The sequence below is a fragment of the Frateuria sp. Soil773 genome, from assembly GCF_001428405.1.
Taxonomy (GTDB): Bacteria; Pseudomonadota; Gammaproteobacteria; order Xanthomonadales; family Rhodanobacteraceae; genus LMSL01.
The window spans coordinates 445,844-561,186 of the sequence record NZ_LMSL01000041.1; the positions used below are offsets into that span (position 1 = coordinate 445,844).

At 70.9% G+C, this 115,343-nt stretch carries 87 protein-coding genes, 1 tRNA gene and 1 pseudogene (1 of these 89 cut by a window edge); 30 read left to right on the forward strand and 59 right to left on the reverse strand.

The genetic code is table 11. The features are described from left to right. Positions 1–319 precede the first annotated feature (319 nt). On the forward strand, positions 320–1,132 hold the full coding sequence (pyrF, locus tag ASG87_RS17830) for an orotidine-5'-phosphate decarboxylase (protein ID WP_056008375.1): 813 nt from the start codon (positions 320–322) through the stop codon (positions 1,130–1,132). 132 nt (positions 1,133–1,264) lie between these two features. Next, positions 1,265–1,996 carry a hypothetical protein gene (locus ASG87_RS17835; RefSeq protein ID WP_056008378.1) on the forward strand — a complete coding sequence of 244 codons (732 nt, stop codon included), beginning with the start codon at positions 1,265–1,267 and terminating at the stop codon, positions 1,994–1,996. A gap of 36 nt (positions 1,997–2,032) precedes the next feature. Here ASG87_RS17835 and ASG87_RS17840 read toward each other — a convergent pair whose 3' ends face one another. Beyond that, on the reverse strand, positions 2,033–3,217 hold the full coding sequence (locus ASG87_RS17840) for an acyltransferase (RefSeq protein WP_056008381.1): 1,185 nt from the start codon (positions 3,215–3,217) through the stop codon (positions 2,033–2,035). A 537-nt stretch (positions 3,218–3,754) separates the two neighbouring features. Next, positions 3,755–4,630, reverse strand: coding sequence for a LysR substrate-binding domain-containing protein (locus ASG87_RS17845; RefSeq protein ID WP_056008384.1), 876 nt, complete (start codon positions 4,628–4,630; stop codon positions 3,755–3,757). A 92-nt stretch (positions 4,631–4,722) separates the two neighbouring features. On the opposite strand from ASG87_RS17845, the gene ASG87_RS17850 reads away from it, so the two are divergent. Continuing rightward, positions 4,723–5,763, forward strand: coding sequence for a putative sulfate exporter family transporter (locus ASG87_RS17850; RefSeq protein WP_056008387.1), 1,041 nt, complete (start codon positions 4,723–4,725; stop codon positions 5,761–5,763). Positions 5,764–6,009: 246 nt separating this feature from the next. On the opposite strand, the gene tsaB is transcribed toward ASG87_RS17850, so the two are convergent. Both tsaB and ASG87_RS17860 read right to left on the reverse strand, forming a co-directional pair. Beyond that, positions 6,010–6,699, reverse strand: coding sequence for a tRNA (adenosine(37)-N6)-threonylcarbamoyltransferase complex dimerization subunit type 1 TsaB (gene tsaB / locus ASG87_RS17855; RefSeq protein WP_056008390.1), 690 nt, complete (start codon positions 6,697–6,699; stop codon positions 6,010–6,012). Continuing rightward, positions 6,696–7,436, reverse strand: a complete 741-nt coding sequence (locus ASG87_RS17860; RefSeq protein WP_056008393.1) for an inner membrane CreD family protein — start codon at positions 7,434–7,436, stop codon at positions 6,696–6,698. The genes tsaB and ASG87_RS17860 overlap by 4 nt, the downstream gene beginning before the upstream one ends. A 776-nt stretch (positions 7,437–8,212) precedes the next feature. Here ASG87_RS17860 and ASG87_RS17865 point away from each other — a divergent pair. Beyond that, positions 8,213–8,623 carry a hypothetical protein gene (locus tag ASG87_RS17865; RefSeq protein ID WP_157511149.1) on the forward strand — a complete coding sequence of 137 codons (411 nt, stop codon included), beginning with the start codon at positions 8,213–8,215 and terminating at the stop codon, positions 8,621–8,623. Here the strand turns inward: ASG87_RS17865 and ASG87_RS17870 are convergent. Both ASG87_RS17870 and ASG87_RS17875 read right to left on the reverse strand, forming a co-directional pair. Then, entirely contained in the window at positions 8,595–10,310 is a 1,716-nt protein-coding gene (locus ASG87_RS17870; RefSeq protein ID WP_082583063.1) for an MASE1 domain-containing protein, read from the reverse strand. The two genes, ASG87_RS17865 and ASG87_RS17870, sit on opposite strands and share 29 nt — an antisense overlap. Positions 10,311–10,557: 247 nt before the next feature. Beyond that, positions 10,558–11,427 carry a helix-turn-helix transcriptional regulator gene (locus ASG87_RS17875; protein ID WP_082583064.1) on the reverse strand — a complete coding sequence of 290 codons (870 nt, stop codon included), beginning with the start codon at positions 11,425–11,427 and terminating at the stop codon, positions 10,558–10,560. A 129-nt stretch (positions 11,428–11,556) separates the two neighbouring features. Between ASG87_RS17875 and ASG87_RS17880 the strand changes: the two genes are divergently transcribed. Further along, positions 11,557–12,534 (forward strand): alpha/beta hydrolase, encoded by a 978-nt coding sequence (locus tag ASG87_RS17880; RefSeq protein WP_056008401.1) that lies wholly within the window; start codon positions 11,557–11,559, stop codon positions 12,532–12,534. Positions 12,535–12,829: 295 nt separating this feature from the next. Here the strand turns inward: ASG87_RS17880 and ASG87_RS17885 are convergent, their stop codons facing one another. The 10 genes from ASG87_RS17885 to ASG87_RS17930 form a co-directional block, all read right to left on the reverse strand. Then, entirely contained in the window at positions 12,830–13,222 is a 393-nt protein-coding gene (locus ASG87_RS17885) for a DUF4440 domain-containing protein (RefSeq protein ID WP_056008404.1), read from the reverse strand. Between the two features lie 73 nt (positions 13,223–13,295). Continuing rightward, the gene (locus ASG87_RS17890; protein WP_056008408.1) at positions 13,296–13,664 is read right to left on the reverse strand and encodes a VOC family protein; all 369 of its coding nucleotides are present in this window, start codon (positions 13,662–13,664) and stop codon (positions 13,296–13,298) included. 2 nt (positions 13,665–13,666) lie between these two features. Then, positions 13,667–15,616, reverse strand: a complete 1,950-nt coding sequence (locus tag ASG87_RS17895; RefSeq protein ID WP_056008411.1) for an ATP-dependent DNA helicase — start codon at positions 15,614–15,616, stop codon at positions 13,667–13,669. Between the two features lie 493 nt (positions 15,617–16,109). Beyond that, positions 16,110–16,316 (reverse strand): hypothetical protein, encoded by a 207-nt coding sequence (locus ASG87_RS17900; protein WP_056008414.1) that lies wholly within the window; start codon positions 16,314–16,316, stop codon positions 16,110–16,112. Beyond that, positions 16,313–16,660: a hypothetical protein gene (locus ASG87_RS17905; protein WP_056008416.1), complete on the reverse strand. Its 348-nt coding sequence runs from the start codon at positions 16,658–16,660 to the stop codon at positions 16,313–16,315. The genes ASG87_RS17900 and ASG87_RS17905 overlap by 4 nt, the downstream gene beginning before the upstream one ends. A gap of 655 nt (positions 16,661–17,315) precedes the next feature. Next, a complete protein-coding gene (locus ASG87_RS17910) occupies positions 17,316–17,867 on the reverse strand; it encodes a tetratricopeptide repeat protein (RefSeq protein ID WP_056008418.1) in 552 nt (183 codons plus the stop codon). Between the two features lie 2 nt (positions 17,868–17,869). Further along, positions 17,870–20,197 carry a penicillin-binding protein 1B gene (gene mrcB, locus ASG87_RS17915; RefSeq protein ID WP_056008420.1) on the reverse strand — a complete coding sequence of 776 codons (2,328 nt, stop codon included), beginning with the start codon at positions 20,195–20,197 and terminating at the stop codon, positions 17,870–17,872. Positions 20,198–21,037: 840 nt separating this feature from the next. Then, entirely contained in the window at positions 21,038–21,874 is an 837-nt protein-coding gene (locus ASG87_RS17920; protein ID WP_056008424.1) for an NAD-dependent epimerase/dehydratase family protein, read from the reverse strand. Positions 21,875–21,881: 7 nt separating this feature from the next. Continuing rightward, a complete protein-coding gene (locus ASG87_RS17925; protein ID WP_056008426.1) occupies positions 21,882–23,585 on the reverse strand; it encodes a hypothetical protein in 1,704 nt (567 codons plus the stop codon). A 76-nt stretch (positions 23,586–23,661) separates the two neighbouring features. Next, a complete protein-coding gene (locus ASG87_RS17930) occupies positions 23,662–25,788 on the reverse strand; it encodes a bifunctional (p)ppGpp synthetase/guanosine-3',5'-bis(diphosphate) 3'-pyrophosphohydrolase (protein ID WP_056008429.1) in 2,127 nt (708 codons plus the stop codon). A gap of 139 nt (positions 25,789–25,927) precedes the next feature. Between ASG87_RS17930 and ASG87_RS17935 the strand changes: the two genes are divergently transcribed. Genes ASG87_RS17935 through ASG87_RS17950 form a run of 4 tightly spaced genes read left to right on the forward strand, consistent with a single transcriptional unit; the run spans position 25,928 to position 28,614 of the window. Beyond that, positions 25,928–26,887, forward strand: a complete 960-nt coding sequence (locus ASG87_RS17935; protein ID WP_056008432.1) for a metallophosphoesterase — start codon at positions 25,928–25,930, stop codon at positions 26,885–26,887. A gap of 27 nt (positions 26,888–26,914) precedes the next feature. Beyond that, positions 26,915–27,256, forward strand: a complete 342-nt coding sequence (locus ASG87_RS17940; RefSeq protein WP_056008436.1) for a cupredoxin family copper-binding protein — start codon at positions 26,915–26,917, stop codon at positions 27,254–27,256. Positions 27,257–27,286: 30 nt separating this feature from the next. Next, entirely contained in the window at positions 27,287–27,853 is a 567-nt protein-coding gene (locus tag ASG87_RS17945) for a sigma-70 family RNA polymerase sigma factor (RefSeq protein ID WP_056008440.1), read from the forward strand. Beyond that, on the forward strand, positions 27,850–28,614 hold the full coding sequence (locus ASG87_RS17950; RefSeq protein WP_056008443.1) for a zf-HC2 domain-containing protein: 765 nt from the start codon (positions 27,850–27,852) through the stop codon (positions 28,612–28,614). Before ASG87_RS17945 ends, ASG87_RS17950 begins: the two co-directional genes overlap by 4 nt. Here the strand turns inward: ASG87_RS17950 and hrpA are convergent. Then, the gene (hrpA, locus tag ASG87_RS17955) at positions 28,611–32,771 is read right to left on the reverse strand and encodes an ATP-dependent RNA helicase HrpA (protein ID WP_056009118.1); all 4,161 of its coding nucleotides are present in this window, start codon (positions 32,769–32,771) and stop codon (positions 28,611–28,613) included. The two genes, ASG87_RS17950 and hrpA, sit on opposite strands and share 4 nt — an antisense overlap. Before the next feature lie 144 nt (positions 32,772–32,915). Between hrpA and ASG87_RS17960 the strand changes: the two genes are divergently transcribed. Next, on the forward strand, positions 32,916–33,383 hold the full coding sequence (locus ASG87_RS17960) for a Dps family protein (protein ID WP_056008446.1): 468 nt from the start codon (positions 32,916–32,918) through the stop codon (positions 33,381–33,383). Between the two features lie 105 nt (positions 33,384–33,488). Here ASG87_RS17960 and ASG87_RS17965 read toward each other — a convergent pair whose 3' ends face one another. After that, complete coding sequence (locus ASG87_RS17965) at positions 33,489–35,429, reverse strand: LTA synthase family protein (RefSeq protein WP_056008449.1); 1,941 nt, start codon at positions 35,427–35,429, stop codon at positions 33,489–33,491. Between the two features lie 155 nt (positions 35,430–35,584). Between ASG87_RS17965 and ASG87_RS17970 the strand changes: the two genes are divergently transcribed. Continuing rightward, positions 35,585–36,202 carry a YrbL family protein gene (locus ASG87_RS17970; protein WP_056008452.1) on the forward strand — a complete coding sequence of 206 codons (618 nt, stop codon included), beginning with the start codon at positions 35,585–35,587 and terminating at the stop codon, positions 36,200–36,202. A gap of 186 nt (positions 36,203–36,388) precedes the next feature. Here the strand turns inward: ASG87_RS17970 and ASG87_RS17975 are convergent, their stop codons facing one another. Next, on the reverse strand, positions 36,389–38,050 hold the full coding sequence (locus ASG87_RS17975) for a phosphoethanolamine--lipid A transferase (RefSeq protein ID WP_157511151.1): 1,662 nt from the start codon (positions 38,048–38,050) through the stop codon (positions 36,389–36,391). A gap of 99 nt (positions 38,051–38,149) precedes the next feature. Further along, on the reverse strand, positions 38,150–39,838 hold the full coding sequence (locus ASG87_RS17980) for a glycosyltransferase family 39 protein (RefSeq protein ID WP_056008460.1): 1,689 nt from the start codon (positions 39,836–39,838) through the stop codon (positions 38,150–38,152). Between the two features lie 180 nt (positions 39,839–40,018). Here ASG87_RS17980 and ASG87_RS17985 point away from each other — a divergent pair, with 180 nt between their 5' ends. The 3 genes from ASG87_RS17985 (at position 40,019) to ASG87_RS17995 (ending at position 48,313) form a co-directional block, all read left to right on the forward strand. Then, positions 40,019–42,616 (forward strand): glycosyltransferase family 2 protein, encoded by a 2,598-nt coding sequence (locus ASG87_RS17985; RefSeq protein WP_056008463.1) that lies wholly within the window; start codon positions 40,019–40,021, stop codon positions 42,614–42,616. Between the two features lie 129 nt (positions 42,617–42,745). Next, entirely contained in the window at positions 42,746–44,515 is a 1,770-nt protein-coding gene (locus ASG87_RS17990) for an autotransporter assembly complex family protein (protein ID WP_056008466.1), read from the forward strand. 3 nt (positions 44,516–44,518) lie between these two features. Continuing rightward, on the forward strand, positions 44,519–48,313 hold the full coding sequence (locus tag ASG87_RS17995) for a translocation/assembly module TamB domain-containing protein (protein WP_056008470.1): 3,795 nt from the start codon (positions 44,519–44,521) through the stop codon (positions 48,311–48,313). Positions 48,314–48,718: 405 nt separating this feature from the next. Here the strand turns inward: ASG87_RS17995 and ASG87_RS18000 are convergent, their stop codons facing one another. The 5 genes from ASG87_RS18000 to ASG87_RS18020 form a co-directional block, all read right to left on the reverse strand. Next, positions 48,719–49,510 carry an AcvB/VirJ family lysyl-phosphatidylglycerol hydrolase gene (locus tag ASG87_RS18000; RefSeq protein WP_056008473.1) on the reverse strand — a complete coding sequence of 264 codons (792 nt, stop codon included), beginning with the start codon at positions 49,508–49,510 and terminating at the stop codon, positions 48,719–48,721. Further along, positions 49,507–52,062, reverse strand: a complete 2,556-nt coding sequence (mprF, locus tag ASG87_RS18005; RefSeq protein ID WP_056008476.1) for a bifunctional lysylphosphatidylglycerol flippase/synthetase MprF — start codon at positions 52,060–52,062, stop codon at positions 49,507–49,509. Before mprF ends, ASG87_RS18000 begins: the two co-directional genes overlap by 4 nt. Before the next feature lie 490 nt (positions 52,063–52,552). After that, positions 52,553–53,911: a UDP-N-acetylmuramoyl-L-alanine--D-glutamate ligase gene (gene murD / locus ASG87_RS18010; RefSeq protein ID WP_056008479.1), complete on the reverse strand. Its 1,359-nt coding sequence runs from the start codon at positions 53,909–53,911 to the stop codon at positions 52,553–52,555. A 111-nt stretch (positions 53,912–54,022) separates the two neighbouring features. Next, entirely contained in the window at positions 54,023–55,384 is a 1,362-nt protein-coding gene (gene murL, locus ASG87_RS18015) for a UDP-N-acetyl-alpha-D-muramoyl-L-alanyl-L-glutamate epimerase (protein WP_056008482.1), read from the reverse strand. 424 nt (positions 55,385–55,808) lie between these two features. Continuing rightward, positions 55,809–58,382 (reverse strand): bifunctional aspartate kinase/diaminopimelate decarboxylase, encoded by a 2,574-nt coding sequence (locus tag ASG87_RS18020; RefSeq protein WP_268761833.1) that lies wholly within the window; start codon positions 58,380–58,382, stop codon positions 55,809–55,811. A gap of 239 nt (positions 58,383–58,621) precedes the next feature. On the opposite strand from ASG87_RS18020, the gene ASG87_RS18025 reads away from it, so the two are divergent. Then, positions 58,622–60,064, forward strand: a complete 1,443-nt coding sequence (locus ASG87_RS18025) for an FUSC family protein (protein ID WP_056008487.1) — start codon at positions 58,622–58,624, stop codon at positions 60,062–60,064. A 242-nt stretch (positions 60,065–60,306) separates the two neighbouring features. Here ASG87_RS18025 and ASG87_RS18030 read toward each other — a convergent pair whose 3' ends face one another. Then, on the reverse strand, positions 60,307–61,824 hold the full coding sequence (locus ASG87_RS18030) for a fumarate hydratase (RefSeq protein ID WP_056008490.1): 1,518 nt from the start codon (positions 61,822–61,824) through the stop codon (positions 60,307–60,309). Positions 61,825–62,226: 402 nt separating this feature from the next. Between ASG87_RS18030 and ASG87_RS18035 the strand changes: the two genes are divergently transcribed. The 4 genes from ASG87_RS18035 to ASG87_RS18050 all read left to right on the forward strand — a co-directional run bounded on the left by ASG87_RS18035 (position 62,227) and on the right by ASG87_RS18050 (position 68,413). Further along, the gene (locus tag ASG87_RS18035) at positions 62,227–64,134 is read left to right on the forward strand and encodes a S53 family peptidase (protein WP_056008493.1); all 1,908 of its coding nucleotides are present in this window, start codon (positions 62,227–62,229) and stop codon (positions 64,132–64,134) included. A 139-nt stretch (positions 64,135–64,273) separates the two neighbouring features. Next, positions 64,274–65,599, forward strand: a complete 1,326-nt coding sequence (locus ASG87_RS18040; RefSeq protein WP_056008495.1) for an amino acid permease — start codon at positions 64,274–64,276, stop codon at positions 65,597–65,599. 49 nt (positions 65,600–65,648) lie between these two features. Then, positions 65,649–66,164, forward strand: a complete 516-nt coding sequence (locus ASG87_RS18045; protein ID WP_056008498.1) for a 2Fe-2S iron-sulfur cluster-binding protein — start codon at positions 65,649–65,651, stop codon at positions 66,162–66,164. Further along, entirely contained in the window at positions 66,161–68,413 is a 2,253-nt protein-coding gene (locus tag ASG87_RS18050; RefSeq protein WP_056008501.1) for a molybdopterin cofactor-binding domain-containing protein, read from the forward strand. Before ASG87_RS18045 ends, ASG87_RS18050 begins: the two co-directional genes overlap by 4 nt. A gap of 54 nt (positions 68,414–68,467) precedes the next feature. On the opposite strand, the gene ASG87_RS18055 is transcribed toward ASG87_RS18050, so the two are convergent. Further along, complete coding sequence (locus tag ASG87_RS18055) at positions 68,468–69,388, reverse strand: LysR family transcriptional regulator (RefSeq protein WP_157511152.1); 921 nt, start codon at positions 69,386–69,388, stop codon at positions 68,468–68,470. A 95-nt stretch (positions 69,389–69,483) separates the two neighbouring features. Here ASG87_RS18055 and ASG87_RS18060 point away from each other — a divergent pair, with 95 nt between their 5' ends. Next, a complete protein-coding gene (locus ASG87_RS18060; RefSeq protein ID WP_056008507.1) occupies positions 69,484–69,945 on the forward strand; it encodes a nuclear transport factor 2 family protein in 462 nt (153 codons plus the stop codon). Continuing rightward, on the forward strand, positions 69,942–71,183 hold the full coding sequence (locus tag ASG87_RS18065; RefSeq protein ID WP_056008510.1) for an MFS transporter: 1,242 nt from the start codon (positions 69,942–69,944) through the stop codon (positions 71,181–71,183). The genes ASG87_RS18060 and ASG87_RS18065 overlap by 4 nt, the downstream gene beginning before the upstream one ends. Positions 71,184–71,356: 173 nt before the next feature. Here the strand turns inward: ASG87_RS18065 and def are convergent, their stop codons facing one another. Next, entirely contained in the window at positions 71,357–71,896 is a 540-nt protein-coding gene (gene def, locus ASG87_RS18070; RefSeq protein ID WP_056008512.1) for a peptide deformylase, read from the reverse strand. 288 nt (positions 71,897–72,184) lie between these two features. On the opposite strand from def, the gene ASG87_RS18075 reads away from it, so the two are divergent. From ASG87_RS18075 to ASG87_RS18090, 4 genes are all read left to right on the forward strand, one after another. Next, positions 72,185–74,260 (forward strand): carbon starvation CstA family protein, encoded by a 2,076-nt coding sequence (locus ASG87_RS18075; RefSeq protein WP_056008514.1) that lies wholly within the window; start codon positions 72,185–72,187, stop codon positions 74,258–74,260. Between the two features lie 10 nt (positions 74,261–74,270). Next, on the forward strand, positions 74,271–74,474 hold the full coding sequence (locus ASG87_RS18080) for a YbdD/YjiX family protein (protein ID WP_056009121.1): 204 nt from the start codon (positions 74,271–74,273) through the stop codon (positions 74,472–74,474). Between the two features lie 245 nt (positions 74,475–74,719). Continuing rightward, complete coding sequence (locus ASG87_RS18085) at positions 74,720–75,226, forward strand: DUF2127 domain-containing protein (protein WP_056008517.1); 507 nt, start codon at positions 74,720–74,722, stop codon at positions 75,224–75,226. Between the two features lie 120 nt (positions 75,227–75,346). After that, positions 75,347–76,246 carry a TraB/GumN family protein gene (locus ASG87_RS18090; RefSeq protein WP_056008520.1) on the forward strand — a complete coding sequence of 300 codons (900 nt, stop codon included), beginning with the start codon at positions 75,347–75,349 and terminating at the stop codon, positions 76,244–76,246. A gap of 75 nt (positions 76,247–76,321) precedes the next feature. Here the strand turns inward: ASG87_RS18090 and ASG87_RS18095 are convergent, their stop codons facing one another. The 10 genes from ASG87_RS18095 to xerD all read right to left on the reverse strand — a co-directional run bounded on the left by ASG87_RS18095 (position 76,322) and on the right by xerD (position 92,383). Beyond that, positions 76,322–77,218, reverse strand: a complete 897-nt coding sequence (locus tag ASG87_RS18095) for a DMT family transporter (protein ID WP_056008523.1) — start codon at positions 77,216–77,218, stop codon at positions 76,322–76,324. Between the two features lie 159 nt (positions 77,219–77,377). Further along, positions 77,378–78,289 (reverse strand): glycosyltransferase family 2 protein, encoded by a 912-nt coding sequence (locus ASG87_RS18100; protein WP_056008526.1) that lies wholly within the window; start codon positions 78,287–78,289, stop codon positions 77,378–77,380. Between the two features lie 116 nt (positions 78,290–78,405). After that, positions 78,406–79,143 (reverse strand): hypothetical protein, encoded by a 738-nt coding sequence (locus ASG87_RS18105; RefSeq protein ID WP_056008530.1) that lies wholly within the window; start codon positions 79,141–79,143, stop codon positions 78,406–78,408. A 34-nt stretch (positions 79,144–79,177) separates the two neighbouring features. Then, on the reverse strand, positions 79,178–83,074 hold the full coding sequence (gene purL / locus ASG87_RS18110; protein ID WP_056008531.1) for a phosphoribosylformylglycinamidine synthase: 3,897 nt from the start codon (positions 83,072–83,074) through the stop codon (positions 79,178–79,180). Between the two features lie 93 nt (positions 83,075–83,167). Then, positions 83,168–83,935, reverse strand: coding sequence for a thioredoxin fold domain-containing protein (locus tag ASG87_RS18115; RefSeq protein ID WP_056008534.1), 768 nt, complete (start codon positions 83,933–83,935; stop codon positions 83,168–83,170). A 167-nt stretch (positions 83,936–84,102) separates the two neighbouring features. Continuing rightward, positions 84,103–86,490: a hypothetical protein gene (locus ASG87_RS18120; RefSeq protein ID WP_162258386.1), complete on the reverse strand. Its 2,388-nt coding sequence runs from the start codon at positions 86,488–86,490 to the stop codon at positions 84,103–84,105. Between the two features lie 30 nt (positions 86,491–86,520). Next, complete coding sequence (locus tag ASG87_RS18125; protein WP_157511153.1) at positions 86,521–89,436, reverse strand: TonB-dependent receptor; 2,916 nt, start codon at positions 89,434–89,436, stop codon at positions 86,521–86,523. Between the two features lie 257 nt (positions 89,437–89,693). Continuing rightward, positions 89,694–90,836, reverse strand: coding sequence for a FecR domain-containing protein (locus tag ASG87_RS18130; protein ID WP_162258387.1), 1,143 nt, complete (start codon positions 90,834–90,836; stop codon positions 89,694–89,696). 23 nt (positions 90,837–90,859) lie between these two features. Further along, positions 90,860–91,414 carry an RNA polymerase sigma factor gene (locus ASG87_RS18135; RefSeq protein ID WP_056008546.1) on the reverse strand — a complete coding sequence of 185 codons (555 nt, stop codon included), beginning with the start codon at positions 91,412–91,414 and terminating at the stop codon, positions 90,860–90,862. 57 nt (positions 91,415–91,471) lie between these two features. Next, entirely contained in the window at positions 91,472–92,383 is a 912-nt protein-coding gene (xerD, locus tag ASG87_RS18140) for a site-specific tyrosine recombinase XerD (RefSeq protein WP_056008549.1), read from the reverse strand. Between the two features lie 50 nt (positions 92,384–92,433). On the opposite strand from xerD, the gene ASG87_RS18145 reads away from it, so the two are divergent. The 5 genes from ASG87_RS18145 (at position 92,434) to ASG87_RS18165 (ending at position 96,324) form a co-directional block, all read left to right on the forward strand. Beyond that, on the forward strand, positions 92,434–92,943 hold the full coding sequence (locus ASG87_RS18145) for an RDD family protein (RefSeq protein ID WP_056008552.1): 510 nt from the start codon (positions 92,434–92,436) through the stop codon (positions 92,941–92,943). A gap of 95 nt (positions 92,944–93,038) precedes the next feature. Beyond that, positions 93,039–93,791, forward strand: a complete 753-nt coding sequence (locus ASG87_RS18150; RefSeq protein ID WP_056008555.1) for a methyltransferase domain-containing protein — start codon at positions 93,039–93,041, stop codon at positions 93,789–93,791. A 97-nt stretch (positions 93,792–93,888) separates the two neighbouring features. Further along, complete coding sequence (phaZ, locus tag ASG87_RS18155) at positions 93,889–95,142, forward strand: polyhydroxyalkanoate depolymerase (protein ID WP_056008558.1); 1,254 nt, start codon at positions 93,889–93,891, stop codon at positions 95,140–95,142. A gap of 22 nt (positions 95,143–95,164) precedes the next feature. Next, on the forward strand, positions 95,165–95,971 hold the full coding sequence (locus ASG87_RS18160) for a helix-turn-helix domain-containing protein (protein ID WP_056008561.1): 807 nt from the start codon (positions 95,165–95,167) through the stop codon (positions 95,969–95,971). Between the two features lie 35 nt (positions 95,972–96,006). Next, positions 96,007–96,324, forward strand: a complete 318-nt coding sequence (locus tag ASG87_RS18165; protein ID WP_056008564.1) for a putative quinol monooxygenase — start codon at positions 96,007–96,009, stop codon at positions 96,322–96,324. A gap of 174 nt (positions 96,325–96,498) precedes the next feature. On the opposite strand, the gene ASG87_RS21125 is transcribed toward ASG87_RS18165, so the two are convergent. The 21 genes and pseudogenes from ASG87_RS21125 to aspS all read right to left on the reverse strand — a co-directional run. Then, on the reverse strand, positions 96,499–97,540 hold a 1,042-nt coding region (locus tag ASG87_RS21125; RefSeq protein WP_235499686.1), incomplete at its 5' end, for a M4 family metallopeptidase. Position 97,541: 1 nt separating this feature from the next. Beyond that, positions 97,542–98,448: pseudogene (locus ASG87_RS21130) on the reverse strand (peptidase); the annotation flags it as partial. A gap of 399 nt (positions 98,449–98,847) precedes the next feature. Further along, positions 98,848–99,879, reverse strand: coding sequence for a cupin-like domain-containing protein (locus ASG87_RS18175; protein ID WP_200949139.1), 1,032 nt, complete (start codon positions 99,877–99,879; stop codon positions 98,848–98,850). Between the two features lie 133 nt (positions 99,880–100,012). Beyond that, a complete protein-coding gene (ltaE, locus tag ASG87_RS18180) occupies positions 100,013–101,026 on the reverse strand; it encodes a low-specificity L-threonine aldolase (protein ID WP_056008571.1) in 1,014 nt (337 codons plus the stop codon). Between the two features lie 97 nt (positions 101,027–101,123). Next, positions 101,124–101,199: transfer RNA gene (locus ASG87_RS18185), tRNA-Lys, on the reverse strand. 58 nt (positions 101,200–101,257) lie between these two features. Next, positions 101,258–101,947 carry a 7-cyano-7-deazaguanine synthase QueC gene (gene queC, locus ASG87_RS18190; RefSeq protein WP_056009124.1) on the reverse strand — a complete coding sequence of 230 codons (690 nt, stop codon included), beginning with the start codon at positions 101,945–101,947 and terminating at the stop codon, positions 101,258–101,260. A 163-nt stretch (positions 101,948–102,110) separates the two neighbouring features. After that, complete coding sequence (queE, locus tag ASG87_RS18195) at positions 102,111–102,800, reverse strand: 7-carboxy-7-deazaguanine synthase QueE (RefSeq protein WP_056008574.1); 690 nt, start codon at positions 102,798–102,800, stop codon at positions 102,111–102,113. An 11-nt stretch (positions 102,801–102,811) separates the two neighbouring features. After that, complete coding sequence (gene ybgF / locus ASG87_RS18200; RefSeq protein ID WP_200949140.1) at positions 102,812–103,663, reverse strand: tol-pal system protein YbgF; 852 nt, start codon at positions 103,661–103,663, stop codon at positions 102,812–102,814. Beyond that, positions 103,663–104,175, reverse strand: a complete 513-nt coding sequence (gene pal / locus ASG87_RS18205; protein ID WP_056008577.1) for a peptidoglycan-associated lipoprotein Pal — start codon at positions 104,173–104,175, stop codon at positions 103,663–103,665. Before pal ends, ybgF begins: the two co-directional genes overlap by 1 nt. Before the next feature lie 262 nt (positions 104,176–104,437). Beyond that, positions 104,438–105,754, reverse strand: coding sequence for a Tol-Pal system beta propeller repeat protein TolB (gene tolB, locus ASG87_RS18210; protein WP_056009130.1), 1,317 nt, complete (start codon positions 105,752–105,754; stop codon positions 104,438–104,440). Positions 105,755–105,762: 8 nt separating this feature from the next. Further along, positions 105,763–106,704: a cell envelope integrity protein TolA gene (gene tolA, locus ASG87_RS18215; RefSeq protein WP_056008580.1), complete on the reverse strand. Its 942-nt coding sequence runs from the start codon at positions 106,702–106,704 to the stop codon at positions 105,763–105,765. Then, positions 106,691–107,140 carry a protein TolR gene (gene tolR / locus ASG87_RS18220; RefSeq protein WP_056008583.1) on the reverse strand — a complete coding sequence of 150 codons (450 nt, stop codon included), beginning with the start codon at positions 107,138–107,140 and terminating at the stop codon, positions 106,691–106,693. The genes tolA and tolR overlap by 14 nt, the downstream gene beginning before the upstream one ends. An 18-nt stretch (positions 107,141–107,158) precedes the next feature. Then, a complete protein-coding gene (gene tolQ / locus ASG87_RS18225; protein WP_056008586.1) occupies positions 107,159–107,848 on the reverse strand; it encodes a protein TolQ in 690 nt (229 codons plus the stop codon). A gap of 34 nt (positions 107,849–107,882) precedes the next feature. Beyond that, positions 107,883–108,308 carry a tol-pal system-associated acyl-CoA thioesterase gene (gene ybgC / locus ASG87_RS18230; protein ID WP_056008589.1) on the reverse strand — a complete coding sequence of 142 codons (426 nt, stop codon included), beginning with the start codon at positions 108,306–108,308 and terminating at the stop codon, positions 107,883–107,885. A gap of 101 nt (positions 108,309–108,409) precedes the next feature. Then, the gene (gene ruvB, locus ASG87_RS18235) at positions 108,410–109,456 is read right to left on the reverse strand and encodes a Holliday junction branch migration DNA helicase RuvB (RefSeq protein ID WP_056008592.1); all 1,047 of its coding nucleotides are present in this window, start codon (positions 109,454–109,456) and stop codon (positions 108,410–108,412) included. Between the two features lie 124 nt (positions 109,457–109,580). Further along, positions 109,581–111,479, reverse strand: coding sequence for a potassium transporter Kup (locus ASG87_RS18240; protein ID WP_056008595.1), 1,899 nt, complete (start codon positions 111,477–111,479; stop codon positions 109,581–109,583). Between the two features lie 4 nt (positions 111,480–111,483). Next, the gene (gene ruvA / locus ASG87_RS18245; RefSeq protein ID WP_056009133.1) at positions 111,484–112,080 is read right to left on the reverse strand and encodes a Holliday junction branch migration protein RuvA; all 597 of its coding nucleotides are present in this window, start codon (positions 112,078–112,080) and stop codon (positions 111,484–111,486) included. 46 nt (positions 112,081–112,126) lie between these two features. Continuing rightward, positions 112,127–112,648 (reverse strand): crossover junction endodeoxyribonuclease RuvC, encoded by a 522-nt coding sequence (gene ruvC / locus ASG87_RS18250; protein WP_056008598.1) that lies wholly within the window; start codon positions 112,646–112,648, stop codon positions 112,127–112,129. A 34-nt stretch (positions 112,649–112,682) separates the two neighbouring features. After that, a complete protein-coding gene (locus tag ASG87_RS18255) occupies positions 112,683–113,417 on the reverse strand; it encodes a YebC/PmpR family DNA-binding transcriptional regulator (RefSeq protein WP_056008601.1) in 735 nt (244 codons plus the stop codon). 86 nt (positions 113,418–113,503) lie between these two features. Next, positions 113,504–114,133 carry an alpha/beta fold hydrolase gene (locus ASG87_RS18260; RefSeq protein WP_056008604.1) on the reverse strand — a complete coding sequence of 210 codons (630 nt, stop codon included), beginning with the start codon at positions 114,131–114,133 and terminating at the stop codon, positions 113,504–113,506. A 102-nt stretch (positions 114,134–114,235) separates the two neighbouring features. After that, positions 114,236–115,343, reverse strand: partial view of an aspartate--tRNA ligase gene (aspS, locus tag ASG87_RS18265; RefSeq protein WP_056008607.1) — the 3' portion only. It continues 647 nt past the right edge of the window; the window shows 1,108 of its 1,755 coding nt (coding positions 648–1,755); its start codon lies off the right edge, out of view — the gene reads right to left on this strand; the stop codon is at positions 114,236–114,238.

The window sequence follows — 115,343 nt, forward strand, 5'->3', positions numbered from 1 at the left end:
GCTCGGGGCTCGGGAAAGCGGACAGTGGCGGGCTTGCCTGCCGCCGTCCACCGACACCCAGGGCACCGTCACCCCAGCGAAAGCTGGGGTCCAGCGCCTCCGCTGCGCAGGAAGGGCACTGGATTCCTGCCTGCGCAGGAATGACGAGCGGTAAAGTCGCCGGCCACAGCAAGTGATGCGCCCCCGGCAACCATAGGCCGCAGCGAGCGCGAGCCCACGGAAGCCCCAGGCCACCGGACCCAGGAACGGCAAGCGGAACGCCCCTCACTTCTCACTTCTCACTTCTCGCCCACCCACTCACTCCCGACCGGAGACCCCCATGCACTTCATGCAAACCCTGCAAGCCGCATGGCAGCGCAACGACTCCCTGGTCTGCGTGGGCCTGGACCCGGAGCCCGCGAAATTTCCCGCCCACCTGCGCGGCACGCCCGACGCGGTGTTCGCGTTCTGCCGCGCCATCGTGGACGCCACCGCCGACCTCATCTGCGCGTTCAAGCCGCAGATCGCGCACTTCGCCGCGCTGCGCGCGGAAGACGCGCTGGAACGGCTGATCGCGCACATCCACGAGCGGCACCCCGGCGTGCCGGTGATCCTCGACGCCAAGCGCGGCGACATCGGCTCCACCGCACAGCACTATGCCGCCGAGGCGTTCGAGCGCTACCGGGCCGACGCGGTCACACTCAACCCCTACCTGGGCCGCGACTCGATCCAGCCCTTCCTCGACCGTGCCGACAAGGGCGTGATCCTGCTCTGCCGCACCTCCAACCCCGGCGGCGCCGACTTCCAGGCGCTCGACTGCGGCGGCCGGCCGCTGTACCTGCGCGTGGCCGAGACCATCGCCCGCGACTGGAACGCCCACGGCAACTGCGCCCTGGTCACCGGCGCCACCTGGCCGGAAGAACTGGGCCGGGTGCGCGCCGCGGTCGGCGACATGCCGCTGCTGGTGCCCGGCATCGGCGCCCAGGGCGGCGACGTGGAGGCGGTGCTGCGCCACGGCCGCACGGCCAATGGCACGGGCCTGATGATCAGCTCGTCCAGGGCCATCCTCTACGCCGGCCAGGGCGAGGACTTCGCGCTGGCCGCGCGCGCCGCCGCCAGCGAATTGCGCGACGCCATCAACCGGCATCGATAAGGCCGAGCGATCGCGCGCCGGCGCACGACCGCCGCGCCCATCCGGCGTCGCCACGCACGCGTTGTAACCTGTGATCCTGCCCGGTGGCCGCTCCCGCCCCGCGCAGACTTCCCCACTCACAAGGAACAGCGCATGTCCGAACAGACTGCCGTCCGCATCGAAGACTGGAACCGCCTGCAGCGCGAGGTAGGCCGCCTGCGCCTGCTGGTGATCGTCGCCCTGCTCGCCGTGATCGCACTGGCCGCCTTGCCCCTGCTGCGCAAGCCGGACATCCCGGCCAAGCCCGATCCGGTCCTGCGCGCGCAGGGCCTGGTGATCACCGACGCCCAGGGGCACGACCGCATCCTGATCGGCGCCCCGGTCCCGGCCAGCAATGATCGCACCCGCAAGGACAGCGCCTCCGACGGCATCGTCTTCCTCGGCAAGACCGGCGCCGACCGCCTCGCGGTGGGACAACTGCCCACGCTGCACATCAATGGCAAGACCTACAAGCGCCGGGGCGACGACGACAACTACGGCATGACGCTCTACGACACCAAGGGCAGCGAGCGCGGCGGCCTGGCCTCCATGGGCACCGGGCGCGTCGGGCTCGCACTCGACCGCGCCACGCCCCCGTACGAGGCCATCGGCCTGATGATCGACGACTCGGAGAACTTCGCCGGGATGTACATCAATTACGGCGATCCCAAGGCACGGGACTCCGCCATCGAATTGGGCACCGGCACGGACAAAGTCAGCATCGCGCTCAAGGACAAGGACGGCCACCCCCGCGCCCGACTGGGCCTCGACGGAGCGAACAAGCCCGCGTGGCAGTTCGACGACGCCGCATCCGCCGCGAAGGCCGCACAGGACTCAAAGCACTGACCGCAACCCATGCGCAGCCATGGCTGCGCATGGGGATCATTCGACCGCGGCGTCCGCCGGCAGGCGCGCCTCCGCGGCCGGGGCGCGCATCAGCCTGGCACGCAGCCAGCGCTCGCACGGCAGCGACAACCCGCGCTCCACCGCTGCGCCCAGCAGCCAGCACAGTGGCAGGGCCAGCAGGTACCACAGGAAGCCGAGCCGCAAGTCGCCGCCGGTGGATTTGAACAGGCGCACCGCCGCGAACACCACGAACATGTGGCTGAGGTAGATCTCGTAGCTCAGCCGGCCGCACGAACGCAGCCAGCCTAGCCCCGGAACGGTCCAACAGCCGCGCAACTGGCGCTGGTGGCTGGCCAGGACCAGGCACAGCGACGACAGCGTCAGCACCAGCATGTAGCCGTCGCGCAGCCAGTGCCACAGCGCCCCGCCGTCCAGCAGCACCGCGAGCAGCCCCACCGCGCCCAACGCGCCCAGCAAGGCGGTGGTGCGCGCGGGCGGCACGCCCCAGCGCTGCGCCAGCAGCGCGCCCAGCACGCCCGTGGCGATCGCCGCCATGCCGGGCAGGTAGGCCTTCTCCAGCCAGATCTCGTTGCCGTGCAGCGCGGCGCGCGCCCATGGCAGCGACAGCGCCAGCACGGAGAGCGACGTCACCAGCACGGCACGGCGGCGCAGCAGCAGGCAGGCGACCGGAAAGCCGAGGTAGAACACTTCCTCGATCGACAGCGACCACAGCACGTCCCAGTTGCCGGGCAGGTAGCCGGTGCGGCCCTCGTACCAGTTCAGGTGCAGTCCCAGCACCGCCACGATCGCCCGCGGCAGCGACTGCCCCTCGCGCACGATCGTGTAGTCCGGCACGGCCAGCAGGTGCAGCAGGCTCAGCACCGCCAGCAAGGCCAGCAGGCAGGGCATGATGCGGGCGAAGCGGCGCGCGTAGAAGGCGCGCAGGTCGATCCGCTCCAGGCTGCCCCAGCGGCGCAGCGCGTTGGCGGTGATCAGGAAGCCGGAGATCACGAAGAAGACGAACACCCCTTCGTAGCCGTTGTAGTTCAGCCGGACCAGCAGCCAGGCCGGCAGCACGTCGGCCAGCGCGGTGGCCTTCAGCGGGATGCGCAGGCCGAGGTGGTTGAGGATCACCAGCACGATCGCCAGCCCGCGCAGCAGGTCGATGCCCGGATTGCGCCCGTCCTGCGCCTGCCCCGTCGCGCACGGCGTGTTTGCCATCGTCTAGTTCGCTCCCCGGTTGGATGCGGCATCCTCGGCCAGCACGGCACCGCGCGCAAGCCGCCCGGCAGCACCACCGTGGAACCATCGAAGCCACGCATGTCGCGGGAAGCACGATTCGTGGCGCCGCGCGGCATACGCGTCGTGCACGGCAAGCGCCGATAGCCCGGCAGCCGGCCGGCGGCGACGCCAGTCCCAGCAGCACGCCGGCCCTGCTGCACGCCGACCTGGATCGACGTCATTGCCCGACCATCGACGAACAGCCTTGCCTTGAACTGCGCTGTACCCTGAAAGCCTGTTCAAAGCCTCCCAAGTATCCCTGCAACGCGTCATCCCAGCGGCTTTCAACGGCCGAAGGGCCGGTCAAGCTGGGATCCAGTGTCTCTAGGTTTCGGAAAGGGGAAGCCGCTGAATTCCTGCTTGACCGGCCCTTCAGCTGTTGAAAAGCGTCTCGCAGGAATGACGAGCGAGGGATTTCAGTCCGGCGGGAGACTTTGAACAGGCCCCAAGCCGCAGAGCAAGTCCTCGCGCGGGGTTTCAAAGCGTGCGCAGGAACGCCTCCAGCAAGGCGCCGCGGTATTTCTGCCGATGCAGCAGCAACGACAGCTTGCGGCGCAGGTCGAGGAACGGCGTGTTCAATGCCTTCAGCCGGCCGGTGGCCAGGGCGTCGCGCACCGCCACCTCGGGCAGGCAGGCGATGCCGAGGCCGGCGGCGACCGCCTGCTTGATCGACTCGATCTGGTCCAGTTCCAGCACCGTCTCGCCCGGCGGCAACTGCGCCAGTACGCGCTCGCTGGTGGCGCGCGTGGCCGAGCCCGGCTCGCGCAGCACCCAGCGGGCGCCGGCGAAATCGGCCGGCTTCAGGCCGCGCTTGCGCGCCAGCGGATGGTCCGGCGGCGCACACACCCGCAGCACGTCGTCGCGCCACGGGCGCAGTCCCAGCATCGGATGCGCCACCGGCCCTTCGACGCAGCCCAGGTCGAGCGCATGGTCGAGCAACGCGGCGGCGATCGTGTCGGTATTGGCCACGCGCAGGCGGATCGCCACCTGCGGCTGGGTGCGCACGAAGTCGCCGAGCAGTTCGCCGACGCGGTAGTTGCCCACGGTATTGCTGGCGCCGATGCGCAGCTCGCCGGACAGCGCCTCGGCCTGCCCGCTGCCGAGCCGGCCGAACTCCGCGTGCCGCTCCAGCAGCTCCTGCGCGCGCGGCAGCAGTTCGCGGCCGCGCGCGTTCAGGCGCAGGCGGCCGCGCTCGCGGTCGAACAACGGCGCGCCGAGCTGCCGCTCCATCTCGGCCAGCGCCATGCTGGCGGCGGGCTGGGTCAGGTGCACGTGTTCGGCGGCGGCGCGCACGCTGCCGTGCAGGGCCGTCTGCACGAACACCTCGAGCTGGCGCGGGCTGATATTGAACATCAGCAGATCTTATACCCTCGATCAGATATTCAAAGTTTTATTGATCTTCCGGTGCCGGGACAATGACGGCTCTCCCAGAAGCGCACCTTCCCATGTCAGCCACCGCCGCCGTCGCCATCGCCAAGCCCTCCCTGCGCCAACGCCTGCCCGGCCTGCTGCTGGCGCTGGGCATTGCCGTCGTCGCGCTGGGGCTGGGCCGGCTGGCGCCGCTGGTGGGTGGGCCGGTCTGCGGCATCGTGCTGGGCATCCTGGTGCGCAACCTGGTGTCGCCGGGCGCGCAGTTCGCGCCGGGCATCCAGTTCGCCGGCAAGCAGGTGCTGCAATGGTCGATCATCGCGCTCGGCTTCGGCCTCAGCCTCGACCAGGTGGCTAAGACCGGCCTGGAATCGCTGTCGGTGACCCTGATCACGATGACCGTGGCCTTCCTTTCCGCCCGCGCGCTCGGCCGCCTGCTCGGCGTGCACGACAAGCTGAAGATACTGATCGGCGTGGGCACGGCGATCTGCGGCGGCTCGGCGATCGCCGCGGTGACGCCGATCATCAAGCCGGACGACCACGACACCGCGTTCGCGATCTCCACCATCTTCCTGTTCAACCTGGTCGCGGTGCTGCTGTTCCCCCTGCTCGGCCACCTGCTGCACCTGTCCGACCTCGGCTTCGGCCTGTGGGCGGGCACCGCGATCAACGACACCTCGTCGGTGGTCGCCGCCGGCTACAGCTTCAGCAAGACCGCCGGCGACTACGCCACCATCGTCAAGCTGACCCGCGCCACGCTGATCATCCCGATCTGCCTGGCGCTGGCGGTGATGGTGGCGATGCGCGAGAAGCGCAAGTCGAACGCGGGCGGCGGCACCGGCGACTTCAGCCTGGCGAAGATCTTCCCGTGGTTCATCCTGTGGTTCCTGGTGGCCTCGGCCATCCGCACCGCCGGGCTGGTGCCGGCGGCGATCCAGCCGGCGATCCATGCGGCGGCGGAATTCCTGATCATCGTCGCGCTCACCGCGATCGGCCTGTCGGCGAACCTGCGCAAGATGGCCTCGACCGGGCCGCGGCCGATCCTGCTGGGGCTGGGCGTGTGGGCCGCCGTGTCGGTGAGCAGCCTGGTGGTGCAGTTGCTGATCGGGCAGTTGTAGGAACCGCGCCGCTGAAGAAGGCGCGCGATGCGCGCCCGCATTCAGACTTGTTCAAAGCCGCTCGGGTATCTCCTATGAAGCGTCATCCCAGCCAAAGCTCGGATCCGGTGCCTCTAGGTTTTGGGGAAAGGGAAAGTCGCTGGATTCCTACTCTTGCCCCCTTCTCGGGGTTCGCAGGAATGACGAGCAGGCGCAGCAATGACGAGCGGAGCGCGTGAGGGGATTCCAGTCCGGCAGGGAGGGCTCTCAGGCCTTGCCCTGCTCCGCCAGCGTCAACGCGACCTTGTCGCGCAGGTACACCGGCAACGCCAGTTCCGGCGCATGCGCGCGGCCGGCCTGGAACTCGCGCACGGCCAGCTCTGCGACATGGCGCGCCTGCGGATAGCACGCGCCGTCGGCGGCCTGCAGGGGGCCGGTCAGCCGCCCGCGCAGCACGTCGGCATAGGCGGCCCAGCCGCTACCGACCACCTGCCACTGCGCCGCATCCGGCAACGACAGCGCCTGCGGATGGCAGACCCGCTCGTCGTCCAGCGGCACCAGGCCGCCGGCGCCGTCGCGGCGATAGCTTGCGGCGTAGATCTCGCCCATGCGCGCGTCGATCACGGCGAGGATCGCCGCGTCTTCGTCCTGCGCCTCCAATGCCAGTGCGGCCAGCGAAGACACCGTCACCACCGGCACGTCCAGTGCCAGCGCCATGCCCTGCGCCAGCGACACGCCCAGCCGCACGCCGGTGAACGCGCCCGGCCCGCGCCCCACGGCGATCGCATCCAGCGCATGCCGGCCGATGCCGGCCTCGGCGAGCAGCGCGTCGGCCATCGGCAGCACCAGTTCGGCATGCCGGCGCGGCGCCAGCTCGCTGCGCGCGATCACTTCCTGCCCGTGGACCAGGGCGACGGAGCAGGCTTCGGTGGCGGTTTCGATGGCTAGCAGGTTCATGGCCGCTCCATGATAGCGGCTGCCGGCGCTGCCGCGGCCGGCGCGCAGCCATACCAGTCGATACGGCGGGTGAGGTACATCATCAGCGCCACCGTGGCCGGCAACGCCATCGAGCCGATCGGCAGCACGTACTGCCCGTAGAGCATCGCGTACGCCATGCCGGGCACGCCGCCGAGCAGCGAGCCCGCGCGCCGCGCCGGCAGCACCGCCGTCGCGCAGCCGGCGACGATCGGCACCAGTGCGGCTTCGGCCACGGCGTAGGCGGGGCCGAAGCCGATCTGCTCGGACAGGGCCAGCAGCAGCACGTAGAAGGTCGCCAGCGCGGCGCCGATCAGCAGGTACTGCACCGGGTGCACGCGCAACCGCCTCAACATCTCGAACAGGAAGAACGCCACGAAGGTCATCGCGATGAACAGCAGGCCGTACTTCCCCGCCCGCTCGTTGCGCTGGCAGAGGCCCGCCGGCCGGTACGGCTCAACGCCGGACGCCGAGGCGCGCAGGGCATCGTCGATGCGGTCGCTGCCCGCGTCCCGATGCTGGCCGTAGCTGCGGCTGGAGTCGAGCATGTGCCAGTGCGCGGTGAATCCCTGCACCGTGACGCTGCGCTCCAGCGGCAGCGTCGCCCCGCCGAAGCCTGGATCGGGCCACGGCGCGCGCATGCGCACACCGGTGCTGCGCGCCAGCGACAGCAGTCGCAGCGAGCCGTTGCCGGCCACCTTCGCCATCAGGCTTTGCATCCACGTCCTCATCGCGCCGCCCCCAAGTAACCGGAGCCTCGATCACACCAGTACGCCGGGCACCGCAGCGGGCGCGCCAGGGCGAAACGCGGGCGCCGCGGTGGCCGGCGGGAGCCCTCGTGCCGGCCGACGCGAACCGGGCGGCCATCCAGCACGGGCGATACCCTCCCGCTCACGACCCCGGAATCCTTTTGCCAGCGGAAGCCCTCGGCCGCTCGTCGCCGCGCGGACTCACCGGTCGATTTCGCCGTGGCGGGCAGCATCCGTCGCACCGATACGACCGGCGACGCGCCTACGCCCGATGGCGACACGACCTTCGGCTCTCTCCTGGACCGTGCCAACCCTGCCGATCCGGAAGCCGGTCATGCGTGGCGATGCATGCCGCATGTCCCGGCACGCAGGCGAAGCCGCTTCGTTTGGACGTCCATTCCGGACCCTCCCATCCTGCCGTGCATCGGGGCCGCGGCACGCGGACGGCTCCATCGCCAGGCGCCAGGCCATCCGGAGCCGGCGATCCACTTCGCGTACAGCACGGCTTCGCACTGCTACACACTGCTCAATATCGGCGCCATAGGACACTTTCCGATCAATGTTGCCGACGCGTAGGCTTGCTGGGCCGGCATGTCGCCGGCGACCGCAATACCGGTCCTTGGTCGCAATAAAGGACGCCGCGCGGCGGCGTCCTAGATAAACCATTGTCTCAAACGAGGGGAAAACCTATGTACCAGATATCGAATCGGTGGATCGCGAAATTTGCGGCGGCTGGACTGCTGGCAGTGTCCGCGGCCTGCACGGGTGCCTTCGCGGCGGAGTCGGCGCCGTCCACCGGCCTCGGCCAGGCCTGGCCGAACGCTCCGGACGTCAGCGCCAGCCCGCATTGGCACGTATACGCCTTCCAGCGCGCGGGCATTCGCTACATCCAGGTCAACGACCTGAACGGCAACGTCCGCGCCGCCTTCGCGACCTCGGGCGAGGATTTCCTGAGCCTGCCGATCGGCCTCGACGCCTCGCGCCTCGCCACGCCGCAGGATCCGCTGCCGCCGCCGGCGAGCGGCGCCGGGGAGATCGTCTACCACGACGGCGCCGTCCAGGTGCTGGTCGCGCCGCAGACCGACGGCACCGTCCAGTTGCGCGCGGCCCCGGGCACGTGCAACGACCCTATCGAGTGCAGCTCACACCTGAACTGACCCGCACGCCTCGCTTCCGGTCGCTCCCGCGCGGAGCGACACGGGCGCCCGTCCCCTCGGCCACGGGCGCGACGCGCAAGGCATCCTGCAGCAGCAGCGTGGCGCGCGTCCCCCCGGCGAAATCGCGCAGGTACGCCTTGCCGCCGTAGATCTGTGCGCGATCGGAGATCGGCGCGATCTCCAGGCCGCTGGCGCCCAGCAGCGACATCACCTGCTGCCACGCATCCGAATCGGGCTGCATCGGGCTGCTGGCCGGATCGGGATGCTTCGTGCCGACCAGCCGCATGACTACCCAGCGCCGTCCGTCGCGGCTGCCGCTGCGGAGCTGGAGCCGCACGTGCCCGACGGGATGGCCGGTCAGCAGAAGCACCAGCATTTCGCACGCCAGCCGGTAGAGCGCCATCTGGACGTCGGCCGCGAACTGGTCCAGCCCGCCTCCCGCGAGGCGGCAGCGATAGCTCGCGCCCGCCATCGCGATCGCGCGCGCGAACGAGCCGTCCTCGAAGGTGGCGGACAGGCCGCGCTCCAGCACCGCGCGCGGATAGAGCGCCTTCGCCAGGCGATGCATCTCGTGCTGGGTGACCGCGGCGCGGCGGAAATACGCGCGCTCCTCGCTCGCCGAAAGGCTGTGCCGCAGGCGTTCGAGCAGGCGCCCCTGATGCTCGCTTACCGACTGGCCGATGTGCTCGAGCGTCTCGGCGAAATGCCGCAGGCGCATCTCTTCCAGATAAAGGCTCTGCTGCGCCTGCCGCAATCCGAACGAAGCGGTGTCGGCGCCCTTTCCCTGCGTCGCGCGGACGGCCTTCTCCTGCGCGATGCGCGCGCCGAAGATGAGCAGGGTGGAGATCACGAACGCGATGAGCGCCTGGGCCTGGATCACCGCCGGGTCGCGGGCCGTGGTCGAGGTGATCGCCACCGCCACGCTCGCCAGCATGCCGCCGAAGGCCGCACCCTGCCATCCGTGCCGCAGCGCCAGCCACGCGACCGGCAGGAACATCAGGATGCGGCAGATCTGCATGGTGTCGAAATCGTCCGTGGACGCCAGCCACGTCAGCACGGCCAGCGAAGGCACCAGCCCGATCGCGCAGTCCCGGGCGAGCGCGCTGCCGCGAACCGCCGGCCACGCCGGTTCGTGCAGGCGTTCGGCGAGCCACAGCCGCAGGGCCAGGGCCGCCGGCGCCAGCGTGAGCGCGCCGAGGTAGTTGCCGAGGAAATAGACGAACACGACCTGCACCGTGACCGCCGGCGGCAATGCCCCGCCGGGCAGGTGCACGAGCGACAGCGCCGCGGAATTCCGGATTGCCGTGATCGCGGCAAAAGCCAGGGCGGACAGGAGCACCGCGGCCATGCTGGCCTGGCTGCCGCCGTCGAACAGGCCGCCGCGCCGCCGGAACCAGGCCACTACCGGCGCGCACAGCACGATCGGCGGAATCGCGGCGATGCTCGCCCAGCCGGCGCCGAACTGGTCGTAGCAGGACCAGACCTCGTGTCCCACCGGGATGGCCTCGCCGAGGATCAGCGCCGGCCAATAGCGATATGGCATTAGCAGGAGGCACGCCAGCCGCAGGCCGGCAGGCAGGTTCCAGTTCGAGACCGACACGCTCCGGAGCAACGCGTAGCACACCGCATAGGCGGCTACGATGGCCAGATGGCGCCACCAGGCATGTCGTCCGGTTCCCTGCCCCATACCTTCCTTCCCCTTCGTTGCCGTTGCTCCCCGCAACCCGATTGCCGCCGAGCACTGACGTGCCGGCCACGGACGGCCTCCTGCCGCCCGTGGCACTGCAACATGATCGGACGGAACGGGTATTTTCCGCTACATCACTTTTGGAAGGGCGCGCGCCGGAACGTCAAGGAAACGTGATTTTCATCACGATTTCATCGTTTTGCGGCCTTCTTGCGGCCAGCCGGCAGAACTTTGCGCCGGGGCGTCTTCATTCCGCCGCGGCGGCGGCCGGTGCGTCGTCCCGCGCCAGCGCGCGGCAGAGTTCCGCCGTCGCCTCGTCGACCGGGAAGCAGCACTCGATGTGCAGCTCGTCGACGGTCACGTCGCGCGGCGTTCCGAAGGTGGTGATGGTCGAGAAGAAACGCAGTTCGCGCTCGCCTCGCCGAAGCACGGTGGTCAGCAGCGGCGAAGGCGCCGCTTCCAGTTCGCGCATGCGCCAGTGCGCCGGCACGCCGGGATAGCCGAGCACCTCGTCGAGCAGGGCGCGCGCGCCGGCATCGGCCGGGTCCGCCGCGACCGCCTGGTGGAGATGGCGCAGCAGGTCGCTGGCGACTTCCTCCCAGTTCGCCACCGCCATGCGCAGGTCCTCCGGATCGAAGAACTGCCGCAGCATGTTGGCGTGCCTGGCGGGACGACCGTCCATGACGAAGCGGTTCACCCGCATCGCGGCGCGGTTCGCCATCAGCACGTCCCAATGCCGGTTGAGCAGGAAGGCCGGGTACGGCTCCTGCTGGACGAGGATGAATTCGATCGCGCGCCGCACCTGCGCCAGCTCCGGCGTAGCGAGTGGCGTCTCGGCATAGCCCGGCGCGAAGCCGGCGGCCGCCAGCAGCGCATTGCGCTGGCGCAGCGGCATTCCCAGCGCGTCGGCGAGCCGCACCACCATCTCGCGGCTCGGCTGCGCCTTGCCCGTCTCGATGCAGCTCAGGTGCCGCGCCGAGGTGCCCGCATCGAGCGCGAGCGCGAGCTGGCTCAGCCGCCGCGCCGCGCGCCATTCGCGCAGCAGGTTGCCCAGCCGGCCGGCCGGCACGGGCCGTGGCGGATGCGTGTCGATGCTGTCCAAGCGCGGTCGCCCCATGCAGGTTCCTGCACGGATGCTACGGCCAGCCGCCTGCGCAGGCCATGACTTCGCAGGTCATTGAGCGCGGGCGACGCGGCGCGAATCATGGCCGGGCAGCGGCAAGCGGCCGCCCCACGAGGACACCCCATGCATCGCAGAGCATTCATCCAGCTGACGGCAGGCGTGCTGGCCGGCAGCCTGTTCGCCCGATACGCGGCGGCCGCGGGCAAGGCGGTCGCCGCGGCCACCGGCCCGCTGGACGCGGCGGCCTATCGCGCCCGTCGGCGGTTCGCGCCGACCCGGTTCGGCCGCATCGCCTACGTCGAGCGCGGCGCCGGCGATGCCGCGCTGTTCCTGCACGGCTTCCCGCTCAACGGCTTCCAGTGGCGCGGCGCGCTCGACCGCCTGTCCGCGCATCGCCGCTGCATCGCGCCGGACTTCATGGCGCTGGGCCATACGGAAGTGGCCGACGGCCAGAGCGTCGCGCCCGACGCGCAGGTGGCGATGCTGGCGACCCTGCTGGACACCCTGGCGATCCGCAGCGTCGACCTCGTCGCCAGCGACAGCGGCGGCGCGGTGGCCCAGTTGTTCGTCGCGCGCCATCCCGGGCGCGTGCGCAGCCTGCTGCTCGCCAACTGCGACACGGCGATCGACAGCCCGCCGCCGGCCATGCGGCCGGTCATCGCGCTGTCCCATGCCGGCACCTTCGTCGACCGCTGGCTGGTGCCGTGGCTCGCCGACAAGGCGCTCGCCCGCTCGCGCGAGGGCATCGGCGGCATGTGCTACGCCGACCCGGCGCATCCCACCGACGAGGCCATCGAGCAGTACTTCGCGCCCCTGGTCGCCTCGCCGCGGCGCAAGGCGCTGGTGCATGCGTATGCGATCGGGCTGGAACGCAATCCGCTGGTCGCCATTGAGCCAGCGCTCAAGCGCTCCACCGTGCCCACGCGCATCGTGTGGGGCATGGGCGACACGATCTTCTCGCCGGAGAACGCCGACTACCTGGACCGCACCTTCGGCAATTCGCGCGGCGTGCGCCGGCTGGAAGGCAGCAAGCTGTTCTGGCCCGAGGAGCGCCCCGGGGTCATCGCCGAGGAGGCGCGCCGGTTGTGGGGCGTCGCCTGAGGCTTTTCACGGCGCGCGCGCCGCCGCGTCCGGTGGCGTGAGGCGTATGGCTGAAGCCTTCTGCGGGCCGCTTCAAGATCTTCGGGCTTCATCCATCGAAACGTCATCCCTGCGAAGACAGCACAAAAGCGAGCTTGCGAGCGCCGAACAACCGAAGGCTGGCCCCGCAGGGGCGAACGTAGCGAGTCATCCAGCGATTAAATGCTTCAAGAACAGAGGCGCTGATCCCTGCTTTCGCAGGGATGACGGGATAGAACCCAAGATCCGGTCCGGCGGATGGATCTCGAGCAGGCGCTCAGGGATCGCCCACCGGCGTTCCCTGGTGGAACAGCACCTGCCAGTCGTCGCCGGTGCGGCGCCAGATCGTCGTACGCCGGCTCAGGCGTTCCTGCTGGCGCAGGGTGTAGGTGAGCAGGTAGGTGGACGGCCCCAGCTCGCGGCAATGGAAGTCGCATGTCTCCCACCCGGCCTCGGCCGGGTCGGCTTCGCGCTGCTCCAGCACGTCCAGCACGTATTGCCGGCCGTAGCGGCGGCCGGACGCGCCGACCTCCCAGAAATCGTCCGCCGTCATCCGCTCGAAATCCGCGCGCGTGCTGGCGAAGGCGGGGCGATGGAAGATCGGCTCGCGCCGGCTCAGCTCGTCCAGCACGGACGCCAGCCGCGGATCGTTGACGAGGTCCGGCTCCACGAACGCTCCTATGCCGCCGCACCGGCCTGGTGCCGCCGGCGCGGCGATGGAGCGTGCGACGGAGCGACGGCGCTCACGCCGGCGGCTGCCACAGCTCGATCCGCGTGCCTTCCGGGTCCATGATCCAGCCGAAGCGGCCGAACTCGCTTTCCTCCACGCGCTCGTCCACCGCCACGCCGTCGGCGCGCAACTGCGCCAGCAGGGCGTCGAGATCGTCGACGCGGAAGTTCACCATGTACGGCTGCGTGCTCGGCGCGAAGTAGCCGGTGTCGGCGGCGAACGGCGACCACAGCGTATAGCCGGCACGCGACGCGTCCTCCGCGAAGCGCGCCCCGCCCCAGTCGTCCACGTCGAGCCCGAGATGCTTCGCGTACCACGCGCCGAGCGCCGCGGGGTCGCGGGCCTTGAAGAAGATGCCACCCAGTCCGGTCACTCTTGCCATCGCTACTCTCCCGCGGCGGCGATGCGCGGCGTCGCCGCGTCGCCAAAGAAGGCCCGCACCTCGGCCGGTTCGCGCGTACGCGGCATCGGCGGCAGGCTGGCGAGGAACAGCTTGCCATAACCCTTCGTGGTCAGGCGCGGGTCGCACAGCACCAGCACGCCGCGGTCGTGCACGTCGCGGATCAGGCGGCCGGCGCCCTGCTTCAGCGCGATCGCCGCGCTCGGCACCTGCCAGCCCATGAACGGGTTGATGCCCGACTGCTCCAGCGCGTCCAGCCGCGCCTGCAGCACCGGGTCGTCCGGCGCGGCGAACGGCAGCTTGTCGATCACCACCACCGACAACGCCTCGCCGGCCACGTCGACGCCTTCCCAGAAACTCGCCGCGCCCAGCAGCACGCCGTGGCCGGAATGGCGGAACTCCTCCAGCAGCCGGTGCCGCGGCGCACTGCCCTGCACGAACAGCGGCCACGGCACGCGGTCGGCCAGCAGCTCGGCGGCGCGGCGCAGCGCGCGGTGCGAGGTGAACAGCAGGAAGGCGCGCCCGTTCGACGCCTGCAGCACCGGCAGCACCGCATCGAGCACGCGGTCGGTGTAGTCGCGCGCGGCCGGGTCGGGCAGGCCCTGCGGCAGGTAGCACAGCGCCTGGCGGGCGTAGTCGAACGGGCTGTCCAGGCTCAGCGTCTGCGGGTCGTCCAGCCCGAGCTGGCGCGCGAAGTGGTCGAACCGGCCGGCCACCGACAGCGTCGCCGAGGCATGGATCCACGCCGCCTGGGTGCGCTCGCGCATCGCGCGCAGCGGTGCGGCCAGGTCCAGCGGCGTGGCGTACAGCGCGAAGCCGCGCGGGAACAGTTCGTACCAGCGCACGTCCTGCTCGGACGATTGTTCGGCGATCCGTTCGAGCCGCTCGCACAACTGCGCTGCGCGCTCGTATACGTTGGCGAAGCCGCGCGAGCGCTCGGCCTGCGAGGCGAGCAGGTCGGTCAGCGCGGCCAGCAGCTCGCCCAGCCCGTGCAGGCCCTCGCGCACCGCCGCGACGCCTTCGAGCTGGTGGAACGGGCCACGCGGCGGCAGCGGGTCCATCGCCAGGCGCAACTGGCGCACGGCGTCGTGCAGCGCCTCCACCGGCTCCAGCAGCAGGCCGGCCGCGCCGGTGACGCCGCCGCACTCGCGCAGCGCGTCCTGCGCCAGGTCGCCAAGCTGGCGCGCGCTGACGCTCTGCGAGAAGAACTGGCCGGCCAGCTCGGGAATCTGGTGCGCCTCGTCCAGGATGAAAGCCTGCGCGCCCGGCAGGAGTTCGCCGAAACCTTCCTGCTTCAGCGCGAGATCGGCGAACAGCAGGTGATGATTGACCACCACCAGGTCCGCCTCCTGCGCCTCTCGGCGCGCCTTCACCACGTGGCAGTCCTCGAAGAACGGGCACTCCGCGCCGAGGCAGTTCTCAGCGGTCGAGGTGACCCGCGGCCACAGCGGCGACTCCTCCGGCACCTCGGCCAGCTCCATCCGGTCGCCGCGCCGCGTGCGCGCCGACCAGGCGCGGATCGCGGCAAGCTGCGACGCCTGCGCGCGGTCGAAGCTGGCGCCCTCGCGCACGGTCTGGTCGAGCCGGTACAAGCACAGGTAGTTCGCGCGCCCTTTCAGCAGTGCCGTCTTCAGCCGCGCGCCGAGCACCGAATGCACCTTCGGAAGGTCGCGGAAATACAACTGGTCCTGCAGCGCCTTGGTGCCGGTGGAGACGATCACCCGCTCGCCCGAGAGCAGCGCCGGCACCAGGTAGGCGTAGGTCTTGCCGGTGCCGGTGCCGGCCTCGGCGATCAGCGTCTCGCGCTCGGCGATGGCGTGCTGCACGGCCCGCGCCATCGCCTGCTGCGCCTCGCGCGGCGCGAAGTTCGGCAGCTCGCGGGCGAACGGGCCATCGGCGCCGAGCAGCGCGGCAACGTCATCGGGATCGGTCATCGCGCAAGTATGGCCGAGTGGGTGCGCGCGACAAACCCGCCGCCGCGCGGATGCCGCAGAATGGCCTCCCCCGGCAGGAGCCGCACATGAGCGAAACCACGGTCAGCGACTGGTAATGTGCCGCCGGCCGGCCCGACGTCTATCCCGAAATGCCGGTCACGCTGCAGGGCTGGGGCGACGCCATCGGCGCCGTCGAGTGGATCATTACCCGCGCCACGCATCGACTGGACGGCAACGGCGGCTACACCACCGTGCTGGAACTGGAAACAAGGCCACCGCCGCCGACCATCCGGCCAGGGACGACGACGGCAACGACGACGACGAGGCCAACGCGTGACGCAACCGCCAGAACCTCCAACGCGGCCCGCCACGGCCCGCCGGCCGCGCGGCCCATACGTGACCGACCACACCTGTGCGCGTGCCCCATTCGCTATTGGATCAGGTGCGCGCCCTGCTCGCCGACCACCAGCGGCAGACGCAGGCGCCGCGGTAGTCAGCGCGGGTCGACGCCCTGTCGCTCGCGCAGTTGCCGGCGCAACCGCCGGTTGTCGAGGATCAGGCTGGCCAGCACGATCACCAGCAGCACCAGCGTAGCCCACTCGACGCCGAGGTAATGCCAGAACGCCCACGCCAGCGCGCTCACCACCAGGGCGGCGGCCAGCAGCAGCGCCTCGTCTTTCCGGTTCGGTGCCTTGTTCATGCCTGCAACCGCATGCGTGCCGCGTACGAGCGTCGGGAAGGATGCCCCGGCGTGTAGACCTCCGGGTGCACCTGGAAATGCCGCACCAGCCAGGGCGCGCCGGGATAGTGCTGGCGGGCGTAGCTGATCGCATCGAGCATGCTGCTGCCGCAGGACAGGTATCGCCCGGTGGCCACGGCCGCGCTGCCGACCACGCCGCCGGTGTACCAGGCCGCGCCGCCGGCGCCGACCACCATCAGGATTTCGCTGGTCTTGCCTGCAAAGGCCAGTTCGCGCACCGTCACGAGCGGCCCGAACTCCTCGATCACGCCGACGATGCCGCCCGTGGTGGTGGCACTCGTCATCAGCCTTGCGTAAAGCGTTTGCGGCACCGCGAGCCCAGCCCGTCCATGTTCTCCCTGGAGTACGCGCCCCAGTTCGATTGGTCCGGGCAACGTTCCATGACATGCGCTCCTTGCGTTGTAGTGGCCCGATGCTACGGCACCTACGCGGTGGACGGCGTGGCGTGGCGCCCAATTACAGCCGAGCATTGAAAAGGATCGCGCGTCGGTTCCACTGGACCCCGAAGTTGGCCAAAGGGCCTGGCACCTGTCGGTTCGTGCCTGATTGCGCGATGAAGGCAGCATGCCGCATGTAGCGGCGCGGCGCTGTAGGGGAATGCCACCTGCGTAGGAGTGCCGCGGCGGCGGCCGACGCGTCCTGTCAGCCGGCCGCTGGCCCGCGATGGCTGCTGGATCGAGGAAACCGCCCCGGCCGCCTTGCTGCTGCAGGTGGACGTGGTCGACGGCGGCTGGCAGTGGCGCTGCGTCGGCGCGCGGCGCGGCGCGTGGCGGGTCCCGCGCTGGCTGTTGCCGCGCAGCCGGGCCGGCAAGCGCATCGAGGACGGCCGCTACCGCTTCGAGGTCGGCTTTTCGCTGCCGCTGTTCGGCGAGGTGCTCGCCTACGAAGGGTCGCTCGAAGGGTGCCGGCGACGCCCGTCCGCGCCGGATCAGGGTCCGCTCAGTAGCGCGGGATGCCTTCCTTGTGGCACCCCTGCACGCCCTTGCGCGCATTGGCGGCGCCGGCCTGGTCGCCGGCCTGCAGGCGCATCTCCACGATGGTCTGCCAGTTGCGCGCGCACAACGGGCCGAGCTTGGGGCCGAGCGACCACGACTGGTGGGCGAGCTTCTCGGCCGTGGCGTAATCCTTCAGGCGCACGGCGATCTCGGCGCGGTCCTGCAGCAGGTCGGGCGACTCGGGATTGAGCTTGAGCGCCTGGTCGAGCCTGGCGGCGGCATCGGCGTAGCGGCCGGCGCGCTCGTCGGCCCGCGCGGCGTCCTGCCACGCGCCGACGCCGGGATCGCGCAGGGGCGCGACGTCGATCACCGACTTCTCGCGGTCGCCCGCCGCGCGGATCGCCGCCACCTGGTCGTAGGCCGGGCGCGCCGGGCGGACGGGCTGGGTCGGCGCCGGCGCCTCGAAGCAGCCGGCGAGCGCAAGTGCGGCCAGCACGGCGCATGGCCCGAGGATCGTTTTGCCGGAAAGGCCCGGCGCGAAGAAGCGGTACGTCATCGTCAATTCCGGATGGGAGCGGTGGTGGCCGGGGCGGGGTGGTTGCCGTCGCCGCCGAAGAAGTCGCCCACGCGCTGCCAGAAGCAACCTTCCGTGTCCTGTGGGAGGGAGCCGGAAACTACCGGCACTTGCCGCGCGCCTTCGCACTCGGGCTGGGTGCGCCGGCCGTCGGAAGGATTGATCCAGGCCAGCTCCAGGCCGTCGCCCGGCGCGGCGGAAAGCGGCATCGAGGGAAGCTTGCGGAACAGCTCCTGCCATGCGCGCAGGGCGCCGCTGGCGCCGTGCAGGCTGGTCTGCTTGTTGTCGTCGCGGCCCATCCAGAACACCGCCAGGTGCTGGCCGGTGAAGCCGGCGAACCAGCTATCGCGCTGGCTGGTGCTGGTGCCGGTCTTGCCGGCGGCGTTGAGGAAGGACAGGCCGACGCGGCCGATCGAGGCCGCCGTGCCGGTGCGCGCCACCTGCTGCATCGCCCAGGTCGTCAGCCGCACCGCTTCCTGGTACTCGCCCTTGCCGGCCTGCACTTCGTAGCGCTTGATCGTCTGGCCCTTGCCGTCGACCACGCCGCGCACCGCGACCAGCGGCAGCGCATGGCCGTCCGCGGCGATGTACTGGTACAACTGCGCCACCTGCAGCGGCGCCAGGTCGATCGCGCCGAGCAGCAGCGACGGGCTCGGGTTGACGCCGGTGAGGCCGAACGATTCCAGGAACGCCTTGATCCGGCCCACCCCGATGTCCATCCCCAGGTGCACGCTGGCGAGGTTCCACGAGCGGGTCAGCGCGTCGATCATCGGCACCTGGCCGTGGCTCTCGCGGTCGTCGTTCTGCGGCGTCCACAGGCTGCCGTCCGGCTGGCGCAGCGCCACCGGCGAATCGTCGACCAGGCTGGCGAGGTTCCAGCGCTGCGGCTGGCTCAATGCCACGAGGTAATAGAGCGGCTTGATCAGCGAGCCGATCGGCCGGCGCGCGTCCAGCGCGCGGTTGAAGCCCTGGTCGCCCGGGTCCTTGCCGCCCACCACCGCGAGCACGCTGCCGCTGTGCGCGTCGGTGACCACCGCGGCCGCCTGCACGTTCTGGCCGCGCTTGCCCAGGTCGTCCAGGGTGCTGCGGATCGCCTGCTCGGCGTAGAGCTGCGCGGCGGGATCGAGCGTGGTGAAGATCGACAGGTTGCCGGCGCTCAGCGTCTGGTCGTCGAAGTCGCTGATGATCTGCGTGCGCACCAGTTGCATGAAGGCCGGGAAGCGGTTGTGCGGCAACTGCCCGTTGCCGACGATGCCCAGCGGCGCCGCCTCGGCGGCGTTGGCCTGGGCGGCGCCGAGCAGGCCGGTCTCGACGAACTGCTGCAGCACCAGGTTGCGGCGCGCCAGCGCGTGCTCCGGATAGCGGCGCGGATCGTAGTAGCTCGGCCCCTTCACCATGCCGACCAGCAGCGCGATCTCCTGCGGCCGCAGGTCTTCCAGCCGGCGGCCGAAGTAGAACTCCGCCGCCGCCGCGAAGCCGTGCACCGCCTGGTTGCCCTGCTGGCCGAGGAACACCTCGTTGACGTAGGCCTCCAGGATGCGGCTCTTCGGGTAGTGCGCCTCGATCAGCAACGACAGCAGCGCCTCGTTGAACTTGCGCGTGAGGTTCTGGCCGCGGTCGAGGAACAGGTTGCGCACCAGCTGCTGGGTCAGCGTGGAGCCGCCCTGCACCGTGTGCCCGGCGCGCAGGTTGGCGAAGCTGGCGCGCAGGATCGCCGAGAAATCGATGCCGATGTGGTGCTTGAAGTCGCGGTCTTCCACCGCCTGCAGGCCCGCCACCAGCAGCGGCGGTACGTCGCCCAGGCGCACGATGCGCCGCTCTTCCTGCTGCGCGCCGTACAGCGTGGCGATGCGCGCCGGGTCCAGGTGCGCCAGTTTGACCGGCTTGCCGCTGGCCTCGTCCACGACCGAGCCGACCTGGCCCCGGGCGAGGGTCACGCGCAGGCGCTTGGGCAGCTCGCCGCCCTCCGGTCCGGCATAGCCACGCGAAGAGATCAGGAAACGCGAGCCCTCGCGCGCCCAGGTACCGGGCACCTGGCCGTGTCCGTCGTTGCCGTAGCCGGCGAAGGTCAGCTCCAGCTCCAGCGCCGCCGGAGACATCGGCGTGCCGGCTGCCAGCGCCAGCGGCCGCGCGTAGACGCGGGTGGGCACGGCGAACACGAGGTCGTTGAAGCGGTCCTGCACGCGCTTGTTGAGGATCAGCGTGTACGGCAGCAGGAAACCGAGGAACAGGCCGGTGCAGACCCAGAACGGGATGCGCAGCCAGGGCCAACTGCGGCGAAGGAGCGAGCCGAATCGTCTGATCAGTTCCAACGCGGGATATCCGGGCCAAAAGTGCGTCGATCATAGGGCCTGCCACCCGGCGGGCATATGAACACCGGGAGCGGAGGGTGGCGAAACGCGGGCAATCCACTGCCTTCGCGCGGGCGGTTCCGGGGCCTGGCCACGATCCCTCTCCCGGCCGGCGTTGCCTTGCCCTGGCCGCCGGGAGCCATGCACGGCGAAGCACCCGGCATGGATCAGAGGCGCTGGGTTCCGGCTTGCGCCGGGACGACGGGCAAAATCGGACCTTGAGGCGACGGCCCACTACACGTTCGTCATTCCTGCGCAAGCAGGAATCCAGCGCCTTCATTCGACGGCCCGGAGGCACTGGATCCCGGCCTGCGCCGAGATGACGGGCAAAGTCGAACCTTGAGGCGACGGCCAACTACACGTTCGTCATTCCCGCACAGGCAGGAATCCAGCGCCTTCATTCGACGGTCCGGAGGCATTGGATCCCGGCCTTCGCCGGGACGACGGGCAAAGTCGGACCTTGAGGCGACGGCCAACTACACGTTCGTCATTCCTGCGCAGGCAGGAATCCAGCGCCTTCATTCCAACGGTCCGGAGGCATTGGATCCCGGCCTTCGCCGGGATGACGGGCAAAGTCGGACCTTGAGGCGACCTGCCTTCGCCGGGATGACGGGCAAAGTCGGACCTTGAGGCGGCGGCCTACTACACGCTCGTCATTCCTGCGCAGGCAGGAATCCAGCGCCTTGGCGTTCGACGGCTAGGAGGTGCTGGATCCCGGCCTGCACCGGAATGACGATGGGATACCGGGGCCGGGACCGGAGATGACAACAATGCCGGGGCGACAGATGACGGGCAAGAGCCCTAGGGCGCCGGCCAGCAACCGGCGTCCGGGCGGAACGGGCGCGGCGCCACGCCGAGCAGCCGTTGCAGCTCGGCGTTGTCGGCCACCAGGTCGGTCTCCAGCCGCGTCAGCGGCCCGCGCAGGCGCGGCACCGCGCGGCGCCCGGCCCGCAGCAGCCATGCCGGCAGCGGCAACGGCAACGTCGCCACCGGCAGGCTGCGGCGCACCCGCGCGAACATCTCGCCGGCCGGCAGCCGCTCGCCGCCGCCCAGCGCCAGCACCTTGCCGGCGGCCTGCGGCGCATCCAGCGCGGCCAGCACCGCCTGTGCGATGTCGTCCGCATGCACCGGCTGGCGCAGGCCACTGCCGGCCGGCAGCGGGAACAGCCGCGTGCGCATCGCGCGGCGGGCGATCGGCGAGAGGCTCTTGTCGATGCCGGCGCCGTAGATGATCGTGGGACGCAGCACCGTCCACGCGCAGCCGAGGCGCGCACAGGCTTCCGCCAGGGCGGCCTCGCCGTCGCGCAGTTGCCGCGAGATGGCGCGCTCGGCCGGCACCTGCGAATCGCGCTTGCTGTCGGCGCTCATCGAGCTGGTGGCGACGATCCGCGGCGCGCCGGCCGGCGCCGCCCGCTCCAGCCAGCGGGCGAACGGCTGCAGCGGGCCGAAATTGACGATCGCCGAGACCGGCGGCAACGCCGGCACCGCGTCGGGCAACTGCCCGACCAGCCATCGCAGCCCCGCCTGGCCCGGCCGCTGCACGCGGCTGACCGCCAGCACGTCGTCGCCGCGCGCGCGCAGCCGCGGCAGCAGGAAATGGCCGATCTGGCTGCTGCCGCCGAAAACGAGGACGGTCATGGCGCCGTCAGCGGGCGGCCTGCAGCCGCGCCGCCACGTCCTGCAGGCGCGGCAGGTTCGGCGCGACCTTGCGCGCCTGCTCCACCGACTGCGTGGCGTTGGCGCGGTCGCCGCGGGCGAGCTGCTGCTCGGCCTGGTCCAGCCACGCACCGGCCAGGCGCTGGCGCCACTGCTCCTGGCCGGCGTCGCCCGGCGCCAAGTCGGAGAGGTCGGCCAGCAGTTCGCCGGCCTGCGCCAGGTTGCCGTTCGCCAGCGCCTGCTCGAGCTGGCGCGAGACCAGGTTGGGCAGGTTCTGCAGGCCCTGTCGCGCCGGGCCGTTGTTGCCGTCGATCGCCAGCGCGCTGCGGTACAGGTCGTAGGCGCTCTCGCCAGGCGGCAGCATGATCTGGCCGCGCCGGGCCGCGGTCTGCGCCCGCGTCACCAGCGACGCCACTTCGGCGCTCTGCGCCGGCGTCAGCATGGCCGGAACGGTCGCTTCCGCATCCGGCGCCTGCGCATCGCTGCGGCCGCCCGCGCTGCCCGTGCCTTCGCTCGCATCGCTGCCCAGCCGCGCGCGCGCCGCCGCGAGGTCGGCGGACCGGGGGGCCAGCGCGGCCGCCGCGTCGAGCAGGCGCGCGGCCGCGGCGCGGTCGTCGCCGTCCAGCGCGGCATTGGCCTGCACGATCAGCGCCTGCGCCACCTGGCCCAGGCCGGCGCGAGCCTCCGCGTTGTCCGGATCGAGCGCCTGCGCACGCTTGAAGTAGGCCAGCGCGGTGTCGTCGCCTTCGCCGCCGATGCGGCCGGCGCGCAACGCCTCCTGGCCCTGCTTCAGCGCGGTGGCCAGTGCGTCGCTGTCCTGCTTCCGGCCCTGCGCCAGCGCGGCGCGCAGCGACGGCAGCTCGCCGTAGTTCGGCAGCAATGCGGCCAACTGGTCGATGCCGGCACCGGCAGCGGCGAGGTCGTTCGCGGCCAGCGCGGCGCGCGCCTTCGCGGCCAGCGCCGCGCCCACCTTGTCCAGGCCGTGCGCGGCCACCGCGTTGCCGGGGTCGCCGGCAAGCACGCGCCGGTACAGCGCGCCGGCGCCGTCGCTGCCGTCCAGCCTGCCGGCGGCGAGCGCCTGCTGCGCCTGTTCGATCAGGCCGTCCGCCTGCGTCGCTGCGCCGCGCGCCCGGGCGATCGCGGCATCCAGCCGGTCGACGTCGCTGCCGCCGCCGAGCAGCTCGCGCGCGGCGTCCAGGGTGCGGCCGGCCTCGTCCAGCTTGCCGGCGTTGAGCGCCGCATCGGCGCGGGCCAGCTCGGCCATGCCGACCTTGCGCAGGCCGTCGCGCGCGCGGTCGTTGTCCGGCTCCTGCGCGCGCGCCGACTCGAACAGTTCGCGCGCGCCGTCCGGGCCGTCGAGGCGGCCGTCCTGCAAGGCCAGCTCGGCGCGGCTGAGCGTGTCGTTGAGCCCGGTGCTCGGCACCAGCCCGCGCAGGCGGTCCTGGTTGAGCCACAGCACCAGCAGCAGGCCGAGCACGGCCAGCAGCAACAGCCACGGCCAGCGCCGCGGCGCGGCGGCGCGCGACGCCCCCGCGCCGTGCGAAGCGCGGCGGCGCTCCGGCTCGATGGTGAGCTGCGGCAGGTCGTCCCGCGGCGGGCCGGCCGGCGGCGGCGCGTCCAGGTGGTCCAGGTCGCCCAGGGTGGGCTCGGTGCGACTGCGTGGCCCTTCGTGCTGGTCTCGACGTCCGCTCATGCCTGCATGCTGTTCCGGTGACCGCGGCAGCTTAGCATCGCGCTGGCGCGGCCCCCGCCCGAGCCCTCGCCAGCGTTCAGCTTGCGCTGACGCGCCGCGCCTCGGTCACGTTGGGCAGCGCCACCAGCTTGCCGAGCAGGGTGGACAACTGCTCGAAGTCGCGCACGCGCAGGGTGAAGCGCATCTCCGCCACGCCGGTATGCGGCGACACCCGGTTGGTGAAGGCGATGATGTGGGTGCCGCTGTTGCTGATCACTCCGGTGACGTCCTTCTGCAGGTCCTTGCGGTCGTAGCCGTGCAGCTCGACGTCCACCTCGTAGGATTGCGCGGCCGCGCCGCTCCAGCTCACCTCGATCACCCGGTCCGGATCGCGCTGCGCCAGCCGCGCCAGGCTGGCGCAGCCGGCGCGGTGCACCGACACCCCGCGACCGCGGGTGATGAAGCCGCGCACCGCGTCGCCGGGCAGCGGCTGGCAGCAGCGCGCCAGCACGGTGAGCAGGTTGCCGACGCCCTCGATGCGCAGCGCGCCGCCGTCCGGCGCGGGCTGGCGCGCCGCCAGCGGAGGCCGCTCCGGCTCCACCGGCTGCGCCGCCTCCTGCAGCAGGCGCGCGATCTGGCCGGGCGTCACCTCGCCCAGCGCCAGCGCGACCAGCAACTCGTCGTGGGTCTTCAGGTGGAACTGCGCCGGCAGCCGCGAGACGTCGGCCTGCGGCAGCGCCAGCCGCTTCAGCTCGCGCTCGAACATCGCGCGGCCGGCGGCGAGGTTGGCGTCGTGCGCGATCCGGCGGAACCACGCGCGCACCTTGTCCCTGGCGCGCGAGGTGTTGAGGTAGCCATGGTGCGCGGAAAGCCAGTCGCGGCTCGGCTCGGCCATCTTGGCGGTGATGATCTCCACGCGGTCGCCGCTGGAGGGCTGGAAGGTCAGCGGCACGATGCGTCCGTTGACCTTGGCGCCGCGGCAGCGGTGGCCCACCTCGGTATGCACGTGATAGGCGAAATCCAGCACGGTCGCGCCGTGCGGCAGGTCGAACACCTCGCCCTTGGGGGTGAGCAGGTAGACGCGGTCTTCCAGCAGCTCGGTGCGCAGCTCGGCGGCCAGCTCGCCTTCGTCACCGCCGCGCGGCTCCAGCAGCTTGCGCATCCAGGCGATCTTCGCCTCGAACTCGGCGTCGGCGCCGCCGCCTTCCTTGTAGCGCCAGTGCGCGGCGACGCCCAGCTCGTTGGCGCGGTGCATCTCGTGGGTGCGGATCTGCACTTCCAGCGTCTTGCCGCGCGGGCCGACCACCGCGGTGTGCAGCGAGCGGTAGCCGTTGCCCTTGGGCCGCGCCAGGTAGTCGTCGAACTCGCGCGGCAGGTGCGGCCACAGCGTATGCACCACGCCCAGCGCGGCGTAGCAGTCGGCCACGCTGTCCACCAGCACGCGCACCGCGCGGATGTCGTACAGGTCGGAGAAGTCCAGCGACTTGCGCTGCATCTTCTTCCAGATCGAGTAGATGTGCTTCGGCCGCCCGGCCAGCTCGGCGCGGATGCCGGCCGCGTCGAGCGCGCGTTGCAGTTCGTCCAGCGATTCGCGGATGAAGGCCTCGCGGTCGGCGCGCCGCTCGTCCAGCAGCCTGGCGATGCGCCGGTAGATGTCCGGCTGCAGGTGGCGGAACGCCAGGTCTTCCAGCTCCCACTTCAGTTGCCAGATGCCCAGCCGGTTCGCCAGCGGCGCGTGGATGTCGCGGGTCAGCCGCGCCAGCGCCAGCCGCTCCGGCTCCGGCAGGGCCGCCGCCGCGCGCATCTTCGCCAGTTGGCGCGCCAGCAGCACGAACACCACGCGCAGGTCGCGGATGATCGCCAGCAGCAGCCGGCGCAGCCCCTCGGAGCCGCCCTCGGGAGCGCGCTGCGCGTGCAGCGTCCATACCTTCCCGGCGGCGCGCTGGCCTTCCACCAGCCGGCGCAGTTCTTCCGGCAGCTTCGCTGCGTGCGCCTCCCACGCGGCCGCATCCATCCGCGCCAGCTCGAACCACAGCGCGGCCGCCTGGGTCTGCGCGTCGCAGCCGAGCATCGCCAGCAGGTCGAGCACGTCGGCGCATTCGTCCGGGTTCGCCAGCCGCCCGGTGCAGGCCGCCAGCGCCTCGGCCAGCGCGCCCGGCAGCGGCTCGGCGCGGGCGCGCCAGGCATCCAGGGCAGAACTTGCGGGGGCGGGGACTTGCGCCATCGGTGGGGACTCCTCGCCCGCCATTCTAGAGGCTGGCCGCCTCGCGGTCCCGTGCGGCGCGGCGCCGCGGCGGCGGCGGGCGGGAATAAAACGCCCGCCCGATCGATCTTGTGATCCACCTACCCCCGGAACCGCCGCCATGACCGACCACGACTTCGACCCTTCCCACGACCCCGGCCGGCGCCAGGCGCTGGGCTGCCTCGCCGCCTGGACCGGCGCCGCGGTGCTGTGGAGCGTCGCCGGCGGCGTGCCGCGCGCGCTGGGCATGGCGGCCGGCGGCGAGGCCGCCGCGGCGCCGCCCGGCGCCCTGAGCTTCGTGCAGATCAGCGACACCCACATCGGCTTCAACAAGGCCGCCAATCCCGACGTGGTCGGCAGCCTGCGCCGCGCCATCGCGGACATCAACGCGCTGCCGCAGCGCCCGGCCTTCGTGGTGCACACCGGCGACATCAGCCACCTCTCGCGCGCCGACCAGTTCGGCCAGGCGCGCGAGCTGTTCCAGGAAATCCGCACCGACCGCCTGCACACCGTGCCCGGCGAGCACGACGCGATCGACGACGGCGTGGCCGGCTACCTGCGCGTCTTCGGCGCCGACGGCAGGGGGCGCTCCTGGTACAGCTTCGACCAGGGCGGCGTGCACTTCGTCGGCCTGAACAACGTGCAGAACTTCAAGGCCGGCACGATGGCTGCGCTGGGCGACGAGCAACTGGCCTGGCTGAAGGCGGACCTGGCCGGCGTCGCGCATTCCACGCCGGTGGTGGTGCTGGCGCACATCCCGCTGTGGACGATCTGGGCGCCGTGGGGCTGGGGCACCTCCGACGCCGACGCCGCGCTCGCGCTGCTGCGCCCGTTCGGCTCGGTCACCGTGCTCAACGGACACATCCACCAGGTGATGCAGAAGGTGGAAGGCCACGTGGCGCTGCACACCGCCATGTCGCTGGCCTATCCGCTGCCCACGCCGGGACAGGCCGGCATCGGCGAGCCGGGGCCGGTCACCGTGCCGCCCGGCCAGCTCGGCAGGCTGCTCGGCACCCGGCGGGTCTCGCTGGTGCGCGGCAACCGCCCGCTCGCCCTGATCGACACCCCGCTCGACCGCTGATCCCGCTCCCACCCCAGAGACCCGACCATGAACCTCGACAAGACCGCCCGCCTGGCCCTGGCCGGCATCCTGGCCTGCCTCGCCGCCCCGCTTGCCGCCACGGCCGCCGCGCCCGCGCCGGTCGTCGTGTCCATCACCGGCTTCGCTTTCGGTCCGGCCCAGCTCACGGTGCGGCCCGGCACGCAGGTGACCTGGATCAACCACGACCAGGTGCCGCACACGGTGACCAGCCGGCAGGGCAAGCTGCTGGACTCGCCGGCCCTGGACACCGACGACCGCTATTCGCACACCTTCACCGAGGCGGGCGATTTCGAGTACTACTGCACCGTGCATCCGTTCATGACGGGAGTGGTCCATGTGCGCAAGTGACGTCCCCGCCCTTCGCCGGGCCTGAGCGCGATGGACGCTACGGACCCGCGCGGCCTCGTCGGCGAACTCGCCCTGCGCCAGCTCGACGCCGCCTACAACCTCGCGCGCTGGCTGCTCGGCAACGACGCCGACGCCGGCGACGCCGTGCACGACGCCTTCGTGCGCGCGCTGCAATCGGCGCACACCTACGCCGGCGGCAACGCCAGGGCGTGGTGGCTCACCATCGTGCGCCACTGCTGCTTCGCGCGGCTGAAGGAGCGCAGCGACGGGCGGCGCTTCGTCGCCATCGACCAGCTCGCCGCCGACCTCGGCGAAGCCGCCGTGCAGCGCATCCTGCCGAAGAGCGCGGCCGACGGGCCGGAACAGGGCGCGGCGTCCGCCCAGGAACGCGCGCGGCTGCACCGGCAGTTGCACGAGCTGCCGCCGGAGTACCGCGAGGTGCTGGTCCTGCGCGAGATCGAGGAGCTGTCCTACCGTGAGATCGCCGAAATGCTGTCGATACCGATCGGCACCGTGATGTCGCGCCTGTCGCGCGGGCGCGAACGGCTGCTGCACGCCCTCCGCGCCGACGCGGCGCGCAGCGGAGAACGCCCATGAACTGCGAATCGTCCCGCCACCTGCTGCCGCTGTATTTCGACGGCGAACTGGACCCGGCCGCGAGCCGCGCCTTCGAGTCGCACCTGGACGGCTGCGCCGCGTGCCGGCAGGCGCTGCACGAGCTGGAGACGCTGCGCGCGCGGCTGCGCGACCCGGCGGCGCGCTTCGCCGCGCCCGCCGCGCTGCGCGCCCGCCTCGCCGCCACGGCGCCCGCCCGCCCGCGCATGCGGAACCGTCCATGGCTGGCGCTTGCCGCCTCTTGGCTGGCCGCCGCCGCCGTCGGCGCCGGCTCGGCCGGGCTGTGGCAGGACCGGCAGCACGCCGTACAGGCGCAGGCACAGCTCACCCGCGACCTGTTCGCCGGCCACTGGCGCGCGCTCGCCGCCGCCTCGCCGGTGGATGTGGTCTCCACCGACCGGCATACCGTCAAGCCCTGGTTCGCCGGCAAGGTGGCCGAGTCGCCGCCGGTGCACGATTTCGCCGCGCAGGGCTTCCCGCTCGCGGGTGGGCGCATCGACTACGCCGGCAGCGCGCGCGTGCCGGTGCTGGTCTACCGCCACGGCGGGCACCTGATCGACGTGTTCGTGCTCGCCTCCGCCGATCCCGGCCTGCCGCGGCAGGCGCAGATGCGCGGCTACGGCCTGCGCACGCTGGCGCTTGGCCATGCCACCGCGGCGGTGGTGTCGGACATGGACGAGGCCGAGCTGGACCGTTTCGCGCAGTTGCTGGCACAGGGCGAAACCGCCGCGCCGGCGCGCTAGCCCGGCGCCAGCGTTTCCAGCGCGCGTGCCAGCCGCTTGGCCGAGACCGGCTCGGCGGTCTTGAGCTCCTGCGCGAACAGCGACACGCGCCATTCCTCGATCAGCCACCGCAGCTCGTCCAGCGCCGCGGCATCGGCGCCGGCGGCGCGATGCTGCAACCAGGCGCGCCAGTACGGCAGCACCTGCAGCATGCGCTGCTGGTCCTTCGCCGGGTCCTGGCGCAGGCGCTCGGCGCGCAGGCGCATCGCCTTCAGGTAGCGCGGGTAGTGCGCGAGCCGCGCGGGCGGCAGCTCGCGCAGGAAGCCCGGCACCAGCAGGCCATCCAGTTGCTCGCGCAGGTCGTCGTAGCTGGCCCTCGCGAAGCCCAGCAGCGGCGGCTGCAGCCACGGCTTCAGTTCGGCCTGCGCCTCGATGACCGGCTCGGCCAGCTTCAGCCGCTCCACCGCGCTGGCGAACAGCTCGCGCGCGGCCTGCGTGCGCAGCGCCTCGAACGCGCCGGCCGTGCGCACGTCCAGCGCGTGCCGTTCCAGCAGGTCGGCGAAGCCACCCTCGACCAGGTCCTCGCGCAGGCCCTCCACGCTGCCCAGCGGCGCGTACTTCAGCGACAGCGAGTTGGCGATCGGCAGGCGGCGGCGCGCCTGCTTCATGTCGCTCGCCAGCGCGTTGCGCAGCAGACGCACCACGCCGTCGCGGTGCGCCGCGCGCGCCTCGTCGCCGCGCTCGAACACGCGCAGCGCCACCGTCTCGCCGAGGTCGACCAGCGCCGGGAACGCCGTCAGGCCGCCCTCGGAGCGCACCTGGGCGGGGATCTCCTCGAAGTCCCAATGGGCGACTTCCTCGCGGGTCAGCTCGATGTCGGTCTTGCGCGAGAACGCCTCGCGCGCCTGGCCTTCCCACTGGCCGCGCAGGGCGGCGAGGTCGCGCGAGGCGCCGAGCGTTTTGCCCCGGCCCGCGTCGTCGCCGTCGTGCAGGCGGTAGCGCATCAGGAAATGCGGCGGAAGTTCGACCGTATCGAACTCGCCGGCGGCGATCTCGACGCCGGTGGTGCGCCGCAGGAACGCCGCCAGCGCCTTCGCCAGCGGCTCGTCGCGCGACGCCTCGGCCTCGACGAAGGCGCGCGCGAAGTCCGGCGCCGGCACGAAGTTGCGGCGCAGCGCCTTGGGCAGCCCGCGGATCAGCTCGGCCACCTTGTCGCCGAGCAGGCCGGGCACCAGCCATTCGCAGCGCGCCGCCGGCAGCGCGTTGAGCATCGCCAGCGGCAATTGCAGGGTGACGCCGTCGGCCTCGTCGCCGGGCACGAAGCGGTATTCCAGCCGGTAGCGCTTGGGCGGCAGTTCAAGCGTGGCCGGGAACGCCTTCGGGTCGAGCCCGGCGCCGCCGGCCATCACGTCGTCGATCGACCAGCGCAGCGCGGCCTGCTCGGCCGGTCGCGCGCGGGCGTACCACGCATCCAGCGCGCGGCTGCTGGCGATGTCCCCGGGCAGCTTGCCGCGGAAGAAATCGACCAGTTCGTCCTCGTGGCGGATCAGCCCTTCGCGCCGCTGCTTGGCCTCGATGCCTTGCGCATCCTCCAGCACGCGCCGGTTCGCGCGCACGAAGTCGGCGCGGCTGTCGAGGTCGCCGCGCACCAGCGCCTCGCGCAGGAAGATCTCGTGCGCCAGCGCCGGGTCCTGCTGCTGGAACGTCACCGGCCGCCGCTCGACCAGGGTCAGCCCGAACAGGCTGACCTGCTCGTAGGCCACCACGCAGCCGCGCTTGCGCGACCAGTGCGGCTCGCGGCAGCTCGAACGCAGCAGGTGCGCGGCCTGCTGCTCGATCCACAGCGGCTCGACGCGCGCGTTCGCCATGCCCCACACCTTGCCGCCCACGTCGAGGATCTGCGCCGCGAACACCCAGTTCGGCGGCACCTTCGACAACGCCGAGCCGGGGAACAACTGGAACTTGCGCTCGCGCGTGCCCTGGTAGACGCCCTTCTCGTCCTTGCGCCCGACCTGGGTCGGCAAGCCGGCCAGGAGGGAACGATGGATGGCCTCGAAGAGACCGTCCGTCGCTCCCTGTCGATCCACGGCCGGCTCCTCGCGCTCGCCTCCCCTCCCCTCGGGAGAGGGGATCGAGGTGACGGGCCGGGGCTCGCCAGAGCGTGCAGGCGAAGCGCGCCCGCGCTTTCCGGCGCCCCGCGAAGCGCCCCCCTCGCCCCGGTGAGAGGGAGAAACCGCATCGCGTCCTGCCTTTCCCTTGCCTACAGGAGAAGACGCAGGCCGCGCGGCATCCAGCTTCCAGCCCAGCTCCTGCACCACCAGCAGCAGCTGCCGGTGCAGCTCGCGCCATTCGCGCATGCGCATGAAGCTGAGGAAGTGCCGCGAGCACCAGTCGCGCAGCTTCGACTGGGTCAGTTCCTCATGCGCCTCGTGATAAGCGCGCCACAGGTTCAGCACGCCGACGAAGTCGGATTTCGGGTCGGCGAAGGCGGCGTGCGCGGCGTCGGCCTGCTGGCGCGCGTCGGCCGGGCGCTCGCGCGGGTCCTGGATGCTGAGGAAGGACACCACCGTGAGCAGCTCGCGCAGCGCATGCAGCTTCTCGCCTTCCACCAGCATGCGCGCCAGTTGCACGTCGATCGGCAGGCGCGCGAGGGTGTGGCCGATGGCGGTCAGCCTGCGCGCCTCGTCGATCGCCGAGATCTCGGCGAGCCGGCGGTAGCCGTCGGCGACCACGCGCGGGTCGGGCGCGTCGAGGAAGGGGAACTCGTCCACCTCGCCGAGCCTGAGCGCCAGCATGCGCAGGATCACGTTGGCCAGCGACGAGCGCAGCAGCTCCGGATCGGTGAACGCGGCGCGGCCGGCGTAGTCGGCCTCGTCGTAGAGGCGGTAGCAGATGCCCGGGCCGACGCGGCCGCAGCGCCCCTTGCGCTGGTCGGCGGCGGCCTGCGAGACGGGCTCCACGTGCAGCCGCTCGAGCTGGCTGCGCTGGCTGTAGCGCTTCACCCGCGCGCTGCCGGTGTCGACCACGTAGCGGATGCGCGGCACGGTGAGCGACGTTTCGGCCACGTTGGTGGCGAGCACCACGCGGCGCTTGCTGCCGGGCTTGAACACGCGGTCCTGGTCGCCCGCCGAGAGGCGCGCGTACAGCGGCAGGATCTCGGTCTCGCGGTACTGCCTGCGCGACAGCAGCAGGTGCGCGTCGCGGATCTCGCGCTCGCCCGGCAGGAACACCAGCACGTCGCCTGGGCCGCCGCCGAGGCTGCGGTCGGCCATGATCTCGTCCACCACCGCGGCGACGTGCTCGGCGCTGCCCTGCTGCATGTCCTGGCGGAAATTCCGCGCCGGCGGCCACGGCTCCGGCGCTCCCGCGGCGGGCTCGCCCACCGGCCGCCAGCGCAGCTCGACCGGATACGCCCGCCCTTCCACCGACACCACCGGCGCGCCGCCGAAGTGCTCGGCGAAGCGCGCGGTGTCGATGGTGGCCGAGGTGACGATGATCTTCAGCTCCGGCCGCTTCGCGGCGAGCCGCTTCAGGTAGCCGAGCAGGAAATCGATGTTGAGGCTGCGCTCGTGCGCCTCGTCGATGATGATCGTGTCGTAGGCCGACAGCCAGGGATCGCCCTGGGTCTCGGCGAGCAGGATGCCGTCGGTCATGAACTTGACCAGGGTGCGCTCGGACACCTGGTCGTTGAAGCGCACCTGGAAGCCGACCTGCTCGCCGAGCGCGCTGCCCAGCTCCTCGGCGACGCGGCGCGCCACCGAGCGCGCGGCCAGCCGGCGCGGCTGGGTGCAGCCGATCATGCCGGCCTCGCCGCGGCCGGCGGCCAGGCACAGCTTGGGTAGCTGGGTGGTCTTGCCCGAGCCGGTCTCGCCGGCGATCACCACCACCTGATGCTCGCGGATCAGCTTGACGATGTCGTCGGCGCGCGCGGCGATCGGCAGCGACTCGTCGATCCGGATCGCCGGCTTGGCGGCGACCCGCGCCTGGCGCACGGCGGCCGAGCGCGCGATGTCGGCGGCCAGCTTCTCCAGCTTCGCCTCGTCCGGCTGCCGCGACAGCCCGCGCCAGCGCCCCAGCAGGCGGCCGAAGTCGCGGCTGCACGCGCCGTCGAGCGCCTTGCGCAAGGCGCGCAGGCGGGCATCCGGGGAAACGGGAGGCGTGCGTGGCGTGTCGTTCATGGAACCGCGCATGATAACCGCTGGCGGCGATCCGTCCCGATAGCCGGCGGCTATCGGCGGCATCGGCAGGATTCATTTCCCCTGCATCGCAGGCGTCGCTAAGCTGCATGCCAGACGCACGACTCACCCCCGAAGGAGCACTCCATGGCCCTGAACATCGGTATCGCCAAGAAGGACCGCGAGGCGGTCGCCAAGCACCTGTCCAAGCTGCTCGCCGACACCTATTCGTTGTACCTGAAGACCCACAGCTTCCACTGGAACGTCACCGGCCCGCAGTTCAACAGCCTGCATGCGATGTTCGAGACCCAGTACAACGAGCTGTGGCTCGCCGCCGACGAAGTCGCCGAGCGCATCCGCACGCTCGACGTGTTCGCGCCGGGTTCCTACAGCCAGTTCGGCAAGCTCACCTCGATCAAGGAAGAACCCGGCGTGCCGGACTGGAAGGAGATGGTGAGCCAGCTGGTCGAGGGCCACGAGATCGCCGCCCATACCGCGCGCCAGACCATCAAGGCCGCCGATGGCGCCGGCGACGAAGGCACCGCCGACATGGTCACCGGCCGCCTGAAGGAACACGAGAAGACCGCCTGGATGCTGCGCTCGCTGCTGAAGTAGGCCCGCCCGCGTTCCACGGCAAAAGAACCACGGCAAAAGAAGAAAAGGGCCGGCCCGTCCTGCGACGGGCCGGCCCTTTTCTTTCGATGCCCTCGCGTGCCGCGGCTAGGGCCGCGCCGTGCTGGCGGACGCGGCGGGCGCCGCTGGCCGCTGCATGCTCTCGGGCGGCAGCTTGTAGCGCTGGTTGGCATAGGCCCAGCTCGGCCACAGCGCGTGCGCCAGGGCTTCCTTCGCCAGCGCGGGATCGACCGCCTCCGGCGTGAGCTTCTCGGCGGCGACGTCGTAGCGGAACTCGGACGCCGGCTTCTGCGGCAGCAGCACCAGCAGCCTGTCGCCCTTGAGGTAACCGTAGTTGTCGCCGTACTGCATGATCGCGCGGTCGGGATAGCGCCGGGTCAGGTCGGCGCCGAGCATCGGATGCACGCTGCTGATGCCGATCAGCGACAGCAGGGTCGGCGCGAGGTCGACCTGGCTAACCAGATGCTCGTCGCGCCGCACCGGCACGCCGGCGCCCAGGATCAGCGCCGGGATATGGAAGTGCCGCACCGGCACCAGGCTGGCGCCGAACACGCGCGCGTCGTGGTCGGCCACCACCAGGAACACGGTGTGGTTCCAGTACGGCGATTTCTTCGCGCGCTCGAAGAACTGCCCGATCGCCCAGTCCGCATAGCGCACGCTGTTGTCCACGCTGGCCGGGTCGCCCTGGGTCTGGATGCGTCCCTTCGGATACTCCCACGGCGTGTGGTTGGACACGCTGAAGGCCAGCGTGAAGGTGGGCTTGTCGCCGTCCTGCATCAGCCGGTGGTGCAGCTCGTTGAACATGTCCTCGTCGGCGGCGCCCCAGGAGCCGACGAAGCCGGGCTGGAGGTCGAACTTCGGCTGGTCGATCACTTCCTTGAAGCCGTTGCCGAGGAAGAAGCCCTTCATGTTGTCGAAGTGCGCCTCGCCGCCATAGATGAAGCGCGTGTGGTAGCCGTACTGGTCAAGCAGGCCGGCGATGGTGAAGAAACCGCGCTGGCTGCGCGGCAGCTTCAGCACCGCCTCGGCCGGGGTCGGCAGGAAGCCGGTGGTGAGCGCCTCCAGCCCGCGCACCGAACGGGTGCCTGTGGCATAGGTGCGCGCCAGCATCCAGCCCTGCGTGCCCAGCGCGTCGAGGTTGGGCGTGAGGTCCTTGCCGCCGAGGCTGCCGACGAACTGCGCACCCAGGCTTTCCTCGGCGATGATCACCAGGTTGTACGGCCGCGCCGGCGTGGCACTGGCCTGCTGCCGGTGCAGGCTGGGCATCGCCGGGTCGAGCGGCGCGCCGTCGAGGCCCGCGGCCCGGCGCACGATGGCCTGCATTTCCGCTTCCGGCATCTTGCCGTACACCGCCGAGGCGGAGCGCTCGTTCCCCATCGCCCAGATCGCGCTGCTGACGTTGTAGGCGGAGTTGAGCGGCAGCGTGTTGATCATCGCGTCGTCGCTGAAGGCCACCTGCGCGGCATTCAGCGGGCGATGCTCCAGCGTGCCGCGCCCGGCCAGGAACAGCACGGCGAACGCCACCACCGTGAACACCGGCCGCAGCCACAGGCGCATGCGCGCGTCCACCCTGCGCCACGACAGCAGGCGGAAGCCGAACCAGCCCAGCGCGGCCAGCACCAGCACGCCGGCCAGCAGCACGCCCTTGTAGCCGTGCCACAGCATCGCCGAGACCTCGCGCGGGCTGGTGAGGTATTCGATGAACAGGCGGTTCGGGCGCGTGTCGTACTCGATGATGAACTGCGGCGTGGAGACTTCCAGCAGCACCAGCAGCAACCACCACAGGCGATACCAGTAGGCGCTGAGCCGCACCGCCAGCGGGCGATGGCCCAGCCACGGCGACAGCAGCACCGGCCAGGCGCAGATCATCGCCAGGTAGCTCAGGTCGATGCGCCAGCCGCCGAGCAGGATCGGCCACAGCCCGCCGACCGGCTGCACGCGCGGCCACAGCCACAGCGACAGGCCGATCCGGCTCAGGGTGAGCAGGACGAAGGCCGCCGCAAAGAAACGCCATGACAAACGCCGCATGCCGGGATTCCGATGGAAAGGGGAAGCACACCGGCGCAGCACGGCGCGCCGGACACGGGGCGCAGTCTAGCGCGTCGCCGTGCATGCGGCCCCGGAAGGTGCATGCGCACGGCCATCTCCCGCACAATGGCGATCCCTCGAACGGTGCCGCATCCATGCTCGAACTCCGCCACGCCACGCCGATCGCCAGCGGCCAGCACCGCCTGGTGTACCAGCATCCGCACGAGCCGGATTTCCTGGTCAAGGTGATGCGCGCCGAGGAACTGGAGGCGCACCGCCGCGCGCCGTGGTACCGGCGCCTGGCGCGCACCGGGCCGTACCGCGGCTACCTGCGCGAACTCAAGGAATACCTGGCCTCGCGCTGCGCCTCCGACGGCGTGTCGCCGCTGGCGCGCGTGGTGGGCCTGGCCGAGACCGACCTCGGCCCCGGCCTGGTGGTGGAGAAGGTCTACGGCGCCGACGGCGGCCTGGCGCCCAACCTGGACAGCTGGGTGCGCCGCGACGGCTTCACCGCCGAGATCCAGGCGGCGATGGACACGCTGCTGGCGCAGCTGCTGGAGCACGACGTGATCGCCGCCGACCTGCACGCCTGGAACCTGGTCTACGGCAGCGATTCCCAGGGCGGCACGCGGCTGGTGATGATCGACGGCTTCGGCGAGAAGAACATGATCCCGCACTGCTCGATGAACCGCCGCCACAACGCCAGCCGCACCCGCCACAAGTTCCGCCGGATGCTCGCGCGCACGCGGGCCACGCCGCGCTCGGCGGAATGAATCTGGCGGCGCGCCGCCTGCCTCAGTACCTATTCACGATCTTCGGGTATCTCCACATCGGACGTCATCCCAGCGAAAGCTGGGATCCAGCGTCTTTGGAGCTTGGGAGCATCAAGTCACTGGATTCCTGCTTTCGCAGGAATGACGACGAAGCTATCGGACGACCGCTGAATCGCGAACACGCACTTACGTCGCGTTGTCCCGACGGCAGCCCGCCAGCATGTCCAGCGGCCGGCGGTAGACGCCGGTCTGCACGTCGAACATGCCCAGCACGGTGTGGAACAGGTTGTCCTGGCTCAGCCGCTGCGCCTGCAGCGCGTCGAGGCAGGCGGGCTTGAGCTCGCTGTCCTGCCGCCACTGCGGCGACAGCCACAGCAGCATCGGGATGTGCTTCTGCTGGGAGGGCGCCTCGTTCCAGTCGGCGCCGTGCAGGTACAGGTTGTTCTCGCCCAGCGACTCGCCGTGATCGGACAGGTACAGCATGGCCGTGTCGACCTGCGGTTGCGCGGCAAGCATGTCGACGACGCGGCCAAGGATGTGGTCGGTGTAGAGGATGGTGTTGTCGTAGCTGTTGACCACCTGCGCGTAGCTGCAGGTCTGCAGCTCGGCGGTGTTGCAGCCCGGGCCGAAGCGGGCCATGTCGGCCGGATAGCGCTTGTAGTAGGCCGGCCCGTGGCTGCCCTTGATGTGCAGCACGATCAGCGCCGGCGAGCGCATCGAGGCCAGCCGCTGCGGCAGGCCGTCGATCAGCACCTGGTCGAGGCAGCCGTCGCCGTCGCACAGGCCAGCGATCTTCGCCGCGGTCAGGTCCTCGTTGGGCACCCGCGCGCAGACGCCCTTGCAGCCTTCGTCGTTGTCGCGCCAGAACACGTCCACGCCGGCGTGCCGCAGCACGTCGAGCAGGTTCCAGCGCGCCTTCGCCGTCGCCTTGTCGAAATGCGCGCGGCCCAGGTCGGAGAACATGCACGGCACCGAGACCGTGGTGGCGGTGCCGCACGACCAGGTGTCGCGGAAGTAGTACACGCCGCGCTGCTTCATCTCCGGGTTGGTCTCGCGCGGATAGCCCTGCAGCGAGAAGTTCTCCGCCCGCGCCGTCTCGCCCACCACCAGCACCAGCACCCGCCTGCGGCCGTCGGCGGTCGCCGCCGGGGCCAGCCGCGCGTCGGTGCCGATCGGCACCAGCGGCCGCTGGCGGCGGAACACGTCGCGCTGCAGGTAGTGGAAGGTGCCGCTCAGCGCCGCGTACGGGTTGAACACGTCGTACATCACGCGATGGTTGCGGAAGTAGTACACGTAGGTGCGCCCGGCCAGGTATGCCGACGCGCCCATCGAGGCCAGCACCAGGCCCACGATCACCGCCCGCCGCAGCAGCTCGCGCCGCCACGGCGCGAAACGCACCGGCACGCACAGCACGATCGCCGCCGGCAGCACGCCGGCCAGCGCGAACCAGCCCAGCGCGCCGCGCGTCAGCAGGGCGCCGGCCTCGGCCCGGCTGGTCTCGAAGATGCTCTGGATCACTTCCTGGTTGAGCCAGGCGCCGAAGTTGTCGATGTAGTAGGCGCTGGCCGCGCTGACCAGCACCAGCAGCGCCAGCAGCGGCTTGCCCACGCGCGGCCACAGCACCGCCGAGACGATCACCACCACCATGCCGACCAGCCGCAGGCACACCGACAGCGCGAACGGCCACTGCTGCAGCATGCCGCCCGAGGCGGCGAACGACGCCACCACCTGCCGCCACAGCGTCTGGTTGAGGAAGGCCAGCAGGTACGCCGCCACCAGCAGGCCCAGCGCCCACGCGGGCATCGCCCGGCGGCCCGTGCCGGGCAACGCGTCGATCCGATCCGTCACGCCCTGTTCCTCCGCGGTGCCGACGACCGCGCAAAGCGTTGATTTTAGTCGATCCGCCCCCTGCGCGACAGCGCGATGGCAAGCGGATGACAGGCCCGTTCAGCGGATCGACGGACAGCCCGGCAGCACCGCCGCCGCATCGAACATCCACCACTCGTTGCGGTTGGCCGTACCCACCCGCAGCGCCCTCGAACGGTCCACGCAACCGTCCATGACCTTGCCGTCGATCAGGATCCAGCGCCGTTGCGGCGCCTGCGCCTGCCACGCCAGCGCGTCGTGCAACTGCTGCCGCGCCGGGCGCGAGAAGCCGAACTCGCGCACCGGGCGCAGCGCCTGGAGCAGCAGTTCCTCGCGCCACTGCACCAGGGCCAGCTCGCCCTGCGGGCCGATCCGCGCATCGGCGCGGCGCATCAGGGCGCGGGCCGACTGGTTGTCGTCGAGCAGCAGGGCGGTGGCGCAGCTCCACGCCACCCAGGCGGCCGCGATGCCGGCCAGCAGCCCGGCCACGCCGCGGACGGGGCGGAACCAGGCCGCCGCCAGCAGGATCAGCGCGCCCACCGCGATCGCCGCCAGCCACAGCGGCCGCCCCTGCGCCGCCAGCTCGTAGCCGTCGGCGATCCGCTGGGCCGCGCGCGGATGCGCCAGCAGGGCCCACAGGCCGGCGCCGGCGAACAGCAGCCCCATCAGCACCGCCAGCGCGAACGCCGACCGCTGCAGCCAGCGCGCGCGCAGCAGCGGCTCCAGGTACGGCGCCAGCGCCAGCGCCGCCATCGGCAGCGCCGGCAGCAGGTAGATCTCGCGCTTGCCGCCGGGAATGCTGAAGAACAGCAGGGCCAGCAGCCACCAGGCCAGCGGCAGCAGCAGGCGCGGCTCGCGCCCGCGCAGGGCTCGGCGCCAGGCCGGGACGGCCAGCGGAATCAGCAGGCACACCGGGAACCAGTCGCGCAGCATCACCAGCCCGAAGAACCAGAACGGCTCCACGTGCGTCCACGAATTGGCGTAGCGCTCGGCGGTCTGGCGGAACAGCAGGTCGTGCACGTAGGCCTGGTACTCCGGCGAACGCTGGCCGTAGGCCACCGCCAGCATCGGCACCAGCCACAGCAGGATCGGCAGCAGGAAGGCCAGCGCGCCGCCGGCCCAGCGCCAGCCGTCGCCGCGGGTGCGGGTGATCCCGGGCCATTGCCGCCACCGCGCATAGGCGTACGGCAGCAGCATCAGCAGCGCCAGCACGCCGACGCCCTTGCTGATCACGCCCATCCCCGCCGCGAGGCAGCCCAGCCAGTACGCGCGCCAGTCCGGCCCGCGCAGGCAGTGCACCAGCAGGCCAGCGTTGCCCAGGGTGATCCACAGCAGCAGCAGCGGATCGATCTGCGCGTGCCTGACCACGTCGACGAACTGCATGGCGGCCAGCAGCGCGATGGCGGCATGCAGGCCGGTCCGCTCGTCCCACAGCCGCCGGCCAGTGCGGTAGACCACGGCCAGGGTCGCCAGGCCGGACAGCAGCGACGGCAGCAGGAAGGCGCCGCGCCAGCCGCCGGTCAGCCAGGACACGGCCGCCTCGCACCACATCAGGAGCGGCGGCTTGTCCGAGTACAGCTCGATCCCCCGGTGCGGGAACAGCCATTGCCCGGAATCGAGCATCTGCCGCGCGATCAGGGCGAAGCGCGGCTCGTCCGGCGGCCACGGATGGCGCAGGCCGATCCCTGCCGCCAGCACCACGAACGCCACCAGCATGAACCACCCGAAGGCCCGGCGGGCGGCCCCGTCATCGGCAGTCTGAGGACTCATCTCGCACCCTCGGCTGAAATCCAGCTCGGCAGGATAGGAAGGCTTCCTTATCACCGGATTACACGCCTCCGGCCTGACCTTGCGCTGACCGCTCCGGGCACGCTTTATTGAGCCGCCTGCCCCGCCTCAGTAAGCTCCACAGGCTTTTCGGCCTCGTGTGAGGCACCCACGGGGATCGTCTTGAGCGCCACAGCCACCACCCGCGACAGCCGCTATCCGCTGTTCACAGCCATCCTGCTCGCCGTGATCGTGGCGGCCATGAACATCGGCCTGTGGTGGTGGAGCAACCTGCCGCACGGCCCGGAGGACTGGCACGGCAAGATCGGCGGCTTCGCGCTGTCGCCGTTCCAGCGCTACCAGGACCCGCTGAAGAAGGACTTCCCCAGCGACGACGAGATAGCCGGCGACCTGAAGCTGGTGGCCCGCTACAGCGACCGCATCCGCACCTATTCGATGCAGGTCAACCCGCAGATCTACCGGCTGGCCGAGAAACAGGGCCTGCAGGTGATGGCCGGCGCCGAGATCGACCGGCGCATGGACAACAACGAGCGCGAGATCGAGGCGCTGATCGCGCAGGCGCGACGCTACCCCAACTCGATCAACCGGGTGGTGGTCGGCAACGAGGTGCTGTTCCGCAACGACATCCCGCCGGAGCAGTTGATGGCCTACGCCGACCGCGTGCGCGCGGCGGTGCACCAGCCGGTGACCATCGCCGAGCCGGCGCACATCTGGGTCAAGTACCCGGAACTGGTGCGGCACGTCGACTTCATCACCGTGCACCTGTTCCCGTACTGGAACGGCGTGGACCGCAAGAACGCCATCGACGACGCGCTCGGCAGCTACCAGCAACTGCAGCGGCTGTACCCGGACAAGCACATCGTGATCGGCGAGATCGGCTGGCCGTCCAACGGCAACCGCTTCCAGTACGCCGACCCGTCGGTGTCGAACGAGGCGATCTTCCTGCGCCAGTGGTTCAACGTCGCCAAGCAGTTGCACATCGACTACTACGTGATGGAGGCGTTCGACCAGCCCTGGAAGGAGCAGCTCTCGGGCCGCACCGAAGCCTACTGGGGCATGTTCAACGCCGACCGCCAACTGAAGTTCCCGTTCACCGGGCCGGTCACCGAGGACGTCGGCTGGCCGTGGAAGGCGCTGGCGGCGAGCCTGCTGGCGCTGATCCCGATGGTCTGGTTCGCGCGCCGCTTCAGCCGCTTCAAGCTGATGGGCCGGTTCTTCTTCGCCGCGCTGATCCAGCTCGCCTGCGGCCTGGTGGTGTGGTCGGCGACGCTGCCGTTCAACTTCTACCTGAGCTGGATCGACTGGACCATGCTGGTCCTGCTGTTCCCGGCGCAGATCGCGATCCTCGCCATCCTGCTGATCAACGGCTTCGAGTTCACCGAGGTGCTGTGGCGGCGCAACTGGGTGCGCCACGCCGGCATGCTGCGGCCCGACCGCCCCGAGAAACAGCCGTTCGTGTCGATTCACCTGGCCTGCTACAACGAGCCGCCGGAGATGGTGATCGTCACGCTCGATTCGCTGGCCGAGCTGGACTACCAGAACTACGAAGTGCTGGTGATCGACAACAACACCAAGAACCCGGACGTGTGGAAGCCGGTGCAGGCGTACTGCGAGAAGCTCGGCCGCCGCTTCCGCTTCTTCCACCTGGAGCCGTGGCCCGGCTTCAAGGCCGGCGCGCTGAACTTCGGCCTGAAGGAGACCGCGCCGGAAGCCGAGGTGGTGGCGGTGATCGACGCCGACTACGTGGTGCGCCCGGACTGGCTGGCCACCCTCACCGGCCACTTCCACGACCCGAAGGTGGCGGTGGTGCAGTGCCCGCAGGCGCACCGCGACTTCGAGCACAACCGCTTCCGCCGCATGACCGCGTGGGAATACGACGGCTTCTTCCGCATCGGCATGCACCATCGCAACGAGCGCAACGCGATCATCCAGCACGGCACCATGACCATGGTTCGCCGCTCCGCGCTGGAAGGCACCGGCGGCTGGTCCGAGTGGACCATCTGCGAGGACGCCGAGCTGGGCCTGCGCCTGATGCATGCCGGCTACGAGCTGGTCTACGTCGACGAGCTGATGGGCAAGGGCCTCACCCCGGCCGACTTCAAGGCGTACAAGAGCCAGCGCTACCGCTGGGCGTTCGGCGCCATGCAGATCCTCAAGGGCCGCTGGGACTGGATGACCAGGAAGGGTCCGCTCTCGGCCGGCCAGCGCTTCCACTTCCTCACCGGCTGGTTCAGCTGGTTCGCCGACGCGCTGCACCTGATCTTTACCATGATGGCGATCTACTGGACCGCCGGCATGATCGGCCTGCCCACCCTGTTCAGCCTGCCGATGCAGTTGTTCCTGATCCCGGTGATCGGCTTCTTCTTCGCCAAGGCGATCTTCGGCATCGTGCTGTACCGCGCCCGCGTGCCCTGCGGCTGGTACGACACGCTGATGGCGTCGCTGGCCAGCATGGGCCTCAGCCACGCCATCGCGCGCGGCATCCTGCACGGCCTCACCCGCGAGAAGACCGCCTTCGTGGTCACCGCCAAGAGCCGGCGCCTGGGCGAATCGGGCTTCGCCGCGTTCGCGCCGGTGCGCGAGGAGCTGCTGATGGCCTGCGCGCTGACCCTGTGCGTGATCGGCATGGCGATCGGCTTCGGCACGCGCTACGTCGAGGGCACCCTGTGGATGATCATCCTCGCCGCGCAGTCGATCCCGTACTTCTCCGCCGTGGTCGGCGCGTGGATCGCGCACAAGGCCGGCGACAAGGCCGGCTGACGCCCGCGCGCCCGGCCCGGCGCGCGCGGCGCCCGCGCCGGGGTTGGCCGGGCTTCATACGATGCCGACGCCAACTTGGGTAAGCTGCCCCTACCCGTGTACCCGCATTCAAGGATGGAACCCCCGCGCATGCGCCGAGCCCGACGACGCCTGAGCCTCCTGCCGCCGTTGCTGTTGCTGCTGGCGTCGCAGGCCCATGCGGGCGTGCAACTGGTGGTGGACGGCGTCGACGACTCCATGAAGGGAGCGGTGGCGGCCAGCGTGGAGCTGTCGCAGTACGCCAGGCGCGATGTCAGCGACGCGCAGCTGCGGCGACTGTACGAGCGCGCGCCCGACCAGGCGAAATCCGCGCTGGAGCCCTACGGCTACTACGACGCCACGGTCACCGGCGACCTGCAGCAGACCGGCAAGGACTGGAAGGTGACCCTGCACGTGAAGCCGGGCGAGCCGGTGAAGGTCACCGCGGTCGACGTGCGGCTCGACCCGGCCGCCGCCGCGATCGGCCCGATCCGCCGCGCCCGGCGCGCGATCGAGAAGCTCAAGGACCAGCCGCTGAACCACGGCACCTACGACGCCGCGCGCGACGCCCTGAGCAGCAGCCTCACCGCCAACGGCTTCCTCGGCGCCAAGCTGCTCACCCACCGGGTCGAGGTCAGCCGCGCCAACCGCAGCGCGGCCATCCACCTCGCCTGGGAGGCCGGGCCGCGCTACCGCTTCGGCCAGGTGCACTTCCAGGGTTCGCAGTTCGACGAAGGCTTCCTCGACCGCTACGTGCCGTTCAAGCGCGGCGACTACTTCTCCCAGGACCAGTTGCTGCAGTTGCAGCAGGCGCTGAACGGCGCGGACTATTTCTCGGTGGTCAACGTGCTGCCCGACGTGGACGACGCCCGGGACGGCACCGTCGATGTCGACGTGCAACTGGCGCCGGCCAAGCGCACGATCTACACCGGCGGCCCGTTCATCGGCACCGACACCGGCTTCGGCGTGCGCGGCGGGATGGAGCGGCGCTGGGTGAACCGGCGCGGCCACAAGTGGAAGAACGAACTGGTGCTGGCGCAGAAGCTGAAGACACTGTCCACGCTGTACTCGATCCCGATGCCCGGCGACAACCAGCGCAGCTACAACTTCGGCGCGAACTTCCGCGACGCCGACACCGCCACCTCGCAGTCGCGCACGCTGGAGCTGGTCGCCAACGAGACGCGGCTGTGGCACGGCTGGACCCGCACGCTCGGCGTGCACGCGCTGTCGGGCACCTTCACGGTGGGCAAGAAGGGCGGCGAGTCGGACAACACGCTCGGCATCGAGCGCGGCAACAGCACCGAGGTGTTCGCCGAGGCGGCGCTCTCGCGCAAGCAGGGCGACAACCCCACCTTCGTGCGCCGCGGCTGGTCGGTGAACATCGCCGCGCGCAGCACCGCCGGCACCCTGCTCTCCGACGCCAGCTTCAGCCAGATCCTGGGCGACGTGAAATGGATCCGCGCGTTCGCCGGCCGCAACCGGCTGATCCTGCGCGGCAGCGCCGGCTACACCTGGACCAACGACTTCGCCGCGCTGCCGCCGCAACTGCGCTTCTTCGCCGGCGGCGACCGCTCAGTGCGCGGCTACGGCTACCAGTCGATCGGGCCGCGCAACAGCTACGACCGCGTCATCGGCGGGCGCAACCTGCTGGTCGCCAGCACCGAGGTGGAGCACTACTTCACCCGCAACTGGGGCATGGCCGCCTTCGTCGATGCCGGCAACGCCTTCAACGGCACCGACTACCGCCCGAAGATCGGCGCCGGCCTGGGCCTGCGCTGGCTGTCGCCGGTGGGCATGATCCGGCTGGACCTGGGCACGCCGGTCCACAACAAGGACGAGCACGGCGTGGAACTGCACATCGTGATCGGCCCGGACCTCTGACCGATGAACGCCACCGCCACGCCTCCCGCACCCGCTCCCCGTCGCCGCCGCTGGCCGCGCCGGCTGGCGGCCGCGCTGCTGATCCTGCTGGCGCTGCTGGCCCTCGGCGCCGGCTGGCTGCTCGGCACCGGCTCCGGGCTGCGCTTCGCGCTCGCGCGCGCCAGCGGCCTCACCGGCGGCGCGCTCAGCGTGCAGCAGGCGCAGGGCCGGCTGATCGGCCCGCTAGACCTTGCCGGCGTGCGCTACGCCGACGGCAAGGGGCTGGACGCGCGCGTGGGCAGGCTGCACCTGGACCTGCGCTTCTGGCCCCTGCTGGCCAGGCGCGTGCATGTGCTCGCGCTGCAGGTGGACGACGTGCGCGTGGCCCTGCCCGCCGCCAGCGAGGACACGCACGAGAGCGGCGGCAGCTTCTCGCCGACCCCGCCGGTGGACCTGCTGCTCGACCGCGTGCAGGTGGGCAAGGTCGAGCTCGTGCAGGACGGCAAGCCGCTGTTCGCCTCCGACAGCCTCGCCCTGGCCGGTAGCTGGACCGCCAACGGCATTGCGCTGAAACGGCTCGCGCTGCGCGCGCCGGACGGCCACGCCGACCTCGACGGCCAACTGGCGATCGGCACGCGCAACCAGGGCGCCGGCGCCATCGACTTCGGCTGGAAGCTCGGCGGCGTCGACTACGCCGGCAAGCTCAGCGCCCGCAGCGACGGCCGGCAGAGCCACGCCGAGCTGGCGCTCGACCTGCCGATGGTCGCCCACCTGCAACTGGACCTCGCCCAGCACGACGCGAGCTATCCGTGGACGGCGAAGCTGCTGGCGCCGAAGTTCGATCCCAAGCCGCTGCTCGGCGACAGCGCGCTCACCGCCCTCGGCATCGACCTGCAAGGCAGCGGCGACCGCCGCGGCGGCAGCCTGCAGGGGCGGCTCGACCTCAACGACTACCAATTGCTGCTGCAACCGCTGCGCGCGCACTTCAGCGACGACTTCGGCACCCTGACCCTGGACGAACTCGCGCTGGGCTCGCCGCAGGTCAAGGGCCGGGTGGAAGCGAACGGCACCGTGCGGCTCGACGCCAAGCCGGTCGGCGGCGACCTGGCGATCCGCTGGAAGGACCTGCTGCTGCCGCCCGAACTCGCCGGCCAGGCGCTCGCCAGCCAGGGCCGCCTGCAGGCGAAGGGCAACGCCGAACAGTTCCATGCCGAGGGCGACGTCGACGTCGGCCCGCCGGGGCAACTGGCCAAGCTCGCGCTGAACCTGGACGGCACCCGGCAGCAGATCGCCCTGCATTCGCTGGCGCTGAAGCAGCCGCAGGGCGGCCTGCAGGCGAAGGGTACGCTGACCCTGCAACCGGAGCTGGGCTGGCAGCTCGAAGCCACCGCCAACCGGCTCGATCCGGGCCAGTTGTTCGCCGGCTGGAACGGCGCGCTCGACGCCGACATCGCCACCCACGGCACGCTGCCGAAAGACCGGCCCGACGCCAGCATCGAGATCCGCAAGCTCGGCGGCCGGCTGCGCGACCGCGCACTGCGCGGCAGCGGCCAGTTGCACCTGGCGCCGAGCCAGGTGATCGACGGCAAGCTCGAACTCGCCTCCGGCGGCAGCACCGTGGCGCTCGCCGCCAGGCCGGGCAGCCGCAACGACATCGACCTGACCCTGGCTATCGCCTCGCTCGGCGACTGGCTGCCGAACGCCGGCGGACGCCTCGACGGACGATTCAACGTGCGCGGCCTGATGCCGAAGCTCAGCGTGGACGGCAACCTGCGCGGCCAGGCGCTGGCCTACCAGGGCAACACCGTCGACGGCCTGCAATTGAACGCGCACCTGCCGGACGTCAGCCAGCCCGGCGGCAAGCTCGACCTGGCGGCCAGCGGCGTGCACGCCGGCGGCCTGGCGTTCCAGCAGATCCGCCTCGACGGCGACGGCACCGAGGCCAGGCACAGCCTGCGGCTCGACGCGCGCGGCACCCAGCTCTCGGCCGAGCTCGCGCTGAGCGGCGGCCTCAAGGGCCAGGCATGGAACGGCACGCTGTCCACGCTCAACCTCGATCCGCAGGGGCTGCCGCGCTGGCGCCTGCGCCAGCCCGTGCAACTGGCCTACAACGACGGCGCGGCCTCGCTGTCCGAGCTGTGCCTGACCGCCGGCGATCCGCTGCTGTGCCTCGCCGCGAAGCAGGACAAGGCCGGCAACCTCGACGCCAGCTACCGGCTGCAGGCCCTGCCGCTGGCCCTGCTGCTCAACGCCAGCGGCAACGCCGACCTGCCGGTGCGCGCCGACGGCACCCTGGAAGGCAGCGGCAAGCTGCACCGCACCGCCGCCGGTGCGCTCAGCGGCAACGCCTCGATCACCTCGGCGCGCGGCACGGTCACCTATACCGACCGCGCCGACCAGCCCCTGCTCGGCTGGCGCGACCTCGCCGTCAACGCCGAGCTGAGCCCGCAGCGGCAGCAGGCCAGCGTGCGCGCCAGCCTCGACGACGGCGGCCGCCTGGACGGCCAGCTCAGCCTCACTGGCGCGCAGCAGGCGCTGGGCGGCCAGCTCGCGCTGCACCTGGCCAGCCTCGCCCCGCTGGAACTGCTCACCGCCGAGCTGGCCAACGTGAAGGGCGGCCTCGACGGCAATTTCCATTTCGCCGGCACGCTGGCCCAGCCGGCGATCACCGGCCAGGCCACGGTGCAGGGCTTCGCCGCCGAGGTGCCTTCCGCCGGCCTCAAGCTGAGCCAGGGCCGGCTCGCGGTCAGCACCGCCGACGCGCGCCAGTTCCGCATCGACGGCAGCGTGCAGTCGGGCAAGGGCACGCTCACCGTCGGCGGCAGCGCCGGGATCGGCGAAGGCGCGCAGACCGCGATCACGCTCAAGGGCAGCGAATTCACCGCGGCCGACATCCCCGCCGCGAAGGTGGCGATCTCGCCCGACCTGGTGATCCGCCAGGACGCCAAGGGCCTGGACGTCGGCGGCTCGGTGACGCTGGACAGCGCCGACGTGAACCTGGAGAAGCTGCCCGGCGCCGGTGCCACCCAGACCTCGCCCGACGTAGTGGTGATCGACCAGGAGCAGCAGGAGAAGGCCGCCAGCAAGCTGCCGGTCCGCGCGCAGGTCAAGGTCGACCTCGGCCGCAAGACGCACCTGATCGGCATGGGCCTGGACGGCCGCCTCACCGGCACGCTGACGGTGAGCGAACGGCCCGGCCGCGACACCACCGGCCAGGGCCAGATCGGGGTGGACGGCACCTACAAGGCGTACGGCCAGAACCTGCACATCGAGCGCGGCCAACTGCTGTTCGCCAGCACGCCGATCGACAACCCCGGCCTGAACATCCGCGCGGTGCGCAAGCTCAACCCCAACGCCACCATCGACGAGGGCCAGGAAGTCGGCCTGCTGGTCTCCGGCACCGCGCAGCGGCCGATCCTCACGGTGTTCTCCAACCCGGTGATGGAGCAGTCCGACGCGCTGTCCTACCTGGTCACCGGCAAGCCGCTGTCGCAGGTGAAGGGCGGCGAAGGCGACATGGTCGGCGCCGCCGCACAGGCGCTTGGCTCGGCCGCCGGCGACCTGCTCGCCAAGAGCGTGGGCTCCAAGCTCGGCGTGGACGAGATCGGCGTGTCCAGCAACGAGGCGCTCGGCGGCAGCTCCGCCTTCACCGTCGGCAAGTACCTGTCGCCGCGGCTGTACCTCAGCTACGGCGTCGGCCTGTTCGAGCCGGGCCAGGTGATCACCCTGCGCTACCGCCTCAGCCACCGCTGGAACTTCGAAGCCCAGCAGGCCACCGAATTCAGCCGCGCCAGCTTCAACTACCGGATCGAGAAATAGGGCTGTTGTGTTGGCCCGAAGGCAGGGAAGTCCGGGAACAACCCAGTTCACCATTCCTGCGGCTCTCAACGGCCGCAGGGCCGGTCAAGCGGGAGGCGCTTTAACAGTCGAAGGACTGGTCATCCCGCGCCTTTCAAGTCGCTGGATCCTCGCTTTCGCGAGGATGACGAGCAAAAGCTCGCCGGCTTCGGAAGCCGGCGCCAAATCCAGAGCAGTCCGTCTCTAGAACAACAAGCCGTCCTCAGAACAACCAACCGTCATTCCTGCGAAAGCAGGAATCCAGTGCCTTTCAAAGTCACAGGATTCCCGCTCTCTTACCCCTTTTCTCGGGGCTCACTGGGATGGCCGGCGAAAAACTCCCAAGCCATAGCCCAGGCCATTCCGCCCGAGCAAAACCCCGCCGGATCAGTTCGCAGCCGCCGCCGCAGGCAACTCCGCAATCATCCGCGCGGCAAGCGCACCGTAGTCACCACCGAGGTGGTGGTCGCCGGCCATCGCGTGCACGCGCACCCACGCGGGCAGGCGCGGTTCGGTGCAGACGGTGTCGTCGGCCTCGTCGGCGCCGTAGTAGCACGCCACCGGCGGGTGCGCGTCCAGCGCCAGCAGCGGCGGCAGCGCGGGATAGTGCGGCACCGGGTGGACCCGCTGCTTGATCGACTTCAGCGTCGATTGCAGCCAGCCCAGCCGCTGCTGCATGTAGCCCTCCAGCTCGATCTCGAAGTTGAGGTCGCGGGTGGGCGAGAGCAGCACCAGTTGGGCGATGCGCGCCCGGTGTTCCGGCGCGAGCCGCCCGATCACCGTGGGCAGCACGTCGGCGCCGAAGGAGAAGCCGACCAGCCACAGCCGCCGCTTGTGCGTGCGCGCCAGTTCGCCGTCGATCAGGGCGTCGAGCTCGCGCGCGGTCTTTTCGGCCGAGCCGCCGTGCCAGTAGTACTCCAGCATGCTGACGCCGAGCACCGGGAAGCCGCTGGCGTTGAGGTGCGCGCCCAGTTGCTGGTCCAGGTCGCGCCAGCCGCCGTCGCCGGAGAACACGATGGCGAGCACGTCGTCGCGCCCGGCCGGCGGCGCCACGCCCGCGGGCGCGGGCAGCACCGTGGTGGTCTCGGCCAGGCCCGGGTGCGACCACGGCCGCCAGGCGAGCAGCACGGCCGCCGCCAGCGCCAGCAGCACATACAGGATTCCGCGCAGCCATTTCATCGACGAACCACTCCCCCCAGGCCGCCCGCGATCAGGCTGGCCACGTTCGCAAGCACCACCGGCAGCGCCACGCCCGCAGGCACGGCGAGATAGCGCGGCTCCCATTCCGGATCGAACTTGTCCTTGTAGCGATGCAGCCCGCGGAAGTTGTAGAAGCGCTCGCCGCGGCCGAACACCAGCGCGCCGAAGCGCATCCACAGCGGCGCCAGCCGGCGGTTCTGCAGGCCCGACAGCGGCGCCATGCCGAGGTTGAACCAGCGGTAGCCCTCGCCGCGCGCCCACTGCATCAGCTCCACGAACAGGTAGTCCATGATCCCGGCCGGCGCGTCGGGCAGGTGGCGCATCAGGTCCACCGAGGCCTCTTCCCTGGTCTCGTTGAGCAGCAGGTTGGCGAACGCCACCGGCTCATCGTCCAGCCATGCCACCGCCATCGGCGTGCGCGCGAGGTAGTCGGGCCGGAACGCGCCCAGCGAGAAGCGCTTCTCGCGCACCTTCTTGCCGGCCATCCACGCATCGGAGACCGGCTTCAGCCGTGGCAGCAGCGCGGGCACCCCGTCCGCCGGCACGATCTGCAGGCGCAGGCCGTCGCGGTTGAGCTTGTTCACCGTGTTGCGCAGCACCTTCTTGGACTTGCCGTCGAGGTTGAAGCCGGCCAGCGGCACGCGCGCCTCCTCGCCGATCTTGAGCAGGTTCATGCCTACTTCCAGGTACAGGTCCAGGTCTTCCGGGCGCACCTGGTAGAACACCGGCCAGCCGCCGGAACGCTCGCACAGCTCGCGGAAGCTCCACACCAGCTCGCGTCGCGCGTCCTCGTCGGCGCCGACCGGGTCGCCCATCGCCACCCAGCTCCGTCCCTCGGTGTCGTACATCACGAAGGCGCGGTCGTCCGGATCGAACAGCAACGCCTTGTCGCCCATCAGCGCCAGGTGCGCCTGGGTCGAGGGGAACCGCTTGATCAGCGGCCATGCGCGGGCCAGTTCCTCCTCGCTCGGCGGCCGGTGGCGCGGCCGCACGGCGCGGATCAGGTGCGCCAGCGCGAACAGCAGGCCGACCGCCGCCGCGCCCACCAGCGCGCGCAGCGCGCGCGGCGCGCCGCCGTGGCGGAAGCTGAACTCCCACCACAGGCTACTGCTGTACTCGACGTGCTTGAAGCTGAACATCACCAGCCAGCCGGCGCAGCCCAGCACGGCGAGGATCGCCACGATCCAGCCGGCCGAGAAGCTCGCGCTGAACAGCGAGGCGCGCCGGTAGAAATGCCGGTGCGCCGGCGCCAGCGCCAACGCCAGCAGCGACAGCAGCGCGGCCTCCTCGTAGTCGATGCCCTTGAGCAGCGAGAACACCGCGCCGGCCACCAGCAGCACCAGGGTCAGCACGTAGGCCGCGTCGAGCCGGCGCTGCAGGCCGCGCGCGAGGATCAGCAGCAGCATGCCGATCACGCTGCTCATGAAATGCGAGACCTCCAGCACCGGCAGCGGCAGCAGCTCGCGCAGGATCGCCATGCGGCCCGGCAGGGCCAGGGTCGCGCCGGAGAACAGCAGCACCGCGCCGCAGACCAGGGTGAGCCCGGCGAAGAACGGCGGCAGCCACGCGGTGAACCACGGCGCCAGCAGCGCCCGGCGGCGCAGGCCGCGCGCCTCGCGCCACACCACCGCGAGCGTCGCCACGCACAGCGGCAGCAGGTAGTAGATCGCGCGGAACGCGGCCAGCGAGCCGAGGATCGGCGCCTCCAGCCCCTGGTTGCCGGCCACGCCGAAGCCGGCCAGCATCACCGCCTCGAACACGCCCAGGCCGCCGGGCACGTGGCTGATCAGGCCGGCCATCTGCGCCAGCACGAAGATCGCCAGGAAATGCCCGAAGCCACCGGAGATCGCCTCGGGCATCAGCACGTACAGCACGCCGGCAGCAAGCCCCCAGTCCAGCGCGCCCACCAGCACCTGCCGCGCCGCCTGCGCGGGGCCGGGCAGCTCGACCTGCCAGCGCCACAGCCGCAACGGCCGGCGCACCAGCAGCCCGCCGCCCAGCCAGGCCAGCGGCACCAGCGCCAGCAGCGCACCCAGCGGCCGCGCCGCGGCGGCCAGCGGCAGCTCCGGCGGCACCGGCACCAGCAACAGGGTCGTGCCGGCCAGCGCGCACAGGCCGAGCCAGAAGCCGGCGGTGCAGTACAGCACCACCCGCGCGATCTCGCCGGTGGACAGCCCGGCCTGCACGTAGAAGCGGTAGCGGATCGAGCCGGACACCAGCAGGGCCATGCCCAGCGTGTTGCTGAAGGCGTAGCTGATGAAGGCGATCAGGCCGACCCGCCGGTACGGCAGCCGGCGCCCGATCGCCGCCAGCGCGAAGCCGTCGTACAGCGTCATCACCGCGTAGCCGCCTGCGGTCAGCGCCAGCGCCAGCGCGATCTGGCCGGCCCGCAGCCCGTGGAAGTAGCCGCGCACCTCGTGGTAGCTCACCGCGCCGAGCAGGCGGTGCAGCGCCCACAGCGCCAGGCACAGCATCGACGCCGACAGCAGCGGGCCGGCAAGGCGGCGCGCCACGCCGGCCGCGGCGCTCAACGGCGCCGGCCGGACCGCGACGGGATCGTCCGCGCCCGGCTCGCCCGCAACGGCCCCTGTCCCCTTGGACTGCTCCACTCGACGACAACCTCCAGAGCACGGACAACGATCGGGACGCGCGCGACCGGATGCCGCGGACGGGGCATTCTACTGCGCGACCGCCGGCGCGGCGGCACCTTCGTCGAAACCGTACAGGCGGCGGCAGGCAAGCCCGCGCCGACGCACGGGTGCCTGCCCCGTCCATCGCCTCGCGGCCCGCCTTGCCGGCTGGCGGATGGCAGTACGCGACGCCGCGCCGGCTTGAGCCTGCGCAAGCACGCTGGCGCCCGGTCCACATCGCAAGGCGCCTGCACCCATCGCTGCCGGACCGAACCTGACTCGCCCATGGGCGGCGTCGCCGCCCAACCATGGACGGACGTCCGCTCCTCCGCTCTTCCCGGCCCGTACGCAGGCAGCGCCGGCGGCGGGTCACGGGAGACCGGGGCGGATGTCAGGCGATGCCCAGCCCGTCGATGCCGGCGATCGCGCCGCCGTCGAAACCGGCCAGCTCGGCGAAGTGGCGGCCGCGGTCGGCGTAGTCGCGGAACTGGTCGAAGCTCGGCGCGCCCGGCGACAGCAGCACCACGCCGCCTTCGGGCGTGACCGTGCGGGCCATCGCCACCGCTTCGTCCAGGCCGTCCGTCTCGCCCAGCGGCAGCTCCGGCGCCGCCTTGCGCAGGGCCATCGCGATGCGCGGCCCGTTGGCGCCCTGCGCCACCACGCGCAGCGAGCTGCGGACGGCGACGGCGCGCACGAAATCCGACCAGTCCAGGCCGCGGTCGTGGCCGCCGACGATCACCGTGACCTCGCGGCCCGGCAGGCTGTCCAGCGCCGCCAGCGTGGCCTGCGGCGTCGTGCTGATCGAATCGTTGATCCAGTGCAGGCCGTCGCGCTCGCCGAGCGGCTGCAGCCGGTGCGGCAGCGGGCGGAAGCTCGCCAGCGCCGGCGCCGCGGCCGCCGCGTCGTGGCCCATGAGCTCCAGCGCCGCCAGCGCGGCGCAGGCGTTCAAGGCGTTGTGCGCGCCGGGGGCCGACAATGCCGTCACCGCCATCACCTCGGCCTCGCCGCGGCGGATGAAACCGTCGCGCACGTGCCAGCCGTCCGGCCCGCCGAAGATGCGCCGCGCGGGATGCCCGGCGGTCAGCTCCAGCAGCTCCGGCTGCAGGCCGTTCACCAGCAGGGTCCGCGCCGCGTCGGCGAGGCGCAGCTTGTCCGCCACGTAGCGTTCGCGCGAGCCGTGCCAGTCGAGGTGTTCCTCGTACAGGCTGGTGATCACGCCCAGCTCCAGCGGCCCGGCTTCGCCGGTCTGGAAGCTGGACAGCTCGACCGCCCACAGCGCCGCCTCGCCGTCGAGCAGTTCCAGCAGCGGCATGCCGATGTTCCCGGCCAGCGCCGTGCGCACGCCCAGCGCGCGGGCGAGGTGCGCCAGCAGCGCGGTGGTGGTGCTCTTGCCCTTGGTGCCGGTGACGGCCGCCACGCGCGCCTGCGGGTGCTCGCCGAACCACAGCGCGGTGCCCGAGGTGAAGCGGGTGCCCTGCGCCTGCGCGGTGAGGATCGCCGGCTTGTAGGCCGAGATGCCCGGCGACTTCACCACCACGTCGTACGCGGCCAGCGTCACCGCATTGGGCTCGCTGCCGTGGACGGTCAGCGCCGGATCGAACGCGCGCGCCGCATCGACCTCGGCGGCGTGGCAGTACAGCGCCAGCGGCTGCCCCGGCAGGCGCCGGCGCAAGGCGCCGATCGCCGCCCGCCCCTCGCGCCCGAAACCCCACACCGCGACCCGCTGGCCGGACAGTTCAGCGATGCGCATGCGGGCATCCTCCCCAGCCATTCCTGCGCGGCTTTGCGAGGGCGACTGCAAGAGCGGTTTCGGCCGCGGCACTCCGCTCCCGCAACGAGCCGGGACGCTTGCGCAAATCGCTCATCCGCCGATCGCCGCCAGCGCCGGCTGCAGCCGCGCCGGTACGCGATGCTCGCTGGACGGCGCCAGCCACGGTTCCAGCGCGAGCTGCGCGGGATCGAGCTGGGGCAATATCTCGCGGATGAAGCGCGCGACCAGCGCGTCCTCCTGCCACTCCGGGCGCTGGCTCAGCGCATACATCGCCGCGCGCGCCTCGGCGCCCTCGCCCACGCATTCGAACGGCTTGTGGTCCTGGAACTCCAGCAGGGCGTCGAAACCGGCCGCCTGCGCCTCGTCGTCCAGCAGGTTGCGCCCGAAGATCGACAGCAGCCGCGGCTTGGGCAGGAACGGCGCCAGCGCGAGGAACACGAAATGGCACTTCGGGCACTGCCCGCACCATCGGTCGGCCGGCTTCGGGCCGAGCAGGCGGAAATTGCGGTTGCAACTGGAGAACGCGTCGAAGTACGGGGTCAGCTTCGCGAACGCGCGGGTGATCGCCAGCTCCGAGTACGGCCGCAGCAGCGAGCAGTAGTCGAGGTCGGCGGTGACGTGGCCGTGCAGCCAGTCCGACAGCAGCACCTCGAAGGCGTAGCCCTTGCTCCACTGGTGGTTCACCTGCTGGCCGTCGTACTCCAGCGTGGCGGCCGAGGCGGACCGCTCGTTGGCGAAGGCGATCGAGTCGTAGCCGTACAGGATCGCGGCCACGGCGAGGATCGCCGAATTCACCGCGGTCACCGGGATGTGCCCGTTCCACGCGCCCAGCCGGTTCAGCTCGAACAGCCCGGGCGCCAGTTCGCGCTGGATGTTCAACGTGGGCAGGCCGGTACGCTCGGCGCAGGCCGCGATCAGCGGCGAGTTGCCGACCCACACCGCCGTGGCGTCGCCGCCGATCGACTTGATCGCCTCCACCGCCACCAGCGAATCCTTGCCGCCGCCGATGGGCACCAGGGTGCGCCTGGGCAGGCCAAGGCCGGGGGCCATATTCGACGGTGGGTTCCCGGGCGAGGGAGCGCGGCGCGGGAAGGCGATCCGCCCGCGCAGGTCCAGCCCGTTGCGGTAGGCGAACTCGGCCAGGCCGTGCAGGTACAGCGCGTCGAGCAGGCCGGCGGTGGCGTCGTCGAGCGGGCCGTCGGCCACCTCGATCTTCGGCGGCACGCCGGCCTTGTAGTAGCTGATGCCGGCGACCAGGTGCAGCAGCTTCAGCGCGGCGTCGAAGGCGGCCTGGCGCTCGCGCGGCAGCGGCGGCGCGGCAGGGAAGCGGATGCGCTCCACCAGCGGCTCGCCCTCGTCGAAGGCATAGGCCAGCTCGGCCACGCCGTCGGCGTAGCGTGCGTGAAGGAAGCGGAACACCCGGGTCAGGCGCGGTTGGATGGTCGTCGTCACTCGTCAGTCTCCGCGACGTGCTCCCTTCCCCCGCGGAGGGGAAGCGGGCGAGGAACCGGGCTGGCCGAAGCCTCCGGAATCACTCCAAGCACGCCCTCGCTATTCGTCAATGCGTCATTGTCCCAGAAACCATGGTCCACGGCCGGCGCAGTCTTCAAGCCGGGACACCCCCGGGTCCTTTTCTCGCCGTCGCCGCCCCGGGCCCGAAAACTGCCTTCCGGCAAAATGCAACGCCGTCATCCCGGCGAAATGCAGCACCGTCATCCCGGCGAAAGCCGGGATCCAGCGCCTTCGCATCTGCGGCCGCCCCGGAGTCGCTGGATCCCGGCCTTCGCTGGGGTGACGAGCCATCGGCAGATGACGGGCCATCGGCAGTCGCCCTACAGGGAAAGGCACGAAACCCGGGACCACCGAAGCCCGGAACTCAGTCGTCCAGCACGATCTCCCCGGCCTCGTCGCGCAGGTTGTAGGGCGAGGACATCACCTTGCCGTAGGCGCCTGCCTGGGCGATCAGCATCACGTCGCCCTCCTGCGCCTCCGGCAGGCGGCGGTCGGTACCCAGCACGTCCCCGCTCTCGCAGATCGGGCCGACCACCTGGTACAGCGCGGTGGCCGGCTCGTCGAGCCGGGTGAGGTTCACGATCTCGTGCCAGGCGTCGTACAGCGCCGGGCGGATCAGGCTGTTCATGCCGGTGTCCACGCCGAGGTAGCGCAGCGCGCCCTTGCCCTTCTGCTGGGTGGCCCGCGCCAGCAGCACGCCGGCGTCGGCGACCAGGTAGCGGCCCGGCTCCATCCACAGCCGGTAGTGCGGATAGGCCGCCTTGACCTCGCGCAGCACGCGGTCGAGCGCCGCCACGTCCAGCCGCGCCTCGCCCGGATGCGAGGGCACGCCGAGGCCGCCGCCGATGTTGAGGAAGGCGATGCTGCCGATCCGCTCGGCCAGGCTGGCGAGCTGGCCGTAGACCTCGCCCCAGTGCGCCGCGTCGAGCACGCCCGAGCCCAGGTGCGCGTGCAGGCCGCGCACGGTCACGCCGTGCGCGTCGGCCAGCCGCAGGAAGGCATCGACCTGCTCCACCGGCAGGCCGAACTTGCTGCCGGTGCCGCCGGTGCGCACCTTCTCGTGGTGGCCCAGGCCGCGGCCCAGGTCAACCCGCAGCACGATCTCGCGGCCGCGGAACAGCTCGCCCCAGTGCTCCAGCGGGTACAGCGCGTCGAGCGTGACCGTGGCGCGGGTGGCGAGCGCGGCCACGTAGTCGGCCCGCGCCGCGAAGTTCGGCGTGAACAGCAGCGGCGTCGACGCCGGCACCAGCGCGTCCACCGCCTTCAGCTCGCCGGGCGAGACGCACTCGAACGCGTAGCCCTCTTCGGCCAGCGCGCGCACGATCGCCGGATGCGTGTTCGCCTTCACCGCGTAGTGCAGCCGGTCCACCGCGGCCAGCGACTTCAGCTCGCGCGCCTGCGCCCGCACGGTGGGCAGGTGGTAGACGTAGCGCGGCGTCGCCTCCGCGCCCAGTTGCAGCAGCCGCGCGCGCTCCTCCTCGCCGCGCCACCACGCGGCGGCCGGCGCCGACGCCTCGCCGCTGCCGTACAGCGCCTGCCAGCTCGGCCCGAACAGCGCGCTGTCGTCGGTGCGCAGGGCGCCGGCGCCGATCAGCAGGTCGTGCAGGTGCGGCAGCAGGTCGTCCACCACGCTCTCGTCCACCACGAAGGTGAGGTTGAGGTTGTTCGACGACTGCGAGATCAGGTGCACGCGCAACTGGCCGAACTCGGCCAGCACGCCGGACAGCGTGTGCAGCATCGAGCGCATGCCGCGGCCGACCAGGGTGATCGCCGCGCACGGCGCGATCACCTTCACCCGGCACACCTTGGCCAGGTCGCTGGCGAGCGCGGCGACGGCATCCGAATCGAGCAGGTTCTCGGTGGGATCGAGCGACACGGTGACATTGGTCTCGGCCGAGCCGATCAGGTCGACCGACAGGCCGTGCTGCTTGAAGTGCGCGAACACGTCGGCGAGGAAGCCGACCTGCTGCCACATGCCCACCGACTCCATCGAGACCAGGGTGATGCCCTTGCGCGCGCTGATCGCCTTGACGCTGGGCGCGTGCTCGCGCACCTCCGGGCCGATCACCGTGCCGTCCAGCTCGGGCCGGTTGGTGTCCTTGATAAGCAGCGGCACGCGCGGCTCGCGCAGCGGCGACAGGCAGCGCGGGTGCAGCACCTTGGCGCCGGTGGAGGCGATTTCCTGCGCCTCCTCGTAGTCGAGCTTCTGCAGCAGGCGCGCGCCGGGCACCTGGCGCGGGTTGGCGGTGAACATGCCGGCCACGTCGGTCCAGATCTCCACCCGCGCCGCCTTCAGCAGCGCGCCGAAGTAGGACGCCGAGGTGTCCGAGCCGCCGCGGCCGAGCAGCACCGTGCGGCCTTCCGCCTCGCGCGCGATGAACCCCTGGGTGATGAACACCTCGCCCTGCCCGGCCAGCCGCGCGGCCAGCGCCGGGTCCGGCCGCGAATCGACCATCGACGACAGCAGCCGGGTGCGCTCGTTCTGGTTCGGCAGCGCCACCGCGGCGAGGCAGTCGCGCGCATCCAGCCACTGCGTGGGCAGCCCGCTGTGGCTGAGGAAGGCGGCGCCCAGCGCGCTGGACATCAGCTCGCCGTGCGCCTGCACCTGCGCCTGCCAGGCCAGCTCGCCGAGCGCGCCGGGGCCCTCGTGGGCGAGCCGGGCCAGCTCGTCCAGGCGCGCGCCCAGCGTGTCCGGCAGCGCCAGTTGCATGTGCTCGAGCAGCTCGTAGTGCCGCTGCGCGATCGCCTTGGCCGCCTCGTCGCGTTTGTCCTGCCCGTCCTGCGCGCACAGTTGTTTGAGCGCGTCGGTGATGCCGGTGAGCGCGGAGACGACCACCAGCACGCGCGCGCCTTCGGCGCGGCGGCTGGCGACCAGCTCGCGGATGTTCTGCCAGCGGGGAAGCGTGGCGACACTGGTGCCGCCGAACTTCATCACGATCCAGGATGCGTCGGGAGCGGGTGCGTCGGAGGGACGCGACGCGGGGGCGTTCGAGGTCACGGGCTATCGGGCCATGGTTGCGGGAAAAAACGATCCCGCCAGTGTTGCGCTGCCGCAACGGGAATGCAACCGGATTCGGACGAAGCGCGATTTTGGACGTCCAGACGTCCGCTTGGCGAGGCGGCCGGGGCGCCGGCCGGCACTGCTACACTGCGCCACCCCGGAGGAGCCGGCCGACCATGACCATCGCGTTTCCCGCCCCTGCACGCGGCTGCGCCGCCGCGCTGCGCGCGCTGCCCGAGGCGGTCGTGGCGCTGGCCTCCGCCCTGCTCACCCTGGCCTGCGCGCAATGGCTGGCGCCCGGGCCGGGCAGCGCGGTACTGGCGGTGGTGCTGAGCCTCTCGCTCGCGCGCAGCCGGCTCGACCGCGACCGCCGCGGCCGGCTGGAAGCGGCGATCGCCCTGCCGGCGGTGGGCCTGGCCGCCACCGGCGTCGGCCTGCTGCTGCGCGACCTGCCCTGGCTCGGCGCCGCCGCGTTCACCGCCGGCGTGGCGCTGTCGGTATGGCTGCGCCAGTTCGGCGAACAGGCGCGGCGCGCCAGCCGGCTGATCGCGCTGCCGTTCGTGACCGTGCTCACCGTGCCGCACCTGTCCGGCGCGCAGCGCGGGCCGCTGCCGGCCATCCTGGTGCCGGTGGCGGTGGCCCTGCTGGCGCTGGCCTGGGTGTCGGCGCTGGACGCGCTGGGCCGGCGGCTGCGCCTGTTGCCGGCCATCGTGCAGCCGGCGCATCGCACGCCGGCCCGCGCGGTGCCGGACCGGACGCGGACCTCGGCCACCACGCGCATGGCGCTGCAGATGGCGGCGGCACTGGCCTGCGCCTTCGCCGTGGGCCATGCCTGCTTCGGCCCGCACTGGCCGTGGGTGGTGCTGACCGCCTTCATCGTGCACAGCGGCAATCGCGGCCGCTGGGAAGTGGCGTACAAGAGCCTGCAGCGCCTGGGCGGCGCGGCCATCGGCACCCTCGCCGCGGCCGTGCTGGCCCCGCTGGCCGGCACGCACGGCAGCGGCAGCGCGGCGTCGATCCTCGTCGCGGTGTTCCTGGGTACCTGGCTGCGGCCGCTCAACTACGCGTGGTGGGCCTTGTTCGTCACCGTGGCGCTGGCCCTGCTGCAGGATTACGCCGGCCTCCCCGCGACGGCGGAAATGGGCCTGCGCCTGGCGGCGATCCTGGCCGGCGCCGCGATCGGCGTGGCGGTGGCCTGGCTGGTGCTGCCGGTGCGCTCCACCGACGTGCTGCGCCGGCGCCTGGCCGACGCACTGGCGGCGCTCGGCGAGGCACTGGACCCGGCGACCGCGCCGCACGACACGACCGCCTTCATGCATGCGCTGGACGCGGTGGATGCGCTGGCGCCGGCCTTCCGCACGGCCCGCACGCTCGGCCGGCGGCCACGCTGGCGGCTACCGGCCGACTGGATCGATGCGCTGGCTGCCTGCCGTGCGCCTGCGGTGGCGCTGATCGATCGCGGCGCCACGCCCGGCGCGGTACGGCGCGCCGTCGGCGCGGCGCGGCAGGCCCTGCGCGAGCCGGAACGGTTGCTGCCGGCGCTCGAAGCGTTGCGCGGGGCGCTGGAGGCGGCCGATGCGCCGTCCACGTCGCCCTTGCGGGAAAGCAGCGCGGGCTGACCCCGGTTGCGTCAGGGAATCCCAATATCTCGTCGTTCCTGCGGAAGCAGGAACCCAGCGCCTCTAGTTCGTGAGCCCCAAGGCACTGGATCCCGGCCTTCGCCGGGATGACGAGCGGGCGTCCCGAAAACTCCGTCGTTCCTGCGGAAGCAGGAATCCAGTGACTTCTAGCTCGTTAGGTCCCAAGGCACGGGATCCCGGCTTTCGCAGGGATGACGGGCCGGCGTCCGATGGTTCGCGTCTTATTCGACGACCACGGGAATCTTGCCGATCTTGGCGCGCCATTCCTTCGGCCCGGTCTGGTGCACCGAGGTGCCTGCGCTGTCCACCGCGACGGTCACCGGCATGTCCTTCACCTCGAACTCGTAGATCGCCTCCATGCCGAGGTCGGCGAAGCCGACCACGCGCGAGGCCTTGATCGCCTTGGAGACGAGGTAGGCCGCGCCGCCCACGGCCATCAGGTACACCGACCGGTGCCGCTTGATCGCCTCGATCGCCGCCGGGCCGCGCTCGGCCTTGCCGACCATGCCGAGCAGGCCGGTCTGCGCCAGCACCTGCTCGGTGAACTTGTCCATGCGGGTGGCGGTGGTGGGGCCGGCCGGGCCGACCACCTCGTCGCGCACCGGATCGACCGGACCGACGTAGTAGATGAAGCGGCCCTTGAAATCGACCGGCAACGGCTCGCCCTTGTTCAGCATGTCCACCATGCGCTTGTGCGCGGCGTCGCGGCCGGTGAGCAGCTTGCCGTTGAGCAGCAGCACCTCGCCCGGCTTGAAGCTGGCGACCTCCTCCTGGGTGATCGTGTCGAGGTCGATGCGGCGCGCGTTGGTCGGGTTGTAGGTGAGCTTGGGCCAGTCCTCCAGCGACGGCGGATCGAGCGCGACCGGGCCGGAGCCGTCGAGCACGAAGTGCGCGTGGCGGGTGGCGGCGCAGTTGGGGATCATCGCCACCGGCAGGTTGGCGGCGTGGGTCGGGTAGTCCTTCACCTTGATGTCGAGCACGGTGGTGAGGCCGCCCAGGCCCTGCGCGCCGATGCCCAGCGCGTTGACCTTCTCGTACAGCTCGATGCGCAGTTCCTCGGCGCGGTTCTGCGGGCCGCGCGCGATCAGCTCCTGGATGTCGATGTGCTCCATCAGCGATTCCTTCGCCAGCAGCATCGCCTTCTCGGCGGTGCCGCCGATGCCGATGCCGAGCATGCCCGGCGGGCACCAGCCGGCGCCCATCGTGGGCACGGTCTTGAGCACCCAGTCCACGATCGAGTCGGACGGGTTGAGCATGGCGAACTTGGACTTGGCCTCCGAGCCGCCGCCCTTGGCCGCGACGATCACGTCCACGGTGCCGCCCGGCACGATCGAGACGTTGATCACCGCCGGCGTGTTGTCCCTCGTGTTCTGCCGCTTGCCGGCCGGGTCGGCCAGCACCGAGGCGCGCAGCTTGTTGTCCGGGTCGTTGTAGGCGCGGCGCACGCCTTCGTTCACCGCGTCCTCCAGCGAGCCGGTGAAGCCTTCCCAGCGCACGTCCATGCCGACCTTGAGGAAGACGGTGACGATGCCGGTGTCCTGGCACAGCGGGCGATGCCCTTCGGCGGCCATCCGCGAATTGATCAGGATCTGCGCCATCGCGTCCTTCGCGGCCGGCGATTCCTCGCGCTCGTAGGCGGCGGCGAGGTTGGTGATGTAGTCGACCGGGTGGTAGTAGCTGATGTACTGCAGCGCGTCGGCGACGGACTGGATCAGGTCTGCTTGCTTGATGATGGTCATGGCGATGGCTTTCGACGCGTGGAGAGGGACGGCTCCGCGGAAAACCGCGGCGCACAACCCCGTCATTGTGCCGCAAGCGGGCACGGCCTCAAAAAAGCCGCCCCGGCGCGGGCACGCGATGGCCGTTCCGACCGCGCAAGAAAGACGCGATCCACCCTCGCGTCATCGCAAGAAATTACTTGCGCGGCGGCACTTCCCGCCGTTTCCGACCGCGCGCATGCTTGCCCGACCCGCCGCCCTCCGTCTTCAGGGGGGCGACCGGCGGCGGGGCAGCAAAGTGGGGCAGCACGTCTCGATGAAAACGCTTTACGGCCTGGCCGGAAGGCGAGATGGCGGTGTCGGTTCGCGCAACCGGCAGCCCGCCGCTTCGGCCAGCGTTCTTCGCTTCCTGGAGAAACTCACATGCTCGCGACATCGCATCGCAAAACCCTCGCGGCTTCCCTGGCACTGATCCTCGCCGGCGTCGTTCCGGCCAGTTGGGCCGGCGGCCTGCAGCGGAACACCGACATGGGCCTGGCGGCCACCGGCCAGCGCGCCACGGTGACGCTGGTGCTCCGGCTGCACGACCAGGCCGCGCTGGAGTCGTACATCCGGCAGACCGTCACGCCCGGCAGCCCGCACTACCACCAGTTCCTGAGCACCGGCCAGTTCGCCGACAAGTACGGCGCCAGCGATGCGCAGATCGCGCAGGTGCAGGCGTTCCTGCGCGCGCAGGGCTTGCAGGGCACCGTGCTGCCCAACCGCATGGCGATCCGGACCAGCGGCACGCTGGGCCAGTTCGGCCGCATCTTCCAGGCGCCCATCCACAGCTACGTCTCGCCCGCCACCGGCCGTACCTTCCATCGCCCGGCGACCGCGCTGGTGCTGCCGCCCGCGCTGGCCGGCACCGTGCTGCTCGCCACCGGGCTCGACAACGAGCGCGCCTACCTCTCGCACCGCATCAGCGCGCCGAAGATCGCCGGCCGGCAGCCGTCGCTCAACGCGCTCGCCAGGAAGGCGGGCAGCGGCAACCCCACCGCCACCGGCGAGCCGGGCAACTACACCGTGGGCGACGTGGCCAACCTGTACGACATCAATCCGCTGTACGCGCGCGGCATCACCGGGCGCGGTTCGACGATCGCGATCGTCACGCTGTCCAATTTCGACCCGGCCGACGCCGAGGCCTACTGGAGCGGCATCGGGCTCGCCACCAAGCCGCACCGCATCACCCAGATCCACGTCGACGGCGGCGGCGCGATCGACGGCGGCAGCGGCGAGACCGCGCTCGACGTGGAGCAGTCCGGCGGACTCGCGCCGGATGCCGACGTGCTGGTCTACGACGCGCCCAACGCGGGCAACGGCTTCACCGACGCATTCATGCAGGCGGTTGCCGACAACCGCGCCGACAGCATCTCGACCAGCTGGGGCAGCCCGGAGATCTTCAACTTCGCCGCGCTGAACGTCGACGGCGCCAGCAATACCGACACCACCGACGTGGGCGACCTGCAGACCTTCCACCAGATCCTGCTGGAAGCCGCCGCGCAGGGGCAGTCGGTGTTCGCCGCCACCGGCGATTCGGGCGCCTACGACACGGTGCGCCCGCTCGGCCACGGCAGCGGGCCCGGCCAGTTCAGCGCGCCGCTGACCGTCGACTCGCCGGCCTCCGACCCCTACATCACCGCCGCCGGCGGCACCACCGTGCCCTACAGCTTCAGCTTCGCCAGCGGCCCGACCGCATCGATCACCCAGGAAAGCGTGTGGGGCTGGGACTATCTCCAGAACTACCTGGACAAGATCAAGCCCGGCGCCTACGACCTGTTCGCCGGCGGCGGCGGCGGCGGGGTCAGCGTGTACTGGCGCATGCCGTTCTACCAGTGGTTCACCCAGGGCATGCGCACCAGCGAGAAGAACCAGTCGCTGGTCTACAACGATCCCCAGTCCGGCCCGTTCACCTACCTCAAGCTGCCCGGCCATTTCAGCGGCCGCAACCTGCCGGACATTTCGTTGAACGCCGACCCGGAAACCGGCTACATCGTCGTATCCAGTTCCGACGGCGGCGTGATCTCGGAGGGCGGCACCAGCTTCGTCGCGCCCCAGCTCAACGGCATCAGCGCATTGCTCGCGCAGAGCGCGCACCACCGGATCGGCTTCTGGAATCCGCAGCTCTACCTGCTGCAGAACGTGTTCGGCTACGGCCGGTATTCCGCCTTCAACGACATCCGCGCCGGCGACAACTGGTTCTACGCGGGCAAGCCGCGCTACGACCAGGGCGTGGGCATCGGCACGCTCGACGTGGCCCACTTCGACCTGTTCCTGCGCAGCGGGCTGTAGCCCGCAACCGCCGTCCCGCGCCCGCCCTTGCCGGCGGCGCGGGACGGCTGCGCCCGCCGGCGGCGCCCGCAGCGGGGCTTGCCCCACTCCGCCCCAGCGTCCATGCTCGCGCGTCTTCCAAAGCGGCAGCGGACCTTCCATGAGCGAACCCTCGACGCCCGGCGGCTACGTGCGCGGCCTGCGCCCCTGGGACGCCGCGCTGATCGTGGTCGGCGGCATCATCGGCGGCGGCATCTTCCTCAACCCGGGCATCGCCGCGCAGCGCACGGAATCGGGCCTGGCCCTGCTGCTGGCATGGGTGGGCGCCGGCGTGCTGACCCTGGTCGGCGCGCTGTGCTACGCCGAGCTCGGCGCGCGCCGGCCGCATGCCGGCGGCACCTACGTGTACCTGCGCGAGGCGTTCGGGCCGCTGGCCGGCTTCCTGTTCGGCTGGACCATGCTGCTGGTGATCTACTCCGGCTCCACTGCGGCGGTGGCGACGATCTTCGCCAGCTATGCCGCGGCGGTGCTCGGCCTGCCGGCCTCGGCCGCGCTGCCGCTGGCGGCCGGCGCGCTGGTGTTCGTCGCCGGCATCAACCTGTTCGGGCTGCGGCTCGGCGCGCAGATCCAGAACGTGTTCGCCCTGCTCAAGCTGCTCGCGGTGGCGGCGCTGGTGGTGTGCGGGCTGCTGCTGGCCGGCGCCGGCGGGCAGGCGGTGCTGGCCGTCGATCCCGCCCGCGAAGGCGCCGGCTTCATGGGCGCGGCGCTGCCGGTGCTGTTCGCCTATTCCGGCTTTACCTATCTCAACAACCTCGCCGGCGAGGTGCGCGAGCCGCAGCGCACCCTGCCGCGCGCGCTGCTGGCCGGCATGCTGCTGGTGATCGCCGCCTATGCGCTGGTCAACGTGGCCTATCTCGCCACGCTGGGCCATGCCGGGCTCGCCGCCAGCACCGCGCCCGCCGCGGACGTGATGAACCGGATGTTCGGCCCGCTCGGCGCGAAGCTGATCGCGCTGGGCATCGCGGTCTCCACGCTCGGCTTCTGCAACATCACCCTGGTCGCCGGCGCGCGCGTGCTGCAGGTGATGGGCGAGGACGGGCTGTTCTTCCGCTCGGTGGCGCGGCTGCACCCGCGGCACCGGACGCCGAACCTGGCGCTGCTGCTGCTGTCCGGCTGGGCCGTGGTGCTGGTGCTCACCGGCAGCTACGGCCAGCTGCTCGACTACGCCACCTTCGGCGACTGGCTGGCCTGCGCGGTCGGCGTGGCCACCCTGTTCTGGTACCGCCGCCGCGACGGCGCGCACGCCAGCTTCCGCGTGCCCGGCTATCCGTGGCTGCCGCTGCTGTTCGTCGGCACGGTGGGCTGGGTGGTGGTCGAGACGATGCGCAGCAACCCGCGCAACGCGGGCATCGGCGTGCTGATCATGCTGGCCGGCGTGCCGGTGTACTTCGCCTGGCGCCGCCTGTTCAGCCGCAACGTGCAATAGCCGCCCCGGGCGATGCCACAATAGGCGGATACGCAAGGAGGTTCCCCTGATGGTGCAAGTGCAGGCCCAGCCCGACGCAAGCCGGCCGATCGCTCCCGAGAAGGTGCGCGAGGGCATCGACCTGACCGTCAACGGCGAGCGTTTCGTCCACACCGGCGATCCGCAGATGCCGCTGCTGTGGTACCTGCGCGATGTGCTGCGGCTGACCGGCACCAAGTACGGCGGCGAGCTGAGCGGCGCCGACCTGGTGCTGCTGGACGGCAAGGCGGTGCCCGCGATGGGCGTGCCGATGGCCAGGCTGGCCCAGCGCAAGGTCACCACGGTGGAAGGGCTGGCCGGCGCCGACGGCTCGCTGCATCCGCTGCAGCAGGCCTTCATCGACGAGGACGCGATCGGCTGCGGCTACTGCACGCCGGGCTGGCTGATCGCCGCGCTGGACCTGCTCAACCGCAAGCCCAGGCCCTCCGACGACGACATCGACCAGTTGCCGGTCCTCTGCCGCTGCGGCTGCCATACGCGCGTGCGCCGCGCGATCCGGCGCGTCGCCAACGGAGGCCAGTCGTGAGCGCCGGCGTGCAGCTTTCGCGCCGCCGCTTCCTGCAGGTGCTGGCCGGCACCGCCGGCGCGCTGGTGATCGGCATCCCGCTCGCCGAGGCGGCCGATCCGCCGCTGCCGCCGGCCCTGCTCGGCGACGACTACCGCGGCCTCGGCGCCTACGTGCGGATCGACAGCGACGGCAACGTGCTGATCGGCACCCGCGACCCGGACACCGGCACCGGCACCAGCACCGCGCTGCCGCGCATCATCGCCGACGAGCTGGACGCCGACTGGAACCGGGTCGGCGTGATCCCGCTCGGCCTCGGCGTGGACAACCGCAACGGCCAGCCGTTCTGGCGCTACGGCCACCAGACCGGCGGGCTGGGCGACTCGATCCCCGCCGCCTGGGCCGACCTGCGCCAGGCCGGTGCGCTGGCCCGCTGGCTGCTGACCCAGGCCGCCGCGCGCCGGCTCGGCGTGCCGGCCGAGCGCCTGCGCTGCCAGGCCGGCACGGTGATCGCGCCGGACGGCCGCCGCTTCGGCTACGGCGACCTCGCCGAGGCGGCCAGCAAGATCGCCCTGCCGACCGCGCCGCTGCCGCTGAAATCGCCCGACCGCTACACCCTGATCGGCCAGCCCGCGGGCGACGTCGATGCGCGCGCCCTGGTCACCGGGCAGAGCCGCTACGCGATCGACAGCGATTTCGCCGGCGCCCTGGTCGCCGTGCTTGCGCACTGCCCCTGGCACGACGGCAGCCTCGGCACCATCGACACCGCCGACGCCCTCGCGGTGAAGGGCGTGGTCAAGGTGGTGCAGCTCAGGCCCGAGGCCAACCGGCTCCCGGGCCAGACCGTGCGTGCGCCCGCGGTGGCGGTGCTGGCGGAGAACACCTGGGCGGCGCTGCAAGGCCGCGCCAGGCTGAAGCTGCGCTGGCAGCCCGGCGCCAGCGGCAGCGCGGGCAGCGCCGCGCTGGAGCAGCAGGCGACCGACCTGCTCGACGACAAGAACGCCACCGGCCAACTGGTGCGCAGCGACGGCGACGTCGACAGCGCCGGCAAGAAGGCCGCGCGGCGCGTCGAGGCCACCTATTTCCAGCCCTGGCTGGCGCATGCCACGCCGGAGCCGATGAACTGCCTGGTGCGGCTCGACAAGGACCGCGCCACCCTGGTGGTGCCCACCCAGGCGCCGCAGCAGGCGTGGGCGGTGGTGCAGCGGCTGACCGGGCTGGCGCCCGACCAGATCGAGATCCAGGTGCCGCGCGTGGGCGGCGGCTACGGCCGCCGGCTCGACCACGACTACGTCGCCGAGGCGGTGATGCTGGCCAAGGCGGTGGACAAGCCGGTGCGCCTGCTGTGGACGCGCCAGGAAGACCTGGCGCAGGACTTCTACCGCCCCGCCAGCGTGCAGCGGCTCAACGCGGTCGTCGACCGCAAGCGCAACCTGATCGCCTGGACCCAGCGCGTCGCCAGCGCCTCGGCGCTCGCCGGCCGCGGCGTGCCGGACGACCGCCTGTGGGCGTCCGAACTGCAGGCCGACCAGTTGCCCGCGGGCCTGGTGCCGAACTATCGCAGCAGTTGGTATCGCCTCGATTCGCCGATACCGCGCGGGCCGCACCGCGGCATGCCGCACCTCGCCAACGCCTTCGCGGCCGAGAGCTTCGTCGACGAGATCGCCCACGCGCTGAAGGAGAACCCGCTCGACACCCGCCTGCGCCTGCTCGGCGAACCGCGCCAGATCCCGCTCGCCAACGGCGGCACGCTCGACACCGGCCGGCTCGCCAACGTGCTCAGGCTGGTCGCCGAGCGGATCGAATGGAAGAACTGGCTGCGCAGCGTCAACGGCCTCGGCATCGCCTGCTGGCACGTCAACGGCGCCTACGTCGCGCATGCGGTGGAAGCCGCGCTGCAGGGCGAGAAACTCGGCATCGTGCGCGCCGTGTGCGCGGTCGACGTGGGCCGCGTGATCAACCCGCTCGGCCTGGAGGGCCAGGTCGCCGGCGCCACGCTGGACGCGCTGTCCGCCGCGCTGAACCTGGCCGTCACCTTCAAGGACGGCCAGGTGCAGCAGCACGGCTACAAGGACTACCCGCTGGCCGGCATGGCCCAGTTGCCGCGCGCGGTCGAGGTCATCGTCGTGCCCGGCGACCGCGTCCCGGCCGGCGCCAGCTTCCTCGCCATGCCCACCGCCGCGCCGGCGCTGGCCAATGCGGTGTTCCGCGCCAGCGCGGTGCGCGTGCGCCGGCTGCCGCTGATGAAGGAGCTGCTGCGGCTGCTGTAGCGCCTTGCCGCGGTGCGCCCCGCGCCGCGCCGGGAATGCCGCGGCGGCGGGCCGTCAGCCGGGAAGCCCGGGCGGCACCGATGCCCAGCGCGCCGCCGCGAAGTCGATGAAGGCGCGCGTGCGCGCCGGCAGTTGCCGGCCCGGCGGCCACACGATGTGCACCGGCTGCGCCGGCAGTTGCCAGGCGTCCAGCACCGTCTCCAGCCGCCCCTGGTCGAGCAGCCCCCGCACCTGCCACAGCGCGGCCACCCCGATGCCCAGCCCGGCCAGCACCGCCGCATTGCACGCCGCGGCGTTGTCCGCGCTGAAGCGGCCGCGCACGTCCACCTGCTGCCGTCGCTGGCCGCGCCGGTAGGTCCAGCGCTGCGGCTCGCCGGCGGAACGGCGCACCACGCAGGCGTGCCGGCGCAGGTCGGCCGGCACCTGCGGCCGGCCGTGCCGCGCGAAATAGCCCGGCGCGCCGATGGTGACCAGCGGCAGCGCGCCGAGCTGGCGCGCATGCAGCCGGCTGTCCGGCAGCTCGCCCAGCCGCACCGCGGCGTCCAGCTTCTCGCGCTGCAGGTCGGCGCGGTGGTCGGCTACCGCCAGCTCGACGTCGACGTCCGGATAGCGCTCCATGAAGGCCGCCACCAGCGGCACCAGGTACGGCGCGCTGAACTGGGTGGAGCCGCCGATGCGCAGCGTGCCGTCGATGCGCGCGCCGTGCTCGGCCAGCGCGGAGCGGGCCAGGTCGATGTCGGCCAGCGCCGCCTTGATCCGCGCGTGGAAGGCCAGCCCCGCCGCGGTGGGCTGCGCGCGGCGCGTGGTGCGCTGGACCAGTTCGACCCCCAGCTCGTGCTCCAGCGCCTGCAGCGAGCGGCTCACCGCCTGCAGCGAGCGGCGCAGGTGGCGCGCGGCCGCGGTGAGGTTGCCCTGCTCCACGATGGCGACGAAGACGCGGTAGTCGTCCAGGCTGGCCACGGCATTCTCCCGCATGGCGTGATAGTCCATCCATGGTAACGCCTATTCTCCCGCATCGTTTCCGGGCGAAGAATGGCGCCCCCGCTTCCCAGCCCGATCCGGAAATCCCCATGTCCACGCCATTCCCCGCCGCCGTCGATGGCAGCGAAACCGGCCTCGATCCCGGCGCGCCGCTGGCCGCCCTGAGCGCCTTCTACCGCGCCTTCAACGGCCGCGACATCGAGGCGATGGCGCGCAACTGGCACGACGACGACGACGCGTCGATGAGCAATCCGCTCGGCGGCATCGCGCGCGGCTGGCCGGCGATCCTCGCGGTGTACCGGCGCATCTTCGAGGGCGAGGCGCGGGTGCGCGTGGCGTTCCACGACTACACCTTGCACCGGGCCGGCGAGGTGTTCTACGCCGTCGGCCGCGAGCGCGGCACGCTGGAACGCGCGGGCCTGCGGCTGGAGCCGGCGATCCGCACCAGCCGCCTGTTCCGCCGCGTCGACGGCGCCTGGCGCCAGGTGCACCACCACGGTTCGTTCGACGACCCGGCCCTGCTCGCCGCCTACCGGGAGGCCGTGCGATGAGCGGCGCAAACACCCCGGCCGAGCGGGTGCCGGTGCGGCTGTTCGCGCTGGCGACCGGCGTGATCGTGGTCAGCCTGTACCTCCCGCAGCCGCTGGTGGGACCGATCGGCGCTTCGCTGGGCCTGTCGCCGGCCGCGGCCGGCCTGGTCAGCACGCTGCTGCTGGCCGGCTACGCGGCGGGCCTGTTCCTGCTGGTGCCGCTGTCCGACCTGGTGGAGAACCGCCGCCTGATCCTCGCCACGCTGGCGACCAATGCCGCGGCGCTCGCCGTCGCGGCATGCCCCATCGCCCCCGCCGGGTTCCTCGCCGTCAGCTTCGTGATCGGGCTGACCACCTGCTCGATCCAGATGCTGGTGCCGCTGGCCGCGGCGATGACCGCGGAGGCGCGGCGCGGCCGCGTGATCGGCAACATCATGAGCGGGCTGCTGCTGGGCGCGATGCTGTCGCGGCCGCTGGCGAGCCTGGTGGCCGAACGGTTCGGCTGGCGCGCGGCCTATGCCCTGCTCGCCGCCGCCATCGTGCTGCTCGGCGGCATGCTGGCGTTCCGCCTGCCGCGCCGGCGACCGCCGCAAGCGACGCGGTACGGCGCCCTGGTCGGCTCGCTGGCCGGGCTGTGGCGCGGGGAGCCGGTACTGCGCCGCCGCGCGCTGTCGGCGGCGGCGAGCTTCGCCGCCTTCAACGCGTTCTGGAGCCTGGTCGCGCTGCCGCTGGCCGCGCCGCCGTTCGGCTTCGGCGCCGCAGGCATCGCGGCGTTCGCCCTGGCCAGCATCAGCGGCGCGATCAGCGCGCCGGTCGCCGGTCGGCTCGGCGACGCCGGCAAGGCCAGGGCCGCCACGCACGCCGCCCACGTCGTCCTCGTCGCGGCGATGCTGCTGGCCGGCGTCGCCGGCAGCCCGTGGGCGGCCGCTACGCTGCCGCGTGGCGCGCTGATCGCCGCGATGGGCGCCGCCGCCATCCTGCTCGACGCCGGCACCATCGCCGACCAGGCACTGGGCCGCCGCGCCGTGAACCTGCTGCAAGCGGAGGCGCGCGGCCGCATCAACGGCTTGTACACCGGGGTCTTCTTCCTCGGCGGCGCGGCCGGTTCCGCCGTGGCTGGCGTGGCATGGGCGCATGCCGGCTGGACCGGCGTGTGCGCGGTCGGCGCGCTCGCCGGCGTGATCGCGTTCATGCTCGGCCTGCGCGGCGGCGAGGCGACGCATGCCGTCGAGGCGCGCCCCGCACCGGCCTGCGATTGAGTCGCCGCGACCGTACGGGCGTCCAGGCCGTGTCGGCGACGGGAGGAAGCTTCGCCCGGCCTTGTCCGCCGCGCCCGGCAGCGGGGGAGCCCCCTCCACGCCGGCATCTTCCGCCGCATTTCCGCGCAACCCGCGCGGCGGGCGAAGCCGGGGCCGGCATGCCGCCGCGCGCGTCACTCGTCGGCGGCGGGATCCATGCCCGGGAACAGCACCTCGGTGTAGCCGAACTTGCTGAAGTCGGTGATGCGCGAGGGATACAGCCGGCCGATCAGGTGGTCGCACTCGTGCTGCACCACGCGGGCGTGGAAGCCTTCGGCGCGGCGGTCGATCGGCTGCCCCTGCGGGTCCACGCCCTGGTAGCGGATCAGCGAATAGCGGTTCACCGCGCCGCGCAGGCCGGGCACCGACAGGCAGCCTTCCCAGCCTTCCTCCATGTCCTGCGACAGCGGCGTGATCACCGGGTTGAGCAGGATCGTGCGCGGCACCGCCGGCGCCTCGGGGTAGCGCTCGCTGCTGTCGAAGCCGAAGATCACCAGTTGCAGGTCCACGCCGATCTGCGGCGCGGCCAGGCCGACCCCGCCGGCGTCGTGCATGGTGTCGAACATGTCGGCGATCAGCGCCTCGAGTTCCGCGCCGCCGAACATCGCGTCCGGCACCGGCGGCGCGACGCGCAGCAGCCTCGGATCGCCCATCTTCAGGATTTCGCGGATCATGCAAGCCTCACGGTTCGGCCATCGAGCCTGTCCACTGTAGTCGAGCCGGCGTCATGCCGGCATGCTGGCGCGTGAACGCCAGGGCGGCGGGCGACCGCCTTCCCGGGCGACCGGGCGAACCGGCCATCCGCCGCCGGAAGCGAAACCCGCGCCTCCCGCAAGGCCGATGCCGCACCGCAACGGCGCCGCCGCTATTCGACCAATGGCTAATGCCGCCGGGCCGGCTTTGGCATTGACCCCCGCAGCCGGCGGGACGACCCTTGCCGTACCGTCGAGGAGAAGCCGCCCATGCAAAACGCAGCCGCCGTTCCACCGAGTCCCGCCGGCAAGATCCTGTGGGCCGCCATCGCCATCGTCGGCGCCTGGTGCCTGGGCGTGGTCGCCCTGCGCCGCGGCGAGCCGATCAATGCGATCTGGCTGGTCGCCGCCGCCATCGCGGTGTTCGTGATCGGCTACCGCTTCTACGGCAAGTTCGTCAACGACCGCGTGCTGCAGCTCGACCCGAGCCGCGCCACCCCGGCGGTGCTGCGCAACGACGGCCTGGACTACGTGCCCACCGACAAGTGGGTGGTGTTCGGCCACCACTTCGCCGCGATCGCCGGCGCCGGCCCGCTGGTCGGCCCGGTGCTGGCGGCGCAGATGGGCTACCTGCCCGGCACGCTGTGGATCCTGTTCGGCGTGGTGTTCGCCGGCGCGGTGCAGGACTTCATGATCCTCGGCCTGTCGATCCGACGCGACGGCCGCTCGCTCGGCAACATGCTGCGCGACGAGCTGGGCCCGGTCCCCGGCGTGGTGGCGATGTTCGGCGTGCTGGTGCTGATGATGATCGTGCTGGCGGTGCTGGCGCTGGTGGTGGTCAAGGCGCTCACGCACAGCCCGTGGGGCACCTTCACGGTGGCCTGCACGATCCCGATCGCGCTGGTGATGGGCGCCTACCTGCGCTGGTTCCGTCCGGGCCGGATCCTGGAGGTGTCGATCATCGGCCTGGTCCTGCTGCTGGCCTCGATCGCCTACGGCAAGAACGTCGCCGACTCGGCCACGCTGGCGCCGCTGTTCGACTTCGACGCCAAGGCGCTGGCCTGGCTGCTGATCGCCTACGGCTTCTGCGCGTCGGTGCTGCCGGTGTGGCTGCTGCTGGCGCCGCGCGACTACCTCAGCACCTTCCTCAAGATCGGCACCATCGCGCTGCTCGCGCTGGCGATCTTCCTCGCCGCGCCGACCCTGCAACTGCCGGCGGTGACCAAGTTCATCGACGGCACCGGCCCGGTGTTCCAGGGCAACCTGTTCCCGTTCCTGTTCATCACCATCGCCTGCGGCGCGGTGTCGGGTTGGCATTCGATCATCGCCTCGGGCACCACGCCCAAGCTGCTCGCCAACGAGGGCCAGGCGCGCATGGTCGGCTACGGCGGCATGCTGATGGAGGCGTTCGTGGCGATCATGGCGCTGGTCGCCGCCGCCTCGCTGCACCCGGGCGTGTACTTCGCGATGAACTCGCCCAGCGCGCTGATCGGCACCACCGCGCAGAGCGCGGCCACCGCGATCAGCCAGTGGGGCTTCGTGGTCACGCCCGACGAGCTGCTCAAGACCGCCAAGGACATCGGCGAGGGCAGCATCCTCAGCCGCGCCGGCGGCGCGCCGACGCTGGCGGTGGGCATGGCCCAACTGCTGCACAACATCATCCCCGGCGCATCGATGATGGCGTTCTGGTACCACTACGCGATCCTGTTCGAAGCGCTGTTCATCCTCACCACGGTGGATGCCGGCACGCGCGTGGGCCGCTTCATGATCCAGGAGATCGCCGGGCTCATCCACAAACCGCTGCAGCACACCGAGTCGTGGACCGGCAACCTGCTCGCCACCGCGATCTGCGTGGGCCTGTGGGGCTACTTCCTGTACCAGGGCGCGGTCGATCCGCTGGGCGGCATCAACACGCTGTGGCCGCTGTTCGGCATCGCCAACCAGATGCTCGCGGCGATCGCGCTGATGCTGGCCACGGTGGTGGTGGTGAAGCTCAAGCGCGAGCGCTACGTGTGGGTGCCGGGCGTGCCGGCGATCTGGCTGATCGTCTGCACGCTGACCGCCGGCTGGGAAAAGCTCAGCGGCCCGATCAGCTTCACCGCCGCCGCGCGGAAATACGCGCAGGCCGCGCAGGACGGCACGCTGCTGGCGCCGGCGAAAACCGTCGAGGAAATGCAGCGCATCGTCACCAACAACTACGTGGACATGGCGCTCACCGGCCTGTTCATGCTGCTGATCGTGGTGATGACCGCCTTCTCGCTGCGCGCCCTCTTGCGGGCCTGGCACACCAACCACCCGACCGCGCAGGAAGAACCCTACGTGGCGCTGAGCAGCGTCGCCCGCTGAGGCCATGACGATGAACTCGCCCAGGCAGGTCCTTCGCTCCGGCTGGAAGTGGGCGGTGCAGACCGCCCGCCTCTGCTGCGGCGTGCCCGACTACGACGTCTACGTGAAGCATCTGCGCGAGCACCACCCGGAACGGGCGGTGCCCAGCTACGAGGAGTTCTTCCGCGAACGGCAGGTCGCCCGCTACAGGGGCACCGGGGGGCGTTGTTGCTGAGTCGTTTTGCCGTTCCGCGGCCATGCTCCGGCGTGGCCGCGGAGCCGCGGCGCTCACCGGCAAAGGTGCTGGATTCCGGCTTTCGCCGGAACGACGGGGAAAGTGTCGGGCAGCTTCCCTGACGTCGTCCCAGCGAAAGCCGGGACCCGGCGATTCCTGGCCTTCCGCCGTCGCGCACCCCATCCGGCACTGGCCATTCCCGCCCCAGCGCGGACAATGGTGCGCCTGCCCGCCCCGACCTCCCCATGTCTCCGACCCACGACACCGCCGCCGTGCCCGCCGCCGCGCACCCGCACCGGGCCGGCCTGCGCCTCATCGCGTTCTACGAGATCGTCAAGACCGTCTGCCTGCTGCTGGTCGCGGCGGCGGCGTTCCACCTGGACCACGCGGAAAACTTCAACCACCTGGTGCGCTGGCTGGAACACCTGTCGCTGACCGACAGCAGCGGCCTGCGCTGGAAACTGATCTCGACCCTGGTGGATTTCGGGCCGAGCCGGTTCGTGGCGGTGGGCGTGGTGACCCTGGGCTATGCCGCGCTGTTCGGCATCGAGGGCATCGGCCTGCTGATGGGCAAGTACTGGGCGGAATGGTTCACCGTGATCGCCACCGCCTCGCTGATCCCCGTCGAGCTGTACGAGACCCTGCACCGCTTCGGCTGGCTGAAGCTGGCCGTGCTGGCCGGCAACGTGGCGATCGTGGCGTACCTGGTGCGCGTGGCGCTGCAGACGCGCGCGATGCGCCGGATGCAGTGAGCCCGATGCGATGAACCGGATGCAATGAACCGAGTGCAATGGCCGGACGCGGTGACTTGTAGCACTGATCCGGTTCGCCCGGCCGTTCTAGGTTGGCTCCCGGGATCTTGGGAGCGGGACATGGACACCATCGACACTCGCCGGCGCAAGGTCGTCGGCATGCTTGCGACCGCCCTGGTCGCCGGAAGCGGCGGGCTGGCGCCCCTGAAGTCGCTGGCGCAGCCGGCGACGCATGGCTGGCCGCTGTGGTCGCTCCAGCGCGGCGGGCGGAATCTCTATCTCACAGCCGAAACGCCGCCGCAGCCGGCCGACTGGCGCGACTCGCGCATCGAGCGGCTTCTCTCGCACTGCTCGGCCCTGTGGACCGAGACCAACAACGTCTACAAGCAGCCGCAGGGCGCGCTCATCCAGCGCTACGGCATCGATCCCAGGCGCCCCCTCGACGACTGGCTCGACGCGCGCGACAAGGCGCGGCTGGCCGAGGCCGCCCGCTACTGCAAGACGAGCCCCGGCGACCTGGCGCCGTACAGGCCATGGCTCGTCGGTTCGCTGCTCCAGGAGCAGTACTACCGTGGCGTTGGGTGGAAGGGAAAATCCGCGCGCGAGGTGCTGGCCGGACAGGCCGCGCGGGCGGGCATGCCCTGGCATTGCGAGTTCGAGACCAAGGACGAGGTGCTGGCCTGGTTCGGCGCGCTGACGCCGTTGCAGGACGTCCAGTTCCTGCGCTACGCACTCGACGAAGTGCTCGCCGGGCCGGCAGCCGATGCGCGCATCTTCAAGGCCTGGGCGGCGGGCCAGCGTGAATTGGCGACTGCGGAGGTAGCACGCTACAACCGTGCCTATCCGGAGCTGGCGCAGCGGCTCACGTTCGCGCGCAACCAGGCCTGGCTGTCCCGGTTCGAGCACATGCTCGACGCCAAGGGCGCGCCGCTGGTCGTGGTCGGCCTTTACCACATGGTCGGGCCATCCGGCATTCTCGCCAGCGCCAGCCGCCAGGGCTGGACGGTGGATGCGATTTAGGCCGGCACGACGCAGCCGGGTGGGAATGGCGAAGGCGCGGGTACGCGCCAGAAAGGTGCCGGCTCCGGCCCGCCCTCACACCTCGTGATGCAGCGCCTCGGCCGGCAACCCCGGCTTGCGGCGCGGCGCCAGTTCCGCCAGGTACATCGCCCCCAGCACCAGCACGCCGCCGCCCAGCATGCGCCAGCTCGGCACGTCGCTGCCGAAGGCCACCGCGAACGCGGCGGCGAACACCGGCTCGGTGGTCATCACGATGGCGGCGCGGGTGGCCGGCAGGTGCGCCTGCGCCCAGGTCTGCATCAGCATCGCGCCGGCGCCGGCGATCAGCGCCGTGTACAGCACGCCCAGCCATGCCGCGCGGTCCGGCGGGGCGGCCGGGCCGCCGTGCGGCAGCGTGGCGAGCAGGCAGACGGCCGCGATCGCCGCCATCTGCACCGCCGACAGGCCCAGGGCGCCGTCGGCGCGCGACCACTGCCCTAGCGCCACGATGTGCACCGCGTAGCACACCGCCGAGGCCAGGGTCAGCCACACGCCGGCGTCCACCGCCAGGCCGTTCAGCGACAGCAGCGCCAGCCCGGCCGTGGCCAGCACCACCGCGATCCACACCCGTCCCGGCAGCCGCTGGCGCAGCAGCAGCGTGGCGAGGATCGGGGTGAACACCACGTACATGCCGGTGGCGAAACCGCTGACGCTGGGCGAGATCAGCGCCAGCCCCCAGGTCTGCAGCAACTGGCCCGCGCCGTAGATCGCGCCCAGCACCAGCCCGCGCGCGACGCCGCCGCGGCCCAGCCGCCACACGTGGCGCGGGAACAGCGCCAGCATGACCAGCGCCGCGACGAGGAAGCGCACGGCCAGGAAATCCGCCACCGGCATGCGCGCCACCACGTCCTTGATGAGCACGAAGGTGGAGCCCCATACGGCGGTCATCGCCAGCAGGCCCAGGGTGGCTGGGAGGGTGCGGGTGGCGTTCATGGGGGAGAGCTTTAGGAGTAAGTGGTTAGGAGTGAGGCGTGAGGGAAAGGCCGGGCGTCGCAAGGTGCCGGGCGGTCGCCCTGCCTAGATGAATCGGATGGATGAGCCGGCGTGGGATCACATGGAGGGTGCAAGGTGCCTCGGGCAACGGGCTTTCCCTCACTCACTCCTAACCACTCGCTCCTCGCTTCTCGCCACCCGCTTCGCGCTCCTGCGTAGTTGCCCGGGGATCTGCAGCAGGAAATGCCCCCAGATGCCCAGCCAGACGGCCGCCGCCACGAACGGGTTGCGCGCGGCCGGGTCGAACTTGCGGAACCAGCGCCACATGCCGCGGTGCTTGTGCCGGCTGACGAATACCGGCCGGTGCCGGCTGGAGCCGCCCTTGCCGTGCAGCACGCGCACGTCGCCGGCCAGCAGCACGCGATAGCCGAGGTCGCGTACGCGCCGGCACAGGTCCAGGTCTTCGCAGTGCAGGAAATAGGCTTCGTCGAAACCCTCCAACTGGTCGAACACCTTGCGCGGCAGCAGCATCAGCGCGCCGGACACCGCCTCGGCCTCGACCAGCGTATCCGGCAGCGCGCCGTCGACGTTGACGCCTTCGCCGCGGCCGAACAGGCTGGCCAGCGCCCGCGCCAGCAGCGGGTCGCGCCGGTACGAGGCGGGATCGGCCACGCCCTGCTCGTCGCACACCACCGCGCCGACCAGGCCCGCCTTCGGCTCGTGGGCGAGCACGTCGAGCAGGCTGTCCAGGTCCGCTTCGCGCAGCAGGCAATCGGGGTTCAGCACCAGCACCGCCTCGCCGGTGGCCTGGCGCACGGCGCGGTTCACCGCGGGGCCGAAGCCGAGGTTGGCGTGGTTGAAGACCACCTGCAGCCGTGCATCCGCCTCGTACGCCCGCGCGATGGCCTGCGGCACGCCGTCGGCGGAACCGTTGTCGATCAGCACCACCTCGAGCGGCAGTTCGCAGGCCAGCACGCGGTCGATGCAGTCGCGCATGCTGGCACCGCTGTCGGCAGCCACCACGATCACGCTGACCACCGGGCGGGAGGAATAGAGTACTGGGGAGTTCACTGTGCAAGTATGAGGCAGGAAGCGGCCGGCGAGAATGCCCTTCCGGCATGGGCCGACCGGCACGCCCCGCCTCCCGGCCCGCGCCCGGGCTCCGGTCCAGCCGCGAGGGAGCGGCGCTAGCGGCCCCGCAGGCCCAGCACCTCCTTCAGGGGCAGCGGCGCGCTGTGGCCGTCGCGCGCCAGCCAGGGCTGCGCGCCCTGCCAGCCGTACAGTTGCCAGCCGCACACGCGATGGATGCGGCCGTGCATGCGGTCGCACAGCAGCAGGCCGCCGGCCTGCGCCTGCGCGGCCACGAACCAGTCGCCGCCGGGGCCGAAACCGCACATCGGCCCGGCCCCGTCCAGCACGAAGCCGTCGGCGAGCCGGTAGGTGCCCGCGCGGAAATCCACCCGGCCGCCGCGCGGGTCCGCCACGCCCTGCCGGGCGTCGTGCCAGTGCGGCGGCTGCAGTTCGATGATCGCCGCCGGCGGGCCGACCGGCGCCATCGCCAGTTGCGGCCATTCGACGACGTGGGCGGGCGCGGCCGCGGCGCGGCGCCGGGCACGGTCGAGCCAGGCTTCCAACCCCGCCAGCAAGGTATAGCCGGCCAGGCCGCCGAGCAGCGCCGCGCCCCAGGCGAACGCATCGCCGCCAAGGGCCCGCTGCAGCGCGAACAAGGCCGCGGCCAACCCCCAGCGCAGGCCGCGGCGCAGCATGGCCGCATGGCTGCCCAGGCGTTCGGCCGACACCAGCAGGATCGCGGCGATCGCCAGCAGCAGGGGCAGTCCCAGCCACCACGGCAGCAAGGCCAGCAGCACCAGCCAGGCCGCGACGGCCAGCCAGCCCCGCATCGTGCGCAGCCGCTCGCCGGTCATAGCCAGGCCCGACCGTCGGCAGATACGGCCGGGTTCAGCCGCACCACACCCTGGCGTTGCGGAACATGCGCATCCACGGCGAATCCTCGCCCCACTGCTCGGGGTGCCAGCTCATCTGCGCGCTGCGGAACACGCGCTCCGGATGCGGCATCAGGATCGTCACGCGCCCGTCCGCGGCGGTGAAGCCGGCGAGGCCGCCCGGCGAGCCATTCGGGTTGAGCGGGTAGTTCTCGGTCGGCTTGCCGCGGTTGTCCACGAAGCGCGCCGCGCCGCCCGATTTCGACGGGCTGCACTCGTACGGGAAGCTCACCCGGCCTTCGCCGTGCGCCACCGCCACCGGGATGCGCGAGCCGGCCATGCCCTTGAAGAACAGGCTGGGCGAATCGAGCACTTCCAGCGTGGCCAGGCGCGCCTCGTACTGCTCGGAAGCGTTGCGCAGGAACTTCGGCCAGTGCTTCGCGCCGGGGATGATGTCCTTGAGCTGGCTCAGCATCTGGCAGCCGTTGCACACGCCCAGCGCGAACTTCGTCTCGTCGGCGAAGAACGCGGCGAACTGCGCGCGCAGCGATTCGTTGTAGAGGATCGAGGTGGCCCAGCCGCGGCCGGCGCCGAGCACGTCGCCGTAGGAGAAGCCGCCGCAGGCGGCGAAGCCGCGGAAGTCGGCCAGCTTCACGCGCCCGCTGGCGAGGTCGGACATGTGCACGTCCACCGCCTCGAAGCCGGCGCGGGCGAACGCGGCCGCCATCTCGACCTGGCCGTTGACGCCCTGCTCGCGCAGGATCGCCACGCGCGGGCGCGCGCCCGTGGCGATGAACGGCGCGGCGACGTCCTCGGCCGGATCGAAGCCGAGCTTCGGGCTGATGCCCGGGTCGGCATCGTCGACGCGCCATTCCAGTTCGGCGTCGGCGCTCAACGGGTTGTCGCGCAGCCGCTGCATCGCGTGGCTGGTCTCGTTCCAGGCGCCGAACAGGGTGGTCCAGTTCCACTTGAACAAGGTATCGCTGCCGAGGAACAGCTTGATGCCCAGCTTTTCCTTCGGCCGTCCGATGCGATGGCTCATGCCGGCCAGGCCGTGCTTGACCAGCAGCGCCTCGAACGCCTCGCGGTTGGCCTCGGCCACCTGCATCACCGCGCCCAGTTCCTCGTTGAACAGCGCGCGCAAGGTCGCCTCGGCCCAGCCGTCCAGGTGGATCTCCAGGCCGCAGTGGCCGGCGAAGGCCATCTCCAGCAGGGTGACGATCGCACCGCCGTCGGAACGGTCGTGGTAGGCCAGCAGCAGGCCGGCGCGGTTGGCTTCCTGCACCAGCTCGAACAGCGCCTTCAGCCGCTTGGCGTCGTCCAGGTCCGGCGGCACCCCGCCGCCGCGGTTGAACACCTGGGTCAGCGCGGAGCCGCCGAGGCGGTCGCGGCCGGCGCCCAGGTCGACCAGCCACAGTTCGGTGGCGCCGCGGTCGAGCTTGAGCTGGGGGGTGAGCGTGCGGCGCACGTCGCCGACGCGGGCGAAGCCGGTGATCACCAGCGACACCGGCGACACCGTGCGCTGCGGCTGGTCGCCGTCCTGCCACACGGTCTGCATCGACAGCGAGTCCTTGCCGACCGGGATGGAGATGTCCAGCGCCGGGCACAGCTCCATGCCGACCGCCTGCACCGCGTCGAACAGGGCGGCGTCCTCGCCCGGATGGTTCACCGCGGCCATCCAGTTGGCGGACAGGCGGATCTCGCCCAGCGAGTCGATCGGCGCGGCCGCCAGGTTGGTGATCGCCTCGCCCACCGCGAGGCGCGCCGCGTCGGCGCTGTCGAGCAGGGCCACCGGCGCGCGCTCGGCCATCGCCATCGCCTCGCCGCGGTAGCCGTCGAAGTCGGTCATGGTCACCGCGCAGTCGGCCACCGGCACCTGCCACGGGCCGACCATCGGGTCGCGGTGGTTCAGGCCGCCGACGGTGCGGTCGCCGATGGTGATCAGGAAGCTCTTGCTGCCCACCGTGGGCAGGCGCAGCACGCGCAGCACCGCCTCGTCCATGCCGATGCCGGACAGGTCCGGCACCAGGTCGACGCGCGGCTTGATCCGCTTCGCGTCGCGGTGCATCCGCGGCGGCTTGCCGAACAGCACGTCCATCGGCAGGTCGATCACAACCTCCCGGGGTTCGGGATTCGAGATTCGGGATTCGTCAGGAGCAACAGCAGCCCGCGTCACCAGCAAGCGACGTTCTTCGGTGGCGACGCCGACCACCGCGTACGGGCAGCGCTCGCGCGCGCAGTACGCCTCGAACTCGGGCAGGTCGTCGTGGGCGATCGCCAGCACGTAGCGTTCCTGCGACTCGTTGCTCCACACCTGCATCGGCGACAGCGAGGGGTCGTCGCAGGGGATCTTCGACAGGTCGATCTCGCCGCCGACGCCGGCGTCGTTGAGCAGTTCGGGGATCGCGTTGGAGAGGCCGCCCGCGCCGACGTCGTGGATGCTGACGATCGGGTTGTTCTCGCCGCGCGCCCAGCAACTGTCGATCACCTGCTGGCAGCGCCGCTCCATCTCGGCGTTGTCGCGCTGCACCGAGGCGAAATCCAGCTCCGCGCTGGAGGCGCCGGAAGCCACCGACGAGGCGGCGCCGCCACCCAGGCCGATCAGCATCGCCGGCCCGCCCAGCACGATCACCGCGTGGCCGGGCTGCAGTTCGCGCTTCTGCACGTGGTCGGCGCGGATGTTGGCGAGGCCGCCGGCCAGCATGATCGGCTTGTCGTAGCCGCGGCGCACGCCGGCTTCGCCGGTCTCGTGCTCGTAGGTGCGGAAATAGCCACCCAGGCAGGGCCGGCCGAATTCGTTGTTGAAGGCGGCGGCGCCGAGCGGGCCGTCGCGCATGATCTCGAACGCCGATGCCATGCGCGGCGGCAGCGGACGCTCCACCTCCCACGGCTGCGGGTGGCCGGGGATGCGCAGGTCGGATACCGAGAAGCCGGTGAGCCCGGCCTTCGGCTTGGCGCCGCGTCCGGTGGCGCCCTCGTCGCGGATCTCGCCGCCGGCGCCGGTGGCCGCGCCCGGCCACGGCGCGATCGCGGTGGGATGGTTGTGCGTCTCCACCTTGATCGCGTAGTCGATCCGTTCCTGGTGCGCGCGCCACACGCCGTCGGCGTCGGCGAAGAAGCGCCCCCCCTCGCTGCCCTCGATCACCGCCGCGTTGTCCTTGTAGGCGGACAGCGTGTGCGCGGGTGCGTGCTGGTGGGTGTTCTTGATCATGCCGAACAGGCTCTTGTCCTGTTCCTCGCCGTCGAGCGTCCAGCTCGCGTTGAACACCTTGTGGCGGCAATGCTCGGAATTGGCCTGGGCGAACATGAACAGTTCGGCGTCGGTGGGATCGCGGCCCAGCTCCGCGTAGCGCTCGGCGAGGTAGTCGATCTCGTCGTCGGCCAGCGCCAGGCCGAGTTCCGCATTGGCTTTCGCCAGCGCGCCGCGCGCATCGCCGCCCAGCGCGACGTGCATCAGGTCGCCGGGCGCGCCGCCGAGGAACAGGCCCTGCGCCTGCTCCAGCGAGGTCAGCACCGACTGCGTCATCGTGTCGCACAGTACCGCCAGCACCGCGGCGTGCGCCGGCGTGCCCGGTTCCGGCAACCCGCTCGCCAGCCAGGCCTGCCCGCGCTCCACCCGGCGCACGTCGAAGCCGGCGCCGTGCAGGATGTCGGTGGCCTTGCTCGACCACGGCGAGATCGTGCCGAAACGGGGCACGACCCATAGCGTGGCCGGCTCCGGCGCGGCGTCCTTGGCCTCGAGCACCTCCAGCAGGCGCTTGCGTTCGGCGCCCTCGGGCGCGGCGGCCGCGTCGAGGAAATAGACGAACCAGGCGGCCTGCACCCTGGCGCCGCGATGCAGGGCATCGAGGCGGGCGTTCAGTCGGTCGAGGCGAAACGGCGAAAGGGCGCTCTGCCCGTCGAGTGCGATCATGCGGGGGGAATGGCGCTATGAAAGGAAACGCCTATTCTACCCCATGCTGCAGGACAACAAAGCGGGCGGCCCGGCGCCCGCCCCGGCGCGGCCTCAGCCGCCGCTGGCGGCGGTTTTCTGCACCATCTTCAATAGCTTGTCCGGCGGCACGTAGCCGCCCAGCACCATGCCGTCCGAGCCGATGATCGTGGGCGTGCCGTTGACGCCGAGCTTGAGGCCCAGGTCGAACTGGTCCTTGACCGGGTTGGCGCAACTGGCCGGCTTGGGCGCCTTGCCCTCCTTCGCCGCGGTGAACGCCGCCTTGCGGTCGGCTGCGCACCATACCGAGACCATCTCCTTGTAGGTCGGCGTCTCGTTGCCTGCGGTGGTGGTCACGCCTTCGCGCGGCCAGGCCAGGTATTCCACCGCGATGCCTTCCTTGTTGAACTCGGCGATGTGCTCGTGCAGCGCGCGGCAGTAGCCGCAGTTCACGTCGGTGAACACGGTGACCGTGTACTTCGGGTTGGCCGGGGCGAACACGATGCGCTGCGCCGCCGGCACCTTGGCCAGTTCGGCCTTGCGGAAGCCGGCCCAGGCCGCCTCGCTGAGGTTGCTCTTGCTGCCCAGGTCGATCAGGTCGCCGTTGAGCATGTACTTGCCGTCGGCGCTGACGTAGACGAGGTGGCCCGAGGCGATCACCTGGTAGAAGCCGGGCAGCCTGGCCGGCGTCACCGAGTCGATCTCGACCTGGGCGGACAGGCTCTTCACCGCCTTGCGCACCAACTGTTCGGCATTGGCGTTCGCCGCGCCGCCTTCATCCGCGGCGCAGGCGCCGAGCGCGAATCCGCTGGCGACCACCGCCAGCAACAGCTTCTTCAACATCGTCGACCTCGCTTGCCGGCCGGGGCAGCCAGCGCATCGGCCGATTCTCGCACAGCCGGCCGGGCCCGTCCCCGACCGCCGTCCGGGATGCCGCGACCCGCCGCCGGCAGCCACGGAGCCCATGCGAGGGCGCGGCCCCGCCCCGGGCTGAGGCCGCGCGCCGGCGGTCAGCGGATACCGGGCAAGTCCGCCGGACAGGCGGGCAAGGCGGCCTTCATCGCATCCCATTGCCGGTACCGCCCGGCCTTGGCCGGATCGGGATCCTTGCGACCGTTGAGCCAGTAGTCGTACCAGTCCACGTTGCGGCCCTGCTCGGCCAGCCGCTCGCGCGGCTTGACCAGTTCGTGGTCGCCGTTGCGGATGTAGAGCAGGTCGACGGGCTTGTCCTGGGCGCGCAGCGCCGCGTAGTCGTCCCAGCCGTACTGCAGGGCCACCGGGCTGTTGAACGCCATCAGGATCGGCGTGCAGATGCGGTCCAGATGGAACCCGGGCGAATCCCTGAGCCAGGTTTGCAGGCCCTTGCCGAACGGTTTCTCGCCGCCCATCTTGGCGCGGAACATCTTCTCGCGCTCGGTTCCCATGTAGTCGATGTTCTGCAGGTACTCGGGATAGCTGTCGGAACTGGCCTCGGCAATCGTCGCCGCCTTGTATGCGCCGGGCTGCTCGATCATTCCCTGGTAGACGTTCGGGCCCATGTGGCTCCAGGTGATGATGCCCACCTTGCCCGGATCGACCAGGCCTTCCTTCGACAGCTGCCGGATCGCCGCGCGGTATCCGGCCGCGCCGGTCTTCGCCTCCCCGGATTTCCCGAAATCCTTCCGGATCTCGTCCACCTGCAGCACCAGCATGTCGCGCGCCGCCAGCGCGCGCGCGGCGAAGCCCGTGGCCGAGGGGCCGTCGACCAGGAATTCGTCGCGATCGAGGTTGTGGGTCTGGATCACCAGCGGGTAGCGATGGCCGGGCCTGAAACCCGGCGGCTTGACCAGGGCGCCGTCCCAGGCTTCGCCGTCGGGGTCGCGCCACCGGTAGAGCGCCGCCGTGCCGCGCGCGATGCCTGCGATCTGCGGATTCGGATCGAGCAGGACCTTGCCATGTCCCTTGGCGTCCTCGGCGACCAGCACCGGCGGCTCGTCCAGCGCCTGCCTTACCGTCGCCTTGAACTTGCTCACGTCGGCGGGCGCATCGGCGCTTTTCGCGCTCCACTTGCCGTCGCCGGCCCGGGTGTAGACCGTCACGGTCTTACCGGCCTGTGCGCCGGAGGCCATGAACTCGGCGACCAGCTCGCGGCCTCCCGCACGCCAGTACAGCGCGGAAAGCCGCTTGCGCTTGCCGTGGGAAGGCTTCGAGATGTCGATCGGCGCCTGCGGCTGCAGGCAGGAAAACGCCTTCGACCCGATCTCGACCACGGCGATGGTGCACGGATAGACCGGGCCGTTCCCGGGAACCTCGGCCAGCGGCGGATAGGCTCCCGGCAGGGCGATGCGCGCATCGTCGTCGCTCCAGGCCGCCGTCACGGCGTCCTCGAAGTTCATCATCAGGTCGATCGGCGAAGTGGTGAGCAGCGACACGGAGCCGCTGCCGAGATCCACCATCGCGTATTGCTTGAGCCGGAAATAGCCGCTGCTGCCCACGGTTTCCGGCGTATCGGCGACGATCTGCAGGCCCGGATACGCGATGAGCGGCCTGTACCTCTCCCAGGACCTGGGGATGCGGTGGACGAACGTGGTGACCAGCAGCTTCGAACCGTCCGACGACTGCGCCAGCTTGGTGTCCTTCAACAGGATCGGCGACTTGCGGTCCGCCGCCAGCACCTGCGCGGGATGCCCTTCCTCCACGCGCCACAGCTCGTCGCTGCTGCGCTCGAATTCCGCGTCGACCCAGCGGGGGAATATCAGCGGCAGATCGTTCTGCCCGGTCGCCTCCACGATGTCCGGCAGCGCGGGGCCGGCGGTCTGGTACAGCTCGCTCGCCGTGACCGGCCGGTGCGCGAGATAGACGATCGCGCCGTCGCGCTCCTCGAACTTGCTGACGTCCTGGTCCGCTCTGCTCAGCGCGACCGGGGTGCCGCCATCGATCCCTGCGCGGTACAGATGCCGCGCCCCGTCGTCGTCGGCGGCCAGGTACAGCACGCTCCGCGAATCGCCACTCCAGAACCAGCTACCGAGCGGATCGCGGTTGGACGCCCCGCCCACGCTCAGCAGCGGCCGGGCGCCGTCGAACGCCTCCGCCCCGGTGCCATGCAGGTATGCATCCACCTGGCGGCTGTCGAACAGCCAGATCGTGGCGATGCGCCTGCCGCTGTCCAGGTCGCCGCGCATCGTCGCGGCGACGAAGTGCGTACCGTCGGGCGAAAAGCGGACCCTGGAAACCCCCACGCTCCGCTGCTCGGGAGTGAGGAAGGTCGAGAACCCGATGCTGTCGCGCACCGTCCAGCGGCGCGCTGCGGCAGTGGCGGTCGGTGCAGTGGCAGCGGCGGTGGTGACGGCGGTGACGGCGGTGGCCGCCACTGCGATGCACAGGACGAGCGCGAACGGTTGCAATGGATGATGCGTCATCTTCATCTCCGATCGATGGACGGGCAACGGCTACCAGCGTGCGCCGAGGGTGAAGGACACGAAGCGTCCCCGGATGTCGCTTTCGCGCATGTCGTAGCCGTTGCCGTAGAAATTGGAATACTGTACGCGCCGGTCGAAGGCGTTGACGACGGCCAGCTCGGCATAGGCATGGGACAGCAGCGGATAAGCCGCACCGAGCGCGCTGCCGAAGTCGTAGTGCACCGATGCGTCGAACTGCCAGACATTGCCAAGCGTGCGGGCCAGGTCGTAGTCCTCGTAGCTTCCCAGGTAGCGGCCGGCGACGTGCGCGGACCAGGGCCCGCGCGTCCAGTCCAGCGCGAGGTCGCCCTTCCATCTCGGCGCGAAGGCGTCGGCGCTGGCATACCCGAGGCGATCCTGCAGCGCGGCGCCGGGTGTGGCCGATTCGTACCTGTAGTACTGCGTCGCGCTCATCGACGGGCTGAAGGTGCCGGCCCGGGTGTCGAACCGGTAGCTGGCATCCAGGTCGTAGCCCTGCACCACCAGCCCGCCGAAATTGAGGAAGCGGCCGTCCACCTGCAGGATCTTGCCTGCGTACCCCTTGGCCACGTCCTGCGGCGTGGGCGGCGCACGCACGATCAGGTCGTCCGGAAAGGCGCCCGGCTCCTGCACGATGAAGAAGGGATTGGGCTGCACGATGCGGTCGTCCTGGGTGACGCGGAAGTTGGTCAGGCCGACCTGCAGGTTGGCGATGGCCTTGCTCGACCAGACGAACCCCAGCGTGCGCGAATTGCCGGTCTGGGGACGGATGCGGGGGTTGCCGCCGAAGACGACGGTGGCCGTCCCCACCTCGCCGCCGCGCAGCGGATCGGGCGGAAGATCGACCCCGTAGTTGAACTCCGGGAGCGTATAGACGGTGGGGAGGTCGGGCGCCTTGAAGGATTTGCCGTAGCCGGCCCGCAGCAGCAGCGTCTCGGCGGGCCGGAATTCCAGGCCCGCCTGCGGCGTGAACTTGCCGCCGAAATCGCTGTAGCGGTCATAGCGGCCGGCCACCGTGAGCGCCAGCCGGTCGCTCGCCTGGGACGGCCCGCTTCCCGCCAGGAGCGGCACGCGCGCCTCGGCGAACAGCGAGCGGACGTTGCGCGAGAACCTGTCCGGTGCCACCTGCCCCTCTCCCGGGGCGAACCCCCGCTGGACCTGGTGGTTGTATTCGCCGCCGAGCACCACGTCCAGGGGGCCCGCCGGCAGGTCGGCCAGCGTGCCGCGGACGAAGGCGCTGGCCGTCTGCAGCTTGCTCGCCTGGGTGACCGGCGACTCGCGGAAAATCGAGCGCAGCGTCGCAGCGGAGCCCGGCTTGCCCGGGGAGAACAGGTTGAGCGAATGCGCCGGATCGGTGCTGTCCAGCGCGTCGGACAATGCGTCGTAGTCCAGGATGGTTTCGCGCAGGTGGGTATGGTCGTAGGTCTGCCAGGCCGCGACCTCCCAGTCCCAGCGGTCGGCCCATCGCCCCCTGAGCCCGCCCAGGATGCGGGAGAAATAATCGGCCCCGACGCCGTTCGTCTGCGGGCCCTCGCTGGTGAACCGGTAGTTCACCAGCACCGGCACGCCGAAAGGGTTGTACGGATTGCTGGCCGGCACCAGGGTGTCCGTGATCGCGCCCGCCGCGGCATAGGTGTACTGCTTCACGCGCGAGCCCATGAACTGGAAGAAGCCCTGCACGCTGTCGGCGAAGTCGTAATGGCCGTTGGCGAGCACGCTGCCCCGGCGGGTGGCCGGGATGAGCATGCTGCCGGTCGCGCGGGGGCTGCACTTGTTCGGCACGCCCTGCGTGGCGAGGAAATCCGACGGCGTCAGCGTTCCGCCGGGATGTGAGGGAATGCCGGCGAACGGCGAGGACAACCCGGGCAGGTCGCCCTCGTCGGCCGAATACACGTTGCCCGGCTGGCAGGCCGTGGAACGGTTGTCCGGGCCGCCGAAGCGCCGATAGTCCTGGTTCGCAGTGAGCCTGCGCTCGGCGGCCGACAGCTCGCCGCGGCTCTGGAAACTGCCGGTCAGGGTGATGTTGCCGCGGCTGAAATTCCTGCCCCAGGCGAAACTCGCCGTGGTGTCGCGGTAACCGCCCTGGGTGGGCCGGCCGGTGGTGACGCCGAATTCGCCGCCGTCCAGGTTCTTGCGCAGGATGATGTTGACCACGCCGCCGATGGCGTCGCTCCCGTACACGGCCGAAGCCGCTTCGGGCACGACCTCGATGCGCTCGACCGCCGAGATCGGAACGAAATTGAGATCGAACGGATTGCCGTGGTACTGGTTGGCCGCCGAGCCGCCCGCCACCCGCCCGTCCAGCAGCACCAGGGTCGAGCCGATCGGCAGGCCGCGCAGGCGCACCGTTTGCGCGCCGGTATACGAATCGATTCCGGCCTCGGTCACGCTGGTGGATACCGAGGACAGGTTGTTGAGGAAATCCCCCACGGTTTTCTGGCCGCTCCGGGCGATGTCCCGGCTGGTGTAGACCTTCACTTCCTGGGGGCCCTGGATCGCCGCCGCCGGCAGGCGCGAGCCGGTAACCGTGATCGTTGCGAGCTTCCTGGGCGCCTCCGGCGCGGCCGGTGTCGCGGACGATGCGCTTCGCGGCGACGCGGGCGGCAAGGAAGGCGCCGGCGAAATCGTCACCGTGCCGGCATCGAGAAAACGGAACTGCAGGCCGGTGCCGCGAAGAAGCGCCCGGAGCGTGTCGTGCCGCGACAGGCCGGCCGGCGCCCCCTGCGAGCGGATGCCGGCCACGACCTGCGAGACATAGACCAGTTGCAGGTGCTCGCGCCGCGCGAATGCGTTCAGCGCATCCTTGAGCGGCATCGGAGGAATCGCCGCCTGTCTCGATTGGGCCTGGGCCGGCGGTTCGGCGGCCCTCGCCGAACCGGTGCCCAGCGCCAGTGCGATGGCGCAGGCGATAGCGGTACATCTGTGCATGAATGGCTCCCCTTCCCCTTGGATGGCCGGCGCGCGTATTCGCCACCGCCCGGGCGTTGCGAACGCCCTCTCGACATAGGAGCCGCCGCGCGGCGAATCGGGTACCGCCCCGCCTTCGTTTCCGGCATCCGCCGGCCGAGCATTCGCAAGCGGAATCCAGCGGCGCCGGATTCCTGGGCAGCCTGCGCAGGCATGGCGGGCAACGCCGCCGCCGCTGGAATCGTCGATTCGCCCGCAGGCGCCATGCGGCACCGGCGTCACTCGCGCCGTTGAGGTTGCCCGCCGGCCGCCTTGACGAAAATGCGCCGGCCGCGCCTTTCCACGCGCACGTCCGGCATGCTGCCGAGAAAGGCGACGAAGGCGGCCGCGTCGTGCGCATTGAACGTGCCGCTGATGGGCAGCGATCCGATGCGCGCATCTTCCACGTCGATCTGCACGTCGTTGTAGCGGTTGAATTCCCTGGCCACCGCCGCGATCGGCCAACGGTCGAAGGCGATGCTGCCTTGCATCCAGGCGAGCGCCTGCTGCAGGTCCACCACACCGCGCGAGTCCACCCGCCCCGAGGCGGAGACGAGCGCCTGCTCGCCGGCGCCGAGCGTGGCGAGCGGCCGGCCCTCCGGCACCTTGCCGGAAGAAGGCCATGCGAACCAGCCGGACGCCGCGGCGGGCGGCGCCCGGCTCACCTGCACCCGGCCTTCCGCCACGGTTACCGCGGTATCGGTATCACGCTGGTACACGTCGAACGCGGTGCCGATGTCCCTGATCGACGACTGGCCCACGCGCACGCTGAAAGGCCGTGCCGGATCCTTCGCCACCTTGAAATAGACCTGGCCGCGCACGAGCGTGACGCGGCGGCGGCTTCCGTCGAAATCCACGGCAAGCGACGAATCGGAGTTCAACTGCACCACCGTGCCGTCCGGCAATTGCAGGCTGCGCCTTTCGCCGTGGCGCGTCGAAAGCGTCGTCGCATCCGGCCTGGACGCGGGCCCAAGCAGGACCGCCAGCAGCGCAACCGATGCGAGCACTCCGATGGCAATACCGGCTACCCGGCCGACAGGCACCCGCGCCAGCCTGCGGCGCAGGAGCGACCGCCGTTCCGCCATGGCCCGGTTGGTGCGGGAGAAAGCGGTTCCGCCGGCATCCTGGCCCTTTCCATTGCCCGGTGGCGCCAGCCGGACGATCCCGCCTTCGTCCGGCAGGAGATCCTCCAGCGAGGCCGTGCTTTCACGCGCGGCATCCGCCACGTCGCGCGCGATGCCGGCGACGATCAGATACTCGGCGACGTGGACCGGCGACGTGCGCAGCCAGTCCATGAACTCGCGCGCCTGCTGCGGGCCCAGGCCGCCCTGCTGGTGCGCCACGTGCCATTGCGCCGCCTGCTCCGCGATCAGCTCGCGCAAGTTTTCGCCCTGCGGTCCCATGGTCATTTGCCCTTGGCCAGGTCGCGGCGGCAAAGGGTCAATGCCCTGACGACGTATTTCTTGACCATATGGGTGGTGACCCCGAACTTTTCCGCGATTTCCCCGTAGCTCATTCCGTCCCTGTGCTGCATCAGCAGCACCGCCTTGCAGCGCGGCGGCAGGCGGTCGAGCGCCTCGGCGATGCGGCGGCGGCGAAGCTCGCGCTCCGCCTCGTCTTCCGCCGAGCCATGCGGCGCCTCCAGCTCCGGCAGCACCTGCGCGATGTCGACATCCAGCGCGCGGCGCTTCTGCAGCATGGCGTGCTCCTTGACCAGGTTCGACGCCACCGTGAAGAGATAGGCCCGGGGATCGGCGATGTTCCTGGCTCCGTCCTCGCCGATGCGCAGCATGCGCACGTAGACCTCCTGCGCCAGGTCCTGCACGTCCCACGCATGCGCGACCCTGCGCCGCAGGAACCCCTGCAGGGCGAAGTGGTTGGCTGCGAACACCCGCTCCCAAAACACGTACCGCTTGGCTTTCACATCCTGTCCCAATGGATCGGCCGTCGGATTCCTCATCAATAAAGAGGGATTCCGGCCCGGATCGGGTACCTCGCCCGCCCCTGCCGGCGCTCCTCAGCCGCGCGGGTGATGCTGGGCGTGCAGCCGCTTCAGCCCTTCCTTCGCCACCAGGGTGTAGATCTGGGTGGTGCTGAGCGCGCTGTGGCCGAGCAGCATCTGCAAGGCGCGCAGGTCGGCGCCGTGGTTGAGCAGGTGGGTGGCGAACGAGTGCCGCAGCACGTGCGGCGAGATCCGCTTCGGGTGGATGCCCACCTGGAGCGCATAGCGCTTCACCAGGGTCCAGAACATCTGCCGGGTCATCCCGGCGCCGCGGTTGCTGAGGAACAGCGCCAGCGGCTGGCGCCCCTTCGCCAGAGCCGGCCGCGCGCCGGCCAGGTAGGCCTCGATGCGTTCCAGCGCCAGCTCGCCCACCGGCACCAGCCGGTCCTTGCCGCCCTTGCCGGTGACCCGCAGCACACCCTGGCGGGCGTTCAGCGCGGCCAGCGGCAGCTCGACCAGTTCCGACACGCGCAGCCCCGAGGCGTACATCAGCTCCAGCATCGCTCGGTCGCGCAGGCCCAGCACGGTGCCGGTGTCCGGCGCCTGCAGCAGCCCCTCGATCTCGCGTTCGGCCAACGCCTTGGGCAGGCCGCGCGGCATGCGCGGGCGCTCGATCAGCAGGGTCGGGTCCTCGAATCCCGGCTCGTTGCGGGCCAGGAAACCGTAGTAGCGGCGAAACGCCGACTGCCGCCGCGCCATCGAGCGCACGGCGACCGGCTGGCTGCCGTGGAAGGCCGACAGGTCCTCGCGCCGCGCGCTGCGCAGATCGCGCCCGCGCGCGGCCAGCCAGCGCGACAGCGCCTCCAGGTCGCGGCGGTAGGCTTCCAGCGTGCGGTCGGCCAGGCCGTCCTCCGACCATACGCGCTCGATGAAGGCGGCGATGCTGTCCCGGTCGGCTTGGGCGATACTTGCGGTCTTTTCGGGCATGCGCGGATGCTCGCCGCCCCTCGCACACGACGCAAGCGAATCCACACACGATGACCAGCGACGCCACGCTCCCCACCAGCCAGCCCTGCCCGCTGTGGCGCCGCCTCGCCGCGCTGGTCTACGACCTCCTGATCGTGGTGGCGATCGTGATGGTGGTCGGCCTGCTGTGCCAGCTCGCCACCGGCGGCCGGCTGATCGGCACCGGCGCGCAGGTGCGGATCCCGTGGTGGTACCAGCCGCTGCAGGGTCTCGCGGTGTCGGCGTACTTCGTCGCGTCGTGGCTGCGCGGCGGGCAGACCGTCGGCATGCGGCCGTGGCACATCCGGGTGACCGCCGCCGACGGCGGCAGGCCGTCGCCGCGGCAGGCCGTGGTTCGCCTGCTGGTCGCCGCGCTGCCGTTGCTGCTGCTGGAGCTGGCCGGGCCGCTCGGACTGCGCACCGCCCTGTGGGCGGTGTCGGGCGCCTGGGCGCTGTGGTTCGCCGTCGCGCTGTTCGACCGGCACCGGCGCACGCTGCACGACATCGCCGCCGGCACGGAAATCCGCCACTGGCGAGGCTAGCCGGCCGCGCAGGCTGCTCGTGCCGGATTAGCACCGCCTGAAGCCGCGCGACCCGTCCGGTGGACAGTCCCCGGGGCATGCCCGACACTGCGGCCATGTCTTCCGTCCGCGCCGCGCCGGCCGCCGATACCCGCAGCCCTGCCGATCTGGTCCGCGTCAACCGCCGCTTCTACGAGGCGCTGTGGGCGGAGGCGGCGCTGGTCGATCCCTCGCGCTTCAACACCTGGCCGCTGGTCTGCGAACTGCTCGGCGACGCGACGCGGCCGCTGGAAGTGGCGCCGGGCCTGCGCCCGCGCCTGCCGCTGGCGGGTACCTGCTTCGTCGATCTCAGCCACGCCGCGCTGCGCGGCCTGCACGCGCACGGCGCCCAGGCCGCCCACGGCATGATCGGCGCCCTGCCCTGCGCCGACGCCAGCTTCGACCTGGTCTGCGCGTTCGACATCCTCGAGCATGTCGCCGACGACGATACCGCCCTGGACGAACTGGCCCGCGTCGCCACCGCCCACGCCACCCTGCTGCTGTCGGTGCCGCTGCATCCGCAGGCATGGACCGCGTTCGACGACTTCGTCGGGCACTGCCGCCGCTACGAGCCGGCCGCGATCGAGGCCAAGCTGGCGCGGCGCGGCTTCCGCATCGAGCGCAGCGCGATCTACGGCATGCAGCCGAAATCCTCGCGGATGCTGGCGATCGGCCAGTGGTACCTGACCCACCGGCGCGAGCGCGCGATGTGGTGGTACAACCGGGTGTTCATGCCGCTGGGCCTGCGCTTCCAGAAGCCGCTGCGCTGGCGCGCGGGGTTGGCCGACACCGCCGGCGTCGACGAGGTGCTGCTGGTCTGCCGCCGCTAAGCGATTGATGCCGCAGGCGGTCGTGCATGCCGCGATGCAACACGAAGCGGCCAAACGGGGCTAAGATGCGGCTTTCCATCGCCGTGCTGGCCCACCCATGCTTTACCAGATCCACGAATGGCAGCGTTCCTTCCTCGGCCCGCTGAGCTATTTCGCCCAGGCCAACGCGAAGATGCTGAGCGAACCGGGCAGCCTGCTGGCGCAGTTGCCCGGCGCGCAGCGGATGGCCGCCGGCTACGAACTGATGTACCGCCTCGGCAAGGAATACGAGAAGCCCGAGTTCGGCATCCACAACGCCACCGCGCACGACCACACCATCGCCATCGTCGAGCAGGTCGCGCTCGACCTGCCGTTCTGCCAGCTCAAGCGTTTCAAGCGCTTCAGCGACGACCCGGCCACCATCGAGGCGATGAAGGCCGACCCGGTGGTGCTGGTGGTGGCGCCGCTGTCCGGCCACCACGCCACCTTGCTGCGCGACACCGTGCGCACCCTGCTGCGCGACCACAAGGTCTACATCACCGACTGGGTCGACGCGCGCATGGTGCCGACCGAGGCCGGCGCGTTCCATCTGGACGACTACGTCGCCTACATCGAGCGATTCGTCCGCCACATCGGCGCGCGCAAGCTGCACGTGATCTCGGTGTGCCAGCCGACCGTACCGGTGCTGGCGGCGGTGTCGCTGATGGCCGCGCGCGGCGAGGACACCCCGCTCAGCCTGACCATGATGGGCGGGCCGATCGAGCCGCGCAGCAACCCCACCGGGGTCAACAACCTGGCCACCCGGCAGCCGCTGGCCTGGTTCAAGGGCAACGTGATCCACACCGTGCCTGCGAACTATCCGGGGCACGGCCGCGAGGTCTATCCCGGCTTCCTGCAGCATGCGGGCTTCGTCGCGATGAACCCCAGCCGCCACCTCAGCTCGCACTGGGACTTCTACCAGAACCTGCTGCGCGGCGACCTGGAAGACGCCGAGGCGCACCGCAAGTTCTACGACGAGTACAACGCGGTGCTCGACATGCCCGCCGAGTTCTACCTGGACACCATCGCCACCGTGTTCCAGCAATTCCTGCTGCCGCGCGGCCTGTGGGACGTGGCCGGCGAGCGGGTGAAGCCCAGCGCGATCAAGACCAGCGCGCTGTTCACCGTCGAGGGCGAGCTGGACGACATCTCCGGGCTGGGCCAGACCGAGGCGGCGCACGACCTGTGCAGCGGCATCCCGGCCGACCGCCGGGCGCACAAGGTGATCGAGGGCGCCGGCCATTACGGCATCTTCAGCGGCCGGCGCTGGCGCGAGCTGGTCTATCCGCAGGTGCGCGACTTCATCCGCCGCTTCCACCAGCCCGCGGGCTGAAGCCGGGCGTCCGCGCGGCGACATGCGCATCGTCCACCGCCTGCCCGCGCCGCCCCTGCGCGCGGTCGTCGACCGCTACTGGAGCTGGGAAGGCGCCGAGACGCCGCGGCTGCTGCCGCTGATGCCCGGCCCCGGCGGGCTGGAGGTCTTCTTCCACTACGGCGCGCCGTTCGCGCGGCGCCGGGACGACCGCGTGCAGGCGCTGCCGCGCGCGCACTTCGCCTGCGTGCGCACGCATCCCGTCGAACTGCTCGCGCAGGGCGGCCCGGGTTTCGTCGCCGTGCGCATGAAGACCGGCATGGGCGGATGCCTCACCGGCCTGCCGGTGGCCGCGTTCGCCGACGGCTTCGCCGATGCGGGCGACGCATGGGGCGAGGCGGCACGGCAGTTGCCCGAACGGCTTGCCGGCACCGCCACGATGGACGAACGCGCCGCCCTGCTCGACCGCTTCCTTCTCGCCCGCCTGCGCGCGCCCGGCATGGAAACCGCGCTCGCTCCGGCACTGGCCGCCCTGCTGCACGGACAAACCCGCGTCGCCGAGGCCGCACGCATTGCCGGCTGCGGCGTGCGGCAACTGGAGAAACGCTGCCACGCCGCCACCGGCCTCGCGCCCGCGCGCTTGCGCAGGCTGGCCCGGCTGCGCCGCTCGCTCCGCGCGCTGCTGCTGGCGCCGCCCGGCGCGGCGCTCACCGCGTCGATCGACCCGGCCTACCACGACCAGGCGCAGCAGGTGCGCGAGTTCCGCGAACTGACCGGCTTCGCCCCCGGCGAACTGCGCCGCGCCGCGGCCGGCCGTTCGCATTTCTACAATCCGCCCTGGCCTGGCTGAGGCACGCTGCGCGCTCCTTCCCACGGAGCACCGCCATGATCTTCGTCGCCGACCTGCACGCCCGCGAGGACGCCGTGGACGCGTTGTGCCGCCTGCTCTGCGAACTCGCGGCCGCCACCGCGCACGAGCCCGGCGCGCTCGCCTACAGCGTGCGCCAGCATCTGGACGATCCGTGCCGCTTCCAGGTGAGCGAGCACTACCGCGACCGCGACGCCTGGGAGCGTCACATGGAGGCGCCCTACGTCCGCGATGCGCTGGCGCGCTTTCCGCAGCTCCTGCGCGACGCGCCCGCGCTTGCCCGCTACGAGGAACGGGCCGCGCTGCCGCATGCCCCGATCGATGCCGCTATCTGAAGAAGAAGCAGCCACTCCCCAGCGGGAGTCCGCCGCTCGCGCCTGCAACATGCAGCAACGGTGCACCCCCGACCGCGCCGCATGCAAAACCGTATCGAAACACGGCCTGCGCGCGTCTCCGCGCGCAGGCCGCAACCGCCGGCCGCGGGCCCGCGGACAACTACGGACCCTCGACTACTGGCAGGTACCGCCCGTGCGCCACAGCGAAGGATTGTGCGCCGGGTCCCAACCCGCGCCGACCCAGTCGGTCTGGTCCACCAGCGCGGTATAGACCGAACCCTGGTAGCTCACCACCTGACCCGCCTTGTAGGTACCGCCCTCGACCCACTCCTTGCAGCCCGGCACCGGCGTGGGGGTCGGGGTTGGCGTCGGAGTCGGGGTGGGCGTCGGGGTGGGTGTCGGCGTCGGCGTGGGGGTCGGCGTCGGGGTCGGCGTGGTGCAGCTACCGCCCGCGCGCCACAACGACGGGTTGTGCGCCGGGTCCCAGCCCGCGCCGACCCAGTCGGTCTGGTCCACCAGCGCGGTATAGACCGAGCCCTGGTAGCTCACCACCTGGCCCGCCTTGTAGGTGCCGCCGTCGACCCATTCGCTGCAACCCGGAACCGGAGTAGGCGTGGGGGTCGGCGTCGGCGTGGGGGTGGGCGTAGGAGTCGGTGTCGGTGTCGGCGTGGGGGTCGGCGGCACCGGCGGGTTCGGGCAGGTCACGCCCACGCGGGTGAAGGCGGTGACCACCGACTGCATGTCGAAGCCCTTGTCGATCGCCGCGGATTCCACGCCGCAGGCGCCGGAATTGAAGGTCTCGTTGGCGTTCCAATAGGTCTTGTTGGCCAGCGCGAACACCTGGAACGCCTTCTTCACATCCCAGCCGCTGCTCTGCGCCAGCAGGCAGAACGCCTTGTTGTACACGCCGCTGGAATAGTGCACGTCCATGCCGCTGCGGTACTGGCTGGCATTGTCGATCGAGCCGCCGTCCTGCGGCGGATTGCACATGTAGCGCAGCGCACCGCCGGCCTTGACGATGTCGGCGCCGACCAGGAAGCTCGCGTGCCCGCGGTCGTAGAACTCCGCCGCCATGCCGGCGATGTCCGAGTAGGCCTCGTTCATGCCGCCGGACTGCCCGCTGTACTGCAGGCCGGAGTTCTTCTCGGTGTAGCCGTGGCTGATCTCGTGGCTGGTCACGTCCAGCGACACCAGCGGGTAGAACGTGTTGGCGCCGNCGTAGTGCACGTTCATCACCAGCACCATGTTCAGCGGCGGCGCGCCGGTGTAGGCCTGGTACATGTCGTGCACGACGCCGCCGAAGTGGTGCGCGTCGTTGATCGGCGAATAGGCGCCGTTGATCGCGTCGCCGTCGCTGTTGGGACAGATGAAGCTGTAGATCGAGCCGCCGCCGGTGCCGCCGCGCAGGTTGTAGGTGGCGACGGTGGCGTTCTGCGTGTAGCAGGTGCTGCCCGACTGCGTCACGTCCAGCGCCGGGTACTGCGTGCCGTAGAGGTAGCGGCCCGTCCTCTGGTTGCCGCCGGGGCCGGTGGCGCTGGCGTCGGTGAGGCCGTCCCACTGCTCGATCACGGCGCCGGTGTTGGCGTCGACGATCGCGGTCGGCCGCGTCGGACGATGCGGGTCGGCGACGAAGTACGAGGTCAGGTAGACCAGCCGCGCCTTGCCGTTGTCCTGCGGATACACGAACAGCTCGGCCTGCACGTTGTCGATCCTCGTGCCGGCCCGCACCAGCGCATGCCCGCGCCTGAGGGCGGCGACCGCATCGCCGGCGCTCAGCCTGGGCTTCACCGAGGCGAGGTCGTAGCGCACGTCGCGCAGCAACTGGCCGCTGACGCGCAGGGCGTTGCCTTGCGCATCCTCTTCCACCGCGATGCTGCGGCCGTATACGGGCACGCCCAGGTACATCTGCTGCTGGCGCACTACGCGCGTGCCGCGCACCGTTTCGGCCGCGCTGCGCGGCGCCAGGGTCACGTCGGCGCCCAGGCCGAGGTGCGCCGCCAGCGACTGCACGGGCACGCCGGCCAGGCTCTGTTGCACGCGCTGGTCGGTCGCCGCCCATGCCATGGACGACGTGGCCATGCCGATCGCGGCCGCCAGCAGTTTCAATCGAAGGTGATTCTGCATGTTTCGAACTCCTAGACAGGATCAGGGCCATGCACGGCTGCTCCCAGCCGCATGCGACCCACGAGTGAATGATCGCGTGCGATGGCACGCGATCCCCTTTCGTCTAGCGATTCCAAAAACCCGGACAGCACCTTCCATCCCCCCGTATCCTTGATGGGGCAGTGCATGGGCTCGTAAATGCAAAACGGCGTGTATGCCGCCAAGGAATCATCCAGCTGCCTCCCCGCAGATGGATCGCGGCACGGTACTCCCCTTGCCTGTAGGCAAGTTATGGTCTTTTCGCATATCCATATGCCGCGTCAGGCGTTGCACGGACGCCATGCCGGAGCTCGTCGGAGCGCACCCGCCATCGTGCATCCGAAGCGGGATCCGCAGGCTTGAACGGCCCGCGTCGACGTTTCAGAAATCGTGCTCTTTCGGGTAATTGCTGTAGAAGTCGTTGTCCCAGCGGAAGTTGGTGAACGCCATCGTGACGCTGGTATCGAGCGCCTCGACGTAGTGCCAGCATCCCACCGGAAGGAACAGGATCTCGCCCGGCCCGATCACGCACTCCATCACCTGCGCCCGCGCCATGTTGGGGAAGCGCGCCAGGTCGACCGCACCGCCGTCCACCGGCGTGAAGCAGTGCCGGTGGTTGTAGACGTTGGCCAGCTCGCAGGCAGGCATCAGCAAGAGCCGCTTGCGCCCGACGACCTGCGCCATGAAGTTGTTGGTGAGGTCGTGATGGAACGGCGTGATCGTGCCCGCCGGGCCGAACCAGAAGAAACCGCCGCCGCCGTTGCTCGCGTCGAGGTATTCGGGAATCTGCTCGATGTCGTCCCACAGCTCGGCGAGCGCCTGGCGGTTGGTCGAGTCGTTGTTCGCGGTCATGTAGAAATCGTTGCTTTTCCCGGCCCGCTCGACGAGGTCCACGTACTCGCCGAAGCGCATCGCGCGCTTGTGCGCGATGCTGTTCAACTCGTAGTCCGCATCCGCGCTGCGGCCGAACTGCACCTCGACCGTGCGCTCGCCGAAGCGCTGCCGGAAATATGCCAGGTTCCAGCGCTGCAGGGCCGGCCAGCCGTCCATCGCGCCGGTGATGATCACCGGGCGGTTGGCGCTGTAGAAATCCGTGAGGAACTCGTCGGCCGACGGCCGCTGCCGGCGCTCGACGGTGCCGGGCCTTAGCCGGTTGAGCTTGCGGTGGATGTCGAGCACCCAGTCGCGCTTCTCCAGCCGCCGCCGCAGGCGGTCGGCGCCGCGCAGGTACGGGCTGCGCACCGCCGCCTCGACTTCGGAGACGGCGACCTGCCGGCTCACGCCGTTGCCCTCCAGCGCGCCGACCAGGCTGGCGGGATGGGTGCCGAGCATGAGGTTCTCGGCGATCCAGCGCCGCCACTCGTCGTCGACCACCACGCGGGACTCCGTCGAACCGGGTTGCATTGCGCTCATCGTCAGCACTCCCTAGCCATGGAGAAGCAACGGCGTCCGCGGCCTGGCGACCGCCAGGAGATGCGTATACGGACGTATGGACGTCCATATCCTGTGCCCTTGCCGGCCGCCAGTCAAATCGCCGCGTTTCCCTTCAGGCGAAGAACCGGGCAAACGCCTCCACGGTCCGCGCGACGCCGTCGTCGTCGATGTCCAGGTGCGCCACCAGGCGCAGCGTCGGCAGGTAGCCGATGCCGATGCGGATGCCCGCCCCGGCCAGGTGGCTGTCCAGCTCGCGCAGGCAGGGCGCCGGCACGTCGACGAAGACCATGTTGGTGTGCTGGCCCAGCAGGGCGACCCCGGGAAGATCGCGCAGGCCGGCGGCGAGCAGTTCCGCGCGGCGGTGGTCGTCGGCCAGGCGCGCCACGTGGTGGTCGAGCGCGTACAGGCCGGCCGCCGCAAGCATGCCGGCCTGGCGCCAGCCGCCGCCGGCGACCTTGCGCCAGCGCCGCGCCTTGCCGACCAGCGTCGCAGAGCCGGCGAGCACCGAGCCGACCGGCGCGCCCAGCCCCTTCGACAGGCATACCGACACGCTGTCGAAATGCTGGGCGATCGCCCGCGCCGACACCCCGCCGGCCACCGCCGCGTTGTACAGCCGCGCGCCGTCCAGGTGCAGCGCCAGCCCGCGCTCGCGCGCCAGTTCCTGCGCGGCGCGCAGGTAGTCCATCGGCAGCACGCGGCCATGCCAGGTGTTCTCCAGCGTCAGCAGCCGGGTGTGCGCGAAATGCGGATCGACCGGCTTGATCGCCGCGGCGACCTTGTCCAGCGGCAGCGTGCCGTCGGCCGCCTGCACGATCGGCTGCGGCTGGATCGAGCCGAGCGCCGCCGCGCCGCCGCCCTCGAACTTGTAGGTATGCGCCTCCATGCCGACGATGTATTCGTCGCCGCGCTCGCAATGGGACATCAGCGCGAGCAGGTTGGACTGGGTGCCGCTGGGCACGAACAGCGCCGCCTCGAATCCCAGCTCGTCGGCCACGCGCCGTTGCAGCGCATCGACCGTGGGGTCCTCGCCGTAGACGTCGTCGCCCACCTCGGCATCGAGCATGGCGGCGCGCATCGCCGCCGTCGGCCGGGTCACCGTATCGCTGCGCCAGTCCACCCATTCCACGGTTCGTCTCCTGCCTGTGCGAACCGCCAGCTTGGGCCCGGCACGCGGGCGAAGCAAGACAAAAAAAGACCCGCCGGGCTTGTCGGGCGGGTCAAGATGGTGGGCCGTCCGAGATTCGAACTCGGGACCAATAGATTAAAAGTCTACTGCTCTACCGACTGAGCTAACGGCCCGCAATCAAGACAAGCGCGCAATTTTACGGGCTGCGTCGCAGGGGTACAAGCAAACGGCTCAGGCATAGCGCGTGGGGTCGGCCAGGCCGGCCTCGCGGAAGCCCTGGGCGCGCAGCCGGCAGGCGTCGCAATGGCCGCAGGCGCGCCCCTGCGCGTCGGCCTGGTAGCAGCTCACCGTGGCCGCGAAGTCGATGCCCAGGCGCTGCCCCTCGCGGGCGATGTCGGCCTTGCTCATCTGCATCAGCGGGGCGTGGATGCGGATGCCCGCTCCCTCCACGCCCGCCTTGGTGGCGACGTTGGCCAGTTGCCCGAAGGCTTCCACGAAGGCCGGCCGGCAGTCCGGATAGCCGGAGTAGTCCACCGCGTTGACGCCGCACCAGATGTCCGCCGAACCGAGCACCTCGGCCCAGCCCAGCGCGATCGACAGCATGATGGTGTTGCGCGCCGGCACGTAGGTGACCGGGATGGCGCCCTCGTCCTGCCCGGCGTCGAGCGGCACGTCGATGTCCGCGGTCAGCGCCGAGCCGCCGATGCTGCGCAGGTCCACGTGCACGGTCTTGTGCTCGGCCGCGCCGAGCATGTCCGCCACCCGGGCGGCGGCCTCCAGCTCGGAATTGTGGCGCTGGCCGTAGGCGACGCTCAGCGCGTGCACCTGGTAGCCCTGCTCGCGCGCGATGGCGATGGTCACCGCCGAGTCCATGCCGCCGGAAACGAGCACGACGGCCTTGCGGGGAGAAGTGTCAGACATGGTTTTCATCCACAACGGTACGGCCGGTCACCGGCCGGGAAGCGCCACCGGCGTCACAGGCCGGCGCGCGTGAAAAGCGGGAGCGAGTGAAGAGGAGCGAGAAGCGAGAGAAAAGCACCGGCGCGCGCGCTCTCTGCTCACTCCTCCACCCTCTCTCCTCGCCTCAATGCCCCGGCGCGTCATTCCACAGCAGCTTGTGCAACTGCAACTGGAAGCGCACGGGCAGCTTGTCGGCGACGATCCATTCGGCCAGCTCGCGCGGCTGCACCGCGCCGTGCACCGGCGAGAACAGCACCATGCAGCGCCGGTCCAGCCCGTGTTCGGCGACCACGCCGCGCGCCCACTCGTAGTCGGCGCGGCTGGCGATCACGATCTTCACCTGGTCGTGCGGCAGCAGGTGCGCCAGGTTCGGCCACAGGTTGCGCGCGCTCTCGCCCGAGTCGGGCGCCTTGAGGTCCATCACCTTGCGCACGCGGGGATCGACCGCGGCGACGTCGAGCGCGCCGGAGGTTTCCAGCGACACTTCGTAGCCGGCGTCGCACAGCCGCTGCAGCAGGATCAGGCAACGCTTCTGCGAGAGCGGCTCGCCGCCGGTGACGCAGACGTGGTGCGCGCCGTGGCCCGCCACCTCGGCGAGGATGTCGTCGATCGCGCGCCATTCGCCGCCGTGGAACGAGTAGGTGGTATCGCACCATACGCAGCGCAGCGGGCAGCCGGTGAGCCGCACGAACACCGTGCGCCAGCCGATCGCGTCGGCCTCGCCCTGGATCGAATGGAAGATCTCGGTGATGCGCAGCCGCTCGCCGGCGGCCTGGCCCGCGGCGACGGCCGCGGTCGCTTCGCTGCCGCTCACGACCGCGGGCCTCAGTTGGCCTGCTGCAGGCGGCGCAGGCGTTCCTGGGCGAGGCTGGCGGCCTTCGAGCCCGGATACTTGGCGGTGACCGACTGCAGCGTCGCCCTGGCGGCGTCCTTCTGCTTGAGTTCGAGCTGGCTGTAGCCGACCTTCAGCAACGCGTCGGGCGCCTTCTCGCTCTGCGGGAACTGGCTCAGCAGCCGCTGGAAGGATTCCAGCGCCACCTGGTAGTTCATCGTGACGTAGTACGACTCGCCCAGCCAGTACCAGGCGTTGGGCGCGAGCGAACTGTTCGGATACTGCTGGATGAAGCCGCGGAAGCCCCGCGAGGCCTGCACGTAGTCGCCGCCGCGCAGCGACTTGAAGGCCGCGTCGTAGGCGGCCTGCTCGCCCGTGGCGTCGGCCGGGGCGGGATTGTTCGATGCCGTAGAGGCCGGCGCGGCCTGCTGCCCTGCCGTCGCCGGCTTGGCATTGCCTGCCGCCGAGGTGGCCGGGGCCGCTCCCGTCGCCGCGGCGGCGGGCTGGGCGCCAGCGGCGCCGGAACCCTCGAGGCGCCCCAGGCGCGAATCGAGGTCGACGTACTGCGCCTTGTTCTTTTCCTCGAGCTGCTGCAACTGGTGCTGCAACTCCTCGATCTGGCCTTGCAGTTGCTGCACCTGCGACTGCAGGGCCTGCACCTGGTTGACCAGGCCGATACCGCCCTTGTCCTGGTTCTGCGCCTGCTGTTCCAGCCGCGCGACGCGGTCGGCGAGGCTCAGCCGGGAATCCTGCGCCGTGGCCGGAACGGCGAAAAGCATGGCGGACGCGAGAGCGCCCGCCATGCCCAGCCTGGCCGTGATGCGGTTAGCCAGTCGCTTCTTCATTACTTCGCCGTGTAGACGATCTCGACGCGGCGGTTCTTGCCCCAGCAATCCTCGTTGTGCTCACGGCACACCGGCTTTTCCTTGCCGTAGGAGATCACTTCGAGCTGGCCGGCCGAGCCGCCCGCCGCCTGCAGCGCGTCGGACACGGCATTGCCGCGGCGCTCGCCCAGGCCCAGGTTGTACTCGCGCGTGCCGCGCTCGTCGGTGTTGCCTTCCAGGCGGATGTGCGACTGCGGGCGGTCCTGCAGGTACTTGGCGTGGCACGCCATGATCTGCTGGAACTCCGGCTTGATTTCGGTCTTGTCGAAATCGAAGTACACGACGCGCTGACGCAGGCACGCATCGGTGTCCAGGTCGGCCGGGGTGTACTTGCCGGCGCTGTTGTCCGGCTGGGTGGTCGGGGTCTGGTCGACAGCCGGCTGGGTTTCCTGCGGCTTGACGGCCTTCTTCGAGCAAGCGGCCGCGCCAACACAGAGCAGGGCGACCAGGGCGACGCGAGCGGTCTTATTCATGGTGACGTTCCTTCAAACGGGTTTGAGATCCGACAGTCAATGACGATTGCGGTTACGGGACAGTTCCGCCGGTGGACCCGGCTGTTGTTTTGACTCTTTACGCACTACGCGCCGGCGGCCACGCACCGCGTCGCCGCCAGTGAAACCAGCCACGGCGATGTACTGCCATGGCCGAGAACCAACATAGGCCCGGGCAAGCCAAGGAAGCCTGCCCCGGGTCGATTCAGCGTGATACGCCGCGTGGGCGGCGCATCACTTGGATTCAGCGTTGCCGGTACGGGCCCCAGGCCGGCTCGCGCACGTCGCCGTCGGACAGCACCAGGCGCTGGCGGACCAGGCCATCGGCCGAAACCGCATACAGCACGCCGCGACGTCCTTCGGTAGCGGCATACAGCAACATGCTGGCGTTCGGAGCAAAGCTCGGCGACTCGTCGATCGGGCCGGGCGAAATGAAACGTACCTGTCCGCCCAGACCGAGGTCCATGATGGCAATACGATACACGTTCCCGTTGCCCTGCACCATGGCGATCTGCTTGCCGTCGTAGCTGACCGAGGCGTTGGCGTTGTTCTGGCCCTGGAAGCTGACCCGCTCGGCCGAACCGCCGCTGGCCGGCATCCGGTAGATCTGCGGCCGGCCGGAGCGGTCCGAGGTGAAATAGATGCTCTGGCCGTCCGGCGACCAGACCGGCTCGGTGTCGATCGCCAGGTTGTTGGTGAGGCGGGTTTCCTTGCGGCTGGCCAAGTCGAGCGAGAACAGCTCCAGGTTGCCGACGTAGGACAGCGCCACGACCAGCTTGCTGCCGTCCGGCGACCATGCCGGCGCGCCGTTCACGCCACGCGGGTGCGAGGCCACCAGTTGGCGCGAGCCGGTGGTGATGTCCTGCACGTAGACCGCCGAGTTGCCGCTCTCGAACGAGACGTAGGCGATCTTGCGGCCGTCCGGCGACCAGGCCGGCGACAGCAGCGACTCCTTCGAGCGCGCCACCACCTGCGGGTTGTAGCCGTCCGAGTCGGCCACGATCAGCGAATAGGTGGTGTTGTTGCCCAGCCCGACCGCGGTGATATAGGCGATGCGGGTCCAGAACGCGCCGCGCACGCCGGTGATCTTCTCGTAGATCTGGTCGGCGATCTGGTGGGCCACGCCGCGCAGGTCGCCGGCCGGCGCGGTATACGCCTGGGCCAGCAGGCTCTGCTGCTTGTTGACGTCCCACAGCTCGTACTCGATCCGCAGCATGCCGCCGCCGGCGTCGCTGATGCGGCCGATGGTCAGGTAGTCCTGCTTGAGCAGCCGCCAGGTGGCGAACTTGATGTCCGCGCCCTTGCTGGGCTGTTCCACGATCTCGCTCTTGGCCAGCGAGCGGAACTTGCCGGAGCGGTTGAAATCGTTGCGGATCACGTCGGCGACGTCGGTCGGCAGCGGTGCCCCGCCCTGCTGGGCAAACGGCACCACGGCGATCGGGGTGGCGGTCTTCAGGCCGCCGGTGATCTCGACGTTGAGCGACTGGGCTGCGGCCGGCCCGGCGACGAGCGCCGCCGCGGCGAGCAGGACGAGGGCGAGGAAGGAACTCGGTTTGCGCATGGGCTTGATCATTGCGGCCTGAAGGTGAAATCAATGTTGCGGCGGAACACGCTCTCGAACCCCTTGTAGGGCAACGGCTGGGCGCGCAGCACGGCATTTTCGATCGAACGCTTGCCCGGCTCGTCGTACGGACAGCCGGCATCGACCTTGGCGCTCATCACGTCCCCACCCGGCAATTGCACGATATGCACCACGCACGGCGTGCTCGGCATGTTATCCGGGCGCAGCCAGTTCTGCGTGACCGCGTTCTGAATCGCGGCCTGGTACTGGGCCAGCAGGCCGGCATCCGGGCCGTTGGTGCCGGTCTGGCGCTGGTCGGCCCGGGGCAGGTCGGCCTGGCCGTCATCGCTGGCGTCCTTGAGGTCTTCCATCTGCTGCTTGGCCTGCCGGGCCTTGCTGTCGAGCTTCTTGGTCTGCGCGGCGGCCGCGTCCATCTTGGCGAACAGCTCGTCCAGCTTCTTCTTTTCCTCTTCCTTCTTCTTGGCCGCCTGGGCGTCCAGCTCGGCCTGGCGCTGGCGCTGCTTCTCCTCCTGCTCCTTCTTCGCGTCCTCGGCCTTCTGCAGCCCCTCCTCGGCCACCTTCTCCTGGTCCTTCACGTCCGGATGCTCGGGCGGCGGCGGCAGGGTCTTGATCTGCGGCGCCTCGGTGGGCGGCGTGGGCGGCGGCACCGTCGGCGGGGGCGGCACGGTGTCGGGGACCGGCTTGGCCTTGACCGGCTTCGGCGGCGGGCTGCCGGTGGGCCCGATCAGGGTCGCCTCGATGATCTCGCCGGGCAGTTCCAGCGGCTTGGCGCAGGTGATCGGGTTCCACCCCGCGGGCAGGTGCAGGGCGTCGAACAGGCTTTCGTAGAACGAGCACGGCACGACCGCGAAGGCCAGGAAGCCCACGATGCCCAGGTGCAGGACGGCGGAAAGGACGACCGCCCTCGGAGTGCCCTTACTTTCGTCCATCGGGCGTGCTCGAACCCTGGGGCTGGCTCATCAGGCCGACCTTGGCCACGCCCGCCTGCTGCAGGTCGGCCAGCACCTGGTAGACGCCGTCGTACTTGCCTTCGCGGTCGCCGGCCACCAGCACGCTGATCTCCGGATTAGCCTTGACGAAGGCGCCAACCTTGGCCTTCATCGTCGCGGCGTCGACCGGCTCCTTCTTGGCGCCGTCCATGGTCAGGTACAGGCTGCCGTCGGTGCCCACCGAGACGATCACCGGGTCCTTCTTGTCCTGCAGCGACTTGGCGTTGGCCTGCGGCAGGTTCACGTCGACGTTCGCGTTGAGCATCGGCGTGGCGACCATGAAGATGATAAGCAACACCAGCATCACGTCGATGTACGGCACGACGTTGATCTCGGACTTCAGCTTGAGGCGCTTGTGGCGCGCGGAGGTTCGCATGGCCATGGTGGCGTCGCCTCAGGCCGTCGCGTCGTCGGTCTGGATCTGCCGCTGCAGCACGGAGGAGAACTCCTCCTGGAACACTTCGTAGCGGGAGGCCACGCGCTCGACCTTGTTGGCGAAGCGGTTGTACGCCCATACCGCCGGGATCGCGGCGAACAGGCCCATGGCGGTGGCGATCAGCGCCTCGGAGATGTGCGGCGCGACCACCGCGATGGTGACGTCCTTCATCTCGCCCAGGCCCTGGAACGCGCCCATGATGCCCCACACGGTGCCGAACAGGCCCACGTACGGGCTGATCGAGCCGACGTTGGCGAGGAACTCCAGGTTGCGCTCCAGCGCGCCGATCTCGCGGGTGCCGGCCACCCGCATGGCGCGCTCGGAGCCCTCGATCACCACGCGCATGTCGTGGGTCTTGCGCTGGCGCTGGCGGGCGAACTCGCGGAAGCCGGACTCGAAGATGGTCTCCATGCCGCCGTTGTCGGCGCCGCGGCCGCTCACCTCGCGGAACAACTGGGCCAGGTCGCCGCCGGACCAGAAGCGCTCCTCGAAGCCCTCGGCGTTCTCCATCGCCGCCTTCATCTGCGCGTGCTTGCGGATGATGATGACCCACGACAGGAAGGAGAACACCAGCAGCAGAAGCATCACCAGTTGCACCGGCAGGCTTGCTTCCGCAACCAGCTTGAAAATGTTCAATCCACCGTTCATGGCTTGGGGGTTCTCCGCCGAAATGATGATGTTGTCAGGGGGTGAGGCCTGGAATCAGGCCGTCCGGAATCCGTACCGGCGCCATGCGATGGACGTCCACACAGGCCACGCGCACCTGCGCGCGGATCAGCTCCGTGCCGTCGGCCCGGCTGATCGTCTGGGCGAACAGGATACTGGCTGCACGGCGCTCTTTGACCTCGACCGTCACCGTCAGTTCATCGTCCAGCAGGGCGGCCCTGAGGAAGTCGATCTGCATCGCCCGCACCAGGAAGGCCAGCCCGGTGGCCGCCTTGAAGGCCGACTGGTCCATGCCCTGCCCGCGCAGCCATTCGCTGCGCGCGCGTTCCATGAAACGCAGGTAGCTGGCGTGGTAGACCACGCCGCCGGCGTCGGTGTCCTCCCAGTACACCCGTACGGGCCATCGGAAGGGGGACGCGGAAGGGTTCGGATCTGCGGTCATGGTCGGCAGGGACGGGAAGCGGGGAACGGGGGGCGAGGTCGCGGCACCCCGGCGGGAAGCATAAGGCAAGCCATGCGGCGGCGCCCCTCGCTATCCGCCGATCATCCCTCGTCCCCGGGCGCGAACAGATCGGCCGGCTGGGGCTGTCGTGGCGGCGGCGCCAGCCCCAGGTGGCGCCAGGCCCTGGCGCTGGCCATGCGGCCGCGCGCGGTGCGCACCAGGTAGCCCTGCTGGATCAGGTAGGGCTCCACCACGTCCTCCAGCGTGCCGCGGTCCTCGCTGAGCGCGGCGGCCAGCGATTCCACGCCCACCGGACCGCCGTCGAAGTTCTCCACGATGGTGGCCAGCAGGCGCCGGTCCAGCTCGTCGAAGCCCTCGGCGTCCACCTTGAGCATGTCCATCGCCGCCTGCGCCGCGGCCAGGGTGATGCGGCCGCCCGCGCGCACCTCGGCGTAGTCGCGCACCCGGCGCAGCAGGCGGTTGGCGATGCGCGGCGTACCGCGCGAGCGGCGCGCGATCTCCCGCGCGCCCTCCAGTTCGCAGTCGATCGCGAGGATGCGCGCGGCGCGGCGCACGATCGCGGTCAGCTCGTCGGGCGAGTAGAACTCCAGCCGCTGCACGATGCCGAAGCGGTCGCGCAGCGGCGCGGTGAGCATGCCGGCGCGGGTGGTCGCGCCGATCAGGGTGAACGGCGGCAGGTCCAGCTTGATCGAGCGCGCGGCCGGGCCCTCGCCGATCATGATGTCGATCTGGAAATCCTCCATCGCCGGATAGAGCACTTCCTCGACCACCGGCGAGAGCCGGTGGATCTCGTCGACGAACAGCACGTCATTCTTCTCGAGGTTGGTCAGCAGGGCCGCCAGGTCGCCGGCGCGCTCCAGCACCGGGCCGGAGGTGGAGCGCACGTTGACGCCCAGTTCGTTGGCGATGACATGGCTGAGCGTGGTCTTGCCCAACCCCGGCGGGCCGAAGATCAGCACGTGGTCCAGCGCACCGCCGCGCTTCCTGGCCGCCTCGATGTAGATCGACAACTGCTCGCGCACCGCCGGCTGGCCGAGATACTCGGCCAGCCGCTTCGGACGGATCGACGCCTCCAGGGCGTCGTCGTCGAGCTGGGCGGAAGGGGTGATGATGCGGGCTTCGGTCATGGCGATGCCGGGAATCGGGAATAGGGAATAGGGAATTGCAAAGGCAAGGCTCCCGGCAGCACGGAGAGCCCGCAGTATCGCGCTTTTTTCGATTCCCTATTCCCCATTCCCGATTCCCGATCGTTCAGATCTCCACCTGCGCACCCAGCTCGATCAGCCGGTTGCCCGGGATCTGGAAGAACGCGGTGGCCGGCAGGGCGTTGCGCGCCATGAAGGCGAACAGCTTGTCGCGCCACAGCGCCATGCCGGGGCGGCGCTCGTCGGCGACGATGTTCTCGCGCGACAGGAAGAAGGTGGTGTCCATCAGGTCGAACGGCAGGCCGCTGCGGTTGCACAGCGAAAGGGCCTGCGGAATGTTCGGGTCCTCGGCGAAGCCGAAGCGCAGCTCCAGGCCGAAGAAGTCGCCCGCCATCGGGGTGATCTCGATGCGCTCGTCGGCGTCGGCCACCGGCGTCTCCAGCGTGTCCACCGTGAGCATCACGTTGCGCTCGTGCAACACCTTGTTGTGCTTGAGGTTGTGCAGCAGCGCATGCGGCACCGCGTTCTGGTTGGCGGTGAGGAACACCGCCGTACCGGGCACGCGCAGCGGCGGGTGCTCGGCGATGTTTTCGATGAACGGCGCCAGCGCCAGCCCGCCCTGCTTGATCTCGCGCACCACCAGCTCGCGGCCGCGGCGCCAGGTGGTCATCATGGTGAACAGCACCACGCCCAGCACCAGCGGGAACCAGCCGCCGTGCGCGATCTTCAGCGCGTTGGCGCCGAAGAACGCCAGGTCCAGCGACAGCAGCAGGATGCCCACCAGCACCACCGACAGCCAGTTCCAGTGCCAGTGCTTGCGCGCCACCACCAGCGCCAGCAGGGTGGTCATGGTCATCGTGCCGGTCACCGCGATGCCGTAGGCCGCGCCCAGGTTGGCCGAGCTGCGGAAGCCCAGCACCGCCAGGAACACCAGCACCATCAGCAGCCGGTTGACCCAGGGCACGAAGATCTGCCCGGACATCTCGCGCGAGGTGTGCACCACCGCCATGCGCGGCGAATAGCCCAGCGACATCGCCTCGCGGGTCATCGAGAACGCGCCGGAGATCACCGCCTGCGAGGCGATCACCGCGGCCATGGTGGCCAGCGCGATCATCGGGTACAGCAGCGCGCCGGGCACCAGCAGGTAGAACGGGCTGTCGATCGCCTTCGGGTCGAGCAGCAGCAGCGCGCCCTGGCCGAAGTAGTTCAGCAGCAGGGCCGGCAGCACGAAGAAGAACCAGGCCAGCCGGATCGGCTTTTTGCCGAAATGGCCCATGTCGGCGTACAGCGCCTCGGCGCCGGTCAGCGCCAGCACCACGCCGCCCAGCGCGATGAACGAGGTCTTGCCGTGGCTCACGAAGAACTCGATCGCGTACCACGGGTTGAGCGCCTTGAGCACCTGCGGGTGCTGCACGATCTGGTGCACGCCGAGCACCGCCAGCACCAGGAACCACACCGTCATCACCGGCGCGAAGGCCTTGCCGACGATGTGGGTGCCGTGTCGCTGCAGCGCGAACATGCACGCCAGGATCACCAGCGCGATCACCACCACGTAGCGGTCCAGCGACGGCGCTGCGATCTGCAGGCCCTCCACCGCGCCGAGCACCGAGATCGCCGGGGTGATCACACCGTCGCCGTAGAACAGCGCCGCGCCGAAGATGCCGAACACCGCAAGCACCCAGCGCGCCCGCGCCGAGCCGCCCATCGAGCGCTGCGCCAGCGCCATCAGCGCCATGATGCCGCCCTCGCCCTTGTTGTCGGCGCGCATCACGAAGGTCACGTACTTCAGCGACACCACGATCACCAGCGACCAGAAGATCAGCGACAGCACGCCCAGCACCGCCGCCGGCGTCGGCGTCATGCCGTGCGTGCCGAGCGTCTCCTTCATGGTGTAGAGCGGGCTGGTGCCGATGTCGCCGAACACCACGCCGATCGCGCCGAGCGCGAGCGCGGCGATGCGGCGCTTGCGCTCGGCCTCGTTGCCTTGAAGGGGTTCCTGGCTCACCGGCTCAGCCTCCGAGTGCGGCGCGCAGCGCCTTGCGGATGATGGCCTCGGCGCTGTCGCCGTCGGCGGCGACCTTCTGCACCAGCCGGGTCACCTCGGCCGGCTTGTAGCCGAGCTGCTGCAGCGCCACGGTGGCCTCGCCGGCCGCGTCGGGCGGCGCGCCGGGGCTGGCCGGCGTGCCCGGCAGGCTCGTGCCCAGGCCGTCCACGCGGTCGCGCAGCTCGACCACGATGCGCTCGGCGGTCTTCTTGCCGATGCCCGGGATCTTGGTCAGCGCCACCACGTCGCCGCTCTGCACCAGCCGCGCGAAATGGTCGACCGACACGCCCGACAGCACCGCCAGCGCGATCTTGGCGCCGATCCCGCTCACCTTCTGCAGGTTGCGGAACAGCGCGCGCTCGGCCTCGCGCAGGAAGCCGTACAGCGCCACGCTGTCCTCCTTCACCGCATGGTGGGTGAGCAGGATCACTTCCTTGCCGATGCCCGGCAGGTCGTAGATGGTGGACATCGGCGCTTCCAGCTCGTAGCCGACGCCGCCCACCTCCACCAGCAGCCAGGGCGGCTGCTTGCTGAGCAGGGTGCCGCGCAACCGGCCGATCATCGCCATTCCCGCTTCGTCGCCATCGGCTTCGCCTTCCTCGTTCCGTTCACCGGCGCCGCCGCCAGGCCGTGCGCGGGATGCCCACCCGCGCCAGGCTGGCCCGGGTGTGCGCGTGCGCCACGGCGATCGCCAGCGCGTCGGCGGCGTCCGCCTGCAGCGGGCCCTTCAGGCCGAGCAGGACGCCGATCATGTGCTGTACCTGGGTCTTGTCGCCGCGGCCGCTGCCGACGACGGCCTGCTTCACTTCCGTCGCTGCGTATTCGTGCACCGTAATCCCCTGGCTGACCACCGCGCAGATCGCGGCGCCGCGCGCCTGGCCCAGTTTCAGCGCCGAATCGGCATTGCGCGCCATGAAGACCCGCTCGATGCCGCATTCGGCCGGTCGATGGGTGGCGATGATGTCACACAGCTCGTCAAAGATGCGTTTCAGCCGCAGCGGGAAGCTCGCCTCGCCGGCCACCGCCAGCGCCGCGTGGAAGACGTGCGACAACTTGCCGCCGTCGTCGACGTCGATGATGCCCACGCCGGTGCGCTGGCTGCCCGGGTCGATGCCGATGATGCGGACCATCGCTGGAACGGTGCGGAAGGCGGGGCCCTCCGGCTTATCCGGCGGCCTCGGACGGCAACAGGGCGTTGTGCGACACCTCGCTCACGTCGTCCAGCGCGTCGAGCTTGTCGAGCAGGTCCTGCAGCGCCTCGAGCGCGTCGTCCGGCACCGCGACGCGGTTGTTCGGACGCATGCCCACGCCCGCGTGCTGGGCGTCGAGGCCGGCCGCGGCCAGCGCCTGCTGCACCGCCTCGAAGTTCTCCGGCGCGCACAGCACGGTGCTTTCGCCGTGCTCGTTCACCACATCGTCGGCGCCGGCCTCCAGCGCCGCCTCCAGCACTTTCTCCTCGGCGGCCTCGTCGCCGCCGGTGGCGAACACCAGCTCGCCCACGCGCGCGAACTGGAACGCCACCGAGCCGCTGGTACCCAGGTTGCCGCCGTGCTTGGTCAGCGCATGGCGGACCTCGGCCACGGTGCGGGTCGGGTTGTCGGTGAAGCACTCGATGATCAGCGCGATGCCGGCCGGGCCGTAGCCCTCGTAGCGCAGCTCCTGCATGTCGGCGCCGCCGTCGGCGCCGGAGCCGCGCTTGATCGCGCGCTCGATGGTGTCCTTGGTCATGTTCGCCGACAGCGCCTTGTCCACCGCCGCGCGCAGGCGCGGGTTGGAGGCCGGGTCAGCCACGCCGGCGCGGGTCGCCACGGTGATTTCGCGGATCAGCTTGGTGAACACCTTGGCGCGCTTGGCGTCTTCGGCATTCTTGCGACCTTCGATGGACGGGCCTCTACCCATGGGGATTCCTGCGAGTGGACGAGTGACAAGCCGCGAATTTTACCCTGTCCGCCCGGCGCGCTGGCAAGGCGCCCGCCCGGCCCCGCTCAGGCCGCTTCGAAGCGGCCGCGGCGCAGGAACTGCGCGGCCCGCTGCGCCACCTCGGCGGACAGCAGCAGGCCGGTGTGGCTGGTCTCGATCACGCAGTGGTCGGCCAGGCCGGGCAGGCGGGTTTCCGCCACCGCCACGGTGCCGTCGTGCTCGCCTTCCAGGTGGCCCACCACGGCGCCCAGCCCGAGCGGCATCCGGCCGGCGATCATGCCGACCTCGCGCGGGCCGTCCCAGCGTTCCAGCCCCTGCTCCAGCAGCTCGCGGTTGTGCCCGAGCAGGGCCTCGCCGGCCCGCCGACCCAGCTCGGCGAAGCCGCGCGCGGCGGCGCTGCCGTTCAGCGGCGAGCCGAGGCAGACGATGCGGCCCGGCGGCAGCGACTCCGCCGCCAGGCAGGCCTTGAGCGCCAGCAGGCCGCCGAGGCTGTGCCCGACCAGGTGCACCGGATCGGGCGCCAGCTCGCCGATGCGCGCCTGCAGCCGGCCGAGGATGCGCTCCTGCGACGACGCCACGCTGAGGTAGTCGAAGCGGTGCACGCGGAAGCCTTCCCCGATCATCCGCCGGTGCAGCAGGCCCAGCGCGAAGCCGCGCATCCACAGGCCGTGCAGCAGGATGATGTGTTCGGTCATGGACTGGAACCGGGAATCGGGATGGGGAAATGGGGAGTCGCAAAAGCGGAAAGCGGCTGGTTCGCGGCGAACGCTTCAAGCCATTCTCTGCTTCTCTGCGCCCTATTCCCTCACGGCCACGTGCAGCTCTTTCAGTTGCGCGTCGCCCACCGGCGACGGCGCGTCGGTCATCAGGTCCTGCGCGCTGGTGGTCTTGGGGAAGGCGATCACGTCGCGGATCGACTCGGTGCCGGCCATCAGCGCCGCGATGCGGTCGATGCCGAAGGCCAGGCCGCCGTGCGGCGGCGCGCCGAACTTCAGCGCCTTGAGCAGGAAGCCGAACTTGGCCTCGGCTTCCTCCGCGCCGATGCCGAGCAGCTCGAACACCGTGCTCTGCATCTCCGGGCGATGGATGCGGATCGAGCCGCCGCCGATCTCGTTGCCGTTGAGCACCATGTCGTAGCCGCGGCTCACCGCCGTGGCGGCGTTGGCCTTGAGGTCGGCGACGTCGTCGACCTTGGGCGCGGTGAACGGATGGTGCAGGGCGACGTAGCGCTGCTCGTCCTCGTCGTACTCGAACATCGGGAAGTCGGTGACCCACAGCGGCTTCCAGCCGGCTTCGACCAGGCCGCGGTCCTTGCCGACCTTCAGGCGCAGCGCGCCCATGAAGTCGGTGACGGCCTTCCACTTGCCGGCGCCGACGAACACGATGTCGCCGGTCTGCGCGCCGGCGGCGGCGAGCACCGCCTCCAGCGCCGCGTCGTCGAGGAACTTCGCCACCGGCGAGTTGACGCCCTCGCGGCCCTTGGCGCGGTCCTCGACCTTGATCCAGGCCAGGCCCTTGGCGCCGTACCTGGCGACGTACTCGGCCAGCCCGTCGATCTCCTTGCGCGACAGCGCCGCGCCGCCCGGCACGCGCAGCGCGGCCACGCGGCCGGCCGGGTCGTTGGCCGGCTCGGCGAACACCTTGAACTCGACGTGCTTCAGCGCCTCGGCCACGTCGGCCAGCTCCAGCGCGATGCGCAGGTCGGGCTTGTCCGAACCGAAGCGGCGCATCGCCTCCGCCCAGGTCATGCGCGGGAAGGCGGCGTCCAGTTCCACGCCCTGCACTTCCTTGAACACGTGGCGGATCAACTCCTCCACGAAATCCTGCACGTCCTTTTCCTCGACGAAGGCGAACTCCAGGTCGAGCTGGGTGAATTCCGGCTGGCGGTCGGCGCGCAGGTCCTCG

Bases quoted from the DNA above. Each gene is read 5' to 3' on its own strand.
- ASG87_RS17920 (WP_056008424.1), bottom strand. From the start codon at position 21,874: ATGACCGTCCTCGTTTTCGGCGGCAGCAGCCAGATCGGCCATTTCCTG.
- xerD (WP_056008549.1), bottom strand. From the start codon at position 92,383: ATGCCCGAAAAGACCGCAAGTATCGCCCAAGCCGACCGGGACAGCATC.
- ASG87_RS17940 (WP_056008436.1), top strand. From the start codon at position 26,915: ATGAACCTCGACAAGACCGCCCGCCTGGCCCTGGCCGGCATCCTGGCC.
- pyrF (WP_056008375.1), top strand. From the start codon at position 320: ATGCACTTCATGCAAACCCTGCAAGCCGCATGGCAGCGCAACGACTCC.
- ASG87_RS18025 (WP_056008487.1), top strand. From the start codon at position 58,622: ATGACCATCGCGTTTCCCGCCCCTGCACGCGGCTGCGCCGCCGCGCTG.
- ASG87_RS17880 (WP_056008401.1), top strand. From the start codon at position 11,557: ATGCATCGCAGAGCATTCATCCAGCTGACGGCAGGCGTGCTGGCCGGC.
- tolR (WP_056008583.1), bottom strand. From the start codon at position 107,140: ATGCGAACCTCCGCGCGCCACAAGCGCCTCAAGCTGAAGTCCGAGATC.
- ASG87_RS17960 (WP_056008446.1), top strand. From the start codon at position 32,916: ATGGCCCTGAACATCGGTATCGCCAAGAAGGACCGCGAGGCGGTCGCC.
- ASG87_RS17890 (WP_056008408.1), bottom strand. From the start codon at position 13,664: ATGGCAAGAGTGACCGGACTGGGTGGCATCTTCTTCAAGGCCCGCGAC.
- ASG87_RS18085 (WP_056008517.1), top strand. From the start codon at position 74,720: ATGTCTCCGACCCACGACACCGCCGCCGTGCCCGCCGCCGCGCACCCG.
- ASG87_RS17950 (WP_056008443.1), top strand. From the start codon at position 27,850: ATGAACTGCGAATCGTCCCGCCACCTGCTGCCGCTGTATTTCGACGGC.
- ASG87_RS18035 (WP_056008493.1), top strand. From the start codon at position 62,227: ATGCTCGCGACATCGCATCGCAAAACCCTCGCGGCTTCCCTGGCACTG.
- ASG87_RS17845 (WP_056008384.1), bottom strand. From the start codon at position 4,630: ATGTTCAATATCAGCCCGCGCCAGCTCGAGGTGTTCGTGCAGACGGCC.
- ASG87_RS17875 (WP_082583064.1), bottom strand. From the start codon at position 11,427: ATGGGGCGACCGCGCTTGGACAGCATCGACACGCATCCGCCACGGCCC.
- ASG87_RS18115 (WP_056008534.1), bottom strand. From the start codon at position 83,935: ATGTTGAAGAAGCTGTTGCTGGCGGTGGTCGCCAGCGGATTCGCGCTC.
- ASG87_RS18255 (WP_056008601.1), bottom strand. From the start codon at position 113,417: ATGGGTAGAGGCCCGTCCATCGAAGGTCGCAAGAATGCCGAAGACGCC.
- def (WP_056008512.1), bottom strand. From the start codon at position 71,896: ATGATCCGCGAAATCCTGAAGATGGGCGATCCGAGGCTGCTGCGCGTC.
- tolB (WP_056009130.1), bottom strand. From the start codon at position 105,754: ATGCGCAAACCGAGTTCCTTCCTCGCCCTCGTCCTGCTCGCCGCGGCG.
- ASG87_RS18150 (WP_056008555.1), top strand. From the start codon at position 93,039: ATGTCTTCCGTCCGCGCCGCGCCGGCCGCCGATACCCGCAGCCCTGCC.
- ASG87_RS17925 (WP_056008426.1), bottom strand. From the start codon at position 23,585: ATGAGCGGACGTCGAGACCAGCACGAAGGGCCACGCAGTCGCACCGAG.
- pal (WP_056008577.1), bottom strand. From the start codon at position 104,175: ATGAATAAGACCGCTCGCGTCGCCCTGGTCGCCCTGCTCTGTGTTGGC.
- ASG87_RS17995 (WP_056008470.1), top strand. From the start codon at position 44,519: ATGAACGCCACCGCCACGCCTCCCGCACCCGCTCCCCGTCGCCGCCGC.
- ASG87_RS18080 (WP_056009121.1), top strand. From the start codon at position 74,271: ATGAACTCGCCCAGGCAGGTCCTTCGCTCCGGCTGGAAGTGGGCGGTG.
- ruvA (WP_056009133.1), bottom strand. From the start codon at position 112,080: ATGATCGGCCGGTTGCGCGGCACCCTGCTCAGCAAGCAGCCGCCCTGG.
- ASG87_RS18165 (WP_056008564.1), top strand. From the start codon at position 96,007: ATGATCTTCGTCGCCGACCTGCACGCCCGCGAGGACGCCGTGGACGCG.
- ASG87_RS17935 (WP_056008432.1), top strand. From the start codon at position 25,928: ATGACCGACCACGACTTCGACCCTTCCCACGACCCCGGCCGGCGCCAG.
- tolQ (WP_056008586.1), bottom strand. From the start codon at position 107,848: ATGAACGGTGGATTGAACATTTTCAAGCTGGTTGCGGAAGCAAGCCTG.
- tsaB (WP_056008390.1), bottom strand. From the start codon at position 6,699: ATGAACCTGCTAGCCATCGAAACCGCCACCGAAGCCTGCTCCGTCGCC.
- ASG87_RS17910 (WP_056008418.1), bottom strand. From the start codon at position 17,867: ATGACGTACCGCTTCTTCGCGCCGGGCCTTTCCGGCAAAACGATCCTC.
- ASG87_RS18065 (WP_056008510.1), top strand. From the start codon at position 69,942: ATGAGCGGCGCAAACACCCCGGCCGAGCGGGTGCCGGTGCGGCTGTTC.
- ASG87_RS18145 (WP_056008552.1), top strand. From the start codon at position 92,434: ATGACCAGCGACGCCACGCTCCCCACCAGCCAGCCCTGCCCGCTGTGG.
- ASG87_RS17980 (WP_056008460.1), bottom strand. From the start codon at position 39,838: ATGAGTCCTCAGACTGCCGATGACGGGGCCGCCCGCCGGGCCTTCGGG.
- ASG87_RS18040 (WP_056008495.1), top strand. From the start codon at position 64,274: ATGAGCGAACCCTCGACGCCCGGCGGCTACGTGCGCGGCCTGCGCCCC.
- ASG87_RS17900 (WP_056008414.1), bottom strand. From the start codon at position 16,316: ATGAACAAGGCACCGAACCGGAAAGACGAGGCGCTGCTGCTGGCCGCC.
- ASG87_RS17860 (WP_056008393.1), bottom strand. From the start codon at position 7,436: ATGCAAAGCCTGATGGCGAAGGTGGCCGGCAACGGCTCGCTGCGACTG.
- ASG87_RS18095 (WP_056008523.1), bottom strand. From the start codon at position 77,218: ATGAACGCCACCCGCACCCTCCCAGCCACCCTGGGCCTGCTGGCGATG.
- hrpA (WP_056009118.1), bottom strand. From the start codon at position 32,771: ATGAACGACACGCCACGCACGCCTCCCGTTTCCCCGGATGCCCGCCTG.
- murD (WP_056008479.1), bottom strand. From the start codon at position 53,911: ATGCGCATCGCTGAACTGTCCGGCCAGCGGGTCGCGGTGTGGGGTTTC.
- phaZ (WP_056008558.1), top strand. From the start codon at position 93,889: ATGCTTTACCAGATCCACGAATGGCAGCGTTCCTTCCTCGGCCCGCTG.
- ASG87_RS18045 (WP_056008498.1), top strand. From the start codon at position 65,649: ATGGTGCAAGTGCAGGCCCAGCCCGACGCAAGCCGGCCGATCGCTCCC.
- ASG87_RS18175 (WP_200949139.1), bottom strand. From the start codon at position 99,879: ATGAGCGCAATGCAACCCGGTTCGACGGAGTCCCGCGTGGTGGTCGAC.
- ASG87_RS18120 (WP_162258386.1), bottom strand. From the start codon at position 86,490: ATGACGCATCATCCATTGCAACCGTTCGCGCTCGTCCTGTGCATCGCA.
- ASG87_RS18000 (WP_056008473.1), bottom strand. From the start codon at position 49,510: ATGAAATGGCTGCGCGGAATCCTGTATGTGCTGCTGGCGCTGGCGGCG.
- ASG87_RS17970 (WP_056008452.1), top strand. From the start codon at position 35,585: ATGCTCGAACTCCGCCACGCCACGCCGATCGCCAGCGGCCAGCACCGC.
- ASG87_RS17850 (WP_056008387.1), top strand. From the start codon at position 4,723: ATGTCAGCCACCGCCGCCGTCGCCATCGCCAAGCCCTCCCTGCGCCAA.
- ASG87_RS17840 (WP_056008381.1), bottom strand. From the start codon at position 3,217: ATGGCAAACACGCCGTGCGCGACGGGGCAGGCGCAGGACGGGCGCAAT.
- ASG87_RS17870 (WP_082583063.1), bottom strand. From the start codon at position 10,310: ATGGGGCAGGGAACCGGACGACATGCCTGGTGGCGCCATCTGGCCATC.
- ASG87_RS18090 (WP_056008520.1), top strand. From the start codon at position 75,347: ATGGACACCATCGACACTCGCCGGCGCAAGGTCGTCGGCATGCTTGCG.
- ybgC (WP_056008589.1), bottom strand. From the start codon at position 108,308: ATGACCGCAGATCCGAACCCTTCCGCGTCCCCCTTCCGATGGCCCGTA.
- ASG87_RS17930 (WP_056008429.1), bottom strand. From the start codon at position 25,788: ATGGCGCAAGTCCCCGCCCCCGCAAGTTCTGCCCTGGATGCCTGGCGC.
- ASG87_RS18075 (WP_056008514.1), top strand. From the start codon at position 72,185: ATGCAAAACGCAGCCGCCGTTCCACCGAGTCCCGCCGGCAAGATCCTG.
- ASG87_RS17835 (WP_056008378.1), top strand. From the start codon at position 1,265: ATGTCCGAACAGACTGCCGTCCGCATCGAAGACTGGAACCGCCTGCAG.
- ASG87_RS18260 (WP_056008604.1), bottom strand. From the start codon at position 114,133: ATGACCGAACACATCATCCTGCTGCACGGCCTGTGGATGCGCGGCTTC.
- ASG87_RS18135 (WP_056008546.1), bottom strand. From the start codon at position 91,414: ATGAGGAATCCGACGGCCGATCCATTGGGACAGGATGTGAAAGCCAAG.
- ASG87_RS17945 (WP_056008440.1), top strand. From the start codon at position 27,287: ATGGACGCTACGGACCCGCGCGGCCTCGTCGGCGAACTCGCCCTGCGC.
- ASG87_RS18105 (WP_056008530.1), bottom strand. From the start codon at position 79,143: ATGACCGGCGAGCGGCTGCGCACGATGCGGGGCTGGCTGGCCGTCGCG.
- ASG87_RS18060 (WP_056008507.1), top strand. From the start codon at position 69,484: ATGTCCACGCCATTCCCCGCCGCCGTCGATGGCAGCGAAACCGGCCTC.
- ASG87_RS17990 (WP_056008466.1), top strand. From the start codon at position 42,746: ATGCGCCGAGCCCGACGACGCCTGAGCCTCCTGCCGCCGTTGCTGTTG.
- ybgF (WP_200949140.1), bottom strand. From the start codon at position 103,663: ATGAAGAAGCGACTGGCTAACCGCATCACGGCCAGGCTGGGCATGGCG.
- queC (WP_056009124.1), bottom strand. From the start codon at position 101,947: ATGTCTGACACTTCTCCCCGCAAGGCCGTCGTGCTCGTTTCCGGCGGC.
- ASG87_RS17965 (WP_056008449.1), bottom strand. From the start codon at position 35,429: ATGCGGCGTTTGTCATGGCGTTTCTTTGCGGCGGCCTTCGTCCTGCTC.
- ASG87_RS18055 (WP_157511152.1), bottom strand. From the start codon at position 69,388: ATGCGGGAGAATGCCGTGGCCAGCCTGGACGACTACCGCGTCTTCGTC.
- ruvC (WP_056008598.1), bottom strand. From the start codon at position 112,648: ATGGTCCGCATCATCGGCATCGACCCGGGCAGCCAGCGCACCGGCGTG.
- tolA (WP_056008580.1), bottom strand. From the start codon at position 106,704: ATGGACGAAAGTAAGGGCACTCCGAGGGCGGTCGTCCTTTCCGCCGTC.
- purL (WP_056008531.1), bottom strand. From the start codon at position 83,074: ATGATCGCACTCGACGGGCAGAGCGCCCTTTCGCCGTTTCGCCTCGAC.
- ASG87_RS18160 (WP_056008561.1), top strand. From the start codon at position 95,165: ATGCGCATCGTCCACCGCCTGCCCGCGCCGCCCCTGCGCGCGGTCGTC.
- ASG87_RS18030 (WP_056008490.1), bottom strand. From the start codon at position 61,824: ATGACCATCATCAAGCAAGCAGACCTGATCCAGTCCGTCGCCGACGCG.
- ASG87_RS18125 (WP_157511153.1), bottom strand. From the start codon at position 89,436: ATGCACAGATGTACCGCTATCGCCTGCGCCATCGCACTGGCGCTGGGC.
- ASG87_RS17905 (WP_056008416.1), bottom strand. From the start codon at position 16,660: ATGACGAGTGCCACCACCACGGGCGGCATCGTCGGCGTGATCGAGGAG.
- ruvB (WP_056008592.1), bottom strand. From the start codon at position 109,456: ATGACCGAAGCCCGCATCATCACCCCTTCCGCCCAGCTCGACGACGAC.
- ASG87_RS17895 (WP_056008411.1), bottom strand. From the start codon at position 15,616: ATGACCGATCCCGATGACGTTGCCGCGCTGCTCGGCGCCGATGGCCCG.